At 73.3% G+C, this 110,786-nt stretch carries 107 protein-coding genes (2 of these 107 only partly in view); 52 read left to right on the forward strand and 55 right to left on the reverse strand.

Features of this window, described 5'->3' with window-relative positions; genetic code table 11:
* On the reverse strand, positions 1-761 hold the 5' portion of the coding sequence (locus DAI17_RS14900) for an NAD-dependent epimerase/dehydratase family protein (protein ID WP_107773992.1). Its footprint begins 307 nt before the window's first position; 761 of the gene's 1,068 nt are visible here — the first part of the coding sequence; it begins with the start codon at positions 759-761; the stop codon falls past the left edge of the window.
* Positions 762-897: 136 nt separating this feature from the next.
* On the opposite strand from DAI17_RS14900, the gene DAI17_RS14905 reads away from it, so the two are divergent.
* Entirely contained in the window at positions 898-1,710 is an 813-nt protein-coding gene (locus DAI17_RS14905; RefSeq protein ID WP_107773993.1) for an LLM class flavin-dependent oxidoreductase, read from the forward strand.
* 18 nt (positions 1,711-1,728) lie between these two features.
* On the opposite strand, the gene DAI17_RS14910 is transcribed toward DAI17_RS14905, so the two are convergent.
* A complete protein-coding gene (locus tag DAI17_RS14910; RefSeq protein WP_107773994.1) occupies positions 1,729-3,222 on the reverse strand; it encodes an amidase in 1,494 nt (497 codons plus the stop codon).
* Between the two features lie 63 nt (positions 3,223-3,285).
* Here DAI17_RS14910 and DAI17_RS14915 point away from each other — a divergent pair, with 63 nt between their 5' ends.
* Positions 3,286-4,032: a DinB family protein gene (locus tag DAI17_RS14915; RefSeq protein WP_107773995.1), complete on the forward strand. Its 747-nt coding sequence runs from the start codon at positions 3,286-3,288 to the stop codon at positions 4,030-4,032.
* A 62-nt stretch (positions 4,033-4,094) separates the two neighbouring features.
* On the opposite strand, the gene DAI17_RS14920 is transcribed toward DAI17_RS14915, so the two are convergent.
* The gene (locus tag DAI17_RS14920) at positions 4,095-5,123 is read right to left on the reverse strand and encodes an aldo/keto reductase (RefSeq protein WP_107773996.1); all 1,029 of its coding nucleotides are present in this window, start codon (positions 5,121-5,123) and stop codon (positions 4,095-4,097) included.
* 55 nt (positions 5,124-5,178) lie between these two features.
* Between DAI17_RS14920 and DAI17_RS14925 the strand changes: the two genes are divergently transcribed.
* Together DAI17_RS14925 and DAI17_RS14930 are read left to right on the forward strand one after the other, a co-directional pair.
* Positions 5,179-5,922: a DsbA family protein gene (locus DAI17_RS14925; protein ID WP_107773997.1), complete on the forward strand. Its 744-nt coding sequence runs from the start codon at positions 5,179-5,181 to the stop codon at positions 5,920-5,922.
* On the forward strand, positions 5,919-6,395 hold the full coding sequence (locus tag DAI17_RS14930) for an SRPBCC family protein (protein WP_107773998.1): 477 nt from the start codon (positions 5,919-5,921) through the stop codon (positions 6,393-6,395). Before DAI17_RS14925 ends, DAI17_RS14930 begins: the two co-directional genes overlap by 4 nt.
* Before the next feature lie 71 nt (positions 6,396-6,466).
* Here DAI17_RS14930 and DAI17_RS14935 read toward each other — a convergent pair whose 3' ends face one another.
* Positions 6,467-8,155 carry a CHAP domain-containing protein gene (locus tag DAI17_RS14935; protein ID WP_159081579.1) on the reverse strand — a complete coding sequence of 563 codons (1,689 nt, stop codon included), beginning with the start codon at positions 8,153-8,155 and terminating at the stop codon, positions 6,467-6,469.
* Positions 8,156-8,377: 222 nt separating this feature from the next.
* Positions 8,378-9,154: a heliorhodopsin HeR gene (heR, locus tag DAI17_RS14940; RefSeq protein WP_107774000.1), complete on the reverse strand. Its 777-nt coding sequence runs from the start codon at positions 9,152-9,154 to the stop codon at positions 8,378-8,380.
* A 101-nt stretch (positions 9,155-9,255) separates the two neighbouring features.
* Between heR and DAI17_RS14945 the strand changes: the two genes are divergently transcribed.
* Positions 9,256-9,777 carry an SOUL family heme-binding protein gene (locus DAI17_RS14945; RefSeq protein WP_107774138.1) on the forward strand — a complete coding sequence of 174 codons (522 nt, stop codon included), beginning with the start codon at positions 9,256-9,258 and terminating at the stop codon, positions 9,775-9,777.
* Between the two features lie 10 nt (positions 9,778-9,787).
* Here the strand turns inward: DAI17_RS14945 and DAI17_RS14950 are convergent, their stop codons facing one another.
* Both DAI17_RS14950 and DAI17_RS14955 read right to left on the reverse strand, forming a co-directional pair.
* The gene (locus tag DAI17_RS14950; RefSeq protein WP_107774001.1) at positions 9,788-10,561 is read right to left on the reverse strand and encodes an esterase/lipase family protein; all 774 of its coding nucleotides are present in this window, start codon (positions 10,559-10,561) and stop codon (positions 9,788-9,790) included.
* Positions 10,562-10,618: 57 nt separating this feature from the next.
* Entirely contained in the window at positions 10,619-11,440 is an 822-nt protein-coding gene (locus DAI17_RS14955) for an alpha/beta fold hydrolase (protein ID WP_107774002.1), read from the reverse strand.
* 69 nt (positions 11,441-11,509) lie between these two features.
* On the opposite strand from DAI17_RS14955, the gene DAI17_RS14960 reads away from it, so the two are divergent.
* A complete protein-coding gene (locus DAI17_RS14960) occupies positions 11,510-12,112 on the forward strand; it encodes a TetR/AcrR family transcriptional regulator (protein WP_107774003.1) in 603 nt (200 codons plus the stop codon).
* Between the two features lie 28 nt (positions 12,113-12,140).
* Here the strand turns inward: DAI17_RS14960 and DAI17_RS14965 are convergent, their stop codons facing one another.
* Together DAI17_RS14965 and DAI17_RS14970 are read right to left on the reverse strand one after the other, a co-directional pair.
* Complete coding sequence (locus DAI17_RS14965; protein WP_107774004.1) at positions 12,141-14,141, reverse strand: NADPH-dependent 2,4-dienoyl-CoA reductase; 2,001 nt, start codon at positions 14,139-14,141, stop codon at positions 12,141-12,143.
* Positions 14,138-14,692: a PadR family transcriptional regulator gene (locus DAI17_RS14970; protein ID WP_107774005.1), complete on the reverse strand. Its 555-nt coding sequence runs from the start codon at positions 14,690-14,692 to the stop codon at positions 14,138-14,140. Before DAI17_RS14970 ends, DAI17_RS14965 begins: the two co-directional genes overlap by 4 nt.
* 187 nt (positions 14,693-14,879) lie before the next feature.
* Here DAI17_RS14970 and DAI17_RS14975 point away from each other — a divergent pair, with 187 nt between their 5' ends.
* The 3 genes from DAI17_RS14975 to DAI17_RS14985 are packed head-to-tail and all read left to right on the forward strand — an operon-like array spanning position 14,880 to position 18,263.
* Complete coding sequence (locus DAI17_RS14975; RefSeq protein WP_107774006.1) at positions 14,880-16,028, forward strand: CaiB/BaiF CoA transferase family protein; 1,149 nt, start codon at positions 14,880-14,882, stop codon at positions 16,026-16,028.
* Between the two features lie 2 nt (positions 16,029-16,030).
* Positions 16,031-16,765, forward strand: coding sequence for a glutamine amidotransferase (locus DAI17_RS14980; protein ID WP_107774007.1), 735 nt, complete (start codon positions 16,031-16,033; stop codon positions 16,763-16,765).
* 55 nt (positions 16,766-16,820) lie between these two features.
* Positions 16,821-18,263, forward strand: a complete 1,443-nt coding sequence (locus DAI17_RS14985) for a flavin-containing monooxygenase (protein ID WP_107774008.1) — start codon at positions 16,821-16,823, stop codon at positions 18,261-18,263.
* A 49-nt stretch (positions 18,264-18,312) separates the two neighbouring features.
* Here the strand turns inward: DAI17_RS14985 and DAI17_RS14990 are convergent, their stop codons facing one another.
* Positions 18,313-19,407 carry an ABC transporter ATP-binding protein gene (locus DAI17_RS14990; protein WP_107774009.1) on the reverse strand — a complete coding sequence of 365 codons (1,095 nt, stop codon included), beginning with the start codon at positions 19,405-19,407 and terminating at the stop codon, positions 18,313-18,315.
* Between the two features lie 304 nt (positions 19,408-19,711).
* Between DAI17_RS14990 and DAI17_RS14995 the strand changes: the two genes are divergently transcribed.
* The 7 genes from DAI17_RS14995 (at position 19,712) to DAI17_RS15025 (ending at position 27,736) form a co-directional block, all read left to right on the forward strand.
* Positions 19,712-20,947 carry an ABC transporter substrate-binding protein gene (locus tag DAI17_RS14995; RefSeq protein WP_107774010.1) on the forward strand — a complete coding sequence of 412 codons (1,236 nt, stop codon included), beginning with the start codon at positions 19,712-19,714 and terminating at the stop codon, positions 20,945-20,947.
* Positions 20,948-20,976: 29 nt separating this feature from the next.
* On the forward strand, positions 20,977-21,975 hold the full coding sequence (locus DAI17_RS15000; RefSeq protein WP_234412514.1) for a carbohydrate ABC transporter permease: 999 nt from the start codon (positions 20,977-20,979) through the stop codon (positions 21,973-21,975).
* Complete coding sequence (locus DAI17_RS15005) at positions 21,972-22,790, forward strand: carbohydrate ABC transporter permease (RefSeq protein ID WP_107774012.1); 819 nt, start codon at positions 21,972-21,974, stop codon at positions 22,788-22,790. Before DAI17_RS15000 ends, DAI17_RS15005 begins: the two co-directional genes overlap by 4 nt.
* A complete protein-coding gene (locus DAI17_RS15010) occupies positions 22,787-24,277 on the forward strand; it encodes a GH1 family beta-glucosidase (RefSeq protein WP_107774013.1) in 1,491 nt (496 codons plus the stop codon). The genes DAI17_RS15005 and DAI17_RS15010 overlap by 4 nt, the downstream gene beginning before the upstream one ends.
* A 5-nt stretch (positions 24,278-24,282) precedes the next feature.
* Positions 24,283-25,314 carry a LacI family DNA-binding transcriptional regulator gene (locus DAI17_RS15015; RefSeq protein WP_107774014.1) on the forward strand — a complete coding sequence of 344 codons (1,032 nt, stop codon included), beginning with the start codon at positions 24,283-24,285 and terminating at the stop codon, positions 25,312-25,314.
* A gap of 197 nt (positions 25,315-25,511) precedes the next feature.
* Positions 25,512-27,014, forward strand: coding sequence for a DEAD/DEAH box helicase (locus tag DAI17_RS15020; RefSeq protein ID WP_107774015.1), 1,503 nt, complete (start codon positions 25,512-25,514; stop codon positions 27,012-27,014).
* A gap of 35 nt (positions 27,015-27,049) precedes the next feature.
* Entirely contained in the window at positions 27,050-27,736 is a 687-nt protein-coding gene (locus DAI17_RS15025; RefSeq protein WP_107774016.1) for a CPBP family intramembrane glutamic endopeptidase, read from the forward strand.
* Here the strand turns inward: DAI17_RS15025 and DAI17_RS15030 are convergent.
* On the reverse strand, positions 27,716-28,630 hold the full coding sequence (locus DAI17_RS15030; RefSeq protein ID WP_107774017.1) for an NAD(P)H-binding protein: 915 nt from the start codon (positions 28,628-28,630) through the stop codon (positions 27,716-27,718). The genes DAI17_RS15025 and DAI17_RS15030 overlap by 21 nt on opposite strands.
* Positions 28,631-28,719: 89 nt before the next feature.
* Here DAI17_RS15030 and DAI17_RS15035 point away from each other — a divergent pair, with 89 nt between their 5' ends.
* Both DAI17_RS15035 and DAI17_RS15040 read left to right on the forward strand, forming a co-directional pair.
* Entirely contained in the window at positions 28,720-29,229 is a 510-nt protein-coding gene (locus tag DAI17_RS15035) for a VOC family protein (RefSeq protein WP_234412515.1), read from the forward strand.
* On the forward strand, positions 29,226-29,858 hold the full coding sequence (locus DAI17_RS15040) for an alpha/beta hydrolase (protein WP_107774019.1): 633 nt from the start codon (positions 29,226-29,228) through the stop codon (positions 29,856-29,858). Before DAI17_RS15035 ends, DAI17_RS15040 begins: the two co-directional genes overlap by 4 nt.
* Here the strand turns inward: DAI17_RS15040 and DAI17_RS15045 are convergent.
* Both DAI17_RS15045 and DAI17_RS15050 read right to left on the reverse strand, forming a co-directional pair.
* Complete coding sequence (locus DAI17_RS15045) at positions 29,851-31,167, reverse strand: cation:proton antiporter (RefSeq protein WP_107774020.1); 1,317 nt, start codon at positions 31,165-31,167, stop codon at positions 29,851-29,853. The two genes, DAI17_RS15040 and DAI17_RS15045, sit on opposite strands and share 8 nt — an antisense overlap.
* Positions 31,168-31,269: 102 nt before the next feature.
* Complete coding sequence (locus tag DAI17_RS15050; protein ID WP_107774021.1) at positions 31,270-31,872, reverse strand: helix-turn-helix domain-containing protein; 603 nt, start codon at positions 31,870-31,872, stop codon at positions 31,270-31,272.
* A 113-nt stretch (positions 31,873-31,985) separates the two neighbouring features.
* On the opposite strand from DAI17_RS15050, the gene DAI17_RS15055 reads away from it, so the two are divergent.
* Together DAI17_RS15055 and DAI17_RS15060 are read left to right on the forward strand one after the other, a co-directional pair.
* A complete protein-coding gene (locus DAI17_RS15055; RefSeq protein ID WP_107774022.1) occupies positions 31,986-33,197 on the forward strand; it encodes an acetyl-CoA C-acetyltransferase in 1,212 nt (403 codons plus the stop codon).
* A gap of 18 nt (positions 33,198-33,215) precedes the next feature.
* Positions 33,216-35,441: a 3-hydroxyacyl-CoA dehydrogenase NAD-binding domain-containing protein gene (locus tag DAI17_RS15060; protein ID WP_107774023.1), complete on the forward strand. Its 2,226-nt coding sequence runs from the start codon at positions 33,216-33,218 to the stop codon at positions 35,439-35,441.
* A 110-nt stretch (positions 35,442-35,551) separates the two neighbouring features.
* On the opposite strand, the gene DAI17_RS15065 is transcribed toward DAI17_RS15060, so the two are convergent.
* From DAI17_RS15065 to DAI17_RS15075, 3 genes are all read right to left on the reverse strand, one after another.
* Complete coding sequence (locus tag DAI17_RS15065; protein ID WP_107774024.1) at positions 35,552-36,391, reverse strand: hypothetical protein; 840 nt, start codon at positions 36,389-36,391, stop codon at positions 35,552-35,554.
* The gene (locus DAI17_RS15070; protein ID WP_234412516.1) at positions 36,384-36,917 is read right to left on the reverse strand and encodes a SigE family RNA polymerase sigma factor; all 534 of its coding nucleotides are present in this window, start codon (positions 36,915-36,917) and stop codon (positions 36,384-36,386) included. Before DAI17_RS15070 ends, DAI17_RS15065 begins: the two co-directional genes overlap by 8 nt.
* A gap of 113 nt (positions 36,918-37,030) precedes the next feature.
* Positions 37,031-38,113, reverse strand: coding sequence for an RNA polymerase sigma factor (locus DAI17_RS15075; RefSeq protein WP_159081580.1), 1,083 nt, complete (start codon positions 38,111-38,113; stop codon positions 37,031-37,033).
* Positions 38,114-38,323: 210 nt separating this feature from the next.
* On the opposite strand from DAI17_RS15075, the gene DAI17_RS15080 reads away from it, so the two are divergent.
* Together DAI17_RS15080 and DAI17_RS15085 are read left to right on the forward strand one after the other, a co-directional pair.
* Positions 38,324-39,031 carry an ABC transporter ATP-binding protein gene (locus DAI17_RS15080; RefSeq protein WP_107774026.1) on the forward strand — a complete coding sequence of 236 codons (708 nt, stop codon included), beginning with the start codon at positions 38,324-38,326 and terminating at the stop codon, positions 39,029-39,031.
* Positions 39,006-40,526: a hypothetical protein gene (locus DAI17_RS15085; RefSeq protein WP_107774027.1), complete on the forward strand. Its 1,521-nt coding sequence runs from the start codon at positions 39,006-39,008 to the stop codon at positions 40,524-40,526. The genes DAI17_RS15080 and DAI17_RS15085 overlap by 26 nt, the downstream gene beginning before the upstream one ends.
* Positions 40,527-40,629: 103 nt before the next feature.
* On the opposite strand, the gene DAI17_RS15090 is transcribed toward DAI17_RS15085, so the two are convergent.
* The 7 genes from DAI17_RS15090 to DAI17_RS15120 all read right to left on the reverse strand — a co-directional run bounded on the left by DAI17_RS15090 (position 40,630) and on the right by DAI17_RS15120 (position 46,265).
* Positions 40,630-40,998 carry a VOC family protein gene (locus DAI17_RS15090; RefSeq protein WP_107774028.1) on the reverse strand — a complete coding sequence of 123 codons (369 nt, stop codon included), beginning with the start codon at positions 40,996-40,998 and terminating at the stop codon, positions 40,630-40,632.
* A gap of 38 nt (positions 40,999-41,036) precedes the next feature.
* Positions 41,037-41,612 carry a hypothetical protein gene (locus tag DAI17_RS15095; RefSeq protein ID WP_107774029.1) on the reverse strand — a complete coding sequence of 192 codons (576 nt, stop codon included), beginning with the start codon at positions 41,610-41,612 and terminating at the stop codon, positions 41,037-41,039.
* 74 nt (positions 41,613-41,686) lie between these two features.
* Positions 41,687-42,292, reverse strand: coding sequence for an RDD family protein (locus DAI17_RS15100; protein ID WP_107774030.1), 606 nt, complete (start codon positions 42,290-42,292; stop codon positions 41,687-41,689).
* 126 nt (positions 42,293-42,418) lie between these two features.
* Positions 42,419-43,270, reverse strand: coding sequence for a hypothetical protein (locus tag DAI17_RS15105; protein WP_107774031.1), 852 nt, complete (start codon positions 43,268-43,270; stop codon positions 42,419-42,421).
* Positions 43,267-45,567 carry a MinD/ParA family ATP-binding protein gene (locus DAI17_RS15110; RefSeq protein ID WP_107774032.1) on the reverse strand — a complete coding sequence of 767 codons (2,301 nt, stop codon included), beginning with the start codon at positions 45,565-45,567 and terminating at the stop codon, positions 43,267-43,269. The genes DAI17_RS15105 and DAI17_RS15110 overlap by 4 nt, the downstream gene beginning before the upstream one ends.
* Before the next feature lie 170 nt (positions 45,568-45,737).
* Positions 45,738-45,950, reverse strand: a complete 213-nt coding sequence (locus tag DAI17_RS15115; protein ID WP_107774033.1) for a hypothetical protein — start codon at positions 45,948-45,950, stop codon at positions 45,738-45,740.
* Positions 45,951-46,061: 111 nt separating this feature from the next.
* Entirely contained in the window at positions 46,062-46,265 is a 204-nt protein-coding gene (locus DAI17_RS15120) for a hypothetical protein (RefSeq protein WP_159081581.1), read from the reverse strand.
* Between the two features lie 320 nt (positions 46,266-46,585).
* Here DAI17_RS15120 and DAI17_RS21675 point away from each other — a divergent pair, with 320 nt between their 5' ends.
* Genes DAI17_RS21675 through DAI17_RS15170 form a run of 10 tightly spaced genes read left to right on the forward strand, consistent with a single transcriptional unit; the run spans position 46,586 to position 59,443 of the window.
* The gene (locus tag DAI17_RS21675; protein ID WP_107774035.1) at positions 46,586-48,295 is read left to right on the forward strand and encodes an AfsR/SARP family transcriptional regulator; all 1,710 of its coding nucleotides are present in this window, start codon (positions 46,586-46,588) and stop codon (positions 48,293-48,295) included.
* A gap of 10 nt (positions 48,296-48,305) precedes the next feature.
* On the forward strand, positions 48,306-49,868 hold the full coding sequence (locus DAI17_RS15130; RefSeq protein ID WP_107774036.1) for an Ig-like domain-containing protein: 1,563 nt from the start codon (positions 48,306-48,308) through the stop codon (positions 49,866-49,868).
* A 45-nt stretch (positions 49,869-49,913) separates the two neighbouring features.
* Positions 49,914-50,549 carry a TetR/AcrR family transcriptional regulator gene (locus DAI17_RS15135; RefSeq protein ID WP_107774037.1) on the forward strand — a complete coding sequence of 212 codons (636 nt, stop codon included), beginning with the start codon at positions 49,914-49,916 and terminating at the stop codon, positions 50,547-50,549.
* Positions 50,546-51,340 (forward strand): TIGR03084 family metal-binding protein, encoded by a 795-nt coding sequence (locus DAI17_RS15140; RefSeq protein WP_107774038.1) that lies wholly within the window; start codon positions 50,546-50,548, stop codon positions 51,338-51,340. The genes DAI17_RS15135 and DAI17_RS15140 overlap by 4 nt, the downstream gene beginning before the upstream one ends.
* Positions 51,337-53,052 (forward strand): acyclic terpene utilization AtuA family protein, encoded by a 1,716-nt coding sequence (locus DAI17_RS15145; protein ID WP_199905148.1) that lies wholly within the window; start codon positions 51,337-51,339, stop codon positions 53,050-53,052. The genes DAI17_RS15140 and DAI17_RS15145 overlap by 4 nt, the downstream gene beginning before the upstream one ends.
* Positions 53,049-54,182: an acyl-CoA dehydrogenase family protein gene (locus tag DAI17_RS15150; protein WP_107774039.1), complete on the forward strand. Its 1,134-nt coding sequence runs from the start codon at positions 53,049-53,051 to the stop codon at positions 54,180-54,182. The genes DAI17_RS15145 and DAI17_RS15150 overlap by 4 nt, the downstream gene beginning before the upstream one ends.
* On the forward strand, positions 54,179-54,655 hold the full coding sequence (locus DAI17_RS15155) for an SRPBCC family protein (RefSeq protein WP_107774040.1): 477 nt from the start codon (positions 54,179-54,181) through the stop codon (positions 54,653-54,655). Before DAI17_RS15150 ends, DAI17_RS15155 begins: the two co-directional genes overlap by 4 nt.
* Positions 54,656-54,684: 29 nt before the next feature.
* A complete protein-coding gene (locus DAI17_RS15160) occupies positions 54,685-56,307 on the forward strand; it encodes an acyl-CoA carboxylase subunit beta (RefSeq protein ID WP_107774141.1) in 1,623 nt (540 codons plus the stop codon).
* Positions 56,304-58,271, forward strand: a complete 1,968-nt coding sequence (locus DAI17_RS15165; protein WP_107774041.1) for an ATP-binding protein — start codon at positions 56,304-56,306, stop codon at positions 58,269-58,271. The genes DAI17_RS15160 and DAI17_RS15165 overlap by 4 nt, the downstream gene beginning before the upstream one ends.
* The gene (locus DAI17_RS15170; protein WP_107774042.1) at positions 58,268-59,443 is read left to right on the forward strand and encodes an acyl-CoA dehydrogenase family protein; all 1,176 of its coding nucleotides are present in this window, start codon (positions 58,268-58,270) and stop codon (positions 59,441-59,443) included. The genes DAI17_RS15165 and DAI17_RS15170 overlap by 4 nt, the downstream gene beginning before the upstream one ends.
* Before the next feature lie 7 nt (positions 59,444-59,450).
* Here the strand turns inward: DAI17_RS15170 and DAI17_RS15175 are convergent, their stop codons facing one another.
* Complete coding sequence (locus DAI17_RS15175; protein WP_107774043.1) at positions 59,451-59,774, reverse strand: hypothetical protein; 324 nt, start codon at positions 59,772-59,774, stop codon at positions 59,451-59,453.
* 133 nt (positions 59,775-59,907) lie between these two features.
* Here DAI17_RS15175 and DAI17_RS15180 point away from each other — a divergent pair, with 133 nt between their 5' ends.
* Positions 59,908-60,282 (forward strand): MmcQ/YjbR family DNA-binding protein, encoded by a 375-nt coding sequence (locus DAI17_RS15180; RefSeq protein ID WP_234412517.1) that lies wholly within the window; start codon positions 59,908-59,910, stop codon positions 60,280-60,282.
* A 74-nt stretch (positions 60,283-60,356) separates the two neighbouring features.
* Here DAI17_RS15180 and DAI17_RS15185 read toward each other — a convergent pair whose 3' ends face one another.
* The 15 genes from DAI17_RS15185 to DAI17_RS15255 form a co-directional block, all read right to left on the reverse strand.
* Positions 60,357-60,818: a VOC family protein gene (locus tag DAI17_RS15185; protein WP_107774044.1), complete on the reverse strand. Its 462-nt coding sequence runs from the start codon at positions 60,816-60,818 to the stop codon at positions 60,357-60,359.
* Between the two features lie 10 nt (positions 60,819-60,828).
* Positions 60,829-61,272: a helix-turn-helix domain-containing protein gene (locus DAI17_RS15190; protein ID WP_234412518.1), complete on the reverse strand. Its 444-nt coding sequence runs from the start codon at positions 61,270-61,272 to the stop codon at positions 60,829-60,831.
* Between the two features lie 25 nt (positions 61,273-61,297).
* Positions 61,298-62,209, reverse strand: a complete 912-nt coding sequence (locus DAI17_RS15195; protein WP_159081582.1) for a hypothetical protein — start codon at positions 62,207-62,209, stop codon at positions 61,298-61,300.
* A gap of 226 nt (positions 62,210-62,435) precedes the next feature.
* Positions 62,436-63,716, reverse strand: a complete 1,281-nt coding sequence (locus tag DAI17_RS15200; RefSeq protein WP_107774046.1) for a DUF2254 domain-containing protein — start codon at positions 63,714-63,716, stop codon at positions 62,436-62,438.
* Between the two features lie 62 nt (positions 63,717-63,778).
* Positions 63,779-64,330 (reverse strand): protein-L-isoaspartate O-methyltransferase family protein, encoded by a 552-nt coding sequence (locus DAI17_RS15205; RefSeq protein WP_107774047.1) that lies wholly within the window; start codon positions 64,328-64,330, stop codon positions 63,779-63,781.
* A gap of 85 nt (positions 64,331-64,415) precedes the next feature.
* Positions 64,416-65,360 carry a hypothetical protein gene (locus DAI17_RS21050; protein WP_159081583.1) on the reverse strand — a complete coding sequence of 315 codons (945 nt, stop codon included), beginning with the start codon at positions 65,358-65,360 and terminating at the stop codon, positions 64,416-64,418.
* A complete protein-coding gene (locus tag DAI17_RS15215) occupies positions 65,357-65,971 on the reverse strand; it encodes an RNA polymerase sigma factor (RefSeq protein ID WP_107774048.1) in 615 nt (204 codons plus the stop codon). The genes DAI17_RS21050 and DAI17_RS15215 overlap by 4 nt, the downstream gene beginning before the upstream one ends.
* Before the next feature lie 60 nt (positions 65,972-66,031).
* A complete protein-coding gene (locus DAI17_RS15220) occupies positions 66,032-66,823 on the reverse strand; it encodes a DUF1295 domain-containing protein (RefSeq protein ID WP_107774049.1) in 792 nt (263 codons plus the stop codon).
* A 7-nt stretch (positions 66,824-66,830) separates the two neighbouring features.
* Positions 66,831-68,144 (reverse strand): SAM-dependent methyltransferase, encoded by a 1,314-nt coding sequence (locus DAI17_RS15225; protein ID WP_107774050.1) that lies wholly within the window; start codon positions 68,142-68,144, stop codon positions 66,831-66,833.
* A complete protein-coding gene (locus tag DAI17_RS15230) occupies positions 68,144-69,523 on the reverse strand; it encodes a class I SAM-dependent methyltransferase (protein WP_107774051.1) in 1,380 nt (459 codons plus the stop codon). The genes DAI17_RS15225 and DAI17_RS15230 overlap by 1 nt, the downstream gene beginning before the upstream one ends.
* Positions 69,520-71,607, reverse strand: a complete 2,088-nt coding sequence (locus tag DAI17_RS15235; protein ID WP_107774052.1) for an FAD-dependent oxidoreductase — start codon at positions 71,605-71,607, stop codon at positions 69,520-69,522. Before DAI17_RS15235 ends, DAI17_RS15230 begins: the two co-directional genes overlap by 4 nt.
* Positions 71,604-72,311, reverse strand: a complete 708-nt coding sequence (locus tag DAI17_RS15240) for an anti-sigma factor (protein WP_107774053.1) — start codon at positions 72,309-72,311, stop codon at positions 71,604-71,606. The genes DAI17_RS15235 and DAI17_RS15240 overlap by 4 nt, the downstream gene beginning before the upstream one ends.
* The gene (gene sigK / locus DAI17_RS15245; RefSeq protein WP_107774054.1) at positions 72,308-72,931 is read right to left on the reverse strand and encodes an ECF RNA polymerase sigma factor SigK; all 624 of its coding nucleotides are present in this window, start codon (positions 72,929-72,931) and stop codon (positions 72,308-72,310) included. Before sigK ends, DAI17_RS15240 begins: the two co-directional genes overlap by 4 nt.
* A gap of 47 nt (positions 72,932-72,978) precedes the next feature.
* Positions 72,979-73,644 carry a fasciclin domain-containing protein gene (locus DAI17_RS15250; protein WP_107774055.1) on the reverse strand — a complete coding sequence of 222 codons (666 nt, stop codon included), beginning with the start codon at positions 73,642-73,644 and terminating at the stop codon, positions 72,979-72,981.
* A gap of 159 nt (positions 73,645-73,803) precedes the next feature.
* The gene (locus DAI17_RS15255) at positions 73,804-75,405 is read right to left on the reverse strand and encodes a molybdopterin-dependent oxidoreductase (protein WP_107774056.1); all 1,602 of its coding nucleotides are present in this window, start codon (positions 75,403-75,405) and stop codon (positions 73,804-73,806) included.
* Between DAI17_RS15255 and DAI17_RS15260 the strand changes: the two genes are divergently transcribed.
* Together DAI17_RS15260 and DAI17_RS15265 are read left to right on the forward strand one after the other, a co-directional pair.
* Positions 75,404-76,150, forward strand: coding sequence for an enoyl-CoA hydratase-related protein (locus tag DAI17_RS15260; RefSeq protein WP_325049875.1), 747 nt, complete (start codon positions 75,404-75,406; stop codon positions 76,148-76,150). The two genes, DAI17_RS15255 and DAI17_RS15260, sit on opposite strands and share 2 nt — an antisense overlap.
* A 144-nt stretch (positions 76,151-76,294) precedes the next feature.
* Complete coding sequence (locus DAI17_RS15265) at positions 76,295-78,478, forward strand: HelD family protein (RefSeq protein WP_107774058.1); 2,184 nt, start codon at positions 76,295-76,297, stop codon at positions 78,476-78,478.
* A 32-nt stretch (positions 78,479-78,510) separates the two neighbouring features.
* Here the strand turns inward: DAI17_RS15265 and DAI17_RS15270 are convergent, their stop codons facing one another.
* A complete protein-coding gene (locus DAI17_RS15270; RefSeq protein ID WP_159081584.1) occupies positions 78,511-79,233 on the reverse strand; it encodes a class I SAM-dependent methyltransferase in 723 nt (240 codons plus the stop codon).
* Entirely contained in the window at positions 79,226-80,197 is a 972-nt protein-coding gene (locus DAI17_RS15275) for a glycosyltransferase family 2 protein (RefSeq protein ID WP_107774060.1), read from the reverse strand. The genes DAI17_RS15270 and DAI17_RS15275 overlap by 8 nt, the downstream gene beginning before the upstream one ends.
* A gap of 162 nt (positions 80,198-80,359) precedes the next feature.
* Between DAI17_RS15275 and DAI17_RS15280 the strand changes: the two genes are divergently transcribed.
* Genes DAI17_RS15280 through DAI17_RS15295 form a run of 4 tightly spaced genes read left to right on the forward strand, consistent with a single transcriptional unit; the run spans position 80,360 to position 85,960 of the window.
* The gene (locus DAI17_RS15280) at positions 80,360-82,261 is read left to right on the forward strand and encodes an anthranilate synthase family protein (RefSeq protein ID WP_107774061.1); all 1,902 of its coding nucleotides are present in this window, start codon (positions 80,360-80,362) and stop codon (positions 82,259-82,261) included.
* A gap of 27 nt (positions 82,262-82,288) precedes the next feature.
* Positions 82,289-84,094, forward strand: coding sequence for a sulfatase-like hydrolase/transferase (locus DAI17_RS15285; RefSeq protein WP_159081585.1), 1,806 nt, complete (start codon positions 82,289-82,291; stop codon positions 84,092-84,094).
* A 28-nt stretch (positions 84,095-84,122) separates the two neighbouring features.
* Entirely contained in the window at positions 84,123-84,689 is a 567-nt protein-coding gene (locus DAI17_RS15290; RefSeq protein ID WP_107774063.1) for an anthranilate synthase component II, read from the forward strand.
* Complete coding sequence (locus tag DAI17_RS15295; RefSeq protein ID WP_234412519.1) at positions 84,686-85,960, forward strand: anthranilate synthase component I family protein; 1,275 nt, start codon at positions 84,686-84,688, stop codon at positions 85,958-85,960. Before DAI17_RS15290 ends, DAI17_RS15295 begins: the two co-directional genes overlap by 4 nt.
* Positions 85,961-86,047: 87 nt before the next feature.
* Here DAI17_RS15295 and DAI17_RS15300 read toward each other — a convergent pair whose 3' ends face one another.
* From DAI17_RS15300 to DAI17_RS15310, 3 genes are read right to left on the reverse strand one after another with little or no spacing between them, the layout of a single operon-like run.
* A complete protein-coding gene (locus DAI17_RS15300) occupies positions 86,048-87,442 on the reverse strand; it encodes a sensor histidine kinase (RefSeq protein ID WP_107774065.1) in 1,395 nt (464 codons plus the stop codon).
* Positions 87,439-88,137 carry a response regulator transcription factor gene (locus DAI17_RS15305; protein WP_107774066.1) on the reverse strand — a complete coding sequence of 233 codons (699 nt, stop codon included), beginning with the start codon at positions 88,135-88,137 and terminating at the stop codon, positions 87,439-87,441. Before DAI17_RS15305 ends, DAI17_RS15300 begins: the two co-directional genes overlap by 4 nt.
* 4 nt (positions 88,138-88,141) lie before the next feature.
* Entirely contained in the window at positions 88,142-88,783 is a 642-nt protein-coding gene (locus tag DAI17_RS15310) for a hypothetical protein (protein WP_107774067.1), read from the reverse strand.
* A gap of 270 nt (positions 88,784-89,053) precedes the next feature.
* Between DAI17_RS15310 and DAI17_RS21055 the strand changes: the two genes are divergently transcribed.
* The 5 genes from DAI17_RS21055 to DAI17_RS15330 all read left to right on the forward strand — a co-directional run bounded on the left by DAI17_RS21055 (position 89,054) and on the right by DAI17_RS15330 (position 92,198).
* The gene (locus DAI17_RS21055) at positions 89,054-89,224 is read left to right on the forward strand and encodes a hypothetical protein (RefSeq protein ID WP_159081586.1); all 171 of its coding nucleotides are present in this window, start codon (positions 89,054-89,056) and stop codon (positions 89,222-89,224) included.
* Positions 89,221-90,096, forward strand: coding sequence for a hypothetical protein (locus DAI17_RS15315; protein WP_107774068.1), 876 nt, complete (start codon positions 89,221-89,223; stop codon positions 90,094-90,096). The genes DAI17_RS21055 and DAI17_RS15315 overlap by 4 nt, the downstream gene beginning before the upstream one ends.
* A 41-nt stretch (positions 90,097-90,137) precedes the next feature.
* Positions 90,138-90,866 (forward strand): hypothetical protein, encoded by a 729-nt coding sequence (locus DAI17_RS15320; RefSeq protein ID WP_107774069.1) that lies wholly within the window; start codon positions 90,138-90,140, stop codon positions 90,864-90,866.
* Between the two features lie 34 nt (positions 90,867-90,900).
* Complete coding sequence (locus DAI17_RS15325; RefSeq protein ID WP_107774070.1) at positions 90,901-91,344, forward strand: hypothetical protein; 444 nt, start codon at positions 90,901-90,903, stop codon at positions 91,342-91,344.
* Between the two features lie 149 nt (positions 91,345-91,493).
* Positions 91,494-92,198, forward strand: coding sequence for a GAF and ANTAR domain-containing protein (locus DAI17_RS15330; protein ID WP_159081587.1), 705 nt, complete (start codon positions 91,494-91,496; stop codon positions 92,196-92,198).
* 13 nt (positions 92,199-92,211) lie between these two features.
* On the opposite strand, the gene DAI17_RS15335 is transcribed toward DAI17_RS15330, so the two are convergent.
* The 5 genes from DAI17_RS15335 to DAI17_RS15355 all read right to left on the reverse strand — a co-directional run bounded on the left by DAI17_RS15335 (position 92,212) and on the right by DAI17_RS15355 (position 96,438).
* Positions 92,212-93,027, reverse strand: coding sequence for a sigma-70 family RNA polymerase sigma factor (locus tag DAI17_RS15335; RefSeq protein WP_107774072.1), 816 nt, complete (start codon positions 93,025-93,027; stop codon positions 92,212-92,214).
* A 138-nt stretch (positions 93,028-93,165) separates the two neighbouring features.
* Positions 93,166-94,026: a fructosamine kinase family protein gene (locus DAI17_RS15340; RefSeq protein ID WP_107774073.1), complete on the reverse strand. Its 861-nt coding sequence runs from the start codon at positions 94,024-94,026 to the stop codon at positions 93,166-93,168.
* Positions 94,026-94,541: a low molecular weight protein-tyrosine-phosphatase gene (locus DAI17_RS15345; protein WP_107774074.1), complete on the reverse strand. Its 516-nt coding sequence runs from the start codon at positions 94,539-94,541 to the stop codon at positions 94,026-94,028. Before DAI17_RS15345 ends, DAI17_RS15340 begins: the two co-directional genes overlap by 1 nt.
* Positions 94,541-94,909: a phage holin family protein gene (locus DAI17_RS15350; protein WP_107774075.1), complete on the reverse strand. Its 369-nt coding sequence runs from the start codon at positions 94,907-94,909 to the stop codon at positions 94,541-94,543. Before DAI17_RS15350 ends, DAI17_RS15345 begins: the two co-directional genes overlap by 1 nt.
* A 56-nt stretch (positions 94,910-94,965) precedes the next feature.
* Positions 94,966-96,438: a carotenoid oxygenase family protein gene (locus tag DAI17_RS15355; RefSeq protein ID WP_107774076.1), complete on the reverse strand. Its 1,473-nt coding sequence runs from the start codon at positions 96,436-96,438 to the stop codon at positions 94,966-94,968.
* Positions 96,439-96,512: 74 nt separating this feature from the next.
* On the opposite strand from DAI17_RS15355, the gene DAI17_RS15360 reads away from it, so the two are divergent.
* From DAI17_RS15360 to DAI17_RS15375, 4 genes are read left to right on the forward strand one after another with little or no spacing between them, the layout of a single operon-like run.
* Positions 96,513-97,121 carry a TetR/AcrR family transcriptional regulator gene (locus tag DAI17_RS15360; protein WP_159081588.1) on the forward strand — a complete coding sequence of 203 codons (609 nt, stop codon included), beginning with the start codon at positions 96,513-96,515 and terminating at the stop codon, positions 97,119-97,121.
* A gap of 9 nt (positions 97,122-97,130) precedes the next feature.
* Positions 97,131-97,700 (forward strand): VanZ family protein, encoded by a 570-nt coding sequence (locus DAI17_RS15365; protein ID WP_107774078.1) that lies wholly within the window; start codon positions 97,131-97,133, stop codon positions 97,698-97,700.
* A gap of 10 nt (positions 97,701-97,710) precedes the next feature.
* Positions 97,711-98,793, forward strand: coding sequence for a histidinol-phosphate transaminase (gene hisC / locus DAI17_RS15370; protein WP_107774079.1), 1,083 nt, complete (start codon positions 97,711-97,713; stop codon positions 98,791-98,793).
* Positions 98,794-98,816: 23 nt separating this feature from the next.
* Positions 98,817-99,401 (forward strand): hypothetical protein, encoded by a 585-nt coding sequence (locus tag DAI17_RS15375; protein ID WP_107774080.1) that lies wholly within the window; start codon positions 98,817-98,819, stop codon positions 99,399-99,401.
* 63 nt (positions 99,402-99,464) lie between these two features.
* Here the strand turns inward: DAI17_RS15375 and DAI17_RS15380 are convergent, their stop codons facing one another.
* Entirely contained in the window at positions 99,465-100,721 is a 1,257-nt protein-coding gene (locus tag DAI17_RS15380) for an MFS transporter (protein WP_199905149.1), read from the reverse strand.
* Positions 100,718-101,278: an ArsR/SmtB family transcription factor gene (locus DAI17_RS15385; protein ID WP_234412520.1), complete on the reverse strand. Its 561-nt coding sequence runs from the start codon at positions 101,276-101,278 to the stop codon at positions 100,718-100,720. Before DAI17_RS15385 ends, DAI17_RS15380 begins: the two co-directional genes overlap by 4 nt.
* 156 nt (positions 101,279-101,434) lie before the next feature.
* On the opposite strand from DAI17_RS15385, the gene DAI17_RS15390 reads away from it, so the two are divergent.
* Complete coding sequence (locus tag DAI17_RS15390; RefSeq protein WP_199905160.1) at positions 101,435-102,349, forward strand: glutathione S-transferase C-terminal domain-containing protein; 915 nt, start codon at positions 101,435-101,437, stop codon at positions 102,347-102,349.
* 27 nt (positions 102,350-102,376) lie between these two features.
* On the opposite strand, the gene DAI17_RS15395 is transcribed toward DAI17_RS15390, so the two are convergent.
* Both DAI17_RS15395 and DAI17_RS15400 read right to left on the reverse strand, forming a co-directional pair.
* Positions 102,377-103,639, reverse strand: a complete 1,263-nt coding sequence (locus DAI17_RS15395; RefSeq protein ID WP_107774082.1) for a family 43 glycosylhydrolase — start codon at positions 103,637-103,639, stop codon at positions 102,377-102,379.
* Positions 103,640-103,795: 156 nt separating this feature from the next.
* A complete protein-coding gene (locus DAI17_RS15400; RefSeq protein WP_159081589.1) occupies positions 103,796-104,830 on the reverse strand; it encodes a family 43 glycosylhydrolase in 1,035 nt (344 codons plus the stop codon).
* A 170-nt stretch (positions 104,831-105,000) separates the two neighbouring features.
* Here DAI17_RS15400 and pdhA point away from each other — a divergent pair, with 170 nt between their 5' ends.
* The 3 genes from pdhA to DAI17_RS15415 are packed head-to-tail and all read left to right on the forward strand — an operon-like array spanning position 105,001 to position 108,646.
* The gene (gene pdhA / locus DAI17_RS15405) at positions 105,001-106,158 is read left to right on the forward strand and encodes a pyruvate dehydrogenase (acetyl-transferring) E1 component subunit alpha (RefSeq protein WP_107767460.1); all 1,158 of its coding nucleotides are present in this window, start codon (positions 105,001-105,003) and stop codon (positions 106,156-106,158) included.
* On the forward strand, positions 106,158-107,144 hold the full coding sequence (locus DAI17_RS15410; RefSeq protein ID WP_107774084.1) for an alpha-ketoacid dehydrogenase subunit beta: 987 nt from the start codon (positions 106,158-106,160) through the stop codon (positions 107,142-107,144). Before pdhA ends, DAI17_RS15410 begins: the two co-directional genes overlap by 1 nt.
* Positions 107,144-108,646, forward strand: a complete 1,503-nt coding sequence (locus tag DAI17_RS15415) for a dihydrolipoamide acetyltransferase family protein (protein WP_107774085.1) — start codon at positions 107,144-107,146, stop codon at positions 108,644-108,646. Before DAI17_RS15410 ends, DAI17_RS15415 begins: the two co-directional genes overlap by 1 nt.
* A gap of 149 nt (positions 108,647-108,795) precedes the next feature.
* Here DAI17_RS15415 and DAI17_RS15420 read toward each other — a convergent pair whose 3' ends face one another.
* Both DAI17_RS15420 and DAI17_RS15425 read right to left on the reverse strand, forming a co-directional pair.
* Positions 108,796-109,746 carry an NAD-dependent epimerase/dehydratase family protein gene (locus DAI17_RS15420; RefSeq protein WP_107774086.1) on the reverse strand — a complete coding sequence of 317 codons (951 nt, stop codon included), beginning with the start codon at positions 109,744-109,746 and terminating at the stop codon, positions 108,796-108,798.
* Positions 109,747-109,914: 168 nt separating this feature from the next.
* Positions 109,915-110,786: the 3' portion of a M1 family metallopeptidase gene (locus DAI17_RS15425; RefSeq protein ID WP_107774087.1), read on the reverse strand. 616 nt of this gene lie beyond the right edge of the window; only the last 872 of its 1,488 coding nucleotides appear in the window; its start codon lies off the right edge, out of view; it ends in the stop codon at positions 109,915-109,917.

Below are 110,786 nucleotides of genomic sequence, written 5' to 3' on the forward strand. Positions count from 1 at the left end.
CGGGCGTCCAGCGCCGCCGCGATGTCGGCGGCCGTGACCGGCGGCGCGGCCGCCACGTTGAAGGCACCGGGAGCCTGCGCCTCGAGGACCCGCGCGACGGCGTCGGCGAGGTCGTCGGCGTGCACCATCGGCACGGCCAGGCGCCGGTCCAGGGGCAGCACCGGCACGTGACCGATGACGGACGCAGGGACCAGGGCCGGGACGGCGTACCGCAAAAGGGCGCTGCCCGCGTCGCGCTGGCCGACGATGCCGGGACGCATCCGGGTGACGACCATGTCGGTGCCGTCCGCCTCGAGCGCGTCGAGGAGCCGCTCGGCGGCTGCCTTGTGCCGGCTGTACATCGAGCTCGGCACCCCCTCGGTCGGCCAGCTCTCGTCGACGGGTGCGTCGTCGCGCTTGGGGGAGTAGGCGCCGACCGAGGACATGTGCACCAGCTGCCGCACGCCACCGCGGGTCGCGGCCTCGATGACCCGGCGCGTGCCGCCCACCCCGAGCTCGGCGAGGTGGTCCTCCCGGTGCGTGGGCTGGAACCCCCAGGCCAGGTGCACCACGGCGTCCGCGCCGGCGCAGGCGACCTGGAGGGCGCCCTCGTCCTCGGGCCGGGTCAGGTCGAGCGTCAACCACTCCACCTCGTCGAACGGCGCGGCGTCCTCGGGGCGGCGTCGTACGACCCCGACGAGGTCGTGCTCGTCGGTCCGGGTGAGGCGCCGCAGCAGGGCCGACCCGACGTTGCCGCTGGCTCCGGTGATGACGATGCGCATGGTGCACCGTAGGTCGGAACCGGCCGCACCGACGCGGCTCGCACCCCTAGGGACGGGTCGGCGGGCGTCGTCGCGACGGGCCTACGGCGCCGCGACCGTGGCAGGCTGGAGTCTCCCCTCGAGCCCAGGAGCGACCATGGTGGACGTCGGCGTCGTGTTCCGTCCGCAGCAGCCGCCCGAGGAGCTGGAGGCGGTGGCGCGCGCCGTCGACGCAGCGGGGGTGCCCGAGCTGTGGCTCTGGGAGGACTGCTTCCTCGAGGGCGGGATGACCACCGCGACGGCGGCGCTGGCGTGGTCCACCCGGCTCCGCGTCGGCATCGGGCTGCTGCCGGTGCCGCTGCGCAACCCCGCGCTCGTCGCGATGGAGCTCGCCACCGTCGAGCGGCTGTGGCCGGGACGCCTGGTGCCGACGCTGGGCCACGGCGTCCTGGACTGGATGGGGCAGGTGGGCGCTCGCGTCGACTCGCCGATGACCCTGCTGCGCGAGCACGCCGAGGCGGTGCGCGACCTCCTCGAGGGCCGACGGGTGGACGTGGACGGCCGCTACGTCCGGCTCGACGGGGTCGCCCTGGACTGGCCGCCGGCCGCGCGTCCGCCGCTGCTGGTCGGGGCCCGCGGCGAGCGGACGATCCGGCTGGCCGGGGAGGTCGGCGACGGGGTGCTGCTCGACTCCGTGACCGACCCCGGGACCGTACGCCGCGCCCGAGCGCTCGTGGACGAGGCCCGTGCCGGCACCGGTCGCCCGGGCCGGGCGGTGGTCACGGCCTACACGCAGGTCGACCCGGGCGCCCCGGCCGGCGAGCTGGCGGAGCAGGTGGCGGAGCGGGTGGCGGTGCTCGCCGAGGCCGGGGCGGACACCGTCGTGCTGCAGGGCACCGGCGAGCGGCCCGACCCGCGTCCCGTGGTCGAGGCGCTCGGGGCGGCGGGCCTGGTGCCCGGCCGCGGCTGAGTGGACGCGGCGTACGCCTCAGACGGTCGGCACCGGCGCCGGGTGCCGCCAGGCCCACGGCTGCGCCTCCTCGAGCTGCGCCGCCAGCCTGAGGAGGTCGCCGTCGGCGCCGAGCGGGCCGACGAACTGGACGCCGAGCGGCAGCCCGGTGGCGGTCCAGTGCAGCGGCACGTTGATGGCCGGACGGCCGGTGAGGTTGGCGAGCTGGGTGTAGGGCACCCAGTCGAGGTTGTCCGAGATGATCTCGTCGAGCATCCCGGTCGCGGTCATCACCCGGCCGGCGTGGAGCCGGCTGACGACCCGTGCCGCCTTCTGGAGGCGGTCCGGCGTGCGGGTGGCGAAGACCGGCAGCGGCGGCTTGGCGAGCGTCGGGGTGAGGAACATGTCGTACGTCTCGTGGAAGTCGGCGAGCGCGTGCACGTAGCCGGTGACGTTGTTGAGCGCCTGCATCATCGGCAGCAGGCCGGCGGCGCGACCGAGCTCGGCGCTGGCCAGGGTGTCGGCCTCGAAGTGGCTGTCGGGCGCCTTGAGCCGCAGCCGGGCGTCGCTGACCTGGGCGTAGAGCTGCGCGAACCAGATGGTCAGGAAGTCGCGCGCGAGCGCCTCGTCGTCGTGGGGTGGGGAGACCTCCTCGACCTGGTGCCCGAGCTCGGTGAGCAGCTCGGCGGCGCCCTCGACGGCCGCGATGGCCTCCGGGTCGGGGTGGGCGTTGATCGCCGAGGAGACGGAGTAGCCGATGCGCAGGCGACCGATCGGGTGGCGCAGCTGCTCGGCGAAGGGCACGTCGTGCAGGGCGGCGCGGTAGCCGGCGCGCGGGTCGTGGCCGATGATCGCGTCGAGCAGGGCGGCGCTGTCGCGGACCGTGCGGCTGACCACGCCCTGGGTGACCATGCCGCCGATCCCCTCGCCGGCCTGGGGGCCGTAGGGGCCGATGCCGCGGCTGGTCTTGAGGCCGACCAACCCGTTGCAGGCTGCCGGGATGCGCACGGACCCGCCGCCGTCGTTGGCCCCGGCGGCCGGGACGATGCCGGCAGCGACCGCGGCGCCGGAGCCGCCCGACGAGCCGCCCGGAGTGTGGGCCGTGTTCCACGGGTTGCGCGCCGGCCCCCAGTACTCCGACTCGGTGACGCCCTTCGCGCCGAACTCGGGGGTGTTCGTCTTGCCGAAGACGACCAGCCCGGCGTCGAGGAAGCGCTCGGTGACCAACGCGTGCCGGTCGGCGACGTCGTGGGCCAGCGCACGGGAGCCGTTGGAGGTCGGGAACCCGGCGTACTCCTGGCCGAGGTCCTTGATCAGGAACGGGACTCCGGCGAAGGGCCCGGACAGCGACGGGTCGGCCGCCCGCTCGTCGGCGACCCGGCCGAGGTCGGCGACGACGGCGTTGAGCGCCGGGTCGACCGCGTCGCGGCGGGCGCGGGCCAGGGCCAGCAGCTCGGTGGCGGTGACCTCGCCGCGCGCGACCAGGTCGGCGAGGGCGGTGGCGTCGTGGCTGAGGTACTCCTCCGGCGTCATGGGATCGGAGGCTACCCAGCAGGACCCTTCCCCGTGCGCCGACTGCGTGGAAGAGTCCGGTCGGTGGCCACCATCTCCCGGTCCGAGGACCTCCAGGGTGCCGAGCTCGTCCTCGTCAACCTGCGCGGGGCCCGCTTCGTCGCGGCCGACCTGTCGGGCGCGGTGATGCGCGGCGTGGACGTCCAGGGCGCCGACATCGACGCCCCGTGGCTGTCCGAGGACGGCGCCTCGCTGCGGGTCAACGGGGTCGAGGTCGCCCCGTTGGTCGACGCCGAGCTCAATCGCAGGTTCCCCGGCCGCTCCGAGCGTCGGGCCGAGTCGCCGGAGGGGCTGCGGGCGGCGTGGTCCGCGGTCGAGCGGACCTGGGCGGCCACGCTGGCCCGGGTGGCGGCGATGCCACCCGGCACCGTCGACGCGTCGGTGGGCGGCGAGTGGTCCTTCGCCCAGACACTGCGGCACCTGGTGATGGCGACCGACACGTGGCTGGGGCGGGCCGTCCTCCGGCTCGAGGCGCCGTACCACCCCCTCGGCCAGCCCAACGACGAGTACGCGAGCGACGGCTACGACATGTCCGTCTTCACGACGCGCGTGCCGTCGTACGACGAGGTGCTCGAGGCCCGGGCGGACCGGGTGGCGATGGTGCGCGACTTCCTCGCTGCGGCCACGCCCGAGCTGCTGGAGGAGCCGCGGGCGGCCGCGTGGGACCCCGACCACCGCATGAGCGTGCGCGAGTGCCTGCACGCGATCCTCAACGAGGAGTGGGAGCACCACCGCTTCGCGGTGCGCGACCTAGACGCACTGGCGCGTTGAGCACGTCCACCGTCAACGCACCAGCACGTCGCGGACGTGAGTCACACCGTGCCGATCGCGAGTCAGCCTCCGGCGAGGTCGCGGCTGCGCTGCTCGATGCCGAGCTCGCCGTAGGGGTAGTCGCCGGGTGCGAGGTCACTGGCCTCGTCGAGGGTCTCCCGCTCCTCGGTCGACAGCTCGAGGCCGGCTGCTCGCAGGTTGGCGGCCAGCTGGTCGCTCGTGCGGGCGCCGAGGATGGTGGACACCACGGCTGGCCGGTTGTTGACCCAGGCCAGGGCCACCTCGGCCATGGACACCCCACGGCCCTGCGCGACCCGCTCGACCGCGTCGATGATCCGCCAGGTGCGGCCGCTGCCGCGGCGGTCCCAGGCCTCCATCCCGCGGCCGGGGTCGTCCCCGAGCCGGGTGTCGCCGGTGGGCCGCTGGTCGCGGGTGTACTTGCCCGACAGCCAGCCGCCGCCGAGCGGGCTCCAGGGCAGCAGGCCGATCCCGGCGTCGCGAGCAGCGGGCACGACCTCCCACTCGATCTCGCGGACGATGAGGCTGTACTGCGGCTGGAGCGTCACCGGTTCGCGCAGGCCCAGTGCGCGGGCGGTCAGCACCGCCTTGGTGAGCTGCCACCCGGTGAAGTTGGACAGGCCGTAGTAGTGGATCTTCCCGGCCTGCACGAAGCCGTCGAGCGTGCGGAGGGTCTCCTCCATCGGCGTGTGCGGGTCGAAGGCGTGCGCCTGGTAGAGGTCGACCGCCTCCACCCCGAGCCGGGCGAGGGACGCGTCGAGGGCCCTGGTGAGGTGTCGCGCCGACAGCCCGCTGCCGTTGGGCCCCGCGTCGGTGGCGAACCTGCCCTTCGTCGCGAGCACGACGGACTCGGTGACGTCCGTCGGGCGATCGGACAGCCAACGGCCGATGATCTCCTCGGAGACCCCGGCGGAGTAGACGTCAGCCGTGTCGACGAGCGTGCCGCCTGCCTCGACGAACATGTCGAGCTGCTCGTGGGAGCCTGCCTCGTCGGTCTCGGCGCCGAAGGTCATCGTCCCGAGGCACAGCTCGGAGACCGCGCAGCCGCTCTTGCCCATCAGTCGGTATCGCATGTCTCACCCTAGGCACGGCCGCGGCTCCTGAGGCCCCGGGTCCTAGGGTCGGTCCATGGCCTCCGCTGACATCCGCTTCTACTTCGACCCGGTGTGCCCCTTCTGCTGGCTGACGAGCAAGTGGATCCGGATGGTGCAGGCCGAGCGCGACCTGTCGGTGGACTGGCGGTTCATCTCGCTGCGCCTGATCAACGAGCACATCGACTACGACGCCCACTTCCCGCCGGAGTACGAGGCCGGGCACACCGCCGGGTTGCGCCTGCTCCGCGTGGTCGCCCGCGCGCGGGAGAAGCACGGCGCCGAGGCGGTGGACGCGCTGCAGGCCGCCCTGGGGGCGCACATCTTCGACACGCCGCCCGCCGACACCTCGGACGACCGGGCGGACCGAGAGCGACGCGGCACGCGGGAGTTCCTCGAGCCGATCCTGCGCGAGGTGGACCTGCCCGATGACCTCGCCGACGCCCTCGACGACCCTTCCTGGGACGACGCGATCCGCGCGGACGGCGACGAGGCCCTCGCGCTGACCGGCAAGGACGTCGGCACGCCGATCATCCACTTCGAGCCGCCGGACGGGGTGGCGTTCTTCGGGCCTGTGATGAGCCGACTCCCCGAGCCCGGCCGGGCCGGGGAGGTGTGGGACCACGTGATCGGCCTGGCCCGCTTCCCCGGCTTCGCCGAGCTCAAGCGCAGCCTGCGCGAGAAGCCGCAGCTGGTCGGCTTCGGCGTGGCGCCCGGCACCGTCGGCGCGGAGGAGGACTGGCACGGTGGCAGCCGTCGACAGAGGAGTGAGCGCGGATGACGCAGATGGAGTCACGGACCCACCGGGGCGCGGTCGTCGTCGCCGCCACTCCTGAGGCGGTCTACGACCTCGTCAGCGACGTCACCCGGACCGGCGAGTGGAGCCCCGTCTGCACCTCCTGCTGGTGGGACGACGAGGCCGAGGCGGGTCGCGTCGGGGTGTGGTTCACCGGGCGCAACGAGACCCCCGACCGGACCTGGGAGACCCGGTCCCGGGTGGTCGCGGCCGAGCGCGGCCGCGAGTTCGCCTGGGTCGTGGGCCAGGGGTTCGTGCGGTGGGGCTTCGTCCTCGAGGCGGAGGGGGACGGCACACGGCTGACCGAGACGTGGGAGTTCCTGCCGGCGGGGCTGGCGATGTTCGCCGACAAGTACGGCGACCGCGCTGCGGCCGAGATCGAGGACCGGACCCGGCACGCCCACGCCGGGATCCCCGCCACGCTCGCTGCGATCAAGGGGATCGCGGAGCAGGCCTGAGTCGCCCTGGCCGTGCGGGCCCGTGTGGCGGGCTCGTCCGGGCGCGACCTCGCGCAGCGGCCGGCTCACAGCTAGCGGCGCGACGGCACCCTGACGCGCGAGCGCACGACGGCCGGTCGCACGACATCGGTCCCCGCATAGCGCACGACCACCGGCTTCATGCCGGGACGGACGTCGCGTATGACGGCGCGCGCCCGCCCCTTGACGACCTGGGCCTCGACCGAGCGGCCTCCCACGCTGATCGTCATCGCTCCGTCCGGTCTCGACGCTCCGGGAGCGCGGACACGGACGTCCACCGCGACGCGTCTGCGCGTGGCGTCGGGCCGCACCTTGATCACGGGAAGGGTCGTGACGGGGGCCACGGCGACCGACTCCGTGGTGCTGCGGTAGTGGCGCCGAGACAGCGTGATCTGCACGGACAGGGCGTGGCCGATGTCCCCCTTGCGGACCGTGTAGGTGGGATGGGTGGCCTTGGAGATGGGTCGGCCGTCCCGGAGCCAGGCATAGGTGGCCGACGCGGCAGTGGGCCGGACGCTCCCGACCTGGACGGCGATTCGGCGGCCCACCAGGGGCGTGCCCTGCACTCGGGACGGACTGGTGATGACGACGGGCTTGGCCAGGACGGGGGTGGTCTCCGGCGCGGTCGAGGTCGTCTTCCGGTAGCCGCTCGCGGCCGCGGTGGTGCGTGCGCTGATCCGTCTGTCGATGTGGACCCGGCTCAGGACGAGGGACGCCCCGGTGGCTCCGGGAAGAGCAACCCCGTCGGCGTACCACTGCGTCTTGACCTTCGCGGGTTGCGGCGCCCACGACGACGTCGTGAGGGTCAGCGTCTGGCCGACCTCCGCCACGCCCTGGATCGTCGGCAGCTCCGTGGGCTGGAGTGTTCCGGGGGCGACGGGGGCGGTGGAGAGCACGGCGCGGCCGGGGGTGTAGCCGCTCAGCTCGGCCGTCACCTCGGCGGTGAGGGTCTTGCCCTTCACGTCGGGCGTGGGGACGTAGGTGGCCGCGGTGGCGCCGGGGATGGCGGCACCGTCGGCGAGCCACCGGACGGTGACGCTGGTGGGCGTGGGCGTCCACGCACCGGCCGCCACCTCGAGCGGTGCGCCGACCATCGGGGACCCGACGATGGCGGGGGCGGTCGTCGGCTCGACCACGCGGTCGTTGAAGTGGATGAACCCCGAGGGCCAGCCCCCGCCGGCGGACTTGGTGGCTCGCCGCCAGTGGAAGTCGCCGCCCCAGTAGTCCTCGGAGACGATGATCTCGGTGTCGGAGACGACCTGTTCCACGACGGCGACGTGTCCGCTCGCACCTGCCGGCTTCGCGTTCGACCTGTACCAGGCGATCGATCCGACGGTGGGGGTCTGGTCGGTGATGCTCGCCATCGCCACGCCCCAGTTCGAGGCGTTCCCGCTGCCGTCCCAGGGTCGGACGTTCGGCATCCCGGACTGGATCAGCCGGTAGGCCACGTAGTTGGTGCAGTTGTGCCCGGTGTACATGCGCCAGTAGGACGTGGACGACGCCTGGCGGTAGCCGCCGTTCCCGTATCCGGCCGCCTGACAGCTGGCGTACCCGGTGCACAGGTAGCTCGACGCGACCAGGCTGACCCTGCCGACGGTGGTCGGGACGACGAGCAGGAGGAGTGCAAGCACAGCGGTGACCAGCGTGGCCGCACGCTTGATCCGCCGTACGACACGCGGGAGCGCGTGCAGCGCCGCGACGGGGCGCTGTGACGACTGTGACTCGTGAGGCTGTTGTTGCACGATGAGCGAGCGTACGGTGCCCAAGTCAAGCCCGCCACGCCGATGGGTGAAGATCATCCGTGTAATTCGTTGTGGGCGGCCGCCCACGCCGAGACCCCCGCCACGCGCGCTGCGATCAAGGGGGTCGCGGAGGGCGGCTGGCCATCTGCCTGGCGCACGACGTCACCGCGTGGCCCGGCCAGGCCACTGCTGGACCGCGGCGGCGAGGGCCGGCGGGACCCGCTAGGACGCCAGCGAGCCGGCGAAGATCTGCCAGGCGAGGGCGGACTTCGCGACCAGGCTGAGGACCAGGTAGGCCTTCTCGCCGAACGCGTAGCTGCGCCAGGGTCCGACCTGCCGGTACTGCAGCCACTGGTTGAGCGCGAAGCTGTTGAAGAAGACGAACAGCGACACGAAGATGCCGACCACGAAGCCGGGGACCTCCTCGGCCGCCACCAGGTTGTAGCCGATCGCGATCCACGGTGCGACGCCCGCGACGCAGCCGAACCAGAACGGCTTCATCGTCACCGACGTGCGGCCCGGCGGGTTGGCCGACTCCTGCAACCAGCCGAAGAGGATCATCGCCACGTTGGCGCCGGCGATGCCGATCAGCGCCGAGATGCCGTCGATGCCGGAGTAGAGGGCGATCAGCAGCACCATGATCGTCGCGCTGAACGAGTACTCCACCCACCGGAACCGGTTGATCCCACCGCGGAGGTCGCTCTCGTAAGTGCGCCGCACGGCCGTCGCGGTGAGCAGGTGGTCGAGGCCGGCGAGTGCGAGGAACACCGCGACCGCGACCCCGACCGGGAGGTCGAAGAGGGCCTCGGGCGCCGACGGCGTCGTGCCCGGGGGACCGGTGGGCAGCGAGCGGGTCACCGTCACGGCGAAGTCCGTCGCCAGCACGACCACCACGACCGCCTGTGCGAGGTGCAGGAGTGCGAGGCCGAGGTTCCAGCGCCGCAGGGAGCGCAGGCTCGTGTCGTCGACACCCGTCGCGGTCACGTCGGAGGTGGTCATGCCTCCATGGTGCCGGACAGGGCCACGCCCCGCTCGCGACCGCGCGGCGGGGGACCTCCGGCACTGTCCCGCCGCCCCCGTGGCCGGGGAGGATGGCCGCCGTGACCGAGCACCAGCCGTACGACGTCGTGGAGGAGCACCGTGACTTCGAGCTGCGCCGCTACCCCGCGCACGTCGTCGCGGAGACGCGGGTGACGGGCTCGTTCGAGGGCGCCGGCAACGCGTCGTTCCGACGGTTGGCCGGCTACATCGGCGGCCGCAACACCCAGTCCCGCAAGGTGGCGATGACCGCCCCCGTCCTCCAGGAGGCCGAGGAGGACGCCGGGCGCTACGTCGTCAGCTTCGTGATGCCCGACTCCTTCGACCTCGACGCCGCCCCGGCGCCGACCGACGGGACGGTCCGGCTGCGTGCGATCCCCGCCCACACGGCCGCCGCAGTGAGGTTCTCCGGACGCTGGACGCAGGGCCGCTTCGACGAGCACGCCCAGCGCCTGCTGGCCGCGGTGGAGGCGGCCGGCCTCGAGGTCGACGGCCCGCTGCGCTTCGCGCGCTTCGACCCGCCGTGGACGCCGTGGTTCCTGCGGCACAACGAGGTCGTCGTGCCGGTGGTGTCGCCGTCCTGACGAGCCGCCGTCAGGCCGGGTCGCGGGAGAGCCGATCGGCGACGACCGTCCAGACGTCCGGGTCGACGCCCATGCCGATGTGTGTCGAGGACACCTCGACGTGCTCCACGCCCGGCGTGGAGCGGTCGATGCACGCTTGCCAGGAGACGATCCCGTCCCGCCTGGAGAACACGGCGGTGAGCGGCACGGGGACCGGTGCCGCGGCGTCGAGCCGCCGGGTGACCCGGCCGGTGCCGGAGCCCTGGGCGCGGGCGATCGTGGTGAGGCTCGGTCCGCCGACCACCGGCGTGCCGTAGGTGATGACCCGGCGGACGGCGTCCGGGTGGCGGCGCGCCACCTCGCGGGCGATCACCCCACCCAGGCTCCACCCGACCAGCGACGCGGGCGCGCCCACCTCGTCGACCAGCTCGAGCAGGCGACCGGACAGCCGCTCGACGTCCCGACGAGGGTCGCCCAGGTTGGTGCCGAAGCCCCAGCCGCGCGCGTCGTAGCCCCACGCCCGCAGGTAGGCGCGCAGCGGCGCCCCGGTGACCTCGGGGGCGCGCCACCCGGGGATGTCCACCACCAGGTGACCGTCGCCGCGGGGAGCCGCGGCAAGGCGGGGCAGCGCCCCGACCAGCCGGGCCGCGTCGAGGGCGGAGCCGAGCTCACCCAGGGCCGTCCAGGTGGAGGGCGGACCCGTCGGCGCCGCCAGCTCGGAGAGGTCCGGGTGCTCGCGAGCGCGGGAGCGGACGCCGGTGGCGCCGAGGACCGGTCGGCCCGGGTGCGGGAGGGAGCGCCACATGGCTCGACCGTACGTCGAGGTGCGCAGCGGCTCGCGTCCGACGTACGTCGTGCGGGTTCAGGCCAGCCGGTCCCAGAACCGGCGGATGCGGGCGGCGAGGGCCTGCGGCTGCTCGAGGGGGACCAGCGTCCGAGCGCCCTCGATCGTGACGAGCTCGGCGTCGGGAGCGAGGGCGGCGGCCGCCGCGGCGTCCTGGGGACTCCAGTCCCCTCGGTCGTCGGACGCCACGAACAGGCTCGGCACGGCCAGGTCCGCGAGCGCGGCGTTGACGTCGACCCGGTCGAGGATGAAGGACCGGATGGCCAGGGCCATGCTGCGGCGGGTCGGGCGGGCCAGGGACTCCACGACGATCCGCCGGGTCTCGTCGTCAGCGGCGGAGGCGTCGGTGAGCATGGCCCCGACGATCGCCGAGCGCACGGGACCGACCGGGCCCGCGGTCCGCAGGACGGGCAGGAGCAGGTGCACCTGCCTGCGCAGCGCGGGGGCCAGCGGCTCGGTCGGTGAGCTGATGGCGACCAGGCTGCGGAGCACGCCGGACCGGGTGCCGAGGTCGAGGCCGATGTGCCCCCCGAAGGCGTTGCCGACCCAGTCGACGGGGCCGTCGACGCCGAGCTCGTGGAGCAGGTCGATGGCCGCGTCGGCGGCCTCCGCGATGCTGCTCGTCCGGCGGAGCGGCTCGCTGAGGCCCAGCCCCGGCGGGTCGACCAGCACGTAGCGGCGGTCCGTCGGGAGCAGCGGGACCAGCGGGTCCCAGGTGTGGCTGTCGATGAACATGGACGACCACAGGACGGTCGTCGCGCCGTCCCCGGTGCTCCGCACGTGGAGCCGGCCGAGGCGGGTGGGGATCGAGGTGGTGCCCTCGACCAGGTGGTCGTGCATGGTCTCCTCCTTGACCGCGAATTCGGCGTGAGTCTCACTCACATCAATATTGATGTTAGCCTCGTTGTCATGAAAAGCAACCCCCCTCGGACGTACCGGATGACGGCGCGTGCCGAGGCCGCCGAGCGGACCGGCGAGCGGATCGTCGACGCGATGCTGCGCCGGTACGCCGAGGTCCCCTACGACCGCCTGCGTCTCGAGGACGTCGCCGCCGACGCCGAGGTGACCGTGCAGACCGTGCTCCGCCGCTTCGGCAGCAAGCCCGGGCTGCTGGTCGCGGCCATCGAGCGGGAGTTCGTCCGCCTCGCCGGAGAGCGTGCGGCCGCCCGGGGCGAGAGCCCGCGCAGCACGCTGCACTCGCTGGTCGACTACTACGAGGACCACGGCACCCTGATCCTCAAGATGTACGCCGAGGCCCACCAGGCGCCCGGCGTCCCCGAGCTCGCCGCCCGGGCCCGGGCCTACCACGTGGGCTGGTGCCGCGAGGCGTTCGCCGGGGCGCTGGGCGAAAGCCTGGACGACGTCGTCCGCGCGCGCAGGCTCGCCCAGGTCGTGGCCGTCTGCGACGCCACGACCTGGCGCATCCTGCGCTTCGACGGGGGCCTCTCGCCCGAGGAGACCGAGGAGGCGCTGGCAGAGCTCCTGCTCCCGCTGCTGGCGTCCGGCGCCTGAGCGCGACCGACCCCGCGTGCTGCTCGCCTCAGAGGGCCGCGACGACCTCCGTGCCCTGCTTGATCGCCCGCTTGGCGTCGAGCTCGGCGGCCACGTCGGCGCCGCCGATGAGGTGCACGCTCGGGTGGTCCAGGACGTCGTACAGGTCCCGCACCGACTCCTGGCCGGCGCAGATCACGACGTGGTCGACGTCGAGCACCCGCGGTGAGCCGTCGACGGTGACGTGCAGGCCGGCGTCGTCGATCCGGTCGTACGTCGCGCCGACGACCTGCGTGACCCCCGACTGCTTGAGCACCGCGCGGTGCGCCCAGCCGGACGTCTTGCCGAGCCCGATGCCGATCGGGGTGGCCTTGCGCTGGACGAGCGTGACCTCGCGCTGCGGCGTACGCGGCTTGGGCTCGGTCAGGCCGCCGGGGTGCAGGGTCGGGTCGCCGACGCCCCAGTGGGCGTACCAGTCCTCGACGGTGTCGCTCGGGTCGTGGGCCAGGAAGTGGCTCACGTCCACCCCGATGCCGCCCGCGCCGATCACGGCCACCCGCTTGCCGACGGTCACCGAGCCGTCGAGCACGGCGGCGTAGGACACCGCCTTGGCATGGTCGATGCCGTCGATGACCGGGATGCGCGGGACGACGCCGGTGGCCACGACGACGTGGTCGTACGCCGTGAGGTCGGCCGCCGAGGCCTGCGTCGAGGTCCGCACGTCCACGCCGAGGACCTCGAGGCGACGGGTGAAGTAGCGCAGCGTGTCGGCGAAGTCCTCCTTGCCGGGCACCTGCATGGCCAGCCGGAACTGGCCGCCGATCTCGGGGTTCTTCTCGAAGAGGGTGGTGGTGAAGCCGCGCTCGGCCGCGTTGACGGCCGCGGCCAGTCCGGCGGGACCGGCGCCCACGACGGCGACGGTCTGCTTCCTCATGGTCGGCACGAGGACCAGCTCGGTCTCGTGGCAGGCGCGCGGGTTGACCAGGCAGGAGGCCCTCGTGTTGGTGAAGGTGTGGTCGAGACAGGCCTGGTTGCAGGCGATGCAGGTGTTGATCTCGTCGGCGCGGTCGTCGAGCGCCTTGGCGACGAACGCCGGGTCGGCGAGGAACGGGCGGGCCATCGACACCAGGTCGGCCTGCCCGGAGGCGATGATCTCCTCGGCCAGCTCGGGGGTGTTGATGCGGTTGGAGGCGCAGACCGGGACGTTCGCGACCGCGGAGAGGCGGGCGGTGACGTCGGCCCAGGCGGCCCGCGGGACCTGCGTGATGATCGTGGGGATCCGCGCCTCGTGCCAGCCGATGCCGGTGTTGAAGACGGTGACGCCGGCCTCCTCGAGCTTGCCGGCCAGCTCGACGACCTCGTCCCACGTCTGGCCGCCCTCGACGAGGTCGAGCAGCGAGATCCGGTACATGATCGGGAAGCCGTCGCCGACCGCCTCGCGCGTGCGGCGCACGACCTCGACGGGGAAGCGCATCCGGTTGCGCGCGCTGCCGCCCCACCGGTCGGTGCGGTCGTTGGTGCGGGTGGCGAGGAACTGGTTGATCAGGTATCCCTCGGAGCCCATGATCTCGACCGCGTCGTAGCCGGCCTTCTGCGCCAGGCGGGCGGCGTTGGCGAAGTCGGACGCCGTCCGGTCGACGCCCCTGGTCGACAGCGCCCTCGGCGTGAACGGCGTGATCGGCGACTTGATGCTCGAGGCGCCGACGGACAGCGGGTGGTAGCCGTAGCGGCCCGCGTGCAGGACCTGCAGCGCGATCGCGCCGCCCGCCTCGTGCACCGCGCCGGTCACCCGCTGGTGCCGGATCGCCTGCAGCCGCGTGGTCATCTCCGAGGCGAAGGGCTTGAGCCAGCCGCGCTTGTTGGGGGCGTAGCCGCCGGTCACGATCAGCCCGGCGCCGCCGCGCGCCCGCTCGGCGAAGTAGGCCGCCAGCTTGTCGATGTCCCACGGGTGGTCCTCGAGGCCGGTGTGCATCGAGCCCATGACCACGCGGTTGCGCAGGGTCAGGTCGCCGAGGGTGATCGGCTCGAGGAGGTGCGGGTAGGACGTCATGCGGTGACTCCTTGGTCGTCGGCGTGTTCGCTGTCGTGCGCGGTCAGGTAGTCGGTGAGCCACCCGATCCAGAACTCCTCCAGCCCGATCCCGCCGCGCAGGACGAGGAGCTGGTCGAGCTGGTGGCCGGTGGCGTCGGCCGGCAGGGCGGCCTCGAGCTGGCGGTAGTGCGCGAGCCTCGTCTCGTGGTCCGCCCGGGCTGCCGCGACGTTTCGCAGCAGCGTCGCGCGATCGCCGTACGACGCCCCGCGGAGCTTGACGGCGAGATCGCTGCGGAACGCCTCGACGCCCATCGGCTCGGCGAGCCAGTCGGCGAGCACCCGGCGGCCGGTGGCGGAGACGTCGTACCGCTTCTTGTCCGGGCGGCCGGCCTGGCCCACGGTCTCGACGGTGACCCAGCCGTCGCGCTCCATGCGGGCGAGCACGCGGTAGATCTGCTGGTGGGTGGCGTGCCAGAAGAAGCCGATCGACTTCTCGAAGCGCCGGGCGAGCTCGAGCCCGGCGGCGGGCTGCTCGCGCAGGGCGACGAGGAGCGCGTGTTCGAGGGCCACGAGGACGAGGGTGGCAGACCTATGCAACGAGTTGCAAGGTGGGGTCGGTCACTGATTTGCTGGCCGGTTCCTCCGGTTCCTGGCCGTTGCGTCGGCCAGCAACCGTAGGAATCACCGCTGAAGCGGTGACTCCGACAGGCGGCACGCCCCCTCGCGACCGTGACAGCAGCGGTGTCATGATCGGCACATGACGTATGAGCTCGGGCAGGGGACCGGCCCGCTGCGTGGCGTGAAGGTCGTCGAGATCGCGGGCATCGGCCCGGGGCCGCACGCCTGCATGCTGCTGGCCGACCTGGGCGCCGACGTGATCCGCGTCGAGCGGCCGGGGGGCGACATGCTCGGCGCCGGCCGCCACGACGTGCTCGCCCGCGGTCGACCGAGCGTGGCCCTCGACCTCAAGCACCCCGACGCCGTCGCCACCGTGCTCGACCTGGTGGCGGGGGCCGACGTCCTCGTCGAGGGGATGCGGCCCGGCGTGGCCGAGCGGATGGGCATCGGGCCGGACGCCTGCCACGCCCGCAACCCGCGGCTCGTCTACGGCCGGATGACCGGCTGGGGCCAGGACGGGCCGTGGAGCCAGGCCGCCGGCCACGACATGAACTACGTCGGCATCACCGGTGCCCTGCACGGCCTCGGCCAGGACCCGGCCCGGCCGCACTTCCCGTGCAACCTGCTCGGTGACTTCGGCGGCGGCTCGACCTACCTCGTGGTCGGCGTCCTCGCCGCGCTCCTCGAGGCGCGCACCAGCGGGCGCGGCCAGGTCGTCGACGCCGCCATCGTCGACGGCACCGCCCACCTCAACGCGATGGCCAGCACCTTCGCCGCCCTCGGCCTCGACACCGGCCGCCGCCGGTCGGGACTCCTCGACGGCGGCACCCCCTACTACGACCTCTACGAGACCGCCGACGGCGAGCACATGAGCGTCGGGCCGCTCGAGCCGCAGTTCTACGCCGAGATGGTGCGGCTGCTCGAGCTCGACCTGCCCGACCGCGACGACCCGGCCAACCTGCCGGCGATCCGCGAGGCGCTCACCGCGCGCTTCAAGGAGCGCACCCAGGCGGAGTGGAGCAAGGTCTTCGACGGCACGGACGCCTGCGTCGCCCCCGTCGTACCCCTCGCGGACGCGCCCCACCACCCGCACCTCGCGGCCCGCGGCACGTTCGTCGAGCAGGACGGGGTCACCCAGCCCGCCCCGGCGCCGCGCTTCTCCCGCACGCCCGCGTCCCTCGGCATGCCGCCCGGCGGGCCCGGCGCCCACACCCGCGAGGCCCTGGCCGCCTGGGGCGTCGAGGACGTCGACGCCCTCCTCGAATCCGGCGCCGCCGTCCAGGCCTGATCATGCGCCCCTTCCTCTTCCTCGGCACCCGCGCCGAGGACGACGTCGCCCAGCAGGAGTACGACGCCGTCCTCGCCGGCTCCGGGCTGCAGCCCGACGAGCTCGTCCGGGTCCGGCTGGAGGAGCGCCCCCTCGGCGAGGTCGACCTCGACGACTGGTCCGGGATCATCGTCGGTGGTGGGCCCTTCAACGCCTCCGACCCCGAGGACGCCAAGTCCCCGGTCCAGCACCGGGTCGAGGCCGAGCTCCGCGACCTCGCCCTCCGCGTCATCGAGGCGGACTTCCCCTTCCTCGGCGCCTGCTACGGCGTCGGCGTGCTGGGCACGCTGCAGGGCGGCGTCGTCGACCGGACGTACGGCGAGCCCATCGGCGCGCTGCCCGTGCGGCTGACCGCGGAGGGTGCCGAGGACCCGCTCTTCGGCGCCCTGCCGCTGGTGTTCACCGCCTACCTCGGCCACAAGGAGGCCGTGTCCCGGCTCCCCGACGGCGCCGTGCTGCTCGCCTCCACCGCCACCTGCCCGGTGCACGCCTTCCGGATCGGCCGCAACGTCTACGCCACCCAGTTCCACCCCGAGCTCGACCCGGTCGCCCTCTGCGACCGGATCGACGCCTACAGCGCCCACGGCTACTACGAGCCGCACGAGCGCGAGTCCCTCAAGGCCGCCGCCCGCGAGGCGCTGGTCACCGAGCCCGTCCGGCTGCTCGCCCGCTTCGTCGAGCTGCACGCCCGCCCCTGATGGTTTCGACACGGCGCTGGCGCGCCTGCTCAACCAACGAGAATCTAGGAGACCCATGAGCGACCACGTCGACGTACTCATCATCGGCGCCGGCCTGTCCGGCATCGGTGCGGCCGCGCAGCTCACCCGCGAGCACCCCGGCAAGTCCTACGCGGTGCTCGAGCGGCGCGCGGCCAGCGGCGGCACCTGGGACCTCTTCCGCTACCCCGGCATCCGGTCCGACTCCGACATGTTCACCCTCGGCTACCGGTTCAAGCCGTGGCGTGGCGACAAGGCGCTCGCCGACGGGCCCTCGATCCTGCGCTACGTGCGCGAGACGGCGCGCGAGTACGGCATCGACGAGCACATCCGCTACGGGTACGACGCCCGCGCGGCGTCGTGGGACAGCGAGTCGGCGACGTGGACGGTCACCGTCGAGCACGACGGCGCCTCCCACGAGATCACGTGCAGCTTCCTGTGGGCGACCACCGGCTACTACGACTACGAGCAGGGCTACCGGCCCGAGTTCCCGGGGGAGTCGTCGTACGGCGGCCAGCTCGTCCACCCCCAGCACTGGCCCGAGGACCTCGACCACACCGGCAAGCGGATCGTGGTCATCGGCTCCGGCGCCACCGCGGTGACGCTGGTCCCGGCGCTGGCCGACTCGGGCGCCGCGCACGTGACGATGCTGCAGCGCTCCCCGACGTACATCCTCTCGCTGCCCGCCGAGGACAAGGTCGCGCAGGGCCTGCGCAAGGTGCTGCCCGAGCGGCTCGCCTACGCCGCGACGCGGTGGAAGAACGTCGGGGTCTCGACCGGCCTCTTCCAGCTCAGCCGGCGCCGCCCGGCGACGATGCGCGGCTTCATCCGCAAGGAGAACGCCAAGCGGCTGCCCGAGGGGTACGACGTCGACACCCACTTCCGGCCCGCCTACGACCCGTGGGACCAGCGGCTGTGCCTGGTGCCCGACGGCGACCTGTTCCGGGTGATCCGCGAGGGGACCGCCGAGGTCGTGACGGACACGATCGACACGTTCACCGAGCGCGGGCTGCGGCTCGCGTCCGGGCGCGAGCTCGAGGCCGACATCGTGGTGACCGCCACCGGGCTGACGCTCAAGGCCTTCGGCGGGATGGCCTTCGACGTCGACGGGCGCAAGGTCGAGCTGCCCGAGACGATGGCCTACAAGGCCCTGATGCTCAGCGGGGTGCCCAACTTCGCCTACACCGTCGGCTACACCAACGCGTCGTGGACGCTCAAGGCCGACCTCGTGGCGGATTACGTCTGCCGGCTGCTGTCCCACCTCGACGAGCACGGGCTGCGGTCGGCCGTGCCGGTGCCGGACCCGTCGGTGGGCGAGCAGCCGTTCATGGACTTCGCGGCGGGCTACGTCCTGCGGGCCCTGGACACGCTGCCCAAGCAGGGGGACGTCGAGCCGTGGAAGCTCAAGCAGAACTACTTCCACGACATGCGGACCATCCGGCGCGGGCCGATCGACGACGGGGCGCTGGCGTTCCGCTGAGGCTCGCCAGCCGCCCGGACGTCATGGGGGTGGGCAGCGCCGGAGGGCCTCAGGCCGAGAGCCGCTCGCCCGAGGCGGTGTCGAAGACGTGCACGGCGCCCGGGTCGAGGACGAGGCGCACGCGCTCGCCCTTGGTCAGGTCGGGGCGACCGTCGAGGCGTACGACGGCCTGGCTGATGACGCCGGCGAGCGACGGGTCGTCGGGAACGGCGTAGAGGAAGGCGTCGGCGCCGAGCTCCTCGACGACGGTGACGGTGACCGCGAAGCCGTCGGTCGACGTCGCCGGGCCGATCCGCCACGCGTGCGGCCGGACGCCGAGCGTCACGTCGCCGGTGGCCCGCGCGGCGATGTCGCGGGGGAGCGGCACCCGCAGGTCGCCCACCCAGGCGTCGCCGTCGGACAGCTTGGCGGGCAGCAGGTTCATCGCCGGCGAGCCGATGAAGCCGGCCACGAACAGGTTGGCCGGCCGGTCGTAGAGCGCCAGCGGGGTGTCGACCTGCTGGAGGAGCCCGTCCTTGAGGACGGCGACCCGGTCGCCCATCGTCATCGCCTCGACCTGGTCGTGGGTGACGTAGACGGTGGTGATGCCCAGCCGCTGCTGGAGGGCGGCGATCTGGGTGCGGGTGGAGACCCTCAGCTTGGCGTCGAGGTTGGAGAGCGGCTCGTCCATCAGGAACACCTCGGGCTGCCGCACGATGGCGCGACCCATCGCGACGCGCTGGCGCTGGCCGCCGGAGAGGGCCTTGGGCTTGCGGTGCAGGTAGTCCTCGAGGTCGAGGAGCCGCGCCGCCTCGAGCACCCGCTGGTCCCGCTCCTCCTTGCTGACCTTGGCGACCTTGAGGGCGAAGCCCATGTTGTCGGCGACGCTCATGTGCGGGTAGAGCGCGTAGTTCTGGAAGACCATCGCGATGTCTCGGTCCTTGGGCATGTCGTGGGTGACGTCGCGGTCGCCGATCATGATCGACCCCTCCGTGCACTCCTCGAGCCCGGCGAGCATCCGCAGCGAGGTCGACTTGCCGCAGCCCGAGGGGCCGACCAGCACCATGAACTCGCCGTCCTCGATCTCCAGGTCGAGCGCGTCCACCGCCGGTCGCTCCGCGCCGGGGTAGCGCCGTCCGGCTCCCACGAATCGCACCGATGCCATCGTCGATCCTTCCCTCCACGTCCCGGCGCACGGGCGGCCGGGGCTGGCACACACCGTACGGCGCTCGGCGTACCCCGTCTAGTGGAAGCGCTCTCACAGTTTTCTGAACCGTGATGCCCCGGTCCGTTGACATGCGGTGTGACCGGTGTCATGGTGAACCGCAACCCGGGATGGAAGCGCTTCCACACTTCCGTCCAATGACACAATCCAGCCGGACGCCCGTCCGGCGTCCCCGCAGGACGGCAGGAGAGCAGTGGTGAAGACACGGAACAGTCGGCGAGCGCGACTCGCCACGGGCGCCTTGATGGCGCTCACGCTCACGATGACGGCCGCCGCGTGCGGCGGCGACTCCGAGGGGGCGACGACGGAGGACGGCAAGATCAAGCTGACCGTCGCGACCTTCAACGAGTTCGGCTACGAGGAGCTCATCGAGGAGTACAACGCGATGCAGGACGAGGTCGTGGTCGAGCAGAAGAAGGCCGGCACGGCCAACGAGCACCAGGACAACCTCTACACCAAGCTCGCCGCCGGCTCGGGCCTCTCCGACATCGAGGCGATCGAGGTCGACTGGTGGTCGGCCCTCATGGAGCAGTCCGACGCCTTCGTCGACCTCTCCGACCCCGAGGTCGAGGGCCGCTGGCTGGACTGGAAGACCGAGGCCGCGACGACGCCGGACGGCGCCCTCATCGGCTACGGCACCGACATCGGCCCGGAGGCCATCTGCTACCGGTCCGACCTGTTCAAGAAGGCCGGGATGCCGACCGACCGCGACGAGGTCGCGAAGCTCTTCGGCACCTGGGACGACTACTTCGAGGCCGGCCGCGAGTTCGTGGACAAGGTCCCGGGCACCGCCTGGTACGACTCGTCCGGCGGCACCGCGCAGGCGATGATCAACCAGGTCGAGTACTCCTTCGAGGAGGAGGACAACACCGTCATCGCCGCGGACAACCCGGAGGTGAAGGAGGTCTTCGAGACCGTCACCACCAACGCCGCCGACGGCCTGTCCACCGGCCTCACGCAGTGGAGCGAGGACTGGACCGCGTCCTTCCAGAACGACGGCTTCGCCACGATGGCCTGCCCGGGCTGGATGCTCGGCGTCATCGAGGGCAACGCCGACGGCATCGAGGGCTGGGACATCGCCAACGTCTTCCCCGGCGGCGGCGGCAACTGGGGCGGCTCCTACCTCACCGTGCCCGCCCAGGGCGAGCACACCGAGAAGGCCAAGGAGCTGGCCAAGTGGCTGACCGCTCCCGAGCAGCAGGTCAAGGCGTTCGAGGCCAAGGGCACGTTCCCGAGCCAGGTCGAGGCCCTGGAGGACCCGGCCCTGACGGGGTCGACCAGCGCGTTCTTCAACGACGCGCCGACCGGTGAGATCCTCGCCGACCGCGCCGAGGCCGTGCCCTTCATCGCCCACAAGGGCCCCAAGTTCGCCGACATCAACACGGCGTTCCAGCAGGCCATCCAGCGCGTCGACGAGGGCAAGGAGTCGGCCGACGAGGCCTGGCAGTCCTTCCTCGCCGACGTCGAGCGGCTGGGCTGAGCCCTGCCATGACGCTGGACTCTCCTGCCGTGAGCCCTGTCGGGGACGGCGGTGACCCCGAGCGGGTCACCGCCGCCCCGGCGGGGGCCGGGTCACCGTTGCGGGGCCGCCGGCCGTCCCCGTGGCGGCGCCGGCTGTCGCGGTGGGACGCCCGGCTCTCGCCGTACCTCTACATCTCGCCGTTCTTCCTGCTCTTCCTCCTCGTGGGCATGTTCCCGCTGCTCTACACCGCCTTCGTGTCGGTGCACGAGTGGAGCCTGCTCGGCGGGCAGGGCGACTACGCCGGCCTGGACAACTACCGACGCGTCCTCGAGGACCGCTACTTCTGGAACGCGCTGCGCAACACCGTCAGCATCTTCCTGCTGTCCTCGGTGCCACAGGTGCTCATCGCCCTGGTGCTCGCCGGGCTGCTCGACACCCAGCTCCGCGGCCGGACCCTGTGGCGGATGAGCGTCCTCGTCCCCTTCGTCGTGGCCCCGGCCGCGGTCGCGCTGATCTTCGGCAACGTCTTCGGCGACCGCTACGGCCTGGTCAACGAGGCGCTCCAGGCCATCGGGCTGAGCCCGATCGCCTGGCACGTCGACACCCTGGCCAGCCACGTGGCGATCGCCTCGATGGTCAACTGGCGGTGGACCGGCTACAACGCGCTGATCTTCTTGGCCGCGATGCAGGCCGTCCCGCGCGAGCTCTACGAGTCCGCCAGCCTCGACGGCGCCGGCCGGGTGCGACAGTTCGTCTCGGTCACCCTGCCGATGATCCGCCCGACGCTGCTCTTCGTGATCATCACCTCGACGATCGGCGGCCTGCAGATCTTCGCCGAGCCGCGGCTCTTCGACACCCAGGGCCTCGGCGGCTCGGACCGCCAGTACCAGACCATGACGATGTACCTCTGGGAGCTTGGCTGGCGGGTGCGCGACCTGGGCATGGCCTCCGCCGTGGCGTGGCTGCTGTTCCTCATCATCGTGCTCTTCGCCCTGGTCAACCTGCTCATCAGCCGCCGGGTCGGGACCCTGGGAGGTCGTCGATGAACCGCCGTCCGGGATTCCTCGTCTACGGGCTGCTCACGGCCTTCGTGCTCGGCTCGTGCGCGCCGCTCTACTGGTCCTTCCTCGTCGGCTCGCACAGCCGCGAGGTGCTCACCGAGCGGGTGCCCCCGCTGCTGCCCGGCGGCCACTTCCTCGACAACGCCCAGCGCGCGTTCGACGCCGTACCGTTCTGGAAGGCCCTGGGCAACAGCCTCCTGGTCTCCACCACGGTCGCCACGTCGGTCGTGCTCTTCTCGACGCTGGCCGGCTTCGCCTTCGCCAAGCTCGCGTTCAAGGGGCGTACGCCGCTGCTGGTCTTCGTCGTCGCGACCCTCGCGGTGCCCACCCAGCTCGGCGTCATCCCGCTCTTCATCGTGATGGCCGAGCTCGGCTGGGTCGGCTCGATGTGGGCGCTGATCGTCCCCGGCATGGTCACCGCGTTCGGCGTGTTCTTCATGCGCCAGTACCTCGTCGACGCGGTGCCCGACGAGCTCATCGAGGCCGCCCGCGTCGACGGCTGCTCGATGCTGCGGACCTTCTGGAACGTCGCCGTGCCGGCTGCGCGGCCGGCCGCCGCCATCCTGTGGCTGTTCACCTTCATGGCCACCTGGACCGACTTCTTCTGGCCGCTGATCGTGCTGCCGGCCAGCAACCCCACGGTCCAGATCGCCCTCCAGCAGCTGCAGAGCGGCTACTACGTCGACTACAGCCTGGTCCTCGCCGGCGCGGCGATCTCGACGCTGCCGCTGCTGGCCCTCTTCGTCCTCACCGGCCGCCAGCTGGTCGCCGGCATCATGCAAGGAGCAGTCAAGGGATGACCGTCCAGCACACGCTCGGCACGTCCGAGCGCACCCTCACCACGCCCGAGCCCGCCGTCCGCTTCCCCGAGGGGTTCGTCTGGGGAGCGGCCACGGCGTCGTACCAGATCGAGGGCGCGGTGGCCGAGGACGGGCGCACCGCCTCGATCTGGGACACCTTCTCCCACACCCCGGGTGCGGTGATGAACGCGCACACCGGCGACGTCGCCTGCGACCACTACCACCGGATGCCGGAGGACGTCGCGCTGATGCGCGAGCTCAACATGGCGTCGTACCGCTTCTCGGTCGCGTGGCCCCGCGTGCGCCCGGACGGCGGACCGGTCAACCGGGCCGGCCTGGCGTTCTACGACCGCCTCGTCGACGAGCTGCTGGGCCAGGGCATCGCTCCGTGGCTGACGCTCTACCACTGGGACCTGCCGCAGGCGCTCGAGGACGCGGGCGGCTGGACCAACCGCGACACCGTCCACCGCTTCGTCGAGTACGCCGTCGCGGTGCACGAGGCGCTCGGCGACCGGGTCCCGACGTGGACCACCCTCAACGAGCCGTGGTGCTCGGCCTTTCTCGGCTATGCCGCCGGCCACCACGCGCCGGGACGCCAGGAGGGCGCGGCGGGCCTCGTCGCGGGCCACCACCTGCTGCTGGCGCACGGCCTGGCGACCCAGGAGCTGCGCAGCCGCGGCGCCGACCGCCTCGGGCTCAGCCTCAACCTCACCGTGCCCGACCCGATCGACCCCGGCGACCCGGCCGACGTCGACGCCGCGCGGCGCATCGACGGGCTGCACAACCGGTTCTTCCTCGACCCGATCTTCACCGGCGCCTACCCCGCCGACGTGCTCGATGACACCGCCGACCAGACGTGGCAGGGCGCCCCCTGGCACGACGTCGTGCGCGACGGCGACCTCGCGACCATCGCGACCCCGATCGACGTGCTGGGCGTGAACTACTACCACGGCAACGCCGTCTCCGGGCACCCGCGGACCGACGTGGTGGGCATCGGCAGCGACCAGCCCGAGCGGGTGGCGAAGTCGCCCTTCGTCGGCTCCGAGCACGTCACCTTCCCGAGCCGTGGACTGCCCGTCACCGACATGGGCTGGGAGGTCCAGCCCGAGGGCCTGCACCGGCTGCTGCGCCGCCTGCACGACGACTACCCGTCCCTGCCGATCTACCTCACCGAGACCGGCGCGGCCTACCCCGACGTCCCGGACGCCGACGGGCAGGTGCGCGACGGTGACCGCATCGAGTTCCTCGACGCCTACCTGCGCGCGGTGCACGCCGCGATCGAGGACGGGGTGGACGTCCGCGGCTTCTTCCAGTGGTCCTTCATGGACAACTTCGAGTGGGCCTTCGGCTACGCGAAGCGCTTCGGGCTGGTCCACGTCGACTACGCGACGCAGCGGCGGACGCCCAAGGCGAGCGCCCACTGGTACGCCGCCGTCTCGGCGATGGGAGGGCTGCCCGCGGCGGGGCCGCCGGAACGACTAGCGTGAGCAGGGTGAAGGGGACTCGGGACACGACGTCGGGCTCGCCCACCCTCGACGAGGTCGCCCGGGTGGCGGGGGTCTCGCGCGCCACGGCCTCCCGCGCCATCAACGGCGGCCAGCGGGTCAGCCCCCGCGCGCAGTCGTCGGTCGACGCGGCCGTGCGCTCGCTCGGCTACGTCCCCAACCCGGCGGCGCGCAGCCTGGTGACGCGTCGTACGGACTCGATCGCGGTCGTGGTGCCCGAGCCGGACGACCGGGTCTTCTCCGACCCGTTCTTCGCCGGCACCCTGCGCGGCGTCACCCGCGCCCTCAACGAGCGCGACCTCCAGCTCGTGCTGCTGCTCGCCAAGCCGGGCGAGACCGCGACCCGCACCCTGCGCTACCTCACCAACCGGCACGTCGACGGGGCGCTCGTCGTCTCCCACCACCGCGACGACGGGCTGGCCGAGCAGCTGGCGCGCATCGACCTGCCGTGCGTCTTCGGCGGCCGGCCGTGGACCTCGGGCGAGCAGGTGGCGTACGTCGACGTCGACAACACCGCCGGCGAGCGGATGGCCACCGAGGTGCTCCTCGAGCGCGGCTGCCGCCGCATCGGCACCATCGCCGGGCCGAGCGACATGACCGCCGCCGAGGACCGGCTCGCCGGGTGGCGCCAGGCCATGGCCGCGGCCGGCCGGTCCGACGACGCGGTGGTGCACGGCGACTTCACCGAGGCCGGCGGCGAGCGCGCGGCCGAGGAGCTGCTGGCCACCCACCCCGACCTCGACGGCATCGTCGTCGCCTCCGACCTGATGGCCCTCGGTGCGATGCGCGTGCTCCAGCGGCTCGGCCGCCGGGTTCCCGACGACGTGGCGGTGATCGGCTTCGACGACCTCGGCGTCGCCGAGCGCACCACGCCGCCGCTCACCACCGTGCGCCAGCCGGTCGAGCAGATGGCCGAGCGCGCCACCCGGCTGCTGCTCGAGCAGGTCGACGGGCGCAGCCGCGGTCACGCCATGCGGGTCATCATCCCGCCGCAGCTCGTGCGCCGGCAGAGCGCCTGACGCGTCCGGCGTACGCCACCGATTCACCGGAACACCCGCTGCACCGATAGCGTTGACCCCACGCAGCCCGTCCAGTCTTGCCCCGGGCGCACCGGATCGTGACTCACGCAGTCGATCCGCTCCTCACTTCTGAGGCACGTATGCCGCCCATCCAGGGCCGGCCCACGTTGGCGAGACGCCAACCGAAAGACTTCTCCATGACCTTCGCCGACCTCGGCGTGCCCGCCTCGTTGATCACCATCCTCGAGCAGCAGGGCATCACCACCCCCACCCCGATCCAGGCCGCGACGCTGCCCGACAGCCTCGCCGGCCGCGACGTCCTCGGCCGCGGCCGCACCGGCTCCGGCAAGACCTTCGCGTTCCTGCTGCCGCTGGTGGCCCGCCTCGACGCCGCCAAGCTGCCGGCCATGCCGCGCAAGCCGCGCGCGCTGATCCTCGCCCCGACCCGCGAGCTGGTCGGCCAGATCCACGCCAGCCTCAAGCCGCTGGCCGAGGCCACCGGCCTGTCCACCCTCGTCGTCTACGGCGGCGTCGGCCAGGGCCCGCAGGTCACCGGCCTCAAGAAGGGCGTCGACATCGTCATCGCCTGCCCCGGCCGCCTCGAGGACCTGATGGGCCAGGGCCACTGCGACCTGTCCGCGATCGAGACCACGATCCTCGACGAGGCCGACCACATGGCCGACCTCGGCTTCCTGCCCGGCGTCCGCCGGATCATGGACAAGACGCCCCGCACCGGCCAGCGCCTGCTCTTCTCCGCCACGCTCGACAACGCGATCGACGTGCTGGTCAAGCGCTTCCTGACCAACCCGGTCACCCACGAGGCCGACTCGGCGCAGTCGCCGGTGTCCACGATGTCGCACCACGTGCTGCACGTCTCCCGCGACCAGCGGGTGCCGGTGCTCGTCGACCTCACCAGCGCGCCGGGCCGCACGGTCGTCTTCACGCGCACCAAGTACGGCGCCAAGGCGCTGGCTCGCCAGCTCAACAAGTCCGGCGTCCCGTCGGTCGAGCTGCACGGCAACCTGTCCCAGAACGCCCGCACCCGCAACATGGACGCGTTCCACTCCGGTCGCGCCACCACGCTGGTCGCCACGGACATCGCCGCCCGCGGCATCCACGTCGACGACGTGGCGCTGGTGGTGCACGCCGACCCGCCGGTCGAGCACAAGGCCTACCTGCACCGCTCGGGCCGTACGGCGCGTGCCGGCGCCCAGGGCACCGTCATCACCCTGATGACCGACGACCAGGTCAAGGACGTGCGCCAGCTGACCCGCCTCGCGGGCATCAAGCCGGTCACCACCAAGGTGCACGGCGCCGACCACCCGGTCCTCGTCCAGCTCGCCCCCGGCGAGCGCACCCTGGTCCCCGGCGGCCTCGTCGTCGAGACCCCCACCGGCTCCGGCGCCTCGCAGTCGGGCAACAAGGGCAGCCGCAGCCACGGCGGTCGCGGCCAGAACCGCGACCAGGCCCGTTCCGGCGGCGGCTCGGGCTCCGGCGGCGGTCGCAACCGTCGCCGCCGCAGCGGCGGAGGCGGCGGCCAGGGCGGCCAGTCCGGTGCGGCCGGCCAGGCCGGTCAGGGCAACCGCTCGGGCCAGGCCAAGCAGGGTGGTGGGCAGGGCGGCGGCCAGCGCGCCCCCCGTCGTACCGGCTCCGGCTCGGGCAGCTCGCACAGCGCGTCGGGCTTCAGCTCGGGTCGCTGACCGGATCTTCCCGCCCGCTCTCTAGGCTCGTCGACGTGTACGGCTGGCTGCGACGTTCGCTGTGGGACGTGGTGCCGCGCGACCAGCGCGACACCGCGGCCGCGCTGCGTCGCCGCCAGGTCGTCACCGTCGCCGTCGTCCTCATCGGCGCCGGCGTCCTCGGCTACTCGCTGAGGATCGAGCCGGGCAGCCCCACGTTCTACGTCTCGACGATGGTGCTGGCCGCGGTCTGGGTGGTCGGCGCGTTCGCGTCCGGTCGCCTGCACCTGGGCCGGATCGTCCACGGCGAGGCGCACCTGCGCCCCGTGGTCCAGCCGCTGCTGCTCGGGCTGCTGCTGGTGGGACTCTTCGTCGTGGGCGCGCTCCTGGTGCGGCAGGTCGAGCCGCTGGCCGACTACGTCCGCTCGGTCCTGGAGTACGCCGACCAGGGGTCGGTGCCGGTCCTCGTGGTCATCACGCTCATCAACGGCATCGCCGAGGAGCTCTTCTTCCGCGGGGCGGCCTACGCCGCGATCCCGCGGCACCCGGTGGCGTGGACGACGCTCGCCTACTTCGTGGCGACGCTGGCCACCGGCAACGTGATGCTGGCGTTCGCGGCGATCCTCATCGGCGCCGTGTGCGGCCTCCAGCGCCGGGCGAGCGGCGGGGTGCTGGCGCCGATCATCACCCACGTCACCTGGTCGCTGTCGATGCTGCTGCTGCTACCGCTCCTGTTCGCCTGAGGCCTCGGCACTGCGACGCTCCTCCAGCGCCCGGCGTACGGCCTCGGCGTAGCCCAGCGGCTCGCCCGGCACCACGTCGCGGATCGAGGTGTCGGTGACGACCACCTCGGTCGACATCGAGTCGATGAGGTTGCGCCCGGTCGTGGCGTCCACGTCGGTGACCAGCGCGAGCCAGTAGGAGGAGAGCCGCGGGGTGAGCACGGGGACCGGGACGACGGGGATCCTGCGGCCGTTGATGAGCTCGGCGGCGACCTCCATCATCTCCAGGTAGGTCAGCTGCTCGGGCCCGCCGATCTCGAAGACCCGGCCGAACGCCTCCTCCTTGTCGACGACGCCGGCGAGGTAGCGGATGACGTCGTCGAGCGCGATCGGCTGGGTGCGGGTGCCGACCCACTTGGGGACCACCATCGCGGGCAGGTTCTTGACGAGCTGGCGGGTGATCTCCCAGGAGATGCCGCCGTGGCCGACGACGATCGCCGCCCGCAGGACCGTGACGGGTACGCCGTCCTGGCCGAGGAGGCCCTCGACCTCGCGGCGTGAGCGCAGGTGGGCCGACAGGTCGTCGCCGTCGGCGCCGAGGCCGCCCATGTAGACGATCTGCCGCACGCCGGCCGCGGCGGCCGCCTTGCTGAAGTTGCGGGCCGCCTCGGCGTCCTTGCGCTCGAAGTCGGGGTCGTCGAGGGAGTGCACGAGGTAGATCGCGACGTCGACGCCGTCCAGCGCTGAAGCCAGCGAGTCGGGGTCGGACACGTCGCCGCCGACGGGCTCGCCGGGACCGTCGTACGACTCGGGGCGGCGGGTCATCGCGCGCACCGTGTGCCCGTCCTCGATCAGGGCGGGGACGAGGCGACGGCCGATGAAGCCCGTGGCTCCGGTGACGAGGACGGTGCTCATGGGGCAAGCCTCGCACGCGGCGGGGAATGTCCCCGACTCCTAGATGGTTCAATCTTCAACTAGACTGGGAACGACCCCGAGGAGAAACCGTGCCCATCCCCGCAGTCCGGCTCAACCACGCCGTCCTCTTCGTCGCCGACCTCGATCGGTCGGTCGACTTCTGGACATCTGTCTTCGGCATGGAGGTGGCCGCCCGCGAGCCGCGGGCCAACGCCGCGTTCCTGCGCCTTGCCCACGGGGACAACCACCACGACCTCGGCCTCTTCGGCATCGGCGCCGACCAGGTGAAGCGTCCCGGCATCGGGCTCTACCACCTCGCCTGGCAGGTCGACACCATCGAGGAGCTCGAGCAGGCGCGCACGACGCTGGCCGACGCGGACGCCTACACCGGCGAGTCCAGCCACGGCGCCACCAAGAGCGTCTACGGCAAGGACCCCGACGGCAACGAGTTCGAGGTCATGTGGATGCTGCCGCGCGCCGAGTGGGGCCGCTTCGAGCACGAGGCGCCCGTCGAGCGGCTGGACCTCGTGGGCGAGGTGGAGCGCTGGGGCGGCGTCCGCACCGCCGGTCGCGTCGTGGTCGACGGGGCCGCCGGGTGACTGCCTTCGACGCCCCGGTCGTGGCGTGGGCAGCCGGCGCCGACGACCCGACGCGCCCGCTGGTCGTGCTGCTGCACGGCCGCGGCTCGAGCGAGGCCGATGTCATCGGCCTCGCCCCGCACCTGCCGACCGGCCCGTCGTACGCCGCCGTGCGCGCGCCGATCGCCGAGGGCGGCGGGTTCGCGTGGTTCGCCAACCGCGGCATCGGTCGGCCGGTCGCCGAGAGTCTCGCGGCGACGACGGCGTGGTTCCGCGGCTGGCTGGACGGGGTCGCGCCGGCCGGTCGGTCGGTGGTGCTGGTGGGCTTCAGCGGGGGTGCGGCCTTCGCTGGCGGGCTCGTGCTGGGCGACCCCGACCGCTTCGCCGGTACGGCGGTCCTGCACGGCACGCTGCCCTTCGAGGACGCCGGCGTCGACGTCGGCCCCGGCCGCCTGGACGGCCGGCCGGTCCTGGTGGTCCACGGCGACCGCGACCAGGTCATCCCGGCCGAGCTCCAGGCCCGCACCTGGTCGTGGCTGCACGACGGGTCCGGCGCACTGGTCACGTCGCGCCGCGACCCTGGCGGTCACTGGCTGAGTGCCGAGACCGTCGCGGTGCTCGCCGAGTGGGTGGCGGGGCTGGTCAGCTGACCGGCGTGCCGCGGCGCGCGTCGAGGCGGGCCATCGCCGGCGTCGCCGTCACGCCGTGCAGCAGCACCGAGACGATCACCGTGAACGCCACGGTGGACCAGAGCCACGACTCGTCCGGCACGTGCTCGTGGCTGGTGGCGTAGGCCAGGTAGAACAGCGACCCGACGCCGCGGACCCCGAAGAACGCGACGGCCACGCGCTCGCCCGGGTCCAGCCCGCCGTCGCGCTCCGGGTCGCGGGCCAGCACGGACAGGCCGGCGTACCCGGCGAGCGGGCGGACCACCAGCACCAGCGCGAGGGCGACGACGACACCCCGCCAGTCGAGGTGCTCCAGCAGGCCGTGGGTCATCGCCATGCCGAGCGCGAGCAGCACCATCAGCGTCATCAGGCGCTCGAGCCGCTCGACGACGCCGTGCATCGCGCGCTGGTAGGAGTGGTCCCGCTCGGACGCGCGCAGCCGCATGGCGCAGGCGAAGATGGCCAGGAAGCCGTAGCCCCCGACGAGCTCCGCGGCGCCGTACGCCGTCAGCAGCGCCGCGAGGGCGAGCAGGGGCTCGCCGTGCTCGGCCAGCCGCAGGCTGTCGGTGCGGGCGCGGAAGGCCTGCCGGCCGAGCAGCCAGCCCGCGGCCAGGCCGACGCCCACGCCCAGGACGATCTTGCCGAGGACGTACCAGCCGACCCACTCGCCGGCGTCGAGCAGCGTGAACCCGCCCGCCAGGAGCAGCAGGGCCAGGTGCACGAAGGGGAACGCGAGGCCGTCGTTGAGGCCCGCCTCGGCGGTGAGGGAGAACCGGATGTCGTCGTCCTCGAGCGGCCCCCGGTCCTCCTCGTCGTGGTCGATGTCCTCGGTCAGGGGCTCCCCGACCTGGACGTCGGAGGCCAGCACCGGGTCGGTGGGCGCGAGCACGGCGCCGAGCAGCAGGGCGACCGCGGGCGCCAGGCCGGCGACCCACCAACCGAGCAGGGCGACGCCCAGGATGGTCAGCGGCATCGTCACCCCGAGCAGCCGCCACACCGGCGACCAGGTGCGCCACGAGCGCCACGACCGCAGGTCCAGGGTGCGGTCGATGGCCAGCCCCACGCCCATGAGCGAGACCAGGACGGTGAACTCGGTGACGTGCGTGACCAGCGTGCGGTTGGCCTCGGGGTCGAGGCTGACGCCCTCGGGCAGCGGCAGCAGGCCGATCAGCATGCCGAGGGCGACGAGCACCATCGGCGGCGACAGGGCGATGCGCCGGGTGACCTGCGGGAGGACGATCGCCACGAGCAGGCACAGGCCGAGGAGCAGGTAGACCGCGGCCCCGGTCATCGTGTCGACGTCAGGTCAGGCATGGCCCCACCTTCTCAGTCGCGGCCACGGAGTGTCGCTTCGTCGTCACCCCCGCGGGCGGTGGGGCGGCCTGCGGGTCGCTCAGCGGCGACCCTTCCCGTCGTACGACGCGGCGCTGGCGTCCATGGCCTGCTCGTAGGCCGCGACCAGCCCGGCCACGGTGAGCGGCTTGAGCCGGTGGACCATCTCGCGCAGCTGCTCGGCGGTGCCGCCGGCCTCGCGGAACGGCGGCCAGACGAGGGTGCGGACGATCTCGGAGAGCTCGGCGGCGACCTGCCGGCCGTGCTCGGCGTACACCTCGGCGACGGCGGCGGCAGCCTCGGGCGGAACGCCCAGCCCGGCGAGCCCCTCGGCCACGTCGACGTGGCGCTCGCCGGTGACCGGAGCGAGCAGGGAGAGGTGGAGCGCGATGTCGGAGGGGGTGGCGTCGTCGGGGATGCGCTCGACGTACTTCTCGATCGCCGACAGCGTGAAGCCGTGCCCCTGGAGCTCGCGGACGAGCTCGAGCCGGGCGACGTGGTCGGCGGAGTAGTAGCCCGAGCGGCCGCGGCGGATGGGCGGCGGCACGAGCCCGCGCGAGGTGTAGAAGCGGATGTTGCGGACGCTGGTGCCGACCCGCTCGGTGAGCTCCTCGAGCGTCAGGAGCAGGTCGTCGGACACCGCTCCAGGTGCTGTCTCGGTCATCGCCGTCCCTCCTCGCGGGTGTTCCGGGCCACACTGCTTGACCACGATGACAGTAATGGTGTCACAATCGTGGGACGGGTCTCCACACCCTCTCGACTCTTCGAAGGACGGTCATGGCAGAGGCATTCATCTACGACCACATCCGTACGCCGCGCGGCAAGGGCAAGGCGGCCGGGGCGCTGCACGAGGTCAAGCCGGTCGACCTGGTCGTCGGCCTGCTCGACGAGGTGCGCACGCGCAACCCCGGCCTCGACCCGGCCCGCGTGGACGACGTCGTGCTCGGCGTCGTGTCGCCGCTGGGCGACCAGGGCGGCGACATCGCCAAGACCGCGGCGCTGGCGGCGGGCTACCCCGAGACGGTCGCGGGCGTGCAGCTCAACCGCTTCTGCGCCTCCGGGCTGGAGGCCGTCAACCAGGCCGCCGGCCGGGTGCGCGGCGGCTTCGAGGACCTGATCCTCGCCGGCGGCGTCGAGTCGATGAGCCGGGTGCCGATGGGCTCCGACGGCGGCGCCTGGGCGATGGACCCGGCCACCGCGCTCACCACCGGCTTCGTGCCCCAGGGCATCGGCGCCGACCTGATCGCCACCATCGAGGGCTGGACCCGCGACGACGTCGACGCCTTCGCGGCCGAGTCGCACCACCGCGCGGCCAAGGCGTGGGCCAACGGCTACTTCGCCGACGCGGTCATCCCGGTCAAGGACCGCAACGGCCTGACCGTCCTGGACCACGACGAGCTGATCCGCCCCGACACCAGCCCCGAGGGGCTGGCCGGGCTCAAGCCGTCGTTCGCCCAGATCGGCCGCGACGCCGGCTTCGACGACGTGGCGCTGGAGAAGTACCACTGGGTGGAGAAGATCGACCACGTCCACCACGCCGGCAACAGCTCGGGCATCGTCGACGGCGCCGCCATCATGGCCGTCGGCAGCGAGCAGGTCGGCACCGACCTCGGGCTCACCCCGCGCGCCCGGATCGTCGCCACCGCGGTCTCCGGCGCCGACCCGACGATCATGCTCACCGGGCCCGCGCCGGCCGCCCGCAAGGCGCTGGCCAAGGCCGGCCTCGAGGTCTCCGACATCGACCTCTTCGAGATCAACGAGGCCTTCGCGGCCGTGGCGATGCGCTTCATGCGCGACCTGGGCATCGGCCACGACATCACCAACGTCAACGGCGGCGCGATCGCCATGGGCCACCCCCTCGGCGCGACCGGCGCGATGATCCTCGGCACCCTCGTCGACGAGCTGGCCCGCCGCGACCAGAGGCGCGGCCTCGCCACGCTCTGCGTCGGCGGCGGCATGGGCATCGCCACCATCGTCGAGCTCGTCTGAAAGGCAGTCACCCACCCCATGAGCACCACCACCGAGACCCAGACGGCCGTCCGCTACGAGCGCGACGCCGACGGCATCGTCACCCTCACCCTCGACGACCCCACGTCGAGCGCCAACACCATGACCGAGCTCTACCGGCGCTCGATGGACGCGGCCGTCGACCGGCTGTACGACGAGCAGGACGACGTCGTGGGCGTCGTCATCGCCAGCGCCAAGAAGACGTTCTTCGCCGGCGGCAACCTCAAGCTGATGACGCAGGCCACGCCCGACGACGCGCAGCAGATCTTCGAGTCCGGCGAGGCCATCAAGGCCGGCCTGCGCCGCCTCGAGCGGTTCCCCCGCCCGGTGGTCGCCGCGATCAACGGCGCCGCGCTCGGCGGCGGCCTCGAGATCGCGCTGGCCGCCGACCGGCGCATCGCCGTCGACGACCGGTCGGTCAAGATCGGGCTGCCCGAGTCCACCCTCGGCCTGCTCCCCGGCGGCGGCGGCGTCACGCGCGTCGTACGCATGCTCGGGCTCCAGTCCGCGCTGATGGACGTGCTGATGCCCGGCACCCAGTTCGACCCGCGGGGGGCGCAGGCCAAGGGCCTGGTCGACGAGCTGCTGCCCACGCGGGAGGAGCTCGTCCCGGCCGCCAAGGCGTGGATCCTCGAGCACCGCGACGACGAGGAGGCCCGCTCCAAGCCGTGGGACCGCGCGGGCTACAAGATGCCCGGCGGCACCCCGAAGACGCCGGCGCTGGCGCGGTTCCTGCCCGCCTTCCCGGCGCTGCTGCGCAAGCAGACCAAGGGCGCGGTCTACCCGGCGCCGCGCGCCATCCTCTCGGCCGCGGTCGAGGGCGCGCAGGTCGACTTCGACACCGCGTCGCGTATCGAGTCGCGCTACCTCACGAGCCTGATCGTCAACCAGGGCTCCAAGAACATGATCCAGGCGTTCTTCTTCGACCTCCAGGCGATCAACTCCGGGTCGCTGCGGCCCGAGGGCATCGAGCGCTGGAAGGCCACCAAGGTCGGCGTCCTCGGCGCCGGGATGATGGGCGCCGGCATCGCCTACTCCTGTGCCCGCGCCGGCATGCAGGTCGTGCTCAAGGACGTCTCGTCGGAGAACGCCGAGAAGGGCAAGGCCTACACCGCCAAGCTCAACGCCAAGGGGATCGAGCGCGGCAAGCTGACCCAGGACAAGGCCGACGAGCTCCTCGGCCGGATCACCGCGACCGGCGACCCGGCCGACCTGGCGGGCTGCGACCTGGTCATCGAGGCGGTCTTCGAGGACCCGTCCCTGAAGGCGAAGGTCTTCGCCGAGGTCGCGCCGTACGTCGACGACGACGCGATGCTGTGCTCCAACACCTCGACGCTGCCGATCACCGAGCTCGCCGAGGGCGTCGACCGGCCCGCCGACTTCATCGGGCTGCACTTCTTCAGCCCCGTCGACAAGATGCCGCTGGTCGAGATCATCCGCGGCAAGGAGACCTCCGACGTCGCGCTGGCCAGGGCCTACGACGTCGTCCAGCAGATCCGCAAGACGCCGATCGTGGTCAACGACTCGCGTGGGTTCTACACCTCGCGGGTCATCGGCACGCAGATCAACGAGGGCCTGCGGATGCTGGCCGAGGGCGTCCACCCGGTCTCCCTCGAGCGGGCGGCGACCCAGGCCGGCTTCCCGGTCGGGCCGCTGCAGATCAGCGACGAGCTCAACATGGAGCTGATGCTCAAGATCCGCAGGGCCACCGCCGAGGCGGCCGCCCGCGACGGCGTCGAGCTGCCCGAGGACCCGTCGGGTGCCGTGGTGCAGACCATGGTCGACCTCGGCCGCCCGTCACGGCTCAAGGGCGCCGGCTTCTACGAGTACGACGAGTCCGGCCGCCGGGCGGGCATCTGGAAGGGCCTCGCCGAGACCTTCCCGGTCGCCGAGGAGCAGGTGCCGTTCGCCGACGTCAAGGACCGGATGCTGTTCATCGAGGCCATCGAGACCGCGAAGTGCTTCGAGGAGGGCGTCATCACCTCCGCCGCGGCAGCCAACATCGGCTCGATCATGGGCATCGGCTTCCCGGCGATGACCGGTGGCGCCGCGCAGTTCATGACCGGCTACCAGGCCACGGACGAGCGCGGCCGACCCGCCGGCGAGGTCGGGCTCGACGCCTTCCTCGCGCGGGCCGACGAGCTCGCGGACGCCTACGGCGAGCGGTTCCGCCCCACGGCCTACCTCCGCGACCTCGCGGCCAAGGGGGAGTCCTTCCCCGCCTGACCGGGCAGTTCCTGGCCGCCGGAGCCCGCCGACCTCCCTCCTTCCTGACGCGTGAGCGGTCAGGGAGGGGGAGGTCGGTCTCTTCCCGGTGACACGGACTGCCCGGTCGGCTACTCGCGGTCGTGGATCTCGATCGAGTCGATGACCTCGAGCAGTGAGCGCACCTCGTCGCTGGGGGTCTTGCGCGTCCATCCGGCCCACACGACGAGGGGACGACCGTCCAGGTCGATGACCCAGGCCTCGTAGGTGGTGCCGCGTCCCAGGTAGGTGATGCCGGCGTTGACGGCAGCGTGGAACATTGCGTCGTTCAGGCACTTGCCCGTCCCACCCTGCTCCTGGAGCCGGAGGTGGACGGCGGGGCGGCCGAACCGGACGGTGTCCTCGGGGCCGGACGTCACCCGGAGCCGGGGCACCTGCGTGAGGGATCGCACCAGGGTGGCGGTGTCGTCGCCTCTCACGTCGGTCATCGTGCAGGACCGTTGGGCGATCCACTCGACATCCATGAACAGCACGCCCAGGTACCAGTCGGGATCCTGGTCGAGGACCTCGTTGTTGGCGCCGGCGTGGTCGGACACCTCGTCGCCCAGACCCTCGAACCGGTTCGGACCGACCCAGGAGTTCCAGCCGGCGGGGAGGGTGAACTGCACGATCGGCCGCGAGCGGTGCGCGGGCTCCAGCTCGTAGGTGCCCTCAGGCAGCGTCGTCATGCGAGCCCCCGGGTAGGGCGTGACGTCGGCCGTCCCGTCATCGGCCGGTCGCGCGTCGACGCCGTCCCGGTCGGTCGCGGCCAGCAACCCGGTGACCGCCAGCACGCACGCCGCCACGCTCCCCGCCACGGCGTGCCTCCGGCGCCGGCGCGTCCGGCCCGCCGCCTCGATGAGCTCGAACGCCGGCACGGGGGTGGCCAGCTCGGCCTCCTCGCGGAGCGCCTCCAGCAGCCGCTCAGACATGGTCGACTCCTTCCTGGAGGGGGGCGAGGCTCGCGGCGAGGGCGTCGCGGGCCCGGCTCAGGCGGGACTTCACGGTGCCGTCCGGCACGCCGAGCTCCGCGGCGATCGCGTGGACCGGCAGGTCGGCCAGGTAGTGCAGGGCGATCACCTGCCGCTGCTGCTCCGGCAGCTGCCGGAGGGCGGTGATGATCTCGACGTGCTCCTCGAGGGCCTCCGGGTCCCGGGGCGGGAGCATCCGCTGCTGGGCGCGCCGGCCGTTGCGCATCTTGCGCCAGCGGCTGCGGTGGGCGTTGATCGCGGTGGTACGCAGCCAGGCCTCCTTGTTGTCCACACGGAGGAAGCGCCGCCCGCTGGCGGCAGCCCGGACGAACGCCTCCTGGACGAGGTCCTCGGCCTCGTCGAAGTCGCCGGTGATGCCGAAGAGCTGCACCACGAGCTTGCGGTAGCTCGCGTCGAACACGTCGCGGAGGGACACGCGGTCCTCGAGATCCGGCATCCGTCCGAAGGTGATGGAGTCCTGGTCCATGCTGGCCTCCTGGATGGGATGACCACGACGACTCCCCAGCACCGCCCGGGGTTCCGTGTCGGCACGAACCTCTTCGCCGGGCCGGCGGTGCGGGACCGCGCTGCGGAGCCGGCTCATCGCGACTCCCGGTCGTCGAGCTCGAGGGAGTCGAGAAGTCGCGCGAGGGCGCGGCGCTCGACCGTCGTGGGCCCCATCGGCAGCTCCGCCTCGACCACGACGGCCCGGCCGCGGAGCTCGACGACCCAGAAGTCGAGCCTCGCGTGCTCGTTGCCCAGGAGCTCGCCGCCGCGGAGGGTGTCGAAGGTCCACCTCGGGTTGCCGTTGCGGCATGCCGCGTGCGGGACCCGGACGCGCAGGTGGACGGCCGTCGTACCCCACCGCGTCACCGGGTGCGGCCGGACCACCACATCGGCGCGGGGCAGACCGGACAGGGCGTCCGTGACGGCGGTCGGGGCGGTCCCGAAGACGGCTGAGACGTAGGACGACCGGCAGGGACCGTGGACGACGCCGTCGACGACGTACGTCGCGAGGTGCAGCCACGCAGTGCCGTCGCGGATGGCCGAGTAGATGCCGGAGCCGCTCGCGTTCTCCCGCCAGGGGCTGCCCGGGGGGACCTCCACGGACACGCCGACGGGCTCGCCGGGGACCACCGAGGGCAGCGCTGCGCGCCCGGGTGGGATGCGGTCGCCCACCTCCTCGACCTCGGGCAGCCCCGCCCTCAGCGGCACCAGCGTCGCCGAGGGCTCGCGCGCCGAGGGGTCGTCCTCGTCGACCAGGGCGACCGCGCCGACGACGGCCGCGAGCACGTACGCCGTCGCGGCCAGTCGGGTCCGACGCCGCACCCGCCGTCGTGCCCCGTCGCAGACGAGCTCGTCGAAGTCGGGAGGGACGATCCCGGGCAGCGCCTGCTCCCGAGCGATCGGTCCAGGGTGTCGGACGGGGGGCTCTCGCCGGCGGGCCCGGAGCGCGGCCGTGCGCAGCCAGGCCTCGGGGTCGTCGGCGCGACGGAAGCGCCGCTCGGCGGTCGACGCCCGCACGAACGCCCCCTGCACCAGCTCCTCGGCCTCGGCCAGGTCGCCGGTCACGCGGTACAGCTGAGCCACCAGCCTGGGGTAGGCGACGTCGTACACGTGACGGAGGTCGGCTCGGTCCTCGTCGTCGGCCTCACGACCGAAGCTGATCGAGTCCTGGTCCATGGCGTCCTCCAGGCGGGGGCGCACACCACGGCGTGCGGCCGAGCCCGGAGGGCGTGCCGTCCCAACACCCTCCATGGTGCGCCTCGGACCCGGCGGCGGCACTGGCCCGTGCGGACCCACTTCGACCAGCCGACGGCTCGTGGCTGTTGCAGAGGCCACGATGTGCCGGAAACCCCGCCGAGGCGGGTGTTCCCGCAGGAGGATGTCGCCATGAACGAGCCCGTGATCGACGTACGCGGCCTGCACGTGCGCTTCGGCGAGGTGGAGGCCGTGGCCGGCATCGACCTGCAGGCGCAGGCCGGCCACGCGACCGCGCTGCTGGGCCGCAACGGCGCGGGCAAGTCGACCACCATGCGGGTGCTCGCCGGCGTCGTGCCGCCGACCGCCGGGACCGTCCTCGTCCACGGCGTCGACGTCGCCCGCGAGCCGGTCGCGGTCAAGCGGTTGGTCGGCTACTGCCCCGACGTGGGCGGTCTCGTCCCGCGCGCCACCCCGTGGGAGCACCTCCAGCTCGCCGCGCGGCTCCGCCGGCTCGCCGACTGGGAGACCCGCGCCCGCGACCTGCTGGAGCGCTTCGAGCTCGGCGACGTCGCCCACCGCGTGACCAGTGGCTTCAGCCACGGCATGGGCCGTCGGCTGTCCGTGGTCCTCGCCGCCCTCCACGAGCCCGACGTCCTGCTGCTCGACGAGCCCTTCGACGGCGTCGACCCGCTCGGCGTCGAGGCGACGATGGTCGTCATCGAGGACGCCCGCGCCCGGGGCGCCAGCGTGCTCGTCTCGACCCACCTGCGCGACCTGGCGATGCAGGCCTGCAGCACCGCAGTGGTGCTGCGCGGTGGCGCCCAGGTCGCGGCGATGGAGGCCGGGGAGCTCACCGGGGAGGCCGGCGCCGATGCCTACCGCGCGCTCCTCGACTGACGCCGGGCTCGCCGGCTGGGTCCGGGCGTCCGCCGACCTGCAGCACCTGCTGCGCTTCCGCGCCGCCACCGTACGACGCCCGCGTGCCGCGGCCGTCGCGGTTGCGGTGCTGCTCGGGGTCACCCTCGCCGCGGCCGTGGGTCCCGTGCTGGTCGACGGTGCCGGCAGCACGACCGTCCTGGCGGACCACCTCGGCGCCATGCTGGCCGGCTTCCTCGTGCTCGCGGTGGCGGCGGCGATGGCCTCCGGTGGCGGCCGCGAGCTGGTCCCGCGCGAGCAGGCGGCCGTGCACCCGATCGGCCACCGCACCGAGCACCTCGGGGCGCTGGCGCTGGCGCCCCTCAACTTCGCCTGGCTGCTCCAGGCCTGGCTGCTCCTCGGGGTCGCCGCGCGCACCACCGGCACCGACGGCTGGCTCGCGGGCCAGGCCGTCGTCGCCGCGTGGGTCCTCTGCGCGACGGCGCTGGCCCAGGTGGTCGGCTGGCTGGTCGAGACCCTGCGGCGCACCACCCACGGCGTCCTGGTCGTCCGGGTCCTCGCCGTCCTGGTGGCCACGGTCGGGGTCGCGCTCCAGGCCGCCGACCGGCTGGTCCCGCTGCTCGAGGGACTCCCGACGCGGCACCTCGCCGAGGTGGTCGTCGAGGGCGACGGGGCCGTCCCCGCGCTCCTCGCGCTGGCGGCCCTCACGGGCCTGGCGGTCGTCGTCGGTGCCTGGCCCGCCGGCGTCGCGCTGCGGCGTACGCCTCGCGAGGAGCTCAGGGTCGAGTCCGGCAGCCACCCGGCCCGCCCGCTGCCGGCGAGCGACCTCGCCGTGCTGCGCCGCATCGACCGGGCGTCGGTGTGGCGTTCGGTGCCGATGCGTCGCGGGCTCGTCGTCCTCGCGCTGGGGCCGGGGCTGGTCGCCCTGGGTGGTGGGATGGACTGGACCCAGGTGCTGGTCCTGCCGGCGCTGGTGGTGAGCGGCGGTGCGCTGCTCTTCGGGGTCAACGCGTGGTGCCTGGACGGGCGTGGCGCGCTGTGGCGCGAGAGCCTGCCGGTCGGGCCGGGGACGGTGTTCGCCGCCCGGGCGCTGACCCTGGCCGAGTGGCTGGGCGCGGCCGCGCTGGCGACGCTGGCGCTGGCCGCGCTGCGTGCCGGCGTGCCGACGCCGACCGAGCTGACGGCGCTGGTCGTGACGCTCGTGGTCGTGCTGCTCCAGGTGGTGGCCGTGTCCCTGTCGTGGTCGGGACGGCGGCCGTTCCCCGTGCAGCTCTCCTCGGCCCGGGCCACGCCGGCCCCGCCGATCGTGATGGTCGGCTACTCCGCCCGGCTGGCCGTGAGCACCACGCTCACGGCGGTCCTGTTCTCCTCGGCCGCCCAGGTGCCGGTCTGGTGGCTCGTCCCGGCACTGGCCGTGCCGTTCGTGGCCTGGTCGACGGTCCGGCTGCTCCGGGCCCGTCGCCACTGGGTGGACGCGGCCCGCCGGGCGCACGTGGTGGTGACCGTCGCGGCGTGAGCTGCGGAATCACCGGGCGCCCGGTGATTCCGTGGGCTCGGCCACACTGCAGCGTGGCCGAACCCACCGGACTGCCCGGCAAGGCGCGGCCGTGCCTCGACGATCAGCGCGGCTCGAGGAACTCCAGCCGGTTGCCGAACGGGTCGGCGGCGTAGAACCGGTCGTGCCCGGGGAACTCGTCGTCCCACGTGACCTCGACCCCGGCGGCGTCCAGCGTCCCGGCGAGCCCCCGCAGGTCGTCGACCAGGATGCCGGGGTGGGCCTTGCGGGCCGGGGCGAAGTCCTGCTCGACGCCCAGGTGCACCTCGAGGCCGCCGCCGGCGAACCAGCAGCCGCCGCGGGCGGCGAGGACCGGCGGCTTCTCCAGCTCGGTCATCCCGAGCACGCCGCCCCAGAAGGCGCGGCACTCGTCCTCACCCCCGGCGGGGATCGCGAGCTGGACGTGGTGCAACCGGGCGAAGGCGAAGGTCATGCCGCGCATCGTGCCATCGGCCGAGACGGAGGCGGGCCTCAGTCGCGCGGGACCGACAGCACGGAGCACTCCGACTGCGCGACGCTCATCTCGCCCACCGCCGGGTCGTCCCAGCGCGCCATCAGGGTCGAGACCGAGGCGTCGTGGATGGTCGCCTCGTCGAGGCGGCCCTCGAGACAGGTCGCGTAGGCGTCGGCGTCGAGGCGGCCCTTCGTCAGCGCCTCCTGGGCCCGCGTCGACTCCTCGACGAAGTCGGTGCACGACATCTGCGCCGCGGTCCACGCCTCGGCGACCGTCCGGTCCAGGGTGGCGATCTCGGCCCGGGGCTCGTACGACGCGTCGAGCACGCCGCCGTCGCGCAGCTGGGCGGGCGTGACCCGCTCGAGGACGCCGTCGGCGAAGCACTCGGCGTCCCGGTCGTCGCCGGAGTCGTCGCCCGCCGCGTTCGCGGCGTACAGGCTGACCAGCGCCGAGCGGACCTCGGCCCTCGAACCGGCGCCGGCCGGCACGGTCTCGGCCTCCGCCTCGCCCGCGCAGGCGGCGAGACCCGGCAGGGCGGTCGCGACGAGCAGCAGGAACGCTGCTGTGCGTCCGGGTCGCGTGGGCACGCGCATGGGTGGGTTCCCCTCAGGTGGTGACTGCCCCGCGGCCGTCTGGTCCCAGCGTAGTGACGACCGCGGGGACCGGCTCACCCCTTGGGCTGCTGGATGACGCCGGTGTTCATGATCTTGTCGGCGAAGGTCTGCCGCTTGGCGTCCCACAGCGGCCACAGGTAGCCGATGTTGCAGGGGATGCTGTCGAGGATGTGCGCGATCTGCCGCACGAACGACATGCCGGCGCCGACGGGCTGGCCGGTCTCGAGGGAGATCAGCTTGATGCCCATGATCCCCTTGCCGATCGTGTAACCGGTGCGTCCCTGCCTGAAGACGATGTTCCAGAGCGTGAACGCGAGGACGAGGATCGCACCGAGCACGATCAGGACGGTGGCCAGGCCGGTGCCGCCGCTCGCCTCGGAGGTCGTGACGCCGGTGACCGGGTCGGTCGTCGTGTCGACGCTGGACACGAGGATGACGAGCCCGATCACGGCCGGGATGTAGGCGAGCATCGCCAGCAGGTTGTCGATGAGGTAGGCACCGACCCGCTGGAACCAGGACGCGAACGGCGCCGGTGCCTGGCCGCCGTACTGCTGGCCGTGGTCGTAGCCGTAGGCCTGCTGCCCGTAGGGGTGCTGCTGCCCGGCCGGGGCGTCCTGCTGGCCGTAGGGGTCGGACGGCGGGTTGCCGTAGTTGGACATGTGTCATCCCTCTGCTCTGGCCGGCGGTCGTCGCCGCCGGGCGGTCGCGCGGTCCCCGGGAGGGGTCGCCCCCGTGTCCTGCCCAGCGGCCGTCGGTCGAAACGCGCGACGTCCATGTCCCCGGCGTCAGTGGGTGAGCTCCACGTCCGAGGAGACGGCGACGGCCGACAGGTCCTGGGCGACGAGCCCCGTGAGCGTGTCGAGCGCAGCGGCGGCGGCCCGCTGCTCGGACGCCGCGTCGCGGCGGCGGGGACGCCGCGACTGGGGCTGGGGCGCCGGGTCCGGCGCCGGGGAGGCCGTGGGGGAGGCGGTGGGCTCGGTCGGGCCCGGGGCGGGCGCGGAGGTCGGGTCCGGAGCCGGCGGGGCGGCCGGGTCGGGGGGCGGCGCGGCCACCGACGCGCGCACCTGTGCGGCCTGGTCGTCGAACCACGCCCGCAGCTCGGCCAGCGACTCGGCGGAGAGCCGGCGCGCCCGGTCGGCGGCGACGACGACCTGGTAGGCGACCGCGGTCGTGCGGCAGGACGTGCAGCCGGCGTTGAGGGCGAGGGCGCGGTTGTTGGGCACGAGCGCCGGACCTCCGCGCACCACGACGACCTGCACCGACAGTGACGTGGCGGTGCAGCCGGTGCACGCCTGCGTCCACGCCACGGCCGCGTTGTCGAGCCGGGCCGTGCCGGCGCGCTGCACGTAGAGGACCTGGAGGGTCGCGCTCTCGGCCGCGCAGCCGTCGCAGGTCGCCGAGCTCGTGCCCGACGCGTCGGCGTCGACCTCGCGCTCGCGGGTCGCGCCCTCGGCGAAGGCCCGGTCGGACACCGCCGGCCGCGCGGAGGAGGGGTGGGCGCTCGCGGTGAGGTCCAGCACGCGACCGGGCGCGGACTTCCGGGCGGGGCCGGACGTCGTGCCGGCGCCGCCGGCGAGCAGCACGCCGGCGAGGGCGACGTACGCCGCACTGTTGCGGAGCCGGACGTGGCGGCTCACGGCCGGCCGCCCATCCGGGCGAAGTTGTCGGCGACGGCGGCGGCGATGTCCACCAGGCTGTCGCGGGTGCGTCGGTGCAGGGATGACATGTCGGTCAGGGCTCCTTGTTCGAGGGCGTCGTCCCAGGGGACGGTCACCACGCGGGCGCACCTCTTCTCGAAGTGCCGGCGCATGAGGTCGGGGGGCGCCGCCCCTCGCCGCTGGGCGTTGACCACCACCACGGCCTGCGAGACCAGGTCCTCGAACCCGTGCTCGTCCATCCAGTCCAGGGTCAGCGCGCCCGCCCGGCCTCCGTCGAGGCCGGCCCGCACCACGAGGACGACCTGGTCGGCCTCGGCCAGCAGCCCCTGGTTGGCGCTGTCGAGGATGCCCGTGCCGGTGTCGAGCAGGATGAGGTTGTAGAACCGGTCGAGCAGCCCGATGAGCCGGTGGTAGTCGTCGCGGCCCAGCGCCATCCCGATCCCGGGGTCGTCGTCGGAGGCGAGCACCTCGAGCCGCGACTCGAGCGCCTGCGCGGTGTAGGACCGCAGCGCCGCGTAGCTGGTGATCGAGTCCAGGTCGCGCAGCACGTCGGTGATGGTGCGGTCGTGCGGGGGCGCGACCCGGTGCGCCAGGTTGCCGGCGTCGGGGTTGGCGTCGACGGCGACCACACGGTCGCCCCGCAGCATCGCGAAGGTGCTGCCGATGGCCAGCGCGATGGTCGTCTTGCCCACACCGCCCTTGCGGCTCATCACGACCACCCGGCGGGACCCGGCGATGGGGGTGCGCAGCCGCCGCGCCAGCTCGCGGCGGTGCCGCTCGACGGCGCTCGGGCCGGGGTTGAGCAGGCGCCCGCTGGCCCGGTAGACCGCCCGGCGCCAGCCGTGCTCCGGCGTCGGCGGCCGCGGGGGATACATGATCTCGTCGGTGAAGCCGGCGGCCGAGACCACGGGCGGTGGGGGTACGACGGCGTCCCCCTCGAAGGCCGCCTGCTCCTCGCGGCGGGCCGCGCGGTTGCGCGACAGGGTGACCAGCGAGGTGAGCAGCCGCCACAGGACGACGACCATCCCCACCAGCGGCACCAGGATCAGCGCGATGGAGACGACCGCCAGGGCCATCGCCGCCCAGTCGCGGCGGTCCCAGGCCACGTCGAAGACCTGCTGCTGGAGCTGGATGCCGTCGCGGCCGCGCTGCAGCAGCTCGGGCAGGTTCCACACCAGCCACACCACCACGCCCGCCAGCAGCGGGACGATCGTCACGACCCAGGCGGTCACGACCCGGCGCGAGCGCGGACGCAGCTCGGTCACGCGGGGGTCGGCCGGCAGCCCCGGGCGCAGGCTGCGCAGCACCGGCCCGACCCGGGCGAACAGGTCGGGGACGCCGGCCAGGTCGGAGAGCACGTAGTAGCCGTCGAAGCGCACCACCGGGACCAGCTGCTGCAGCATCTGCACCTGCATGATCAAGGCCGTGAGGAGGAGCAGCCCGCTGCCCGTGGCGACGTACGCCGCCGCGAGCGCCAGCACGCAGAGCACGTTGAAGTAGAGGCCGCCGAGGTCGGTGCGCACGCGGCCGCTGCGTCCGAGCCGGTAGGACTCGGTGACGTCGGTGTAGAACGCCGGGAACACGATGTAGATCCCGACCCCGATCTCGCCCGGCTCGGCCCCGCCGTAGCGGCACGCGGCGGCGTGGCCGGTCTCGTGCACGATCGCGCCGGCGATGAGGAGGGCGTACATCACCAGCGCCAGCGTCGGGGTCGTGAACAGCTCGGTCACCGCGAGCCACAGGTCGCCGCGGGTCACGAGCACGACGTCGGCGACGACCAGCCCCGCGAGCACGGCGACGACGACCGGCGGCCAGAACAGCGGAGCCAGCACGCCCGCCACCCGGCTGGTCCAGCGGGCCGGCAGCAGCGTGCCCTTGGCGGTCAGGCTGAGCAGCGGGCGGGCCCGGACCGGACGGATGGGCTCCTCCGCCTCGTCGGCGATCACGAGGCCGAGCGGCTCGAGCCGGGTCGTGACGAGGTGCTCGAGCCCGTCGACGGTGAGGCTGCGCCCGTACGCCGCGCTGACGTCGGCCGCCACCTCCTCGGCCGGGCGCGGCGGGTCGACGTGCGCGACGACCAGGTGGAGCAGCTCGGACAGCTGCACCACCTGGCCGTCGACCCTGCGCACGAGGTAGGAGACGTCCCGCAGCCCCGACCCCTGGACGGGCCCGAGGAGCTCCAGGCCCAGCGCGCGTCGCCACCGCGGCTCGGTGGGCCGTGGCTCGGTGGTCCGCTCCGGTGCGGCGGCGTACGGGTCTGCAGTCGTGGGGTCCATCGCTCTGGTGTGCCCTGCTCTGGGTGCTCTGGAGGTGCTCCGGGTGCTCTGGTGGGTCGGGCTCTGGGACGACGGGTGCGCCAGAGCAACACACCCGCCGCCCGGTCTGGTGGCCCGGCGCCGTCGTCGGTCGGCGGTCGGCGGTCGCCGGGCGAGTCAACCGGTCGGGGTCAGGTCACCTGCGACGAGGCGAGGTACTGCATGGCGAGCGCCTCGGCCTGCGAGCCGATGGTCGCGGCGTTGACGGCGATCGCGAGGTTGACGCCCACGACGTTGGTCACGTTGACGCAGGCGAACTGGCAGCTCAGCGTCTCGCGGCGCGGGAGCGCCACCGCCGCCTCTGCGTCTAGCTCGGACAGCGCGATCTCTGGTCGGTGCAACATCCTTGTCCCTCCTTTCCTGGTCGGCCGTGCGGGGCCTCTCCTGTCGCCTCCCGGCCGACCGGGACGCGTGGTCCCCGGGTGGGGGCCACGCGCCGGTGCCGGCGTTCAGGCTCAGCCCTGCGAGACGGCGATCATCTGGGTCGCGGCGCTGTTGGCCGTGGAGTAGAAGGTCGCGGCGTTGAGGGCCATCGAGGAGTTGGTCGCCGTGATGGCGGCCCAGTTGGTGTTGCCGTAGCCGAAGTTCAGCGTCTCGCGGGTCGGAAGCAGCTCGGTGTGCTCGGCCTCGAGGTCGGCGATGGTCAGTTCCCTGCGCATGGTGTTCACCTCCCCCCTGAGCGCGGTGCGTGAGCGGTCATCGCACCGGGGCCGGCGTGACCCCAGCGTGACACCGCCGGCCGGGCGCGAGGGCGGTCTAGACCGTCGAGCCCAATCGAGGGGATGTGTGGTCCCGGACGTGCGTGACCGGGCTCGGTCTTGTCACTCTGGTGAGGTCGTCCAGACGTTGTCCGGGCATGCCGCCGTCGCGGCCTCGACGACGCTCGACGTGGTGGACCTGGACGCCCGTGGACGACGCAGCGTGGAGACGCAGGGACCAGTGGAGGGCCCGATCGCGGGGCCGGACCTCGGGGGGCGGGATGCCGGAGGGACGTCGAGCAGACGGAGCCAGCACCCGCCTGCGCCTCCTGGGTGGCTGGCGGCTGGTCGTCGACGGCGAGGACGTCCCGCTCCACCACCGCGAGCAACGGCTCGTCGCGCTGCTGGGCCTCGCCGGACGCCGGCCCCGCGCCCACGTTGCCGGCACCCTGTGGCCCGACAGCACCGACGCCCGGGCCCTGGCCAGCCTCCGCCGCGCCGTGCTGCAGACCCAGCAGCAGTGCCCGGGCCTGCTCCGCGCCGACCGCACCGAGGTGGGACTGGACCCCGACGTCGAGGTCGACGTGGACGACGTACGACGGGCCGCGGACCTGACGGAGCTCCCGATGCCGGGGGACGAGGCCGAGGCGCTGCTCGCCGCGCTCGTGGGCGAGCCGCTGCTCCCGGCCTGGTACGACGACTGGGTCCTGCCCGAGCGCGAACGCCTCGAGCAGGTGCGGGTCCGGGCCCTGGAGCGCATCGCCCGCCACGCCTTCGGGATCGGCGACCTGGTGCAGGCGATCGACGCCGCCCGGGCCGCCGTCGACGTCGAGCCGCTCTCGGAGTCGGCCCGGGAGCTCATCATCCGTGCCCACCTGGGGCAGGGGGACCGCGGCGCCGCGGTGCGGGAGTTCCAGCGCTACCGGGACCGGATGCGGGGCGAGCTCGGGGTGCCGCCGTCGGCGCGGATCTCCCGGTTGGTCGAGCCCGTCCTCGACCTCGACGGGGAGCGCAGGCCGCGCGCGAGCGCCGGGCCGTCGAGCGCCGGGTCGGCGGGCCCCGGAGCTGCGCACGTCCTATCGACCACCGTGGGGGACCGTCCGGCCGGGCGCCCCGCCCGCCACGCGGCCGGAACCACGACCCGGGGCCGACGACGACGGCGCCCGCGCGGGGTCCCGTTCTCGCTCACGGGGCCAGACGCGGCGCCCCCGCCGGAGGACCACGATCCGGGCCACCGCGTCCTCGCCGTGCGACTGGTGGTCGCGGCCGCCGTGGTGCTGGTGGCCTCCGCCGCCGTGGCGGGCGGAGGCCTCGGGCGCGACGACGAGCCGGACGAGCGCCGGATCGCCTCGCCGCCGAGCGCGACCGCGCGGGGCCCGGTCGTGGAGGTGCGCGAGCCGCGGGAGGTCCTGGTGCAGCCGGGCGCACCCGCCGTCGGCCGCGCGGCCCTGCACCTGCACGCGACCCGGCGACCGGCCACCGTCCGCGTCGTGGTGCGGGGCCCGGCGGGACTCAGCGTCGTACGCAGCGTGGTGGTGAGGAGCGCGGACGGCCGGCGCCTCGTCATGGAGGGCCTCGACCCGGGCACCTACCGGTGGCAGGTCACCTCGCCCACCGCCGTGCCCGTCTCGGGGCGGGTGCGCGTCTCGGAGCCGCCGGCCCCGGTGACCACCGCGCCCCCGGCGCCCGCCCCGGTTGCCACGACCAGCTCCCCGACACCCGCACCGACAGGGCCCTCACCCACGCCCGACGAGGCTGCGGTCCGGAGCCCGACGGCGCAGCAGCCCGCCTCCCAGCAACCGGCCCCGCAGCCGACCCCTCAGCCGACCCCTCAGCCGACGCAGCAGCCCACCAAGCAGCCGACCCCGCAGCCCGCGCCGGGACCGACCCGCGCACCGCAACCCACCACACAACCCACCCCGAGCCGGGGGCCAGGCCCGACCGGGAGCCCCAGCGATCCCGGCACCGTGGCCCCCACGCCCGTGGGGTGAGGAGGTACCCATGCCCGCCCTCATCGACCGCACCCGCGGCCCCGCAGCACCCCTGGCCTCATCCCTGGCTTCATCCCTGGCCCTGCCGGTCGTCCTCGTCCTGGCCGCCGCCCTCCTGGTGGCCGTGACCCCCCACCCCTCGCCGGGCGCGGCCCCGGCCGAGCGGGCGCAGCGGTGGGTGGGCTACCGGATCCCGCGGACCGGCACCGCGGGGGGCGGGTGGATCGGTGGCTACCGCCTGGGGGAGGCACGGCTCTACGTGACGACGCCGTCCAAGCGCCACAACCGCGCCGGTTACGAGCCGCCCCAGCCCGTGGGCGACCTCCACGAGTCCCGCGGAGCCTCCCGCGGCGAGACCCGGCGGGCCGCCTGGATCCTGTCGAAGTACGGCGGCTATCGCGACGCCACCCAGGCAGCGGCCGTCGACGCCGCGGTCAAGCACCTGCTCGCCGCGAAGCGGTGGCGCATCACCGACGCAGCGGGGTCGCGGCGCATCCGGCAGGCGCGCCGGTCGGCCGACGTACGCCGCTTCGCGCGGATCATGCTGGCCGGGTCCCGGCGCAGCGCCGGGGTCTACCGCGCCCAGGTCACGGCCGCGGGTGCGGACGTCGGCGGCACGATCGAGGTCGCGGTGTCGGTCACCGACGGCCACGGCGCGCCGGCGTCGGGGCTGCCGGTGACGCTGGCCGCCGCGGGGGAGGCGCCCGTCGAGGGAGTCACCGGCGACGACGGCCGCGCCGTGGCCCGCTTCGCCGCCGGCCAGCGCGGGTGGCGGGACGTCGCCGCCACGGTCCACGAGGTCCCCGAGCACCGCCTGCTGCTCCGGGCACCGGTCCGGCGCCGGCAGGCGTCGGCGGCCGAGGGCGGGGTCAAGCGGACGATCGTCGTCGGCGCCGCGGCGCCCGTGCGGGGCCCGCAGTCCCTGTCGCTGGCGCCCTCACCTGCGACGATCACGGTGGGGTCACCGACCCGGGTGCTCGCCACGGTCGCCGGTGACGGCGTGCCCCGGACCGTGACCGGGACGCTGCACGGGCCCTTCGCCTCGGCCGCCGCGGCCGACTGCACGGGTTCGCCCTCGGCGACCGTGACCGCCACCGTCGCCGCCGACGGCCAGCACGCGCTCCCACCGGTCTCGCCAGGAGCGGGCGGCTACCACGCGTGGCGGGTCACCGTCGACGGCACGGCCACCAGCCTGCCGGTGTCGGCGTGCAGTCCTCCGGTCAGGGTGCGGGCCGTCACCCGCACCTCCGTGTGGAGCGACGCGCCGACCATGGCGCTGGGTGAGGTCGGGGCCACCGGCGAGGTCGCCGACCTGCCGTTCCCGGTCCCGGTGACCCTCACCGGGACCCTCTTCGGGCCCTACCCGAGCGAGGGAGCGAGGAGCGCGGACCTCTGTGGGACCTCCGCGGGCTCGGTGTCCCGCACGCGGACAGGTGTCGGCCGGGTCCACTTCACCCTCGAGGCGCTCCAACCCGGCTACTACGCGTGGCGCGCCGAGACGCCGCCCGGCGACCTCTGGCTCGGGTCGAGCTCCCCGTGCCTGGCGGCGGGGTCGCTCCTCCACGTGCCCTGACCGAAGTAAAAGTCAGGCTTGACTGTTTGTTGTTGTCCCGCCACGATGGGTCGCGTGACCCCTCCGTCCGCGCCGGTCGCCCGGGTGCCCCAGCAGGAGCGCACCCGGGCGATGCGGCTGCGCCTGCTGGAGGCGACCGTGGAGTGCCTGGTCGAGCGCGGGTTCGCCGGCACGTCGACGACGCTGGTCTCCGAGCGGGCCGGGGTGAGCCGTGGGGCCCAGCTGCACCACTTCCCGACCAAGAACGACCTCGTCGTCGCCGCCGTCGAGCACCTCACCGAGATCCGGGGCGCGGAGCTGCAGGCCGCCGTCGAGGCGCTGCCGCGCGGCCGGCGGCGTACCCGTGCCGTCCTCGGCATGCTGGGCGACCACTTCAGCTCGCCGGTCTTCGCCGCCGCCCTCGAGCTGTGGGTCGCCGCCCGCACCGACGAGGCGCTGTTCGCCGCGGTGGGGCCGCTCGAGCAGCGCGTCGGTCGCGAGACCCACCGCCTGACCGTCGAGGCGCTCGGCGCCGACGAGTCGCGACCCGGCGTGCGCGAGCTCGTGCAGGCGACCCTCGACCTCGTGCGCGGGCTCGGGCTCGCCAGCACCATCACCGACGACGCCCGCCGGCGTCGCCGGATCCTCGACCAGTGGGCCGACGTGCTCGACCGGGAGCTCGATCCAAGGAGAGCCGCATGACCGCCGTGCTGCACACCGTCCTCGCCGACCTCGCCGCCGAGGGGGACCGGCTCGACGCCCTGGTCGCCGGCCTGGACGAGCAGCGCTGGCGGACGCCCACCCCGGCCGCCGGGTGGGACGTCGCCACCCAGGTCGCGCACCTGGCGTGGACCGACGAGGTCGCGACGCTGGCCGCGCGAGCCGGTACGCCGGACGGCAAGGCCGCGTGGGACGACGTCGTGATCGCGGCGATCGGCGACCCGGACGGGTTCGTCGACGCCAGTGCCGCCGAGGTCGCGCGTGACCCCGACCTCCTGGGCCGCTGGCGGCGGGGCCGCAGGGAGCTCGCCACCGCGCTCACCGAGGTGCCGGCCGGGGAGCGGCTGCCGTGGTTCGGGCCACCGATGTCGCCGACCTCGATGGCGACCGCCCGGTTCATGGAGACCTGGGCGCACGGCCTCGACGTCCGCGAGGCGCTGGGCGTCGAGCTGGAGGAGTCCTCGCGGATCCGGCACGTCGCGCACCTCGGCGTACGCACGCGGGACTTCGCCTTCGCCACCCACGGGCTGGACGCGCCCGCCGAGCCGTTCCGCATCGACCTGGTCGCGCCCGACGGCGACGTGTGGTCGTGGGGCCCCGAGGACGCCGGCCAGGCGGTGACCGGGTCGGCCGTCGACTTCTGCCGGCTCGTGACCCAGCGCGTGCACCGCGCGGACACCGACCTCGTCGCCACCGGGCCGGACGCGGACCGGTGGCTCGACATCGCGCAGGCCTTCGCGGGTCCGCCCGGTGACGGGAGGGCGGCGCGGTGACCGACCCGCTCCGGATCGGCAACTGCTCCGGCTTCTACGGCGACCGGCTGACGGCGATGCGCGAGATGCTCGAGGGCGGCCCGCTCGACGTCCTCACCGGCGACTACCTCGCCGAGCTGACCATGCTCATCCTGGGCAAGGACACGATGAAGGACCCGTCGCTGGGCTACGCGCGGACCTTCGTCCGCCAGGCCGAGGACTGCCTCGGCCTCGCGCTCGAGCGCGGCGTGCGGATCGTGGCCAACGCCGGCGGCCTCAACCCCGCCGGGCTGGCCGACCGGCTCCGCGAGGTGGCCCGCGGCCTCGGCCTCGACCCGGCGGTCGCGCACGTGGAGGGCGACGACCTGCGGCCGCTCGGGCTGTGGGAGGGCGCCCTCACCGCCAACGCCTACCTCGGCGGCCTCGGGATCGCCGCCGCCCTCCGGGGTGGCGCCGACGTGGTGGTCACCGGGCGGGTCACCGACGCCTCGCTGGTCGTCGGGCCCGCGGTGGCGCACCACGGCTGGACCCCGGACCAGCACGACGAGCTCGCCGGGGCGGTCGTCGCCGGGCACGTCCTCGAGTGCGGCACCCAGGCCACCGGCGGCAACTTCAGCGGCTTCCTCACCCTCCCCGGCCGCGACCGGCCGCTCGGCTTCCCGCTCGCCGAGATCGCCGCCGACGGGTCGAGCGTGATCACCAAGCACGACGGCACCGGCGGGGCCGTCACCGTGGACACGGTCACCGCCCAGCTGGTCTACGAGATCCAGTCCACGCGCTACCTCGGCCCCGACGTCACCACCCACCTCGACTCCGTCCGGCTGCACCAGGAGGGCCCCGACCGGGTGGCGATCAGCGGCGTCCGCGGCGAGGCCCCGCCCGCCCGTCTCAAGGTGTGCGTCAACGAGCTCGGCGGCTGGCGCAACTCCGTCGAGCTGGTGCTGACCGGCCTCGACGTCGAGGCCAAGGCCGCCTGGGTGCGCGACCAGCTGACCGCCGCCCTGGCCTCCCGGCCGCCCCGCGAGGTCGCGTGGTCGTCGGTCACGGAGCCACCTCACGACGCGGACACCGAGGAGAGCGCCTCGGTCCTGCTGCGCTGCACCGTCAAGGACCCCGAGGCCGAGCCGGTCGGCCGGCCGTTCACCGCCGCGGCCGTCGAGCTCGCCCTCGCGTCGTACCCCGGCTTCACGCTCACCGCACCGCCGGCGCCCGCCACGCCGTACGGCGTCTACCGCGCGCAGTACGTCGACCGCGTGCAGGTGACCCAGACGGTCGTGCACGCCGACGGCTCCCGCGAGACCGTGGCCGACCCGCCCGTGGGGGACGAGCACCCGCCGGACCTCGGTACCCGCCCCTCGCCGTACCCCGCCCGGTCCGACGTGCTCACCCGGCGGATGCCGCTGGGCACCTTCGTGCACGCCCGGTCCGGCGACAAGGGCGGCGACGCCAACCTCGGGCTGTGGGTGGCCCACGACGGCTCCCCGCTCCGCGACGCGCGGGTCCAGTGGCTCAACAAGCTCATCACGCCGCGGCGGATCCGCGAGCTGGTGCCGGAGGCGGCCGACCTCGACGTCGACGTCTACCTGCTGCCCGACCTGGGCGGCGTCAACGTCGTGATCCGCGGGCTGCTCGGCGACGGGGTGGCCGCGTCGACGCGGTTCGACCCGCAGGCCAAGGGGCTCGGCGAGTGGGTGCGCTCGCGGTACGTGTCGATCGAGGACGGTCTGCTGTGAGTGACGTGAGGGACGCGCTGCGCGCGACGGCGACCGAGCTGGTGCGGCGCGAGGTGGTGCCGCACCTCCAGGACTGGGAGGACGCCGGTTCGGTCCCTCGCGAGCTGCACGCCAGGGCCGGGGAGCTCGGCCTGCTCGGCGTCGCGTTCCCCGAGGAGGTCGGCGGCTCCGGCGGGGACCTGGCGGACAGCGTGGCGATGCAGGAGGCGATGTTCGCCGCCGGCGCGTCCAGCGGCCTGATGGCTGCGCTCTTCACGGCCGGGATCGCGCTGCCGCACATCTCGGCGACGCGCGACCCCTACCTGGTCGACCGGTTCGTCCGCCCGACCCTCGCCGGCGAGCTCATCGGCTCGCTCGCCGTCACCGAGCCGGGCGGCGGGTCCGACGTCGCCGGCCTGCGGACCCGGGGCGTCGTCGACGGCGACGAGCTCGTCGTCAACGGGTCCAAGACCTTCATCACCAGCGGGGTGCGCGCCGACTTCGTGACGACCGCCGTCCGCACCGGCGGGCCCGGCCACGCCGGGATCTCCCTGGTCGTCGTCGAGAAGGGCACGCCCGGCTTCACCGTCGACCGGGCCCTGCGCAAGATGGGGTGGCACTGCAGCGACACCGCGGAGCTGTCGTACGTCGACGTCCGCGTCCCGCTGCGCAACGTGGTCGGCGAGCTCGACTCGGGCTTCTACCAGATCGCCGAGCAGTTCGTCGTCGAGCGGATCGGGCTGGCCGTGCACGCCTACGGCATCGCGGCCCGCTCGCTCGCGCTGGCGGCGGCGTACTGCCGGGAGCGCACGGCGTTCGGCAAGCCGGTCATCGCCAACCAGGTGGTGCGGCACAAGCTGGTCGAGATGCACCGTCAGGTCGAGGTGGCCCGCACCTACACCCACCACGTCGTCGAGCGGCACCTCGCCGGCGAGGACGTCATCGCCGAGGCCGCCCTGGCCAAGCAGACGGCGGTCGAGTGTGCGACGTACGTCTGTCACGAAGCGGTGCAGCTGCACGGCGGCACCGGATACATGCACGGGTCCGAGGTGGAGCGGCACTACCGCGACGCCCGGATCCTGCCCATCGGAGGAGGAACCACCGAAGTGCTCACCGACCTTGCCGCCCGACTGCTCGGGTACGCGTCATGAAGGGCCTGCTGTTCCGCCCGCTCGGGGACGAGGTCACCGTCTGGATGGACGCGCCGCCGTCCGTCGTGTGGGACCTGGTCAGCGACGTCACGCGGATCGGGGAGTTCAGCCCCGAGACCTTCGAGGCGAAGTGGACGCGCGGATCCACCGGCCCGGAGGTGGGCGCCTACTTCGCCGGGCACGTGAAGCGCAACGGCGTCGGCCCGACGTACTGGTCGCCGTGCCGGGTGACGAAGTGCGTGCCCAAGGAGGTCTTCGAGTTCTCGGTGGGCACCGACTCGGTGACGGTCAACAACTGGGGATACCGGCTCGAGGAGCAGGACGGCGGGACGGCCGTGACGGAGTACTTCCGGATGGAGCCGTCGCTGCCCACGCGGCTCTACTGGACGATCCTGGGCCCGCTGCGGTCGCGCACCAACGTGCGCGGGATGCGGACCACCCTGGAGCGGATGAAGGCGGTGGTCGAGTCGTGAGCACCACCGCCTCGACGAACCGCGAGGCGATGCTGGAGAAGATCGCGGACCTCGAGGCCCAGCACGCGGTCGCCGTCGCCGGCGGCGGGGAGCGGTACGTCGAGCGCCACCACGCCCGGGGCAAGCTGCTGGCCCGTGAGCGGATCGAGCTCCTCGTCGACCCCGGCAGCGCGTTCCTCGAGCTCTCCCCGCTGGCCGGCTGGGGGTCCGACTTCACCGTCGGCGCCTCGGTCGTCACGGGCATCGGCGTCATCGAGGGCGTCGAGTGCATGATCACCGCCAACGACCCCACGGTGAAGGGCGGGGCCTCCAACCCGTGGACGGTGAAGAAGATCTTCCGCGCCTCCCAGATCGCGGAGGAGAACGGCCTGCCGACGGTCGCGCTCGTCGAGTCCGGCGGCGCCGACCTGCCGACGCAGAAGGAGATCTTCATCCCCGGCGGCAAGCTCTTCCGCGACATCACCCGCTCGTCGGCGGCGCGGGTGCCGACCGTCGCCCTGGTCTTCGGCAACTCGACCGCCGGCGGGGCCTACGTGCCCGGCATGTCCGACTACACGGTCTTCGTGAAGGGGCAGGCCAAGGTGTTCCTCGGCGGCCCGCCGCTGGTGAAGATGGCCACCGGCGAGGAGTCCGACGACGAGTCCCTCGGCGGCGCCGAGATGCACGCGCGCGTCAGCGGGCTGGCCGACTACCTCGCCGAGGACGAGCACGACGCCATCCGGATCGGCCGGCGGATCGTGGCCCGGCTCAACTGGCGCAAGGTCGGCGCGGGTTCCAGTGGGTTCGCGCACGCTGCAGTGTCGGCGTACCCACGGAATCACCGGGCGCCCGGTGATTCCGCGTCCGACCTCGACTACGCCGAGCCCGAGGCCGACGCCGAGGGCCTCCTCGACCTCGTCCCCACCGACCTCAAGGAACCCTTCGACCCGCGCGAGGTCATCACGCGGATCTGCGACGGGCGCAGCGCCACCAACGGAGCCGTGTTCGACGAGTTCAAGCCCCTCTACGGCACCTCGCTGGTCACCGGCTGGGCCCGCATCCACGGCCACCCGGTCGGCATCCTGGCCAACGCGCAGGGCGTGCTGTTCTCCGAGGAGGCGCAGAAGGCGACGCAGTTCATCCAGCTCGCCAACCAGGTCGACACGCCCCTGCTGTTCCTGCACAACACCACCGGCTACATGGTCGGCAAGGACTACGAGCAGGGCGGGATCATCAAGCACGGCGCCCAGATGATCAACGCCGTCAGCAACAGCACGGTGCCGCACATCAGCGTCCTGATGGGGGCGTCGTACGGCGCCGGCAACTACGGCATGAACGGCCGCGCCTTCGACCCGCGGTTCCTCTTCACGTGGCCCAACGCCAAGAGCGCGGTCATGGGCCCGGCGCAGCTCGCCGGCGTGCTGAGCATCGTGGCCCGCGCCGCCGCCGAGGCCAAGGGACGCGACTACGACGAGGAGGGCGACGCTGGCATGCGGGCGATGGTCGAGCAGATGGTCGAGGAGCAGAGCCTGCCCTACGCGCTGTCGGGGATGCTGTACGACGACGGGGTCATCGACCCGCGGGACACCCGCACGGTCCTGGGCATCTGCCTGTCGGTGATCGCCACAAGACCCGTCGTCGGCACCGAGCGGTTCGGGGTGTTCCGCACATGAGCCAGATCGACCGCCTGCTCGTCGCCAACCGCGGCGAGATCGCCCGCCGCGTCATCGCCACCTGCCGGCGCCTCGGCATCGAGACCGTCGCGGTGCACTCCGACGCCGACGCGGGACTGCCGTACGTCGCCGAGGCCGACGTCGCCGTCCGCCTGCCGGGCGACGCGCCCGCGGACACCTACCTGCGCGCCGAGCTGATCGTCGAGGCGGCGCGGCGCACCGGTGCGGACGCGGTCCACCCGGGCTACGGCTTCCTGTCGGAGAACGCCGCGTTCGCCCGCGCCGTCGAGGCCGCCGGGCTCACCTGGGTCGGTCCGTCGCCGGCGTCGATCGACGCCATGGGGTCCAAGATCGAGGCCAAGCGGCTCATGCGCGAGGCCGGCGTCCCCACCCTGGAGGCTCCCGACGAGCCGACCGAGGCGGACCTGCCGCTGCTGGTGAAGGCCTCCGCCGGCGGCGGCGGCCGCGGCATGCGGGTGGTGCGCCGGCTCGGGGACCTCGACGCCGAGGTCGCGGCCGCGCGCGCCGAGGCCGTCTCCGCCTTCGGCGACGGCACCGTCTTCGTCGAGCCGTACGTCGAGCGCAGCCGCCACGTCGAGGTCCAGGTGGTGGGCGACGGCCGTGGCGGGGTGCTCGTCGTCGGCGAGCGCGACTGCTCGGTCCAGCGCCGCCACCAGAAGGTCGTCGAGGAGGCGCCCGCCCCCGGTCTCGACGACGCCGTCGTCGACGCCCTGCACGCCGCCGCACGGCGCGCCGCCGAGGCGATCGCCTACCGCGGCGCGGGGACGGTCGAGTTCCTCTACGACCCCGACACCGAGCGGTTCTTCTTCCTGGAGATGAACACCCGGCTCCAGGTGGAGCACCCCGTCACCGAGCTGGTCCGGGACGTCGACCTGGTCGAGCTCCAGCTCCACGTGGCCGAGGGGGGCACGCTGGTCGAGGACGTGGCGCTGCTCCCGTCAGCGGGTCGGGTCCCGGCCCGGCACGCGGTCGAGGTGCGGCTCTACGCCGAGGACGCGGCGTACACCCCGCAGAGCGGGCGGCTCCTCGCGCTCGACATCGAGCACGACGCGGCCTTCGGGCCGGCGACCGGGGAGCGCGGGATCCGCGTCGACTCCGGGTTCGCCTCCGGCGACGAGGTCGGGACGCACTACGACGCCATGCTCGCCAAGGTGATCGCGTGGGCGCCGACCCGGGAGGCGGCCGTGCGGCAGCTCGTCGGGGCGCTGCGCCGCGCGCGGATCCACGGCATCACGACCAACCGCGACCAGCTCGTCGAGATCCTGCGGCACCCGGTCTTCGCCTCCGGCGAGATGACCACGACCTGGCTCGAGTCGGCCGACCTGGGCGGGCCTGCGCAGCCCGATCGGGCGACCCTGGTGGCCGCGGCGCTGATGCTGGCCGCCGACGACGCGTCGCGGCGTACGGTCCAGCAGGGCATCCCGGCCGGCTGGCGCAACGTCGTCAGCCAGCCGCACCGGACCGCGTTCGAGGGGCACGAGCCCGTCGAGTGGTGGGGCACCCGGGACGGCGTCGCCGTCGACGGCGTCACCGTCCTCGAGACGTCGCCGACCCACGCGCGCCTCGAGATCGACGGCGTCACCTCCCAGGTCCGCGGCCACGTCTCGGCGGCCCGGCCGGGCGCACCGCGCGAGGTGTGGGTGGACGGGCCGGCCGGGTCCGTGTGCCTGCGCGAGGTGCCGCGGTTCACCGACCCCGCCGACGCGGTCGCGAGCGGCAGCCTGCTCGCCCCGATGCCGGGCACGGTCGTCAAGGTCGCCGTCGACGACGGCCACGACGTCGCGGCCGGGGACGTCGTGCTGGTCCTGGAGGCCATGAAGATGCAGCACTCGGTGATCGCGCCCGCCGCGGGCACCGTCACCGTCAACGTCACCACCGGGCAGCAGGTCGCCGCGGGCGACGTGCTGGCCGTCGTCGCCACCCCCGAAGGAGAGCCCGCATGAGCACGTCCACCGAGTCCGTCTTCACCGAGAGCCCCGAGCGGCAGGAGCTGCGCCGCCAGGTGGCCAAGCTCGCCGGAAAGTACGGCCGCGACTGGTTCACCGAGAAGGCCCGCGCCGGGGAGAAGACCACCGAGCTGTGGCTCGAGATCGGCCGCGCCGGCTACCTCGGCATCAACATCCCTGAGGAGTACGGCGGGGGCGGCGGCGGCATCGGCGACATCGCGGCGGTCTGCGAGGAGCTCGCCGCGCAGGGCTGCCCGCTGCTGCTCATGGTGGTGAGCCCGGCGATCTGCGGCACCATCATCAGCCGCTACGGCACCGACGAGCAGAAGCAGCGCTGGCTGCCCGGCATCGCGGACGGCACCGGCACGATGGCCTTCGCCATCACCGAGCCCGACGCCGGCACCAACTCCCACAACATCACCACCACGGCCCGCCGCGACGGGGACGGCTGGGTGCTGACCGGGCGCAAGATCTGGATCTCCGGCATCGACGAGGCCGACCACGTGCTCGTCGTGGCCCGCACCGAGGACGCGCGCACCGGCAAGCTCAAGCCCTGCCTGTTCGTGGTGCCGACCGACGCCGAGGGCTTCGAGGCGCGGCCGATCCCGATGGAGATCGTCTCCCCCGAGAAGCAGTTCCAGGTGTTCATCGACGATGTCCGGCTGCCCGCCGACGCGCTGGTCGGCGACGAGGACGGCGGGCTCGTCCAGCTCTTCGCCGGGCTCAACCCCGAGCGGATCATGGCGGCCTCCTTCTCCACCGGGCTGGCCCGCTTCGCCCTCGCCAAGGCGGCGGCGTACGCCAAGGAGCGCACCGTCTTCAAGGACCCGATCGGGGCGCACCAGGCCATCGCCCACCCGCTGGCCCAGTCGCACATCGAGATCGAGCTGGCCCGGCTGATGACGCAGAAGGCCGCCGCGCTCTACGACGCCGGCGACGACATGGCGGCGGGCGAGGCCGCCAACATGGCCAAGTACGCCGCCGCCGAGGCCGCGTGCGATGCCGCGGACCGCGCCGTGCAGACCCACGGTGGCAATGGGATCAGCCAGGAGTACGGCATGGCCGGGCTCCTCGTCGCCACCCGCGCGGGCCGGATCGCGCCGGTGAGCCGAGAGATGATCCTCAACTTCGTCGCCATGCACTCGCTGGGGCTGCCGAAGTCCTACTGATCCGGGGTCAGCCGCAGGTGTCGACGCGTGCTGCCGTCCAGCCGGCGGCGCCGTCCTCGACGACCACTCGCGACATCAGCTCGCCGGCCGGGTCGTAGGCGCGGAACGTCACGGTCTCGAACCCCTTCGCGTCGTCCGGCTCCTCGGTCACCCGGTCGGCGTCCGGCAGCAGGTCGCCCAGGGCCTCGTGCGGGGTCCTGTGGCCGGACGATGCTTCACGGAACGCGGTCGAGTGGGGGCCGGGGCAGCCGAGGTCCGGTCCGTCCGACGCGCGGACGGCGAGGACGCCACCGGACACGACGACCACCAGCGTCAGCGCCAGCCACCTCATGCCCGGACCCTAGCCCCGGGGGCGTGCACGACGAAGGCAGTTCGGCGGATGGGCGTCAGCGCCGAGCGTGGCCGGACGGGTCGACGGCGCGAACTGCCTTCGTCGTGTCGGTGGCACGCCCTAGCCTGTGCCCGTGGCCCTCGCCGACCGACCGCTCGTGCCCGAGGAGTGGGTGCTGCGCATCGACGCCGTCCTCGGACGGTTGCCGCAGTGCCGGCAGGAGGCGGCGTGGACGGGCACCCGGTGGCGGGTCGGCGGGGCGACGGTCGCGCACGTCTTCGGTGGTGAGGACCAGCTCTTCCGGATCACCTTCCGCGGCGAGCCCGACGAGGTCGCGGCGTTCGAGCACATGGGACACCCCTACTTCCGCTCCGGCTGGGGTGGCAACGTCATCGGCCTGCTGCTCGACGACGACACCGACTGGGACGAGCTCGGCGAGCTGCTCACCGACTCCTACTGCCTCCAGGCTCCGGCCCGCCTGGCCGGGCAGGTGACCAGGCCCGGGTAGTCGGTTGCCGACGCGCTCGCGGTCCCCGCGCGCCTCGGCGCTGCACCGCTCGGCGGGGCACTGGGGCAGGGACGTCAGGCGCGCGCGGCGTCGTACCGATGCTGGATGACCTCGTTGGGCGCCTCGTTGGGCTGGCTGATCCGGATGTGGTTGCCGAACGGGTCGCGGATGCCGAAGTCGGTGCCGTAGGGCTGCTCGACCGGCTCCTGGGTGATCTCCACGCCGGCGTCGCGGAGGGCGGCGTACGTCGCGTGGACGTCGCTGCTGGTCAGGAACAGGCCGCCGAGCGCGCCCTTGGTGACCAGCTCGCGCACCTGGGCCGCGGTGGCCTCGTCGTGCTGTGGGCCACCGACGAGCTCGAGCAGCAGCTGGACGCCGCCACCGGGCAGGACGACGGTGAGCCAGCGCATGAAGCCGAGGTCGATGTCGTCGTGCACCTGGAAGCCGAGGTGGTTGCAGTAGAAGTCGAGCGCCTCCTCCTGGTCGAGGACCGGGACGCTCTTGATGCGGACTGAGGTGATGTGGTTGGTGGTCATGGGCAGGACGCTAGCCAGCGTCGGGGTCGGCCCGCTTCTCCGAAACGACTGTCCTCGCGCCATCCCGCGGACGCGTCCAGGCGGCGATGAAGCACGACGGCACGTGCACCGGCTCGTGCCGGGCGCGGAACTGCGTCGGTGAGCAGCCGACCACCGTGGCGAAGGTCCGGCTGAAGGTCCCCAGGCTGGCGAAGCCCACGTCCCAGGCGATGTCGGTGACCGGCCGGTCGGTCTGCCGCAGCAGGGTCATCGCCCGCTCGACCCGGCGACGCTGCAGGTAGCGGTGCGGCGTCTCGCCGTACACCTCCTTGAAGACCCGACCGAACTGCGACGGCGAGAGGTGCGCGACCGCGGCGAGGGTGGGTACGTCGAGCGGCTCGGCGTAGCGCCGGTCCATCTCGTCGCGGGCGCGCAGCATGCGCCGGTTGAGGTCCTCCCGCGGGCTCAGCTCCACGGGTCCGACGCTAGCCGTGCCACGTTCACCACTGCTGCACCGACGGCCCCAGCGGCAGCGCCGCGAGCGCGGCGTCGAGGTCGGGCGCGAGGTAGTGCCGGCCGCCGTCGAGCACCGACGCCCCGTGCAGCGGGTGGAGCCCGCCGCAGGCGTCGACGGCCCAGGCGACGACGTCGCCCCACGCGGTCACGCCCTCGATCCACTCGGTGCTCCCCGACGCGCACAGCCGCCGGCTGCGCTCGTCCACCCCCGGCCACAGGTCGGCGTTGACGCGCGCCAGCAGGTCGGGCGTGAGCACGGCCGAGCGCACCGTGCCCGGTCGGGTCATGACGCAGCGGCGGGCCGAGACGACGTCGAGGTCGGCGGCGGCCAGGGCGGTGCGTGGGGTGGGGTTCGGGGCCCTGCAGATCGCCCGTGCCGTCGTGGCGGGGGCCGCCGCCTCCCGCCGCTGGTCCAGCAGGGCCGCGGCGAACTCACGCGCGAGCGCCTCGCCCCCGAGTCGCTGGTCGTCGGCGCCCGTGGTCAGCAGGTGGCAGCCGTAGGAGCCGTGCTGCACCGCCCGCCACTCGTCCTGGGCGTAGCCGAACCAGTAGACGACCTCCGGTCCGCTGTTCGCGGTGCACGAGAGGTCGCTGCCGGCGTCCTCCTGGTCGTTGACGACGCCCACGAGCCGGTCGACGTCGGTCGTGAGCAGGTCGCGGGGCGGCTGGACCGTGGCGGCGAGGACGGCCTCGTCGTCGCCCGTGACCGATGTCGGGCCGGGACAAGCCCGCACGCGCGTCGCGCCGCGCGGCAGGTCGCCGTCGGGGAAGGGGGGAGCGGTGCCCGGGTCCGGGCACCCGCTCTCGAGGCCGGGGGGCGGAGAGGGTGCGGAGGACTGGTCCCCGGTCGCGCCGCAGCCGGTGAGCAGCACCACGGCTGACACGACGGATGACACGACGGATGGAACGACGGCGGGCGCCCGGACCCTCATGGCTCATCGTGGGGACCGGGGAGGACGCATCGCCACCGGCGTGTCCGAGATGCCGCCGAATCGTGACTCCGGGCGAGCCGTTCGTGATCGCGGCGAGACACTGTCGGCAAGACCAGCGAGCCCCGCGGCCGCGAGCTGCCCGGGGCGTGCCCGCCCGGTGCCGAGAGACCCGCCGGTCAGTGCGACCCCGTCAGTGCGACCCGGGCAGGATCCGTCCCCGCACCTCGCGGAGGGCGGCGTGATGGGCGGGATGGGCCACCCGGTCGAGGTCGTCGAGCAGCCCTTCGAGGCGTCGCGGGACCTGCAGCGAGTCTCGGCCGTAGTGCGCGATCTCCTCCATGGCCAGTAGCAGGAGGTCGGCCACGCGATGCGGACGGTGCACCAGCAGGACCGTCCGGTCGCCCACCACGCGCGGCAGGTCGTGCCGGGTGACCAGCTCACGCGACACGCGGTGCAGCTGGTCGAGGACCTGGACGGCGGTGGTGGGGTCGTTGATCCCCGGTGAGAGGGCCCGCTCGGCGATGTCGACGAGCTGGCGGACCCCGAAGGCAGCGTCCTGCTCCAGCGTGCGGGCCCGGTCGATGCGCACCAGCGGCCCTGCCGTCTCGGCCACGGCATCGAGGTCGGCGTCCGTGGCGGTGCCGGCGTTGCGGTGGATCCTGAGCAGTGGCTGACCCTCCACCGCGTAGTCGCCGACGGAGACGAGCGACTCGATGACCACGTCGTGCTCCGAGGCCACGGCGGCGAGACGGTGGTGGTCGAGCGAGGTGACGTGGCCGGTCCGGTCTCCGCTGTCGACCTCCCGCAACGCCCAGCCCGCCCGGGGCTCCCACGCGGCGTCGTGGTCGGCCGTCGGCTCCTCGGGGAAGAGCCGTCGGACCAGCCGGACCGTGTCGTTGCCGAGGTCTCCGACGACGTGTGCCACCTGGATGGACCGGGTGATGTGGTGGATGAACGCGACGAACATCGCCACGCTGGCGGACACCAGCACGAAGGCGACCGTGACCGACAGCTGCGGGACGAACGCTCCGCCGCCCTCGAAGTCGCCCTGCACGGAACGCATCACCGTGAGTGAGTACACGAACGACGCGGTGAAGACACCCAGGGTGACCTGCGTCGTCCGGCTCTGCAGGAACGTGCCCAGGATGCGCGGGGTGAACTGGCTGCTGGCCAGCTGCAGCACGACGATCGTGATCGAGAAGACGAGGCCCGTCACCGAGATCATGGCGCTCGCGATGGTGCTCAGCAAGCTGCGTGCGCCGTCCGGACCGCCCTCGAAGACGAACGGCACGTGCTCGGCGAGCGCGGAGTCCAGCGCCGGGAGGACGAGTCCGAGCACGAAGGCGGCGACGACGATGGCCGTCGGCACCGCCCAGAACGGCTGCCACAGCCGGGCCCAGGCCGTGTCACGGGGGAGGTCGGGGATCGAGGTCAGCGTGCCGGGACGTGACGCGCTGCCGACCGACTCCATCGGCACATCTTGGCACGCGGGCAACCGTTCCCGGCGGCAGTGCCGGAGAGGTCGTACCCGGCTCAGCGCAGCGGCACGAACCGGTAGGCCCCGTGCTCGGTGACCACGGGTCCAGGCATCACCACCAGTGTCATCCGGCCGGCCACCGGGATGACCATCCGGCCGGTGGGTCCGAGCTGGTCGACGAGCTCGGTGGGCAGCTCGCGGGGTTCGGCCGAGACCAGGATCCGGTCGTACGGCGCGTGGTCCGGGTCCCCGAGGATCCCCGGGGCCGACTGTGAGATCCGCGCCCAGGGCTGGCGGGTGGCGCCGAGGTTGGCGCTGCCGAAGGTGACGAGCTCCGGCTCGAGCTCGACCCCGACCACCTCACCGGTCGGACCGACCAGGTGGGCCAGCAGGGCGGTGGTCCAGCCCGACCCGGCCCCGACGTCGAGCACGCGCTGGCCGGGCCGGACGTCGAGGAGGCGGAGCATCGCCTCGACGGTGCGGGGCTGGGAGTTGGTCTGGCCGGCGGGGATGGCGAGCGGGCCGTCGTGGGCGGCGCGCCGTCGTACGGCCACGGGCAGGAACCCCGTTCGCGGGTGGGCGAGGAAGGCCTCCTCGACGGCGTCCATGCCCTCGAGTCTGGCCCGGACAGCACGAGACGGCCACCCCTCGGGGGAAGGGGTGGCCGCCTCGGCTCGGGGGGAGGAGAAAGGTCTAGCGGTTGCCGGCGGTCGCCGGCTTGCCCTTGCCGGCGGGCTTGCCGGCGTCGGTGGGCTTGCCGGCGTCGGTGGGCTTGCCCTTGTCCGCGGGGGACGGGGCGGTGGTGGGCTTGCCGGTCGCGGCCTGGGTGGGCCGGGTGGTCGGCGCGGTGGTGGGCTTGCCGGTCGCGGCCTGGGTCGGCCGGGTGGTCGGCTTGCCGGTGGCGGCCTGCGTGGGCCGGGTCGTCGGCACCGAGGTGGGCTTGCCGGTCGCCTGGGGCTCGCCGACCAGGGTCACGCAGTAGGTCGCGATGCCGTCCTTGCTGCCGGCGGCGGTCGCCAGCGCGGTGAAGGCGGCGCTGTCGAGGGCCTTGCCGTGGGCCGACTTGTCGCTGGCCTGGAAGGCCTTGCAGAGGCCCTCGAGGTTGGGGCTGGGCGCGGCCCCGTCAGTGGGCGAGGCGTCCTCGGTCGTCTCGGTGGCGTCCGCGGACTCGGTCTCGGTGGCCGTCTCCGTGGCGGTGGCCGTCTCCGTGGCGGTGGCGCTCTCGGAGGCGGTGGGCACCTCGGTCGCGGTCTCGCCGGCCGACTCGCTGGGCGTGGTGCGGCTCTTGGCGACGGACTCGGTGGCCGTGTCGGACGCCTGGTCCGGCAGGGTCGGCAGGTGGCCGGTGGCGGCGAGCGCGAAGCCGCCGGAGGTGACGGCGACGACGAGACCCGTGGCGACGACGGCGCGGACGGCAGCGGTGCGGGGCGTGGTGGGGGACATCTCTCTCCTCGTGCGGGGGGCAGGAGCAAGACGAGCGGCGTGGAACGCGGCCACCACGGCGTCCTCGCGGCGCAGCTCGTCGGCGGCGGCCGGGGCGCGCAGCGCCTCCAGGGCCTCGGCGACGGGCCGGCCGGACTCCGCCGGCGCATCGAGGATGCGGTCGGCGTCGCGGCGTGACAGGTGGTGGTTGCTCATCTCAGTCCCTCAGCGTCGAAGGAGGACGAAGTGTCACGGGTCCGCGCGACATTTCTCGTACGGTCGTGCTCGAGCCGTCGGGACAGGGCCCTGAGGCCCCGGTGCGTGGCGCTGCGGACGGCGCCGGGACGCTTGCCGAGGATCTTCGCCGCAGTGGGGGCGTCGAAGCCGAGCACGGTGCGCAGCATGATCGCCTCGGCCTGGTCGGCCGGCAGGTCGGCCACCAGCGCGAGCGCGGCCTCGGTGCCCAGCGCGTCCACCACGTCCGCGGCGACGTCGAGGTCGGCGGGCCGGTCGAGCACCTCGGTCAGCTCGACGTCGGCCAGCGGTTGCCGCTGTCGGCGGCGCAGGTGGTCCAGCGCGCGGTGGCGCCCGATCGTGGTGAGCCACCCACGGAAGCCGTCGCCACCTCCCGAGAAGCGGTCGAGGTCCCGGAACGCCTGGGCCCACGCCTCGCTGGCGACGTCCTCGGCCTCGTCCGGACCGACCAGCACCGTGAGGTAGCGCAGCAGCGGAGGGTGCACCTGCCGGTAGACCGTCCGCAGGGCGTCCTCGTCGCCGGCGAGCATCCGCTCCACGTAGGCGTCGAGCGGATCGGGGTGGTGGGTCATCGGCGTCGGTTCTACCCCATGACCCGTTCCCGCGTCACGGGAACGTCGTGCCCGAGCCGCTCAGGAGCGGCCGCGCCCCAGACCGGGCGGCCGCGGGACGAACAACGGCACCCGGGCGGCGTACTCGTCCCATCCCGGTCGCTTCGACATGGTCTTCTCCAGCAGCCGGGCGCCGGTCACGTTGCGGATGAAGAACGTCATCGCGGCCGGCGCGAACACCGTCGCGAGCCCCGGGACCCAGCCGAGCGAGAGCGCGCCGGCGACCCAGATGCCCCACCACACGCAGGCGTCCCCGAAGTAGTTGGGGTGCCGCGTCCATCCCCACAGGCCCGTGTCCAGCACGGGCGGGCGCTGGTCGCGGGGGCGGGAGCGGTACGCCGCGAGCTGGGCGTCGCCGACGACCTCGAAGAACACGCCGACCGCCCACACGGCCACGCCGAGCCACACCACCGGCCACCAGAGGACGTCGTACGCCGCAGCGACGTGCAGCGGGAAGGAGATCAGCCACGCCACGACGGCCTGGGTGAGGAAGACTCGCACCAGGACCTTGCCCGCGCCGGCGTGCCAGCCGGGTCCGCCGAGCATCTCCTCGTAGCGTGGGTCCTCGCCATGGCCCTTGGAGCGGCGCGCGATGTGCCACGCGAGCCGCCCGCCCCACAGGGTGACCAGCACGGCGAGCAGCCAGGAGTGGGCGTCGGGCCAGGCGAGCGCCAGCACGAGCGCGACGGCGACGAACACCGACCCCCAGGCGACGTCGACGACCGCGACCCGGTCGACCCGCCGGCTGACCGCCGCCGTGACGCCCATGACCGCGAGGGCCACGAGGAGGGCGACGAGGCTCTGCGTGATCATGCGGGTGTCACCACGTGCGGACGGCGGGCAGCGTGTGCGGTGCGCCGGGGCGCACGGCCAGGATCTGGTCGACGCCCATCCGGCCGTCGCGGAAGGCCATGCCGCCCCCGACGAGGTAGAGGCGCCACACGCGGACGACCTCCTCGCCGACGAGCTCGGTCAGGCGTGGGACGTTGGCCTCGAAGCGCTCGAGCCACCCGGCGACGGTCAGGACGTAGTGCTCGCGCATCGCGTGCACGTCGCGCACCTCCAGGCCTCCGGCCTCGATGAGCCCGACGGTCTCGCCGACCGGGCGCATGTGCATGTCGGGGGCGATGAAGGACTCGATGAACGGCCCGCCGCCGGGGTGCTTGCCGCCGCCGCGGCCCTGCCGCGACATCTGCTGCACGAGCACCCGGCCGCCGGGCCGGACCGCGCGCCGCAGCACCTCGACGTACGTCGGGTAGTTGGCCTCGCCGACGTGCTCGCCCATCTCGAGCGACCCGACGGCGTCGAAGTGGTCGCGCTCGGGCACCTCGCGGTAGTCCTGGAGGCGGATCTCGACGCGGTCGCCGAGGCCGCGCTCGGCGATGCGGGCGTCGATGAACCCCTTCTGCGCCGCGGCGATCGTCACGCCGACCACCTGCGCACCGAAGTGCTCGGCGGCGTGCAGGGACAGCGAGCCCCACCCGCACCCGACGTCGAGCAGGCGCATGCCGGGCTCGAGGCCGAGCTTGGTGCACACGAGGTCGAGCTTGGCGCGCTGCGCCTCCTCGAGCGTGGTGCCGGGCGTGACGTGGTAGCCGCAGCTGTAGGCCATCTGCGGCTCGAGGACGAGGGAGTAGAACTCGTTGGAGAGGTCGTAGTGGTGGCTGATCGCCGACCGGTCGCGGCCCAGCGTGTGCAGGCGTCCCTTGATCCGCGCCTGGGAGGCGGGCGGCGCCGGCGGGCGGCCGAGCACGCCGAGGCCGGCGGCGGTGCGCAGCGCGTCGACCATCGCCCGCGGGGAGAGGCGGGGCCCGGACAGGCCACGCTCGGCGCCCACCGCGAACGCGTGGGTGAGGGCGGAGTCGAGGTCCCAGCCGTCCTGCTCTGGGACGTCGAGCTCCCCGGTCACGTAGGCCTGGGCCGCGCCGAGCTCCCCGGGGTGCCAGAGGAGCCGCCGCAGTGCGTCGGGCGAGCGCAGCACGACCAGCGGCGCGTCCTCCGGGCCGGCGACCGAGCCGTCCCACACCTGCAGGCGCACCGGCAGGTCGCCGGCGAGGAAGGGGCGGGCGGCCTCGGCGAGGCGCTGGGCGATGCCGTCGCTGGTCGTCCGCGGGGGCGTGGTGGTCGCGGTCATCAGGCCTCCCGGCCGAAGGTCAGCTGCTGGACGTCGATGTAGCCGCTGGCGAAGCCGGCGCGCGAGTAGGCCAGGTAGAAGTGCCAGATCCGCAGGAAGAGCTCGTCGAAGCCGAGCCCGAGCACCTCCTCGCGCCGGGCGAGGAACGTCTGGTCCCAGCGCCGCAGCGTCTCGGCGTAATGGCTGCCCATGGAGAGCCGCCCGGTCAGCCGCAGGCTCGTCGCCTCGCGGGTGACCTGGTCGATCACCTCGGTGCTGGGCAGGAAGCCGCCGGGGAAGATGTACTTGGTGATCCAGGTGTGCGTGCCACGGGTGGCCAGCATCCGGTCGTGCGGCATGGTGATCGCCTGGATGGAGACCTTCCCGCCGGGGGCGAGCACCCGGTCGATGGTCCGGAAGTAGGTGCCCCAGAACTCGTGGCCGACGGCCTCGATCATCTCGACCGAGAGCACGGCGTCGTACGTCGCGCCGTCCTGCCCGAGGGCGCGGTAGTCGAGGAGCTCGATCCGGACGCGGTCGGTGAGGCCGGCCTCCGCGACCCGCCGCTCGGCCAGCTCGAGCTGCTCCACCGAGAGGGTGATCGAGTGGACCGTCGCGCCCCGACGGGCGGCCCGGATCGCGAGCTCGCCCCAGCCGGTGCCGATCTCGAGGACCCGGGTGCCGTCGGTGACGCCGGCCTCGTCGAGGAGGCGCTCGATCTTGCGGCCCTGGGCCTCGGCGAAGTCGGGCGTGTGGGTGCGGGGGTCGCCGACGTCGACGCCCTCCGGCGGGGCCGCGACCAGGAAGTGGTCGGTGTCGGCGTCGGTGTCGCGGATCTCCACCAGCGAGGTGTCGAAGAGCGCGGAGGAGTAGCTGAGCGTCTCGTCGAGGAAGAGCGCGAAGAGGTCGTTGGACAGGTCGTAGTGGTGCGAGATGTTGGCCTGGCTGTTGTCCTCGGTGCTCACCTGGTGGCTGGGGGTGCGGTGAGTGACCAGCGCGCGGAGCTTCTGCAGGGAGCCGGGGACCAGGGTGGCGATGCGGGCCGCGGGCACGGTGAGGAAGCCGGCCACGTCGTCGGCGTCCCAGGCGCCGGTCAGGTAGGACTCACCGAAGCCGATGAGCCCGTCGCGCCCGAGCCGGGCGTAGAACTCGTCGGGCCGGTGCACCCGCATGACGGGACCACCCCGCCCGAAGGTCAGTCCGCTGGGCTCCTCGACCACGGTGATCGCGAGGCGGCGGACGGCTGCCCGGAAGAGCTTGCGCGCGACCGCGGCCGAGACGGCGGTGCGGGGCCCCTTGCGCAGGGGCTCGAGCGCGGGGAGGCGGTCGGCGACGGCGCGGGCCTGCTCGGCGTCGGTGGGCCTGGAGGTCCCGGGGGCGGGCGAGTGGTCGAGCGTCATCGGACACCTTCCTGGTGGTGGGAGGGACGGGGACGGACGGGGAGGCGGCGCGCCCACAGCCAGGTGCCGTGGAGGCGGATCAGCACGCTGCCCCGCAGGGCCGCGCCGAGCGTCCGGCGGACCGGCACGTCGCTGCGCGTCCCGGTCAGCGAGGCACTGAAGGGCGCAGCGCCCTTGCCGTCGGCGTCGTCGTGGCCACGCAGGGTGACCGCGACGTGCAGCCGGTCGGTGGGCACCGGCACGGCGATGTCGTACCAGCCGTCGACGCCGTGGAAGGGCGAGACGTACATCGCCTTGTCGGTGCGCGCGCGGCCCTGCTCGTCGGGGTGGACGAGGTAGGCGTGCCGGTCGCCGTAGGTGTTGTGCACCTCGACCACGACCGCCGCCTGGGCGCCCGAGTCGTCGAAACACCAGAACACGCTGATCGGGTTGAAGCAGTGGCCCAGCGTGCGCGGGTGGGCGGCCATCAGGATCCGGCCCGCCGGCCGGCCGTCACGGCCGGTCCCCAGCGAGACGCCGTTGTCGGCGAGGAACGACTCGACGTTGGCGCGCAGCGTCCTGCCGGGGTCGCCGAGGTGGTCCCGCGCCTCGAACCGGGCGAGCCGACCGTGGTCGGGCAGGTCGTCGAGGTCCACGAGCCAGAAGGTCGAGCGGTGCTCGAAGCTGCGGGTGAAGGGGGTACGGCGGGTGTGCCGGATGGTCGTCTCGAAGCGACCGGGGCGCACGGGCGCAGCCGCGTCGGGTCGCACCCAGGGCAGGCCGAGCCGGGTGGCCGCGGCCAGGCCGGAGCGCGCGCCGTCCTCGTGGAACCCCCAGCCGTGGTAGGCCCCGGCGAACACGACGCGGTCGGTGTCGATCTCGGGCAGACGGGCCTGCGCCGCGACCGACTCGGGGGTGTAGAGCGGGTGCTCGTACTCCATCCGGTCGATGACGGTGGCCGGGTCGACGAGGTGCTCACCGCCGAGCGTCACCAGGTAGTGCGTCTCGGTGGGGAGGCGCTGGAGCCGGGTGAGGTCGTAGGTGACCGTCACCCCGCCGGTGGCGTCCACCGGTCGCTGGAAGTTCCACGACGAGCGGGCCCGGACCGCCTCCGGCAGCAGGGAGGTGTCGGTGTGCAGCAGGGCGGTGTTGGGCGAGTAGGGCATCGCGCCCAGGACCTCGCGCTGCAGCGGGGTCGGCGACTCGAGCATGCTGAGCGCCTGCGAGGGATGCGTGGCGACGACCACCGCGTCGTACGACGTGGTCTCGCCGTTGCCGTCGGTCACCTCGACGCCGTCCGCGGTCTCCAGCACCGAGGTCACCTTGGTGCCCAGCCGGATCTCGGGCAGGTGCTCGGCGACGGCCGCGACGTAGGTCGCCGAGCCGCCGGTCACGGTCCGCCACTGCGGCGAGCCGAAGATACCGAGCATCCCGTGGTGGTCGAGGAAGGTGAACAGGTAGCGCGCCGGGTAGTCCAGGGACATCTCCGGGTCGCACGACCACACCGCGGCCACCAGCGGCTCCATGAAGTGCCGCACGAAGTGGGCGCTGAAGCCGCCCTCGTCGAGGAACGCCCGCAGCGTCTGGTCGTCCCCCGCAGCGCGGTTAGTTTGGGACGAATTGGTGGGCGAGACCGGCAGAATCCGACCATTTCGTCCCAAACTATCCGGGGAAGATGCGGCCAGGAGGGCTCGGGCCCGGCGGTGGAAGCGCGGGATCTCGGCGAGCATCCGCCAGTGCGTGGGCGAGGCCAGCGCGGCCCGGGTCGGGAACAGGCCCGAGGCGCCGAGCGCGCCGGCGTACTCCACCCCGGTGGCCTGGTCGGAGACCGAGAGCGACATCTCCGAGGCCTGGGTGGCGATGCCGAGCTCGGCGAAGAGCCGCAGCAGCGTCGGGTACGTGCGCCGGTTGTGGACGATGAAGCCGGTGTCGATGCGCAGCTCACCGTCGGCGGTCGGCACGACGTGGGTGTCGGCGTGGCCGCCGAGGCGCTCGTCGGCCTCGAAGAGCGTCACGTGCGCGGTGCGGGAGGCGACGTAGGCGGCGGTCAGCCCGGACACGCCGGAGCCGACGACGGCGATGCGTCGCGGGGCGGTGGAGCTCATGCGGCCTGCGAGAAGTCGAAGAGGGCGATCGGGTCGCTGGTGGGCTCGGACGACCCGCCCTCGGGCTCGACCGTGATGCCGACCGCCGTGGCGGCAGCGGCGTCACCCTTCAGCACGACCTGGTTGTCCTCGCCCGGCGGCATCAGCCCGGCGGGGATCATCGCGCCCTGGTCGTCCTGCAGCCACAGCTCGAAGACCTTGCCCGTCGGGGCGGGCGCCATGTCCTCGGTCGTGATGACGGCCTTGCCGACGGACTCCGAGCGGGTCACCGTGGCGCGGCCGGCCTCACCGAGGTCGATCGCGACCGACTGGGCGTCGGGGGCGGTGAGGACGCGCTCGGCGGCGGTCAGCGAGGAGTCCTCCGAGGGAGACCAGGGCTGCCAGATCGCCGCACCGACCCCGAGGATCGCCACCACCGCAGCGGCGACGAGGAGGGGAAACCAGCGACGGTGCACCACCCGGGTGCGCTCGACGACCGGCGGCAGCGGCCGGACCTGGGAGATCCCGGACAGGACGGAGTCGCGCAACGAGGGGGGAGGGGCGACGGCGGACGTCTCGGCGAGCAGGACCGCGGCCTCGCGGAGCGAGGCGACCTCGGCCCGGCAGTCCTCGCACTCGGCGAGGTGCTGCTCGAAGCGGGCCCGCTCGAGGTCGTCGACCGCGTCCAGCGCGTAGGCGCCGGTCAAGTGGTGAATGTCGTTCATGACCCAACTCCCATCGCGTCTCGCAGCCGGATGAGTCCGTCCCGGATGCGCGTCTTGGCCGTGCCGACGGGAACGTCGAGCAAGGTGGCCACTTCTGTGTGTGTGTACCCGCCGAAGAAGGCGAGCTCGACCGCTTCGCGCTGGACGTCGGTCAGGGTGGAGACGGCGCCGCGCACCCGCTGCGCCTCCAGCGAGGCGTGGGCGTTCTCGGCCGTCTCGTCGTGCTCGACCGGCTGGGTCTCACGGTGGTAGGTCGCGTCCCTCTGGGACGCGGCCTCCGCCGAGCGGACCCGGTCGACCGCCTTGCGGTGCACGATCGTCAGCAGCCAGCCCAGCGCGCTCCCGCGGGCGGGATCGAAGCGGCTGCTGCTGCGCCACGCGTCGAGGTAGGCCTCCTGGGCCACCTCCTCCGCGTGCGCGGGATTGCGTACGACGCGGAGCGCCAGGCCGTAGGCGCGCGACGACGTGGCGTCGTACAGCCTGGCGAAGGCCTGCTCGTCCCCACGGCTGCTGCGCTGCAGGAGCTCGGCGAGCTCCGCTGCACTGGTCTCTGAGGGGGAGGCCCCCGACGGGACGCCCGGTGAGGGCGTCCCGTCGGGCACGGCTCTGATGTGGTCCACGTCAGTGATCCTTGCGTGCCGTCGTTGCTGGGACAATCACGGGTGCGTCAGGGCATCATCACGGCGTCGATGACGTACACCGTGGCGTTGGCCGTCTGGATGTTGCCGCAGATGATGTTGGCCTGCTCCTCGGCGTCGGCGGTGAACATCTCGCCCTCGCCCTCGACGACCAGCTCGTCCTTGTTGAGGGTCTCGAAGGTGCCGGCCAGGTTGTCCGGGGTCAGGGTCTCCGGGACGACGTGGTGGGTGAGCACCGCGGTCAGCGCCTCCTTGTCCGCGAGGAGGGCGTTGAGGTCCTTCTTGGGGATCTCGGCGAACGCGTCGTCGGTCGGCGCGAAGACGGTGATGCCCTCGGCGGAGTTGAGGGTGTCGACCAGGCCGGCCTCGCCGACGGCGGTGACCAGCGTCTTGAGGAGCGGGTTGGCGGAGGCGGCGGTCGCGACGGGCTCGGTGGCCATGCCGTCGAAGGAGCCGGCACCGTCGGCCGGGATCGCCGAGCAACCCTCGCCGAAGGTCCCGTCGGCGGCACCCATCGCGTCGGAGGACTCCTCCTCCATCGGGGTCTCCTCCTCCATGGGCTCCTCGGAGGTGGTCTCGGAGGCGGAGCTGCTCTCCTCCGTGGCGGAGTCGGCCTCGTTGCCACAGGCCGCCAGGCCCACGGACATCGTCAGGGCGAGGGCGGCGAGTCCGGACTTGCGAGCGATGCGGTTCATGAGGGGAATGCCTTTCGTGAGGGGCTCCGAGGTGTCCTCCCCGGGTGTGTTTCCGCCTGTGGTTCGGGGCAGTCGCGGAGTCGGATTGGTGGAACCTGAAATCAGTTGCGGGACCCGCGCTCCCCCGAGCCACGGGTCCCGCAACGTCGATCGGGCACGTCAGCCGACGTTGACCGCGATCTCCTGGATGCCGCTCGAGCCCTCCGGGAAGGGCGTCGCGCGGACGGCCGTCTGGACGTCCCCGTCCTTGTTGGTGGCACGGCAGGCCACGAAGTGCTGGCCCGGCTCGGCGTCCCACTCGTAGGACCACTGCCGCCAGTAGTCGTCGCCCGCGTCGGGCCCGAGCTCGGCCGGACGCCAGGGTCCCCCGTCGACGCGCACCTCGACACCCCGGATGCCGACGCCCTGGGCCCAGGCCACCCCGCCCACGACGATCCTCCCGGCCGCGCTGTCCGACAGCGGCCGGGGCGTGTCGATGCGGCTGGAGATCTTGATGGGGGCGTCGATCGCCCAGTCGCGCTCGGTCCAGTAGGCCTGCTGCTCGTCGTAGGTCGTGAGCGTCATCCGCGTCATCCACTTGCAGGCGCTGACGAACCCGTACAGGCCGGGAACGACCATGCGCACCGGGAAGCCGTGCTCGCGGGGCAGCGCCTCGCCGTTCATGCCGATCGCGACCAGCGCGTCGCGCCCGTCGAGAGCCACCTTGAGCGGCACCGAGATGGTCATGCCGTCGACGTCGGTGCACAGGATCTGGTCGGCACCGGTGGAGTCGATGCCGGCCCGGTCGAGCACGTCGCGCAGGGGTACGCCGAGCCACCGCGCCGCGCCGACGTAGGGGCCGCCGACGTCGTTCGACACGCACGTGAGGGTGATGTCGCGCTCGACGAGGCGCATGCCGGCGAGGTCGTCGAAGGACATCTCGACCTCCCGGTCGACGTCGCCGTCGATGGTCAGCGCCCACGAGTCGACGTCGATCGCCGGCACGGTCAGGGCGGTGTCCACGCGGTAGAAGTCGTCGTTGGGGGTGCGGAACGCCGAGATGCCGGGGACCCGCTCCTCGAGGCCGGCCGGCAGCGCGGCGGCCCGGTCGGCGGCCGGGGGAAGGGCGATGTCGGTGCCGCGGAGGCGGACCTGGGAGACCCAGCGTCCCGCACCGGCGACGGCGGCCGCGGCCAGCGCCGCACCGCCGGTGGCGAGGAGGACCGTACGCCGCGACGCGGTTCGAGCGGCCGCCTGCGAGGCCGCGCCCTCCCCTGCCGGGTCCTCGGCGGTGCCGCTCACCCGGAGCAGCAGCCAGAGGGTCAGCGCGCCGACGAGGGCGGCCACGGCGCTCGGGACCAGGTCGAGCGCCCCGGCGCTCGGGCGCAGCAGGGCGAGCACGCCCGCCACCGCCGCGAGGCCGACCAGCACCGAGAGGCCGAGGGCGAGGCGCCGCGCGGCCAGGATGCCGGCCACGCCGGCGAGGACCAGCACGACGGCGAGCACCGAGCCGATGAGGACCGGCTTGTCGGCGGTGCCGAAGGTGCGGATGGCCCACTCCTTGACCGGCGTGGGCGTCAGGTCGATCACCGTCGACCCCGCGGCGAGCACAGGTGAGGCCGCCGGCACGGTGAGCGCGGCGATCAGGTGGGCGGCGGCCATCCCCAGGAGGGTGGCGAGGATGCCGTACAGGGCGGGCAGCAGTCGGGTCAGCACCTCGGTGGTTCGGTGCGGGCGGGGGCGCGGATGGGGTGGGGCCGGGTGCGGCAGGATGTCGGCCATGACCGAGCTGGTGCACTACGCCGTTGCCGATGCCGTCGCGACCATCACCCTGGACTCGCCCCACAACCGCAACGCGCTGAGCCGCCAGCTCGTGACCGAGCTCTTCGGCCACCTCGAGCGGGCCGGGGCCGACGACGAGGTCAAGGTGGTGCTGGTCGAGAGCTCCGGCAAGGTCTTCTGCTCCGGCGCCGACCTCGGCGAGGCGACCACCGAGGGCATGGAGGTGGGGGCCCGACGCATCGTCGACCTCCAGCGCCTCGTGGTGACGCTCGACAAGCCGGTGGTCACCAAGAACCTCGGTGCCGTCCGGGCCGGTGGCATCGGCATCGTCGCCGCCGCGGACATCGCGATCAGCGCCGACGAGGCGACGTTCGCGCTGACCGAGGTCAAGCTCGGCCTCGCCGCGGCCATCATCAGCCTGACCGTGCACCACCGGATGAACCCCCGCGCGGCGGCCCTGACCACCCTCGGCGGCGAGGTGTTCACCGGCGTCGAGGCGGCGGCGTACGGGCTGGTGACGCAGAGCGTGCCGGCGGCCGAGCTCGACGCGCGGGTCGCGGAGGTGTGCGCCAGCCTGGCGACCGGCGCCGCGCAGGGACTGCGCGAGTCCAAGCGGATCCTCAACGCCGACCTCGTGCGCCGCATCGACGAGCGCGGCGCCGACATGGCTGCCCTCAGCGCGACCCTCTTCGCCAGCGACGAGGCGCGCGAGGCGATGACGGCGTTCCTCAACCGGGCGCGCTGAGCCCGCCGCGGGTCGCCCACCGCGGCGCTCCGACGGGCGGATCCCGTCGCTTCGTGGTCCGGCGCCCTCGGCTAGTAGTCTTGAGCGTCTGTCGCCCCCCGGGCGGCGGGAGGGACGCAGGGACGTGCACAGGGGGACGTGGGAGTGACCGAAGATCTCGAGAAGCGTGAGATCGCGGCCGAGCAGGAGTACGTCGACCGCGTCTACGTGCAGCTCGAGGCGAGCGCCCGCAATGCTCAGCAGCTCGCCGCCGAGGGGCACGGCCGCGGACGCCTCGGCCACGAGGGCGGACTGGTCGAGCGCGACGCGATGGTGTTCCAGGCGGCCAAGCGGATCGCCCAGCTCGACGCCGCACACGAGGGGCTGGTCTTCGGCCGGCTCGACCTCGATGCCAGCGTCGACACCGAGCCGCGCTACATCGGCCGCATCGGCCTGCGCGACGCCCAGCGCGACACCCTGCTGATCGACTGGCGCGCACCCGCGGCCGCCGTGTTCTACCAGGCCACCGCCGCCGAGCCGGCGGGCGTCATCCGGCGCCGGGTGCTCCGCTCGGACCACCGCACTGTGGTCGGGGTCGAGGACGAGCTGCTCGACGCCGACGCCGAGACCGACCTCCCCATCGTCGGCGAGGGCGCCCTGATGGCCCAGCTCAGCCGCGCCCGCGACCGGTCCATGCACTCGATCGTGGCCACCATCCAGGCCGAGCAGGACAAGGCGATCCGCGCGCCCGGCAAGGGCGTCGTGTCGATCTCCGGCGGCCCGGGCACCGGCAAGACGGTCGTCGCGCTGCACCGCGCGGCGTACCTCCTCTACTCCGACCGCCGTCGCTACGAGTCCGGCGGCGTGCTCGTCGTCGGCCCCAGCGGCGTCTTCATGCGCTACATCGAGCGGGTGCTGCCCAGCCTCGGCGAGACGGCGGTGGCCCTGCGCAGCCTCGGCGAGGTCGTCGACGGCGTGCGTGCGACCCGCCACGACGAGCCGGCCGTGGCCGACGTCAAGGGCACGGCGCGGATGGCCGAGCTGATGCGTCGCACGGCCCGTCAGCAAGCGCCCGGCAGCCCCACCGAGTTCAGCGTGTTCTGGCGCGACGACCGGATCGTGCTCGACCGCGGCGTCCTGGGTCGCGTACGCCGCCAGCTCATGTCCCAGGGCCGGCGCAACCGGCAGCTGCCCCGGGTGGCGCACGCGCTGCTCGACGCCATGTGGCGCCAGGTCCGCGGCGAGCGCGGTCGCGAGCGCGGTCGCGAGGCCTTCAACGACGACATGCTGACCAACCCGGACTTCGTCGACTTCGCCGCCGCTTGGTGGCCGCCGCTCGACGCGCCCACCGTGCTCGGCTGGCTGGCCGACCCGGAGGTCCTGGCGCGGGTGGGCGAGGGCGTGGTCACGCCGGAGGAGCAGCGCCTGCTCACCAAGTCGTGGGCGGCCGGCGCCGGCCTGTCGGTCGAGGACGTGCCGCTGCTAGACGAGCTGCGCTACGCGCTGGGCGACGTGCCGCTGCGCACCGACGCCGACCACGACCGCAACGACACGCTCACCGCGCTCGAGGGCGGGGTGGACCTCCAGGAGCTCACCACCGCCTCCGAGCGCGAGTACGCCCCCTCGGGGCGGGCCTGGGCGCCGCCGACCCACCGCATCGAGGACGACGGCTTCGCCCACGTGCTGATCGACGAGGCGCAGGACCTCACGCCCATGCAGTGGCGGATGGTCGGCCGTCGCGGCCGCACCGCGAGCTGGACGATCGTGGGCGACCCGGCCCAGTCGTCGTGGCCGGTCCCGGCCGAGAGCGCCGCTGCTCGTGCGGAGGCGCTGGAAGGCAAGCCGCTCCACGAGTTCCACCTCTCGACCAACTACCGCAACTCGGCCGAGATCTACGAGTTCGCCGCGGCCTACGCGGGCCGGGTCGGCCTGGACGCCGACCTGCCCGACGCCGTACGCCGCACCGGCGAGGTCCCGCGCGAGCTGCCGGACACGCCCGACCTCGAGTCCGCCACCCGGGCCGCGGTCGCCGAGGTGGCGGCCAGCGTGCAGGGCACGGTCGGCATCGTGGTGCCGGTCGCTCGGCGCTCGGAGGTCAACGCGTGGCTGGCGTCGTGGCCCGAGCTGGCCGACGACGCCCGTGGCGCCCGCGACGCGGTCGACTCCTCGGTCGCCCCGAGCGGGGAGGACCGGGTCGTCGTGCTGACCGGCCTCGACACCAAGGGCCTGGAGTTCGACGGCATCGTCGTCGTGCGGCCGCAGGAGATCCAGGACGAGTCGGCGACCGGCCGGGCGACGCTCTACGTCGTGCTCACCCGAGCGACGCAGCTCCTGACGACCGTCGGCTGACGCGACGCGCTACCCGCTGCAGACGCTCCAGGTCACTCCGGTCCGATCGAGAGGACGGCGAAGGCGTTGAGGTTCCACGACGGCAGCACTGGTATCGGGAAGTAGTCCACGTCGAGGCGACGACCCGGATCGACCGCAGCTCGTGCCAACGTGATGACTCGACCGAACGGGCTCACGTGCTCGATGGCATTGACCAGCTCGTACACGCCGGCCGGCACACCTCGCTTGCGCGCTGCCGGTCGTGACACGAGTCGGCGGAAGGCCCGCGACACCATGCCGGGATCACACGGGACCAGCATGTCGATCACGCCGTCGGGACGACAGACCCGCTGCCACTCCTTGACGGCTGCCCATGGGTCCGGCAGATGGATCAGGAGACAGCTCGCGACGAGCCGGTCCACGACGGCGTCCCCGAGTGCGAGGTGCATGGCATCTGTCTGGACGAACTCGAGGTCACCGGGGCGGGTTCTGGAACCGATCGCCCGTTGGTGCGAGTGCTGTCCGGGGATGCGTATGTCGGTGGCGATGTAGCGATCCCGCCGATGGCGCACCAGGGGGTAGTGCTCGAAGCGTCCCGCCCCGACCTCCACCGTGACGGGGAAGTAGTCGTCCGGACCCCGGCGGCGCTCGAGACGGCGGTGGAGCAGCGAGGCGGCACCTCCGACACACCCTGAGCCGTGCACCGCCGCATAGTGCGAGGCGTAGTAGTCGTCGACGATCCTCGCGGGATCGCTGATCGGGGACTGGTCATGCACGACCAGCGCTCCAGTCGAGTGTTTCCACATCGACCGCCGGCGGCATGCCGGTGTGGAGTCCCGTGCGGAACATGACCACCAGGAGTCCCAAGGTCATCATCTGCAGGCCGGCGAGGACGCTGAAGATGAGCACCGTCACGACCAGGATCGACCCGACGCCCATGAAGGTGCCGTTGAGGACGGAGGCGATGCCCACGGCCAGGCCGTACGTGCCGAGGAGTGCGATCGTGACCGCGATCGTCAGTGCGAGGCGGGGCAGCATCGCCCAGGGGTTGGCGAGCAGCATCAAGATGGCCTTGTGCCACAGCTGGCCCTTCGTCCAGCGAGTCGACCGCGAGCCGTCGCTGCGTTCCAGGACCGGTGCCGAGAAGGTCTCCACTCGAGTCACGGAGGCTTGGACGAGGGGGACGAGCGGCGTGATCCCGAGCTGGGGGTTGCCCGCAAGGAGTCGCACCGTCCGGTGCGGAAGGACGAGGTACTCCCCGAGCGTGGGGTCGAAACGAACGCCCGTCAGTCCGGCGAACAGGGACAGGCCGAGAGTCCCCAGCATGCTGGTCCGGCGTCTCTGGTAGTCGGTGCGACGGGCTACCTGGGGGAGCTTCGACGCCTCACACGCGTGCAGCGCGGCAGGTAAGGGCGACGGGTCGTGCTGCCCGTCGGAGTCCATGAGCACGACCATCCCGGGCTCGGCTGTCAGGGCGCGGATGCCGATGGCCTGCGCGACGCCCTTGCCCTGGTGATGATCGAGGCGGATGCCGCCCACGCCGACCGCCCAGTCACCCCGGCGCACCCGTTCGATCTCCCGCCACGTGTTGTCGTGGCTGCCGTCATCGATGAAGACGGCGGTGACCCGGAAGCTCTGGTCGCCTGCGAACGTCTGCGAGAGTGCCGCCACCATCGGCTCGATGGACCGCTCCTCGTTGAGGCACGGAAGCAGGATGTGGACCGGCACGGGCTGGGTCATCGATCCTCGCGACTTGTCGGCTCGTCGAGGGAGGCGTTCGCGCGATTCATGGCGGGCATTGTTCCACGCGTTCGATCGACGGAGAGCACGTGAGGTCGGCTCCGCCCTCCCAGCTCGGGACGGCTTGGCCGCTGTCGCCGCGTGACAACTAGGGTTTCGGCCATGACCGACGCCGCCGCTGTCCGCGCCCTCCTGGACGAGATCCAGGGGCACGAGGCGTGGGCGGTGATCCGTCGCAAGGCCGAGCGCACAGCGGGCCTCGTCGCCGGGCGGCGTACGGAGGTCGAGTCCATCCTCGACATCCCCCTCGAGACGGGGGTCCCCGAGCACGGCAAGGTCGCCGACCGGCTGGTCGCGGTCCCGTTCCGGCAGGTCCGCGAGCGCGGCTTCGACGCCATCGACGACGGCACCCCGCTGGTCGTGGTCGACATCGACGTCGAGCACGAGGTCGGCGTCGACGACCTGCTCGCCGCGCTGCCGGCGCACGACATCGAGATCGCCGACAAGGGTGGCTTCGAGACCTCCGACGAGGACTACGCGGCCGTGGTGGAGGCCATCATCCGCGACGAGATCGGCCGGGGCGAGGGGGCGAACCTCGTCATCGGGCGGCACTACCGCGCCGTGGTCGCCGACTGGGACGCCGAGCGCGCGCTGAGCGTGCTGCGCCGGCTGCTCGAGCGCGAGCGGGGCGCGTACTGGACCTTCTGCTTCTTCACCGGTGACCGGTTCCTCATCGGTGCCTCGCCGGAGCGGCACGTCAGCGTCCGCGACCAGGACGTGCGGATGAACCCGATCTCCGGCACCTTCCGCGTCGGCGGCGACCCCGAGACGCTCAAGCCGCGCCTGCTGGACTTCCTCGCCGACGAGAAGGAGGTCTTCGAGCTCTTCATGGTGGTCGACGAGGAGCTGAAGATGATGTGCGACGTCTGCCACGAGGGCGGGCAGGTGCTGGGGCCGTTCCTCAAGCCGATGACGCACCTCGTGCACACCGAGTACCTCCTCGCCGGCCGCAGCGAGCGGGACCCGCGGGAGATCCTGCGCGACACGATGTACGCCGCCACCGTCACCGGTGCGCCGGTGGAGAACGCCTGCCGGCTCATCGCGGAGTACGAGACCGAGGGCCGCGGCTACTACGCCGCCGCGCTGGCGCTGTTCGGCCGCGACGCCTCCGGCCGGCCCACCATGGACAGCCCGATCCTGATCCGCACCGCCGACGTCGGCCCAGACGGCCGGCTCAAGGTGACGGCGGGCGCGACGCTGGTCCGCGACTCCGATGCGGCGTACGAGGTGGCCGAGACGCACGCCAAGGCCGGCGGCATCCTCGGCGCCTTCGGCCTCGTCCCGCAGGCGACGGCGCCGGCCGAGGAGATCGCCGCCCTGGCCCGCGACGAGGACGTGCTCCTGGCGCTCGGGACCCGCAACCAGCGGCTGAGCCGCTTCTGGCTGACAGACCAGGAGGGCGCGCCGCCGGACCCGTCCCTGGCCGGCCGGTCCGCGGTGATCCTGCACGGCGAGGACGACTTCGTGAACATGCTGCGCCACGTCCTCGGCGTCTTCGGGATGACGTCGACGGTGGTGCGGCACGAGGACTACGAGACCGGCGCCTTCGACGGCGCGGACCTCGTGGTGATCGGCCCCGGGCCGGGGGACCCGCGCGACGGCGACCACCCCAAGATCGCGGCGTTCCGCCGGGCGGTCGACGACGTGCTGGCCTCCGGGCAGCCGTTCCTGGCCGTGTGCCTGGGCCACCAGACCCTGTGCGACCGGCTCGGCATCCCGCTCGACTTCAAGGACATCGTCTTCCAGGGCACGCAGTCGCCCATCTCCCTGGACGGGCGCACCGAGAGGGTCGGGTTCTACAACACCTTCGTGGGCCGGGTGGGCCCCGACCACCGGCTGCCCGACGGCGTGACCGTCGACCGCGACGAGGCGACCGGCGACGTGCACCGGGTCGCCGGCCCGCACTTCCGCGGCATCCAGTTCCACGCGGAGTCGATCCTCACCGAGAACGGCTACGACCTGATCCACGAGCTCGTGCGTGGCGTGCTCGCCGATAGTCCATAACTCTGGTAGACATTGCGTCTCTCGGGCGTGGCACGCAACCGATCCACCCCCGCACGCGTCACCATCAGTGACCGACCATGGACGGGGGAGTCCTTGCTGTTCGTACGACGCCGCATCGCCGCAGCCATCTGCCTGGCGACCGCCGCGGCCCTCACCGCCTGCGGGTCGGCCACCGGCCCGACCACCGCAACCGCCGACGCCGCCGGGGCGGCGCTGCCCACCGCGCGCGTGCAGGCCGCCGGGGGCGCGCGGCTCGCGGACCTGCCCGCCGCCAAGCGGGACCAGCGGCCCAACATCGTGGTGGTCCTGCTGGACGACTTCTCGATGGACCTGGTCCAGACGATGCGCTCGATGAGGCAGATGAAGCGCGCCGGGGCGTCGTACTCCCACGCCTTCGTCGTCGACTCGCTGTGCTGCGTCTCGCGCTCGAGCCTGTTCACCGGGCAGTACCCGCACCAGACCGGCGTCCGCACCAACACGTCGGGCCAGCGGGACGCGATGCCCCTCGGCGGCTATCCCGCGTTCGAGGGCTACGGCAACCCCGAGCGCGCGTTCAACGTGTCGCTCCAGGGGGCCGGCTACACCACCGGCTTCGTCGGCAAGTACCTCAACGAGTACGAGTGGGTGAAGGGCCGGGCGCTGCCGCCGATGCCGCCGGGCTGGTCGCAGCTCAACGTGGTCTTCGGCTCGGCGTACGACGGCTGGGACTTCGACAGCACCTACGTCCGGCAGGGGCGGCTGCGCACCCGGCACCATGCGGCCCCGCCGCTGTCGGCGCCGGTCAAGGCGCGCGACCGGGCCTACGCCGGCAGCGTGATCGAGCGCTACGCCAAGAAGTTCATCAAGGCGCACGCCGACGACGACGCCCCCTACTTCCTCGAGGTCGCGCCCTACGCGCCCCACAACCGCACGCAGCCGCAGCCCTACTACCCGGGCGACCCGGTCTTCCCGCCGGCGTTCCGGGACCGGCCGGCGGCCGGGCGCAAGGGCAACTGCGGACCGGTGGCCTGCACCTCGCTGACCACGCGCGACCTGCCCGGCTTCGGCGACGCCCGTCGCGACAACGTGCCGCGCAAGGCCAACGGCACGAAGGCGCGCGCGTGGAACACGCGACCCAACCCGTTCCGCCCCGGGCAGAGCGTCGCCGACCTGCGCAACCGCGCGATGATGGCGCAGTCGGCGGACCGCACCGTGCGGCGGATCCTGCGGCTCGTCGACGACAACACCTACGTCGTGCTCACCTCCGACAACGGCTTCCACCTCGGGCAGAACGGCCTCGCCCGCGGCAAGGGGACGGCCTACGACACCGACGTCCACGTCCCGCTGTACGTCGTGGGGCCGGGCGTCGTGCCCGGCACGCGGGCCGAGCTGACGTCCAACGTCGACCTCGGGCCGACCTTCGAGGAGCTCGCCGGCGTCGCGTCCCCGGCGTACCGCTCGGGGCAGTCGCTCGTGCCGACCTTCGGCGACCCGGCGCTGGTGCGCCGCAACCACGTGTTCATCGAGCACACCGCGCAGGCGTTGACGAAGCTCGACCCGGACTCCGCGCTCAACGGCGACGAGCTGGACCGGATCCCGTCCTACGTCGCGGTCCGCAGCCGGACCGGGCTGCTGATCCGCTACGACATGGACACCTCGGTCAAGCGCAACGCCTGGGCCTACGAGTTCTACAGCTACAAGTCCCGGAAGTGGGAGAAGACGAACGCCTTCGCCCAGCCCCGGCACGCCGGCGAGGTCCAGGCGCTGATGGGCAAGCTGTCGCAGTGGGACCGCTGCGCCACCGCGACCGGGAACCAGCCGGTGCCCCCGGTGTGCCGGACGATCACGCAGTAGCCGAGGGGGGCGGCGCTAGCGTGCTCCCGTGCCCCCACCCGCGGACGTCGTCGTGGTCGACCACCACGACTCCTACACGTGGAACCTCGTCCACCTGGTCGCCTCGGTGACCGGCGTGCTGCCGCGGGTGGTGCAGCACGACGAGGTGAGTGCCGCCGAGGTGCTCTCCCACGCGTACGTCGTGCTGTCGCCCGGCCCCGGGCACCCCGCCGACCCCGTCGACTTCGCGGTCGGGCGTGAGGTGCTGCTGGCCGGGACCCGCCCGGTGCTCGGCGTCTGCCTGGGCATGCAGGGCCTCGTCACGGCGTACGGCGGGACGGTCGAGCGGGTGCCGCCGGCCCACGGCGACGTGGCGACGGTGACCCACGACGGCAAGGGCGTCTTCGCGGGGCTGCCCAACGGCTTCCCGGCGGTGCGCTACCACTCGCTCGCCGCGACCGCCCTCCCCGACGAGCTGGTCGCCACGGCCTGGTCGGCGGACGGCGTGGTGATGGGGGTGCGGCACGTGTCGCTGCCGCTGGAAGGCGTCCAGTTCCACCCCGAGTCGGTGCTGTCCCGGCACGGCGCCGCGATGGTCGCGAGCTGGCTGTCGTGACCGACGACCCGGTCTCCAGCTTCTCGACGGTCGCGGCCGAGCGCCGGCGCTGCTTCTGGCTCGACGGCGGTGGTGCGCGCGAGTGGTCCGGCCGGCGCTCGATCATCGGCTGGCTCGAGGACGACGACGTCTCCCTGACGTACGACGCCGCGCGGCGCGAGGTCCGCCGGCACGCCGCCGGCACCTCGGAGGTCGTCGGCGATGACATCTGGGACGTGCTCGAGGCCTCGATGGCCCCGGGGGACCAGTGGTTCGGCTACCTCGGCGCCGCCTGCCGGCCCGACCTGCCGGCCCGTCCCGACCCGGACCTGCCCGACGCGGTGTGGATGCGGCCGTCCTCGGTGCGCTCGTTCGAGCACGAGGCGCCTGTGTCGGAGTCACCGCTGCAGCGGGGATTCCCTCGGTTGCTGGCCGATGCAACGGCCAGCAACCGTCGAGGTCGGCCAGCCGGTGGGGCCCCTGAGGCGTACGCCGCCGCGTTCGCGCGCGTCCAGGAGCACCTGCACGCCGGCAACTCCTACGAGGTCAACCTGACCTACCGGCTGACCGCCGAGGCCGACCTCGACCCCGTCGCGACCTACCTGCGGCTCCGCGACCTCAACCCCGCGCCGTACGCCGGGTGCCTCCAGCACGACGTCGAGGGCCACCGGGCGTGGCTGCTCAGCTCCAGCCCGGAGCGCTACGCGCTCGTCACCGCCGACCGCACCATCGAGACCAAGCCGATCAAGGGCACCGCCCCTCGCGGGGCGACGCCGGAGGAGGACGAGCGGCTGCGCGACGGCCTGGCGCGGGATCCCAAGAACCGGGCCGAGAACCTGATGATCGTCGACCTGCTCCGCAACGACATCGGCATGGTCAGCGACGTCGGCTCGGTCGAGGTGCCGGTGCTGATGGACGTCGAGTCCTACGAGTCGGTCCACCAGCTCGTCTCCACCGTCCGCGGCCGGCTGCGCGACGAGGTCAGCACGGTCCAGGCGCTGCGCGCGCTCTTCCCGCCCGGCTCGATGACCGGGGCGCCGAAGCGGCGCACGATGGAGGTCATCGAGGAGGTCGAGGAGACGCCGCGGGGCGTGTACGCCGGGGCGTTCGGGTGGATCAGCGGCGACGGCCGGGCGGACCTCGGCGTCGTCATCCGGTCGCTCATGACCGCGGGCGACGGGCGCTGGACGCTCGGCACCGGCGGCGGCATCACGGTCCGCTCCGACCTCGAGGAGGAGTGGCAGGAGTCCCGCTGGAAGGCCGAGCGGCTGCTCCGCGCGCTCGAGCCCTGAGCGGCCAGGAACTGCCCGGTCGGCACGATCCAGCGGTCAGGAATCGCCCGGTCGGCACGATCCAGCGGTCAGGAACTGCCCGGTCGGTCAGACGATGGCCGGCTGCTCGCCGGGTAGCCACAGGGTCAGGCGCGTCCCGCCGCCGGGAGCGTCGGCCACCGCGACCCGGCCACCGTGGCGGTCGACGACCTGGCGGACGATCGCCAGCCCGAGTCCCGAGCCCGGCATCGACCGCGACTCCTCGGAGCGCCAGAAGCGGTCGAAGACGCGCGGCTGGTCCTCCGGCGGGATCCCCGGCCCCTGGTCGTCGATGGTCAGCACGCCGGAGGCCAGGCGCACGGTGATGGTGCCTCCCGGCGGGCTCCACTTCGCCGCGTTGTCGAGCAGGTTGAGGACGGCCCGCTCCAGCCCGGTCGCGTCGCCGGTGACCCGCCAGCGGTCGAGTCGCACGTCGAACTCGATGCCGGGCGCGCGACGGCGTACCCGGGCCAGGGCCCGCTCGGTGACCTCGGCCAGGTCGACCGGCTCGATGATCGCCGCCGGCTGGTCCTCGCGGGCCAGCACGACCAGGTCACCCACCAGCGTGGTGAGCTCCTCGATCTGGGCGCGCACGTCGTCGAGCAGCTCCCGCCGGGCCTCCTCCGGCAGGCCCCCCTCGGACCCGTCGGCCTGCGCCAGGAGGTCGAGGTTGGTGCGCAGGGAGGTGAGGGGGGTACGCAGCTCGTGCCCCGCGTCGGCGACGAGCCGGCGCTGCCGGTCGCGCGAGGCCGCAAGCGACGTCAGCATCTGGTTGAAGGCGGCCGCGAGGCGGGCGATCTCGTCGTCGCCCTCGACCGCGAGCGGCGCCAGGTCCTCGGTGACCGCGATCCGCTCGACCGACCGGGTGAGGCGGCGTACGGGCCGCAGGCCGTTGGCGGCCACGGCCCACCCGGCCAGCGCGGCGGCGAGCACGCCGAGCCCACCGGCGACCAGCATGACGGTGCCGAGCTTGGCGAGGCTGCGGTGCTGGGAGGACAGTGGCTGGGCCAGCACCAGGGCCTGGCCGGAGCCGGCGGGGACGGTGGCGACGCGGTACTCCACGTTGCCGGCGGCCGCGATCGTGCGCACCGAGTCGGGCTGCCGGCCCGCGGCGACGTCGAGCTCGGGGCGGCCCAGGACGATCTCGGGCCCGTCGTCGGCGGTCAGCACGCCCCGCTCGGAGGTGATGAAGATGATGCGCACGTCGGCCGCGCCGAGCATCCACGAGGGCACGTCGCGACGGGTCATCTCCGACAGGGCGGTGAACTTCGCGGCCTTCTCGGCGCGGTCGAGCAGCGACTCGTCGAGGCTGTCCTGCAGCTGCATGCGCATGACCATGAAGGCGCCCAGCGACATCGCCGCGATCGACACGGCGACGGCGAGCGTGGTGAGGACCGCGACCCGGGAGGCGAGCGAGCGCCGGTAGTGCCAGCGGCGGTCGTCCCAGCCGGCGAGGGTGCTCATGCTTCCTTGAGCACGTAGCCCACCCCGCGGACGGTCTGGATCAGCCGCGGCTCGCCCCCGGCCTCGGTCTTGCGGCGCAGGTAGCCGACGTAGACCTCGAGGGAGTTGGCGCTGGTCGGGAAGTCGTAGCCCCACACCTCCTCGAGGATGAACGAGCGCTCCAGCACGCGGCGTGGGCGCCGCATGAACATCTCGAGCAGGGTGAACTCCGTGCGGGTCAGCTCGATCGCCCGGTCGCCGCGGCGGACGTCGCGAGAGCCGACCTCCATGGTCAGGTCGGCGAAGGACAGCGTCTCCTCCGCGGCGTCGTCGGCCGGCACCACGCGGCGGAGCAGCGCTCGCAGCCGCGCCAGCAGCTCCTGCAGCGCGAACGGCTTGGTCAGGTAGTCGTCGGCCCCGGCGTCGAGGCCCTCGACCCGGTCACCGACCGCGTCGCGGGCGGTGAGCACGAGGACCGGTACGTCGTGCCCGGCGGCCCGCAGCGCCCGCGTCGTCTCGATCCCGTCGAGCCGCGGCATCATCACGTCCATCACGACCACGTCCGGGTGGCTGGACCCCAGGACCGCCAGTGCCTCGGCGCCGTCGGCGGCGAGCGCGACGTCGTACCCGTTGAACTCCAGCGAGCGGCGCAGGGACTCCCGCACGGCACGGTCGTCGTCGACGACGAGGACGCGGGGCTTGGGGCTGTCCGGCACACACCTACCTTGCCAGCCCAGCCTGAGGCTGCGCTGAGACCGGCTCGGTGTCGGGCAGGTGGTGTCGCCAGGCGTGGTGGACGAGGAGGGCGGCGATGACCGTGCCGATCCAGCCGGCCAGCAGGTCGCCGAGCGTGTCCGCGTACGCCGTGGGCAGCTCGGTCGAGCGGGTGACGAACGAGACCAGCTCGAAGAGCTCCCAGGCGAGCGCGGCTGTCATGCCGAGCGCGAGCGAGCGCTCCAGCACCGCGAGGGCACTCGAGGTCCGGTGCATCGTCAGCAGCACCAGCGCCGCCGTCACGCAGGCCACGTTGGCCACGTGCATCAGGTCGTCGAACCACAGGATCCGGTCGTAGAGGTCGAGACGGTTGCCGAGGATGTCGCTGAAGGCGGCGACGGTGAGTAGCAGGTCCGCCAGCCACGGGTAGGGGCCGGTCCGGCGCCACAGCTGCCACCAGACGGGCACGGCGAAGGCGAGCATCGGGTAGGTCAGCGCGCGTGCCACGGGCGCCTTGCCCTCCAGGTTGCCCCAGCCCGGGTCGATGAGGACCAGCACGAGGGACGCCATCAGCGCGGCCTTGCCGAGCACGTCCAGCACGACCAGCGCCGCTGACGGGACCGGCGGTCGGGACGCGACGCTCCTCATGCTTCCAGCGTAGGAATGCGTCCTCCCGGTGTACCGGGCCGTAAGTCACCCGCCCGGCTGCCGGCAGGCCCGGGCCGGCCGCAGGTCTGGACCAGCACGCTGCGACCGTGGACGTGCGCAGCCGGCGGCTGCTTCGCTCCATCCAGCGCCATCACCGAACGCTCGGGGGAGTCTTGGGTTCACACGGGTCAGCTCAGTCGTCGGGCTCTCGCCTGCCGCGCTGCGACGTCGAGGCGGTCGGTGTCCGTGGGGATCAGTAGCCGAGCAGGCGTGAGCGCTCGGCTCCGATCGATCCGGGAGCGGGCCGGCGGAGGAGAGGACGTGTACGTCGACTGCGTGCAGGCCCTCGCCCGGGACCTCGACGTGCGGCTCGGGTGCGACTCCCTGCTCGAGGGGCTCCTCCACGTCCGCGACATGGGGCTGCGGGGGATGTTCAGATGACCCGTACGTCGCCGTCCGGCTCGGCCGACGCCGCGTCGTACGTCCTCGAGCTCGTCGGCCTCGCCGTCCCGGGAGCCGCCGAGCACCTGCGGCGGGTCGGCACGGTGCTCGCAGACCATCCCGGTCTGGCACCCACCCGGTACGGCCCGAGCGACCCGCCGAGGGCCCGCCTGACGGACCCCGCGGCCGAGCTCGCGGCAGTCGGCGTGAGGCAGGCGGACCGCCCCCAGGCGGTGGTCCACCTGGCCTGCCCGGAGCGCGGCGAGACCGGGACCGCTGCCTACGTCGCCGCTCCGTTCCGGGACCACCCGCCCGGGTTCGTCCGCCCGAGCAGGCTCGAGCTCGCACTCGTCCCGGAGGGGCCGACGGAGCTGGGCGACCTGCTCGCGGACCTGGCCGGGGCGACGGACGCCTGCTACGGCTTCGTCTCGTCGCGTCCCCACCTGGCCCAGCTGCGGGGGACCTTCGGGGCCGATCGGCGCCGTCAACATGGACCGTCGCCCTCGGGAGGTGCGCCGCCGACCTGGCAGCCGCCGCCGTACCAGGCGCTGGAGATGGCGCTGCCCGATGTCTTCTGGGTGCAGTACCTCGGCCCGGCCTTCGTCGGGCTGTGGGGCGAGGACCGCGTCGCACGCGCCGGCGTCGCCCAGCGACGACTGGGCAACGGCGGGTACGTCGTGTGGGCGTGCGACGAGCCACCGCCCGAGGACGCGGACGTGGAGAGTCCCGAGGCCCATCCATGGAAGGCGTCGGTCTACGACGCGCTCGGTCCCGAGCCCTTCGTGCGCCACGACCGGGCGTGGAACGACTTCGGTGTCCACGTCCCCTTGATGACCCAGCACGCCGCGGCCCGCGGGACCCTCGCACCGTGACCCCCGATCAGCATCCTCGATCCAGTGAGACGGAGCAGCAGATGACCGACGACGAGAACCTCGCCTTCATCGCCGCTGTCATGGCGGCGTCCAAGGAGGCGGCAGGCCTGCCGCCCGACTGGGGCACGACACCTGCCCCGTCGAGCGCCGAGGCGGAGCTCGAGGATGCGCCGCGCCCGCCCCGGCTCCGGGGCGGGATGACCACAGCCGAGCTGCTTCCGTACGGCGAGGTGGTGCTCGGCCCCGGTGGCCAGGAAGCGGTCCTCGAGCGCCTGACCTGCCCGCCCGTGCAAACACCGGGTGGTGGCATCACGGCCTGCGACCCGGTGTCGCTGGAGTGGCAGCGGCCTCTCGAGGTCGACCTGCGTGGTGCGGCGCAGCCGGTCGAGGTCGCGGCGCTGCGATGGACCACGCCGCGCGGGGACCTCCTCCAGGCCGCGGTGGCGGTCATCGGAGACCTGTCCGCGGTGACGAGCTGGATCGAGTTCCCCGTCCCCGGCACCAGGCTCTCCATCGACAAGGGGTGCGGTGCCTTCATCGCGCGCAACCAGGTGGGCGTCGTCGCAGGGCTGGTTGAGGACGTGCTGTCGACGGTCAGCGACGTCGGACTCGTCCCGGTCGAGGCCGGCGGGACCGTGGTCGGTGCGCTGTTCGGCAGCGGGGACGGCCCGGGAGGCTACGAGCTGATGCTGGGGCGCGGAAGCGGAGCCGTGCCGGTCGCCCTGCTCGTGGACCTGCGCGTGCTGCCCCGCGACGGCGTGGCACCGTGACGCTCCGGGCGGCGGACGAGAGGTCGGGCGCGGCGTGAGCGTGGCGACGTACGTGCGAGTCTCGGACGGCTCGTGGCGGTTCGACCCCCAGCAGGTGTTCGACGCCCTGCGCGACCAGTACGCAGGGCGCTCCCTGTGGCAGGGGAGCGACCCACGCCAGCTCATGGCGGAGGGGTATGCGGACGGCTGGGAGGTCACCCTCGGCGAGGATGGACGCACGTTCGTGATCAAGGCGCCCCCGGTGCCGCTGATGGAGCTCGTGTCCTGGGTCCGGGCCTTCGTGCCCGAGGACGTGCCGCTCCAGGTCTTCGACGACCAGCTCTCGTTCGAGGTCGCCCCGCTGCGTCCCGGGATCACCCCGGAGCAGGTCAGGGCGGAGCTTTTCCCCGATGCGTGGCGCGTCGAGGAAATGAGCAGGTCGACGCCCTCGGCCAGGAACCAGCGCAGGGGATCGGCCAAACCGCCCCACCTCCCGTGATGACCGTGAGCGACGTGCAGGGCCGGGGCCGCACGGCGTACCGCTTCCGAGACAGCCACGACCGGTGTCCTAGGATTGCCGACGGTCCAGAAGCGGCCTCTCGATGCTGCGTCGAACACCTCGACGCCGGTGGTGAAAGTTCCCTTCTGATGCCTGATGACGTGCTGGCAGAGGCCCTTGCCCACGCCGCCCGCAGACTCAACGAGGTCTCCTCGCTGGAGGAGACCCTGACCGAGATCGTGCGCACCGCGCGGGTCTCGGTGCCCGGCGCCGACCACGCCGGCGTCACCCTGGCCCACCCCGACGGCCGCCTCGACACGCTCGCGGCGACCGGCGACCGCGTGCACGAGTTCGACGCCATCCAGTACGAGCTCGGCGAGGGGCCGTGCGTCTACGCCATCGAGGCGGACACCATCGTGCACGTGCCCGACGTCCGCGCCGAGCGCCGGTGGCCCTCGTTCATGGCCGAGGCCGGGCGCCGGGGCTTGCGCGCCCAGATCGGCGTGCGCCTGTACGCCGATCGCAGCGGGCAGGCGGGCCTCAACATCTACTCCGAGCAGGAGCACGGCCTCGACGACACGAGCGCGCAGGCGGCCGACATCTTCGCCGCCCACGCCGCGCTCGCCATGGGCAAGGCCAGGGCCATCGACCAGCTGCAGGAGGGGATGCGCACCCGCCAGCGGATCGGGGTGGCGGTCGGCCTGCTCATGCACCGCTACCAGACCACCGAGGATCGCGCCTTCGCCTTCCTCGTCCGGGCCTCCTCGCACGGCAACGTCAAGCTGCGCGACGTCGCCGCCGAGGTGGTCCGGGACTTCGAGGGCGGCCTCGCCGGGGGCGGCGAGGCGATCTAGCAGCGCGACGGCTTCAGGCCGCCGGGGCGGGCCCGGTGAGTCCGGCGCGCAGCTCACCGAGGATGCGCGTCAGGGTGCGGGAGACCTGGGACTGGGTGACGCCGACGGCCTCCGCGATCTCCGCCTGGGTGCGGTCCTCGAAGAAGCGCAGGCGCAGGACGTGGCGGTCACGGGCCGGGAGGGCACGCATCAGCGGGCCGAGCACCAGCCGCGCCTCCACGGCACCGTGCCGGCCACCCGTCACGGGGAGGAGGTCACCGAGGGACGACGTGCCGTCGGCCACCGGGGTGTCCAGCGACGTGGGGGCGAAGCAGCCGTCGGCGGTCATCGCCTCGACCACCGCCTCCCGCGTCTCGCCGAGGCGTTCGGCCAGCTGCACCTGGGTCGGCGTCTCGCCCAGCTCGTGGGTGAGGTCGGACTCGGCGGCGGAGATGCGGGCCTGGAGCTCCTGGACGCGGCGGGGGGGACGGACCGCCCAGCACGCGTCGCGGAAGTGGCGTCGTACCTCGCCACGGATCGTGGGCACGGCGTAGGACAGGAAGTCGTGGCCCTCGGACGCGTCGAAGCGGGCCGCGGCCTTGACGAGGCCGAGGAACGCGACCTGCTCGAGGTCCTCGAGGCTCGCGCCGCGGTTGCGGTAGCGGGCCGCGATCGAGCGCGCGACCGCCAGGTTGGCCTCGACGAGGTCGTCGACGAGGTCGCGACGATCGGTCTCGGTCACGTCGGGCTGGGCAAGCTCGTCGCAGATGGCCGTCGTACGTCGGGCACGGGCGGCGCCGTCGGGGGCGTGGACCGTGCGGGGGTTGGGGATGAGCGGACTGATCGTCACGGGGACGCCTCGATCCGGAGGAGAAGAGTCCTTGCCGTGGTCTCCAGCAGGGGGTTCTCTCGACAGTGCCACCGCCAACCGATCGAGTCAACCGGGACCACCCGAACGAACTAGTCGCGCGTGGTTCGCACGGGTGGCTCAGGCGTACTGGGCGGCCGCGCGAGCGGCGCGGGCGCCATACCCGCCGCCGAACATGCAGGCGTGCACCAGCAGCGGAAAGACCTGGTGGAGCGCCAGCCGGTCCTCCCATCCCTCCGCGAGCGGCGTGACCTCGTCGTAGGCCTGGACGACCCGCTGGAGGTGGGGGAGCCCGAAGAGGTGCAGCATCGCGATGTCCACCTCGCGGTGGCCGCCGTACGCCGCCGGGTCGAGGACGTGCACCGCGTCGGCGCTCCACAGGCAGTTGCCGTTCCACAGGTCGCCGTGCAGGCGCGCCGGCGGCTCGTCGGGGACGAGGGAGGGGAGCCGGCCGACGACCGTCTCGACGGTGGCCGCGTCGTCGGGGGTGATGGCGCCGCGGTCGCGCGCGAGCTTGAGGTAGGGCAGCACCCGCCGCACCGCGTAGAACTCCGGCCAGGTGGGAGCGGGGCGGTTGGGCATCGGCAGCCGGCCGATGAACCCGTCCCGCTCCGCGCCGTACGACGGCGCGCCGGCGGCATGCGTCCGGGCGAGCGCCTGGCCGAAGGCGATCGCGGACTCCAGGGTCTGCCGCGACGAGGGCTCCACCCAGCCGAGGATGAGGCACTCGGGGTCGACGGCGAGGAGGGGCGGCACGGGCACGCCGTCCTCGACCTCGGCCAGCCAGCGCAGCCCGGCCGCCTCCGCCTCGAAGAAGCCGGGCGGGGCGTGCGGCAGCGTCTTGACCAGGGCCGTCGTGCCGTTGGACAGGCGCAGGCGGGTCGCGGTGGAGATGTCTCCCCCCGCGACCGGCGCCGTGGCCACCACGGCGGCACCGAGGAGCTCCTCGGCACGGCGGGCGACCAGGGGCTGGCGGGCCATCAGTCGACGGCGTCCTGCCGGCGCCGGCGCTGCAGGGCGTCCACGATCGCGGCACTCGTCCGCTCCACCATCGACAGCACCTCCCCGAACCCGTCGTCCCCACCGTAGTACGGGTCCGGCACCTCGCCACCCCGTTCGACCGGGTCGAAGTCCCGGAACAGGCCGACCCGCTCGTGGGGGCCGGCGTCGGCGAGGACGTCGGCGAGGTTGGCGTTGTCCATGACCAGCACGACGTCGTGGGCGTCCACGTCGGTGGGGGCGAACTGCCGGGCGCGGTGGACGGAGGGGTCGTAGCCCTCGGCGGCCAGGGCGACCGCGGCGCGCGGGTCCATCGGGCGGCCGACGTGCCAGCCGCCGGTGCCGGAGCTGGTGACCTCGACCTCGCCGGCGAGGCCCGCGCGGTCGAGGTGCTCGGCGAGCACCACGTGGGCCATCGGCGAGCGGCAGATGTTGCCCAGGCACACGAGGGCGATCCGGTAGGGGCCCTCGGTCCGCGGGTCGGGGAGCCGGTCCATCAGTCGTCCAGCACCAGGTCGATCGCCCAGGTGGCGAGGGTGATGACCACCGAGCCCAGCAGCGCGCTCCAGAAGCCGTCGACGGTGAACCCGAGGTCGAAGGCGTCGGCGAGCCAGGCCGTGAGCATCAGCATGAGGGCGTTGATGACCAGCAGGAGCAGGCCCAGCGTGAGGATGATGAAGGGGAGGGACAGCAGCTTGACCACGGGCGAGACGAAGGTCGTCACCAGGCCCAGGATCAGTGACACCCCGAGCAGCGGCAGCACCTTGTCCTGCCAGTCGGCGCCGTCGAAGGAGATGCCGTCCAGGAGCCATGCGGCGACGGCGACGCCCGCCGCGGTGGTCAGCAGCCAGATCACGAACCTCATGCCCGCCAGCGTAGGGGGCCGGGAGCAAGGGGCCGTCCCGCCGTCTCCCGGGGCGTTCAGGCCTGCGTCGGTGCCCAGTTGCCGTGGAAACCGGCGGGAACGCGACCGGGGAGGTGGACGGCGGCGACGTCCTCGAGCGACGCCGCGTCCAGCACGCGCAGGTGCGAGCGCCCGACGCTGCGGTCGAAGACGTAGCCCATCAGCACGCCGTCGTCCTCCGCGGTCCCACCGGGGGTGGGGACGAAGCAGAACTCGCTGGCCTCCAGGTCGGCACCGAGACGTCGTACGTCGGTGCGCCCCGCGTCGAGGTCGTGGCGCAGCACCGCGTCCCCGGTCTGGCCGCCCTCGAACCCCACGGCCCAGCCGTAGCGGTGCCGACGGCCGGTGAGTCGCTCGTCGTGCCGCGGGAACTCCTGCGACCGCTGGTCGACGCCCTCCTCCCGGGCCCGCCCGGTGGCCAGGTCGAGGGTGTAGCGCGACAGGACCGTGGGCCCCTCGTCGGGCCCGTCGAGGACCCGGTCGAACATCCTCGGGTGCTTGACGACGTCCACCACGACGGTGTCCCCGTCGTCGTAGGCGTTGAGGGTGTGGAAGACGTAGCAGGGGTCGATGTCGAACCACCGGACGGCGTCTCCCTCGGCGTCGCGGGGCAGCACGCCGATGCGGGCGGGGTAGTCGGGGTTCCAGCGGTAGGGGAGCGTGGCGGCGCCACCGCCGCCGCGGGCGACCAGGGCGATGAGCGGCTCGGGCACGGGGTTGCGGCCGACGATCCGGCCGAGGACGCCGCGCACCAGGGGCCGCGCGGGGCGGGGCACGTCGGCGGTGGCCATCTCGAGGTCGAAGGTGACCGGCAGGTCGAGGATGACGACGTGGCGCTCGGTGAGGGCGAAGTCGTGCATCATCGGGCTGCCGTGGACGCGGATGTCGACGCTGCGCCGGATGCGGCCGGAGGTGTCGAGGACCGAGTAGTCGACGCGGTTGCCGCGCATCCAGGAGTAGGAGACGGCGTGCAGCTCGCCGGTGTCGGGGTCCTCGTGCGGGTGGGCGGTGTAGCCGGGGCGGCCCGGGAGGCTGGGCAGGGTGCCGTCGAAGTCGCACGGTCCGACGGTCTCGAGGTCGTGGGTGAGCTCGTACGGCGGGGAGCCGGCCTCGACGAGGGCCAGCGTCCGTCCCGCGTGCTCGAGGACGTTGGTGTTGGCGGCGAAGTCGACGCCGCCGGGCTCGCCGCGCACCGGCTCGCCCAGCGCCGTGGCGACGTCCCGGGAGCGCACCCAGCGGTTGCGGTACCACTGCGCGCGTCCGTCGCGGAGGTGGACGCCGTGCACCATCCCCTCGCCCAGGAACCAGTGGAAGTGCGGCCCCTGGTCGTGCATCGGGTTGGGACCGTTGCGCAGGTAGCGGCCGTCGAGGTGGTCGGGGAGCACCCCGGTCACGGTCAGGTCGAGGGCGGTGAGCTCCTCGGTGACGGGAGCGAAGTTGTCCTGGAGGTAGCGGCTGGTGCCGGTGGGGAGGGGGTGCGTGAGGGTCATGGCGGACTCGGATCGGAGAGGTGGATAACACTGTTATCGACCGACGATAACGCCGTTATGGCAGCATGTCCACGGTGAGCAGCGCCTCGGTGTCCGGCCCCGTCGACGTCCGCGCCCGCCTGATCGAGGAAGCGGCGCGCATCCTCGGCGAGGAGGGGCCGTCGGCGCTCTCCGCGCGCCGGCTCGCCGGTGCCGCCGGGACCTCGACGATGGCGGTCTACACGCACTTCGGCTCGATGGCCGGCGTCGCGGACGCGGTGGCCACCGAGGGCTTCCGCCGGCTCATCGACCACGTGGACGAGGTCCGGACCACGGACGACCCGATCGCCGACCTCCGCGCCATGGCGGCGGCGTACCGCGCCAACGCGCTGGAGAACCGGCACCTCTACCTCGTGATGTTCGGGGCCGTGAGCCTCGGCGGGTTCGGCGGTCACGGCGCCGACCGGGAGGTGAGCGCCGAGGCGTTCGGTCAGCTCGTCGCCGGGATCGCTCGGGCCATGGAGGCAGGCCGGCTGCGGGACGGTGACCCTGCGGCGGTCGCCGCCCAGTTCTGGAGCGCGCTGCACGGTTACGTGATGCTCGAGCTGGCCGGGATGGACCAGGTGGTCACCGACCCCGAGCACACGGTGCTGTGGCAGATGCTGGGCAACCTGCTGAGCGCGCTCGCCCCACCGCCTCGCTAGCCTCCTCGGGTGACGATCGGCGGGACGGGCGTGATGCTCCTGGGCTGCCTGGTCGCCCTGGTCGTCTTCGCCGGCGTCGAGCGCCTGCTCCGCCCGCGGCTCGGACCGGTCACGTCGGTGGCGCTCGCCGGCTTCGGGTGGAGCGTGGTGTGCATCGGGATCCTCACCCTCATCCCGGCCCAGTGGGGGATCGGCGTGGTGCCGGCCGACGAGGCGCAGACCACCTGCTCGCTGGACTACGGCGGCCCCGCGCCCGACGGCTTCTGGCTCCTCCCGGGCAGCCAGCGGCTGCTCAACATCGCGGTCTTCGTGCCTGCCGGCGCCCTGTGGGTCCTCGCGGTCGCCCGGTGGCGCACCCGCTGGGTGCTCGGTCCGCTCGGCATCGCCGCGCTCGGGCTCTACTCGATCCTCATCGAGGCGCTGCAGCTCGCCGCCGCCCGGATCGGCCGGGCGTGCGACGTGACCGACATGGTCGACAACGTGGCCGGCGCCGTCATCGGCGGGCTCCTCGGCATCCTGCTGGCGCTGCTGCTGCGGCCGTGGGAGTACCGCCGACCCGCCGCGCCGGCGCGGCGCTAGCCTGCTCGCCATGTCGACCCCGCCCTCCTCGCCCTCGGCCCGCCGCAACGTCGCGGAGATCCCGACGTACGTGCCCGGCAAGCCGCCCACGCCCCGCCCCGGCCTCACGACGTACAAGCTCTCGTCGAACGAGAACCCCTACCCGCCGCTGCCCGGCGTGGTCGAGGCCGCGACCCGCGCCGCGGAGGCGATGAACCGCTACCCCGACATGGGCAACAGCGCGCTGTACGACGCCCTGTCGGCCAAGCTGGGCGTCCCGACGTCCGACCTGGCGGCGGCCACCGGCAGCGTGGCGCTGATCTACCAGCTCCTCAACGCGTTCTGCGACCCCGGCGACGAGGTCGTCTACGCGTGGCGCTCCTTCGAGGCCTACCCGATCGCGGCGACCGTGGCCGACGCGAGGAGCGTCCGCGTGCCGGTGACCGCCGACGGCCGGCACGACCTCGACGCGATGGCGGGGGCGGTCACCGACCGCACCAAGGTCGTCATCGTCTGCACGCCCAACAACCCGACCGGCCCGGCCGTGTCGCAGTCCGAGCTCGACGCGTTCCTGGCCCGCGTCCCCTCCCGCGCCGTGGTCGTCGTGGACGAGGCCTACCTCGAGTTCGTCCGGATGGACGACGCGGTCGACGGCGTCGCGACCTACCGCGCGCACCCCAACGTCATCGTGACGCGCACCTTCTCCAAGGCCTACGGGCTGGCCGGGTTCCGGGTGGGCTACGCGATCGCGCAGGCGCCGCTGGCCGGTGCCCTGCGGGCGGTGTCCCTGCCCTTCGGCGTCTCCTCGGTGGCCCAGGCGGCGGCGATCGCCTCGCTCGAGGCCGAGCCCGAGCTGCTCGAGCGGGTCGACGCGCTGGTCGCCGAGCGCTCGCGGGTGGTCGACGGGATCCGCGCGGCGGGCTGGGAGATCCCGGACGCGCAGGGCAACTTCGTGTGGTTCGGCCTCGGCGAGCGGACCGGCGACTTCGCGGCCGCGGCCGACGAGCTCGGCATCGTGGTGCGGCCCTTCGCGGGCGAGGGGGCGCGCATCACGATCGGGGAGACCGAGGCCAACGACCGGCTGCTCGAGCTCGCGCGCACCTTCCCGCGCTGACGTCCATGCCCTAGGTTGCGGGCATGCGTCTCGGGGGAGCTGCCGTCTGCCTGCTCGTGGTCCTGTCGGCCTGCTCGGGACCGGACGACTCGTCGCCTGAGCCCTCGACCGGGCGAGCATCGACGTCGGCCTCCGTCGACCCGCTCTCGATGGAGGAGCCGGTCAAGCCCGACCTCGGCCGCGAAGGGCCGTTCACGGCGCGTCAGGGGATGGCCGTGGTCGACCACTTCTTCGCGGCCTGGCGCTACTCCGTGGGCACCGGCTTCGAGACGGCGTGGCGTGACGTGGGCGGGCGCTGGGCCGTCGGCTGCCTGGACCTCTTCGGCGAGTTCGAGACGCACGTGGCGGACGCCGGTCACCTCGTCGTGGTGGACGAGCCGGAGGTCACGCTGCGTAGGAGGACCGCCGTACGACGCATCCGCGACGACGTGTGGAGCGCGGGCTTCCTGGTCGACGTCCGGATCCCCGAGCGACGGGTGGTGGACGAGGACGGCGCGGAGCTGGAGGTCCTGGAGCCGTGCGAGACGCAGGCCGTGGTCGTGGTGGCGTCCCAGGCCCGGTTCGGTCCGCAGGTGGCGCTGCTGGACGAGCCGCGGCGTACCGCCTGACTTGCTGGCCGATTCCTCCGCTTCTGGGGCGTTGCATCGGCCAGCATGCGCCAGATTCACCGTCTAAGCGGTGACTTTGACCGGCGCCCGGTCCATCGCGCGGAACGACGGCACCCGCGTGGGCGCCATGGTGGTGACGAGGTACGCCGCGCCGGCGAGCAGCAGGGCCGGCGAGACGCCGAGGGCGGTGACGGCCACGCCGCCGAGGATGCCGCCGAGCGGCATCAGCGACCAGCAGATGGCGGTGTTGAGCGACGACACCCGGCCCATGAGGTGCGGCGGGATCCGCTCGAGGATGACCGCGCCGAGGATGGGGTTGAGGAAGCCGGAGGCGGCGCCGGCCACGACGGTCACGGCGAAGACCGCCCACAGCGGCGACTCCAGCGCCATCACCACGAAGCGCGGGGCCCCGGCGACGAGGAACGCCACCACGTAGGTGCGGAACCGCGGCAGCGTCTCTCCCCACCGGGCCGCGGCCAGGGCGCCCAGCACCGAGGCCCCGCTGAACACGGCGAACAGCGCGCCCAGCACCTCCACCCCGGCGCCCGACTCCTTGGCCCACACCGGCGCGAGGACGGCGGCGTAGGCCTGGTCGACCAGGTTGGTCACCGCCACCATCAGGCACACCGCGACCAGCACGGGCTCGGTGCGCAGGAAGTCCCAGCCCTCCCGGAGCTCGCGGAGGTACGACGCCGGGGCGGCGACGTCCCCGGCTCGCGGCTGCGGACGGCCCATCCCGGTGGTCGCCAGGGCGAAGACGGCGAAGGAGGCCAGGAAGGACGCGGCGTCGACGTACAGCGCGTTGGCCGCGCCGACCCACGCCACGAGCAGGCCGGCCAGCGCGGCGCCGGCCATCGAGGAGGTGCGCTCGACCGCGCTCGCCAGTCCGGTCACGCGCTCGAGCGACACCCCGGCGACCCGGGCGATCTCCGGGGTCATCGCCGACTTGCCGGCGTCGCCCGGGCCGCGCAGCGCGCCCGCGAGCGCGACGAGCACCAGCAGCAGCGGGAAGGAGAGCATCCCGAGCTGGTGCAGCAGCGGGATGGTGCCCACCAGGACGGCCGACCCGAGGTCGCAGAGCAGGGTCACCCGGCGCGGGCCGACCCGGTCGAGCAGCGGGCCGCCGAGCGCCTTGAAGACGACCAGCGGGGCGATCTCGACCGCCGCCACGATGCCCGTCTGGGTGGCCGAGCCGGTGGTCGAGAGCACGAACCACGGGATCGCGATCATCGAGATCCGGGTGCCGAGGAAGGAGATGCCCTCGGCGACCAGGCCGCCGACGAGCGGTGCGCGGCGGGGGGCAGTGGAGACGTCGCTCACCCGTCGGTCCCGAGGGCGCCCGGTCGCGGGAAGGCGTTGAGGTTGACGACGAACTGCGCCGCGCCCTCCTCGTCGGTGTCCTCGGTCTCCTCGACGACCTGGGCCAGTGCCTGGACGAGGGCACGGGCCCGGGCGGGCGTCAGAGTGATCTCCCAGTCGCTGAGGGTGCCGACGGTGCGCCACTCCTCGGGGAGGAACCGCATCTCGGCGACGGCGGCGCGCAGCTTGTTGCCGTACATCAGGGCGACGGTCGACAGGTAGGCCTCGACGTCCTCGTCGGTCGACCCCTTCTCGCGGAAGTCGGTGCGCGTGCTGTCGTGCGCCGCCCGCCACCAGCGGTCGCGGCCGCTGCCCCGCTCGGTGTCCTCCTCGATGAAGCCGTGCTGCGCGAGCTGGCGCAGGTGGTACGACGTCGCGCCGGTGTTGAGGTCGAGACGCCGGGCCAGCGACGTGGCCGTCGCCGGGCCCTCGCTGCGCAGCAGGCCGAGCATCCGCAGCCGGACCGGGTGGCTGAGCGCCCGCAGGCCGGCGATGTCGGGGGTGATGGAGGAGGGCACGGCAGGAGGCTACGACTGCAAAGATTCATTTGCAAACAATTCTTTGCGGTTTGGGACCTCCAGCAGCGTGGAAGAATGGTTGAGACGGCAACGATCGGGAGGCGCGGCGTGAGCGAATCGACGTACACCACCGAGGGCAAGCCCTTCGAGCGGGACATGGACTACATCAACGACCGGATCCTGGCGGGCGAGCGCTCCGCCGACCCGGACGACCGGGGACCGCAGGACGTGAAGGTCTGGCCCGTCGAGCCGGGTCGCTACCGCCTCATCGCGGCGAAGGCCTGCCCCTGGGCCAACCGGGCGATCATCGTCCGCAACCTCCTCGGCCTCGAGGGCGTGATCTCGTGGGGCGCTCCCGGGCCGACCCACGACGCGCGCAGCTGGACCTTCGACCTCGACCCGGACGGGCGGGACCCGGTGCTCGGGATGACGCACCTGCAGGAGGCCTACTTCAACCGGGTGCCCGACTACCCCAAGGGCATCACCGTGCCCGCCATCGTCGACGTCGAGTCGCGTGCGGTGGTCACCAACGACTTCCCGCAGATCACCCACGACCTCTTCTTCGAGTGGCGCGAGCACCACCGCCCCGACGCGCCGGACCTGTGGCCGGTCGAGCTCCGCGACGAGATGGAGACCGTGATGAAGCGGGTCTTCACCGAGGTCAACAACGGCGTCTACCGCTGCGGCTTCGCCGGCTCGCAGGAGGCGTACGACGAGGCGTACGACCGCCTCTGGGTCGCCATGGACTGGCTCGAGGACCGGCTGTCCGCCCGGCGCTACCTGATGGGCGACGCGATCACCGAGGCCGACGTCCGGCTTTTCACCACGCTGGCGCGCTTCGACGCGGTCTACCACGGCCACTTCAAGTGCAACCGGGTCAAGCTCACCGAGATGCCGGCGCTGTGGGGCTACGCCCGCGACCTGTTCCAGACGCCGGGCTTCGGCGAGACCATCGACTTCGACCAGATCAAGCAGCACTACTACGTCGTCCACACCGACGTGAACCCCACCGGCATCGTCCCGCAGGGGCCCGACCCGAAGGTCTGGCTGGAGCCGCACGACCGCGCCTGAGTGTGGCCGGCTGGCCCGCCACGCGGATCAGGGGGTGGTCGGGGTCTCCGTGGGCGTCGGGCTCGGCGTCGGTGTCGTCGTCTCGGTCGGTGTCGGTGTCGGTGTCGGCGAGGGTGTCGGCGACTCGGTGGGGGTGGGCGTGGGCGTCGGCGTGGGGGTCGGGGTCTCCGTCACCGGCGGCGGAGGCACGGGGCCCTGGACGAACGCGGCGATCGACGGCCCGTCGCCGGTCCACCTCAGCCGGACGGCGTACAGGGCGCGCTTGCCGACGTCCTCGTAGTCCTTGTGCCCGGAGTAGGACTGGTAGCACGGCAGGTTGGTGCCCTTGCAGACCCAGCCGTGGAAGAACATCCGGTTGGCGAAGGTGTCCGTCGCCGGCACGTAGTCGGCGCCGCCGGGCCCGCACACGCCGGTGTTGCGGCGGTTGAGCAGCGCGTGGCCCCGGGTGCCCTGCCACTCGCGCTTGAGGAAGTGCGACCGCCGCCAGATCGTGCGGTAGCGGCACTCGCCGTAGTCGCCGCGCGAGGTGATCAGGTAGTGCCAGTCGCGGTGCTTGACCATGACCGGGTTCTCCAGGACGCCGCTGTCGCGGATCAGCTCCCGGCTGCGACCGAACGTCGCGGTCCCGGCGCCGTTGAGGCGGATGATCCGGATCGTCGACGGCGTGCCCTGCGTCCGGTAGAGCAGGAAGCGCCGTCCGTCGGGGGCGATGTACGACGAGGGGTCGATGACGCCGCGCCGCGGCAGGCCGACCCGGCCGGGCACCTGGTCGAAGGCCGGCGTCGTGGTGGAGTAGTCGGGGCACACCAGCGGCTTGTTGCCGAGCACGGTGAACGTCGAGCTCAGGTCGGGGGCGGTGGCCACCCCGATGCAGCGGTCCTGCTCGTGCGGGAGCCCGCGGGAGGGCATCGTGAAGTAGGCGACCCAGCCCGTGGGCGTCTGCTCGACCTCCGGGCCCCACACGCCGGCGTACTTGGCCCACGTCGGCCGTCCGTTGAGCACGTCGCCGCCGCGTCCCCAGTAGCCCCAGTCGTAGTCCGAGCGCGACGCCCGGCCGCGGAAGCCGGTGGCTGCGCCGTACCAGCGCGTCCCGTCGCGGACCACGGTCGGGTCACCGAAGTCGCGGTCCCAGATGAGCGGGCGGGGCGCCACGGCGGCCCGTCCGGAGACGCCGGGGTGCGAGTCGGGCCGGTCGGTGGACGCCGTCGACGAGCCCGGTACGACGAGCAGCGCGGGCAGCGCGACGAGTGCGGCCAGCGCGCCGGTCCAGCGCGTCAGATGTCGTGGCATGTGGCGTGTCCCCCTCGGAAGCCGGACCCCTTGATACCCCGGCGCCCCCGGGGCAGGGCAAGCCCCCGCGCCAGAATCACCGCTTCAGCGGGGATCCTGGCGCTTGCTGGCCGATGCAACGGCCAGCAAGCGACAACATCGGCCAGCAAGTCCGCCTCAGCGCCAGGCCGTCACCGTGGGCACGCCATCCGGCCAGGCCAGCTCGGCGGCGTACATCGGGCGCCTCGAGCCCAGCCGGGGGCGCTTCTCGACCAGGTCCACCCCGGCCGGGCACCGCCGCCGCTCGCACGTCCACGCGTGCAGGAACAGCCGCAGCCGCGAGCCGCGCGGCACGGCGCTGACGTCGGCACCGCCGGGCCCGCAGAGGCCGGTCGTCGCGCGGTCGAGGAGCACGCCCGACTCGGCCGCCGACCAGTCGAGCAGCGTGGCCGACCGCCGCCAGACCGTGCGGTAGGAGCAGCGGCCGAAGTCGCCCTGCGACAGCAGCATCACGTAACCCTCGGGGCGCCGGACGACCACCGGGTTCTCCAGCACGCCGTCGTGCCGGAACAGCTCGGCCGACGGGCCCGCCGCCCGGATCCCGGACCGCGAGAGCGGCACGACCCGGATCGAGGAGGGGATGCGGTCGGTCTTGTAGAGCAGGTGCAGCCGCCCGTCCTCGACGAAGAGCGACGGGTCGATCACGCCGGCCCGCGGCAGCGACCGGTCGGGCTGCGGCACGGTGTCGCCGGCCGCGGGGGCCGTGGCGTACGACGGGCAGACCAGCGGGCGGCCGCCCACCGGCACGAACCCGCCCAGCGCCGACCGGGACCGCGCGACCCCGATGCAGCGGCCGTACTCGCCGATCCCGCGCACCGGCGCCGCGAAGTACAGCAGCCACCACCCGTCGACGCGCGCCACGTCGGAGGCCCAGATGTCGCCGTCCTTGTGCGACCACGACGGCAGCCGGACCAGACCGCGCCCGGCGGCCCGCCACGCGCCGCGCGGCCGGTCGGAGACGGCGCGCGGGACGAGGCTGCCGGTCGAGAACCCGACGTACCCGGACCCGAGCACCGCGACCGCAGGGTCGGCGAAGTCGCCCGCCAGCACCGGTCGCGGCCGGTCCGGTGCGGCACCGGCGGGACCCGCGCCCGCGATCACGGGGGTGAGGGCCAGGGCCAGGCCGAGGAGGGCGACGACGGAGCGGAGCACCGGGAGATCCAAGCACGCGACGGCCCTGCCGACGCCCGATTGGCGCGCCGGCTGGCGCGCTGGATACCGTGTGGACACCATGTGGTCGGGGTCACACACGCCCGCGGCCGCACCGAGCCGTCGGCGATCCCGGTGACCCCGCGACGCCGCTAGCCGCACGAAGGAGTGCCATGAGCGACCCCGGAGGATTCGGACCCGACCTGGTGGAGGTCTTCGGACCCAGCCAGCAGGACGGTGGCCCCGAGCTCGTCCAGCTGTTGACGCCGGAGGGCGAGCGCGTCCACCACGACGAGTTCGACCACGACTTCTCGGCCGAGGAGCTGCGCGGCTTCCACCGCGACATGGTGCTCACCCGGCGCATCGACACCGAGGCCACCGCGCTCCAGCGCCACGGCGAGCTCGGCATCTGGGCCCAGCTGCTCGGCCAGGAGGCCGCCCAGATCGGCGCCGGCCGCGCGCTGCGCCCGCAGGACTACGTCTTCCCGACCTACCGCGAGCACGGCGTCGCCTACTGCCGCGGCATCGACCCGCTCGACCTCCTCGGCCTCTTCCGCGGCGTCGACCAAGGCGCGTGGGACCCCAAGGACAACAACTTCGGGCTCTACACGATCGTCATCGGCGCCCAGGTGCTGCACGCCACCGGCTACGCGATGGGCATGCAGCGCGACGGCGTCGTCGGCACCGGTGACCCCGACCGCGACGCGGCCGTCATCGCCCACTTCGGCGACGGCGCGTCCTCGCAGGGCGACGTCAACGAGGGCTTCATCTTCGCGGCGTCCTACAACGCGCCGGTCGTGTTCTTCTGCCAGAACAACCAGTGGGCCATCTCCGAGCCCATCGAGCGCCAGACGCGCATCCCGCTCTACCAGCGCGCGCTCGGCTTCGGGTTCCCCGGCGTCCGGGTCGACGGCAACGACGTCCTCGCGACGTACGCCGTGACGCAGGCTGCGCTGCAGCGCGCCCGCGACGGCCAGGGCCCCACGCTGGTCGAGGCCTACACCTACCGGATGGGCGCGCACACGACCACCGACGACCCGACCCGCTACCGGATGAGCGACGACCTCGAGCACTGGAAGCTCAAGGACCCGATCGCCCGGCTGGAGGTCTACATGCGCCGCAACGGCCTCGTCGACGACCAGTACTTCGCGGACCTCAAGGCCGAGGCCGACGAGCTCGGCCACCACCTGCGGGAGGGCTGCAAGGCGCTGCCCGACCCGCAGCCGATGAGCGTCTTCGACCACGTCTACACCGAGATGACCGACGAGCTCGCCGCCCAGCGCGACGGCTACCGGGCATACCTCGACTCCTTCGAAGGGGCGGGCCACTGATGAGCACGACGCAGAAGATCACCCTCGCCAAGGGCCTCAACATGGGCCTGCGCAAGGCGATGGAGGACGACCCCAAGGTCCTCGTCATGGGCGAGGACGTCGGCAAGCTCGGCGGCGTCTTCCGGATCACCGACGGCCTGCAGAAGGACTTCGGCGAGGACCGCGTCATCGACTCGCCGCTGGCCGAGTCCGGCATCGTCGGCACCGCGGTCGGCATGGCGCTGCGCGGCTACCGTCCGGTGGTCGAGATCCAGTTCGACGGCTTCGTCTACCCGGCCTACGACCAGATCGTGTGCCAGGTCGCCAAGATGACCTTCCGGTCGCAGGGCAAGGCCAAGATGCCGATGGTCATCCGCATCCCGTTCGGCGGCGGCATCGGTGCGGTCGAGCACCACTCGGAGTCCCCGGAGGCGCAGTTCGCGCACACGCCGGGCCTCAAGGTCGTGGCGTGCTCCAACCCGATCGACGGCTACTGGATGATCCAGCAGGCGATCGCCCACGACGACCCGGTGATCTTCCTCGAGCCCAAGCGGCAGTACCACGCCGACAAGGCCGAGCTCGATGAGTCGGCCACGCCCGACCCGCTCTTCGCCTCCCGCACCGTGCGGGCGGGTTCGGACGCGACGCTCCTCGCCTACGGCCCGACCGTGAAGACCGCGCTCAAGGCCGCCGAGGCCGCCGCGACCGAGGGCAAGAACCTCGAGGTCATCGACCTGCGCACCCTCTCGCCGCTCGACATGGCGCCGGTCTTCGAGTCCGTACGCCGCACCGGCCGCGCCGTCGTCGTCCACGAGGCGCACGTCAACCTGGGCATGGGCGCCGAGCTGTCGGCCCGGATCACCGAGGAGTGCTTCTACTCCCTCGAGGCCCCGGTGCTGCGCGTCGGCGGCTTCGACACCCCCTACCCGCCGTCGCGGATCGAGGAGGAGTGGCTGCCGGACCTCGACCGGGTCCTCGACGCCGTCGACCGGAGCATGGAGTTCTGATGAGCGAGTTCAAGCTGCCCGACGTCGGTGAGGGACTCACCGAGGCCGAGATCGTGTCGTGGAAGGTCAAGGCCGGCGACTCGGTCGAGATCAACGACATCATCGTGGAGATCGAGACCGCGAAGTCCATCGTCGAGCTGCCGTCGCCGTTCGCCGGCACGGTGCTCGCCCTGATGGTCGACGAGGGCGAGATGGTGCAGGTCGGCACGCCGATCATCTCCATCGGCTCGGCCGACGAGGCCGCGCCGGCCCCGGCCGCCCCGGCGGCTCCCGCCGCGCCCGCGGTCGACCTCTCCGACATGGACCTCTCCAACCCGGCCGCGTCCGGCGGCGGTGAGGGCGAGTCGCTGGTCGGTCGCAACAAGGCGGAGCGCGGCCCGCAGCGCCGGGCCCGCAAGGGGGCGGCGACGCCCGCCACCGCGGCCGGCGCCCAGACCCAGATGCAGGTCCAGGGCGCGTTCGCCCCGGGCGGCGCGCAGACCGACGAGGTCTCCGCCGTCGACGAGCCCGCCGTCCCGGCCCGGTCCGCCGCTCCGGCACGCGCTGCCGAACCGGCGCCCGCCCTGGTGCCGGCCGCCGCGCAGACCGCGCGCGCCGACGTACGCGCCCTGGCCAAGCCGCCGGTCCGCAAGCTGGCCAAGGACCTCGGCGTCGACCTGACGATGCTGACCGGCTCGGGCTCCGGCGGCGTCATCACCCGCGCGGACGTCGAGTCCGCGGCCGGCTCGTCGACGCCCGCGGGCGCGGCGCACGACGGCGGGCTCACGTCCGCCGCCGTCCGCGACGTCCGGGGCGCCGGTGAGCGGGAGACGCGCGAGCCGGTCAAGGGCGTGCGCAAGATGATGGCGCAGGCGATGAGCCAGTCGGCCTTCACCAGCCCGCACGTGACCGAGTGGATCACCGTCGACGTCACCGCCACGATGCAGCTCGTCGAGCGGCTCAAGGGGCGGCGGGAGCTCAAGGACGTGCGCGTCAGCCCGCTGCTGGTGCTGGCCCGCGCGGTGCTGCTGGCGATGAAGCGCACCCCGGAGATCAACTCCTGGTGGGACGACGCGGCGCAGGAGGTCGTCTACAAGAACTACGTCAACCTCGGCATCGCCGCGGCCACCCCGCGCGGGCTGGTCGTGCCCAACGTCAAGGACGCCGACTCGATGTCGATGGTCGAGCTGGCCGGTGCCCTGTCCGAGCTCACCGCCACGGCGCGCGACGGCAAGACCCAGCCGGCCGAGATGGCCGGCGGGACGTTCACGATCACCAACGTGGGTGTCTTCGGCGTCGACGCCGGCACGCCGATCATCAACCCGGGCGAGTCCGCGATCCTGTGCTTCGGCGCGATCAACAAGCGGCCGTGGGTCTCCGCCGAGGGCGAGATCGTCGTGCGCGACGTGACCACGCTGGCGCTGTCGTTCGACCACCGGCACATCGACGGGGAGAAGGGCTCGCGCTTCCTCGCGGACGTGGCCGGCATCCTCGAGGACCCGGCGAGCGCCCTGCTCTTCTGATCGACCTCCCCCCTTTCGTCGCGCTGAACGGCGCCGACCGGGCGGTTCCTGTGCGTACGCCGCGCGCGGACGCGCCCGGTCGGCGCGCGCCAGCGGGCAGGAACCGCCCGGTCGGCGAGTCCCAGCGGTACAAAAGTGCCCGGTCGCGTTCAGCGGAAGGACCAGGCCGCGAGGACTTCCGCCTCGCGCTCGGGCGTGAGGGCGACGACCGGGCCGCCGAGGGTGTCGCGCGCCGTGTCGCCGATCGGCCGCAGCCGCAGCCCGGCGTCGAGGGCCGGGCCCGGGTCGTGCGACATCATCCCGTCGTGGTCGGGCCGCGGGAGCCACAGCGGAACCGAGCCCTCGCCGGCCCACGGCTGGACGCCCTGCTCCTCGAGGAACGCTGACTCCACCCAGGTGAGCAGGGGCGCGGGTGACCCGACGCCGGTCGCCACCTCGGCGAGCAGGTCGCCGAGGGCCATGGGGCGGCCGACGCCGTCGAAGACCCCGGTCGTCCGGGCGGCGCAGACGTCGAGGATCCACGCCGCCAGGTCGCGCACGTCGATCACCTGCACGACGTCGTCGGGGGTTCCGGGGGCGAGCACCTCGCCGCCGCGGGCCAGTCGTTCCGGCCAGTAGGTGAACCGGCCGGTCGTGTCACCCGGTCCCACGATCAGCCCCGGCCGCACCACCATCGACGAGGCGGCACCCGAGGCCACCAGCGACTCGCAGGCGACCTTCATCCCGCCGTACGCATCCGGGCTCCCCGTCGGGTCGACGTCCTCCTCGATCGGGTCGACCAGCGGCTCCATCGCGGGGGACGTGTTGTCGGCGTAGACGTTGATCGTGGACACGAAGACCCAGTGCGCGTCCGGGACGGCCGCGACCGCCCGGCGCACGTGCGAGGGCAGGCGCGCGACGTCGACGACCGCGTCCCACGTGCCTCCGGAGAGCTCGGGAGGCGCCTCCTCCCCGCGGTCCCACCGCAGGTGCGTCGCACCCTCCGGCACGCTCCCCGACTCGCCCCGGCACGCGCAGGTCACCTCCCAGCCCCGGGCCACCGCCTGGGCCGCGACCTCGCGGGAGAGGAACCGGGTACCGCCGAGCACGAGGAGCTTCATGCCTCCACCCCACCCGTCGGCGGGGCGCCCGGGCAAGGGCGTTCGCCGCGAGCGGAACCGGACGCCCACCCGCGGATAGTTTGGGACGATATGGGTGGAAATGGCGCGGGAATCCACCCAGATCGTCCCCGACTACCCAGCGGAGGGGGCAGGCCGGCCGGGATCCGATCAGCCGCCGAGGAGGCCCTCCGGCGGCGTGGTCGACCCGGTGATCCAGGCGTCGAAGAAGCGCGTCAGCTCCAGCCCGCTCTCGGCCTCCCAGTGGTCGAAGGCCTGCTGCCGGGTCACCGAGGTGTTGTCGTGGGCGGCCAGCCAGGAGCGGGCGATCTCGAAGAACTTCTCGTCGCCGAGCTCGCGCCGCAGCTCGTCCCACATGACCGCCGGCGACCAGTAGATGTTCGACCCGCCGAACTGGCGGGGGTCGTAGTCGCCCGGCGGGCCGTACTCGTCGCGCAGCCGCTGGTCCTCGGCGCGCCACGCGTCGACGATCCGGGCGACGTCGAAGCCGCCGCGGTCGGCCTCGTAGAGCGCCTGCATCAGCATCGTCATGCCCTCGTTGAGCCACACGTCGCTCCAGTCGGCGGGCGAGACCTGGTCGCCGTACCACTGGTGCACGACCTCGTGCAGGATCACCGGCGCCGAGCGCACGTAGTCGTTGTTGCCCAGCGTCACCATCGTCTGGGTCTCCATCGCGCTCTGCGAGTCGGTGAGCACCAGGCCCAGCGAGCTGAACGGGTAGGGCCCGAGTCGCTGCTCGACCCAGTCGACGGTCTTGGCGGCCACCTTGAGGTCGTCGTACGCGCCCGGCAGCCCGCGCGGGATCCAGTAGTCGACCGGCATGCCGCTCGCGGTGCGGTTGGAGCGGTGGGTGTAGTCGCCGATGGCGAGGGTGATCAGGTACGACGACGCCGGCTCGTCGAGCTGCCAGCGCGTGGTGGTCACGTCCCCGCCGTCCTCGGATGACGTCGAGGTCGAGACGAGCCGCCCGTTGGCGACCCCGGACCACGGAGCGGGCACAGTGACGCTGATGTCGTAGAGCG

The organism is Nocardioides sediminis, assembly GCF_003047295.1.
In the GTDB taxonomy this organism is placed as follows: Bacteria; Actinomycetota; Actinomycetes; order Propionibacteriales; family Nocardioidaceae; genus Nocardioides; species Nocardioides sediminis.

What these genes read in the sequence shown, in the direction of transcription:
- DAI17_RS14905 (WP_107773993.1), top strand. Translation starts at nt 898, where the DNA reads ATGGTGGACGTCGGCGTCGTGTTCCGTCCGCAGCAGCCGCCCGAGGAG.
- DAI17_RS14910 (WP_107773994.1), bottom strand. Translation starts at nt 3,222, where the DNA reads ATGACGCCGGAGGAGTACCTCAGCCACGACGCCACCGCCCTCGCCGAC.
- DAI17_RS14920 (WP_107773996.1), bottom strand. Translation starts at nt 5,123, where the DNA reads ATGCGATACCGACTGATGGGCAAGAGCGGCTGCGCGGTCTCCGAGCTG.
- DAI17_RS14925 (WP_107773997.1), top strand. Translation starts at nt 5,179, where the DNA reads ATGGCCTCCGCTGACATCCGCTTCTACTTCGACCCGGTGTGCCCCTTC.
- DAI17_RS14930 (WP_107773998.1), top strand. Translation starts at nt 5,919, where the DNA reads ATGACGCAGATGGAGTCACGGACCCACCGGGGCGCGGTCGTCGTCGCC.
- heR (WP_107774000.1), bottom strand. Translation starts at nt 9,154, where the DNA reads ATGACCACCTCCGACGTGACCGCGACGGGTGTCGACGACACGAGCCTG.
- DAI17_RS14950 (WP_107774001.1), bottom strand. Translation starts at nt 10,561, where the DNA reads ATGTGGCGCTCCCTCCCGCACCCGGGCCGACCGGTCCTCGGCGCCACC.
- DAI17_RS14955 (WP_107774002.1), bottom strand. Translation starts at nt 11,440, where the DNA reads ATGCACGACCACCTGGTCGAGGGCACCACCTCGATCCCCACCCGCCTC.
- DAI17_RS14960 (WP_107774003.1), top strand. Translation starts at nt 11,510, where the DNA reads ATGAAAAGCAACCCCCCTCGGACGTACCGGATGACGGCGCGTGCCGAG.
- DAI17_RS14965 (WP_107774004.1), bottom strand. Translation starts at nt 14,141, where the DNA reads ATGACGTCCTACCCGCACCTCCTCGAGCCGATCACCCTCGGCGACCTG.
- DAI17_RS14975 (WP_107774006.1), top strand. Translation starts at nt 14,880, where the DNA reads ATGACGTATGAGCTCGGGCAGGGGACCGGCCCGCTGCGTGGCGTGAAG.
- DAI17_RS14980 (WP_107774007.1), top strand. Translation starts at nt 16,031, where the DNA reads ATGCGCCCCTTCCTCTTCCTCGGCACCCGCGCCGAGGACGACGTCGCC.
- DAI17_RS14985 (WP_107774008.1), top strand. Translation starts at nt 16,821, where the DNA reads ATGAGCGACCACGTCGACGTACTCATCATCGGCGCCGGCCTGTCCGGC.
- DAI17_RS14990 (WP_107774009.1), bottom strand. Translation starts at nt 19,407, where the DNA reads ATGGCATCGGTGCGATTCGTGGGAGCCGGACGGCGCTACCCCGGCGCG.
- DAI17_RS14995 (WP_107774010.1), top strand. Translation starts at nt 19,712, where the DNA reads ATGGCGCTCACGCTCACGATGACGGCCGCCGCGTGCGGCGGCGACTCC.
- DAI17_RS15005 (WP_107774012.1), top strand. Translation starts at nt 21,972, where the DNA reads ATGAACCGCCGTCCGGGATTCCTCGTCTACGGGCTGCTCACGGCCTTC.
- DAI17_RS15010 (WP_107774013.1), top strand. Translation starts at nt 22,787, where the DNA reads ATGACCGTCCAGCACACGCTCGGCACGTCCGAGCGCACCCTCACCACG.
- DAI17_RS15020 (WP_107774015.1), top strand. Translation starts at nt 25,512, where the DNA reads ATGACCTTCGCCGACCTCGGCGTGCCCGCCTCGTTGATCACCATCCTC.
- DAI17_RS15030 (WP_107774017.1), bottom strand. Translation starts at nt 28,630, where the DNA reads ATGAGCACCGTCCTCGTCACCGGAGCCACGGGCTTCATCGGCCGTCGC.
- DAI17_RS15045 (WP_107774020.1), bottom strand. Translation starts at nt 31,167, where the DNA reads ATGACCGGGGCCGCGGTCTACCTGCTCCTCGGCCTGTGCCTGCTCGTG.
- DAI17_RS15050 (WP_107774021.1), bottom strand. Translation starts at nt 31,872, where the DNA reads ATGACCGAGACAGCACCTGGAGCGGTGTCCGACGACCTGCTCCTGACG.
- DAI17_RS15055 (WP_107774022.1), top strand. Translation starts at nt 31,986, where the DNA reads ATGGCAGAGGCATTCATCTACGACCACATCCGTACGCCGCGCGGCAAG.
- DAI17_RS15060 (WP_107774023.1), top strand. Translation starts at nt 33,216, where the DNA reads ATGAGCACCACCACCGAGACCCAGACGGCCGTCCGCTACGAGCGCGAC.
- DAI17_RS15065 (WP_107774024.1), bottom strand. Translation starts at nt 36,391, where the DNA reads ATGTCTGAGCGGCTGCTGGAGGCGCTCCGCGAGGAGGCCGAGCTGGCC.
- DAI17_RS15070 (WP_234412516.1), bottom strand. Translation starts at nt 36,917, where the DNA reads ATGGACCAGGACTCCATCACCTTCGGACGGATGCCGGATCTCGAGGAC.
- DAI17_RS15075 (WP_159081580.1), bottom strand. Translation starts at nt 38,113, where the DNA reads ATGGACCAGGACTCGATCAGCTTCGGTCGTGAGGCCGACGACGAGGAC.
- DAI17_RS15080 (WP_107774026.1), top strand. Translation starts at nt 38,324, where the DNA reads ATGAACGAGCCCGTGATCGACGTACGCGGCCTGCACGTGCGCTTCGGC.
- DAI17_RS15085 (WP_107774027.1), top strand. Translation starts at nt 39,006, where the DNA reads ATGCCTACCGCGCGCTCCTCGACTGACGCCGGGCTCGCCGGCTGGGTC.
- DAI17_RS15090 (WP_107774028.1), bottom strand. Translation starts at nt 40,998, where the DNA reads ATGACCTTCGCCTTCGCCCGGTTGCACCACGTCCAGCTCGCGATCCCC.
- DAI17_RS15095 (WP_107774029.1), bottom strand. Translation starts at nt 41,612, where the DNA reads ATGCGCGTGCCCACGCGACCCGGACGCACAGCAGCGTTCCTGCTGCTC.
- DAI17_RS15100 (WP_107774030.1), bottom strand. Translation starts at nt 42,292, where the DNA reads ATGTCCAACTACGGCAACCCGCCGTCCGACCCCTACGGCCAGCAGGAC.
- DAI17_RS15110 (WP_107774032.1), bottom strand. Translation starts at nt 45,567, where the DNA reads ATGGACCCCACGACTGCAGACCCGTACGCCGCCGCACCGGAGCGGACC.
- DAI17_RS15115 (WP_107774033.1), bottom strand. Translation starts at nt 45,950, where the DNA reads ATGTTGCACCGACCAGAGATCGCGCTGTCCGAGCTAGACGCAGAGGCG.
- DAI17_RS15120 (WP_159081581.1), bottom strand. Translation starts at nt 46,265, where the DNA reads ATGCGCAGGGAACTGACCATCGCCGACCTCGAGGCCGAGCACACCGAG.
- DAI17_RS21675 (WP_107774035.1), top strand. Translation starts at nt 46,586, where the DNA reads ATGCCGGAGGGACGTCGAGCAGACGGAGCCAGCACCCGCCTGCGCCTC.
- DAI17_RS15130 (WP_107774036.1), top strand. Translation starts at nt 48,306, where the DNA reads ATGCCCGCCCTCATCGACCGCACCCGCGGCCCCGCAGCACCCCTGGCC.
- DAI17_RS15135 (WP_107774037.1), top strand. Translation starts at nt 49,914, where the DNA reads ATGGGTCGCGTGACCCCTCCGTCCGCGCCGGTCGCCCGGGTGCCCCAG.
- DAI17_RS15140 (WP_107774038.1), top strand. Translation starts at nt 50,546, where the DNA reads ATGACCGCCGTGCTGCACACCGTCCTCGCCGACCTCGCCGCCGAGGGG.
- DAI17_RS15155 (WP_107774040.1), top strand. Translation starts at nt 54,179, where the DNA reads ATGAAGGGCCTGCTGTTCCGCCCGCTCGGGGACGAGGTCACCGTCTGG.
- DAI17_RS15160 (WP_107774141.1), top strand. Translation starts at nt 54,685, where the DNA reads ATGCTGGAGAAGATCGCGGACCTCGAGGCCCAGCACGCGGTCGCCGTC.
- DAI17_RS15165 (WP_107774041.1), top strand. Translation starts at nt 56,304, where the DNA reads ATGAGCCAGATCGACCGCCTGCTCGTCGCCAACCGCGGCGAGATCGCC.
- DAI17_RS15170 (WP_107774042.1), top strand. Translation starts at nt 58,268, where the DNA reads ATGAGCACGTCCACCGAGTCCGTCTTCACCGAGAGCCCCGAGCGGCAG.
- DAI17_RS15175 (WP_107774043.1), bottom strand. Translation starts at nt 59,774, where the DNA reads ATGAGGTGGCTGGCGCTGACGCTGGTGGTCGTCGTGTCCGGTGGCGTC.
- DAI17_RS15185 (WP_107774044.1), bottom strand. Translation starts at nt 60,818, where the DNA reads ATGACCACCAACCACATCACCTCAGTCCGCATCAAGAGCGTCCCGGTC.
- DAI17_RS15200 (WP_107774046.1), bottom strand. Translation starts at nt 63,716, where the DNA reads ATGGAGTCGGTCGGCAGCGCGTCACGTCCCGGCACGCTGACCTCGATC.
- DAI17_RS15205 (WP_107774047.1), bottom strand. Translation starts at nt 64,330, where the DNA reads ATGGACGCCGTCGAGGAGGCCTTCCTCGCCCACCCGCGAACGGGGTTC.
- DAI17_RS21050 (WP_159081583.1), bottom strand. Translation starts at nt 65,360, where the DNA reads ATGAGCAACCACCACCTGTCACGCCGCGACGCCGACCGCATCCTCGAT.
- DAI17_RS15215 (WP_107774048.1), bottom strand. Translation starts at nt 65,971, where the DNA reads ATGACCCACCACCCCGATCCGCTCGACGCCTACGTGGAGCGGATGCTC.
- DAI17_RS15220 (WP_107774049.1), bottom strand. Translation starts at nt 66,823, where the DNA reads ATGATCACGCAGAGCCTCGTCGCCCTCCTCGTGGCCCTCGCGGTCATG.
- DAI17_RS15225 (WP_107774050.1), bottom strand. Translation starts at nt 68,144, where the DNA reads ATGACCGCGACCACCACGCCCCCGCGGACGACCAGCGACGGCATCGCC.
- DAI17_RS15230 (WP_107774051.1), bottom strand. Translation starts at nt 69,523, where the DNA reads ATGACGCTCGACCACTCGCCCGCCCCCGGGACCTCCAGGCCCACCGAC.
- DAI17_RS15235 (WP_107774052.1), bottom strand. Translation starts at nt 71,607, where the DNA reads ATGAGCTCCACCGCCCCGCGACGCATCGCCGTCGTCGGCTCCGGCGTG.
- DAI17_RS15240 (WP_107774053.1), bottom strand. Translation starts at nt 72,311, where the DNA reads ATGAACGACATTCACCACTTGACCGGCGCCTACGCGCTGGACGCGGTC.
- DAI17_RS15250 (WP_107774055.1), bottom strand. Translation starts at nt 73,644, where the DNA reads ATGAACCGCATCGCTCGCAAGTCCGGACTCGCCGCCCTCGCCCTGACG.
- DAI17_RS15260 (WP_325049875.1), top strand. Translation starts at nt 75,404, where the DNA reads ATGACCGAGCTGGTGCACTACGCCGTTGCCGATGCCGTCGCGACCATC.
- DAI17_RS15255 (WP_107774056.1), bottom strand. Translation starts at nt 75,405, where the DNA reads ATGGCCGACATCCTGCCGCACCCGGCCCCACCCCATCCGCGCCCCCGC.
- DAI17_RS15275 (WP_107774060.1), bottom strand. Translation starts at nt 80,197, where the DNA reads ATGACCCAGCCCGTGCCGGTCCACATCCTGCTTCCGTGCCTCAACGAG.
- DAI17_RS15280 (WP_107774061.1), top strand. Translation starts at nt 80,360, where the DNA reads ATGACCGACGCCGCCGCTGTCCGCGCCCTCCTGGACGAGATCCAGGGG.
- DAI17_RS15300 (WP_107774065.1), bottom strand. Translation starts at nt 87,442, where the DNA reads ATGAGCACCCTCGCCGGCTGGGACGACCGCCGCTGGCACTACCGGCGC.
- DAI17_RS15310 (WP_107774067.1), bottom strand. Translation starts at nt 88,783, where the DNA reads ATGAGGAGCGTCGCGTCCCGACCGCCGGTCCCGTCAGCGGCGCTGGTC.
- DAI17_RS15315 (WP_107774068.1), top strand. Translation starts at nt 89,221, where the DNA reads ATGACCCGTACGTCGCCGTCCGGCTCGGCCGACGCCGCGTCGTACGTC.
- DAI17_RS15320 (WP_107774069.1), top strand. Translation starts at nt 90,138, where the DNA reads ATGACCGACGACGAGAACCTCGCCTTCATCGCCGCTGTCATGGCGGCG.
- DAI17_RS15330 (WP_159081587.1), top strand. Translation starts at nt 91,494, where the DNA reads ATGCCTGATGACGTGCTGGCAGAGGCCCTTGCCCACGCCGCCCGCAGA.
- DAI17_RS15340 (WP_107774073.1), bottom strand. Translation starts at nt 94,026, where the DNA reads ATGGCCCGCCAGCCCCTGGTCGCCCGCCGTGCCGAGGAGCTCCTCGGT.
- DAI17_RS15345 (WP_107774074.1), bottom strand. Translation starts at nt 94,541, where the DNA reads ATGGACCGGCTCCCCGACCCGCGGACCGAGGGCCCCTACCGGATCGCC.
- DAI17_RS15350 (WP_107774075.1), bottom strand. Translation starts at nt 94,909, where the DNA reads ATGAGGTTCGTGATCTGGCTGCTGACCACCGCGGCGGGCGTCGCCGTC.
- DAI17_RS15355 (WP_107774076.1), bottom strand. Translation starts at nt 96,438, where the DNA reads ATGACCCTCACGCACCCCCTCCCCACCGGCACCAGCCGCTACCTCCAG.
- hisC (WP_107774079.1), top strand. Translation starts at nt 97,711, where the DNA reads ATGTCGACCCCGCCCTCCTCGCCCTCGGCCCGCCGCAACGTCGCGGAG.
- DAI17_RS15375 (WP_107774080.1), top strand. Translation starts at nt 98,817, where the DNA reads ATGCGTCTCGGGGGAGCTGCCGTCTGCCTGCTCGTGGTCCTGTCGGCC.
- DAI17_RS15390 (WP_199905160.1), top strand. Translation starts at nt 101,435, where the DNA reads ATGGACTACATCAACGACCGGATCCTGGCGGGCGAGCGCTCCGCCGAC.
- DAI17_RS15395 (WP_107774082.1), bottom strand. Translation starts at nt 103,639, where the DNA reads ATGCCACGACATCTGACGCGCTGGACCGGCGCGCTGGCCGCACTCGTC.
- pdhA (WP_107767460.1), top strand. Translation starts at nt 105,001, where the DNA reads ATGAGCGACCCCGGAGGATTCGGACCCGACCTGGTGGAGGTCTTCGGA.
- DAI17_RS15410 (WP_107774084.1), top strand. Translation starts at nt 106,158, where the DNA reads ATGAGCACGACGCAGAAGATCACCCTCGCCAAGGGCCTCAACATGGGC.
- DAI17_RS15415 (WP_107774085.1), top strand. Translation starts at nt 107,144, where the DNA reads ATGAGCGAGTTCAAGCTGCCCGACGTCGGTGAGGGACTCACCGAGGCC.
- DAI17_RS15420 (WP_107774086.1), bottom strand. Translation starts at nt 109,746, where the DNA reads ATGAAGCTCCTCGTGCTCGGCGGTACCCGGTTCCTCTCCCGCGAGGTC.